Source organism: Thalassospira sp. ER-Se-21-Dark (genome assembly GCF_017922435.1).
GTDB lineage: Bacteria > Pseudomonadota > Alphaproteobacteria > Rhodospirillales > Thalassospiraceae > Thalassospira.
Genome location: NZ_VDEZ01000001.1, coordinates 1 through 114493, shown reverse-complemented (window position 1 = coordinate 114493; position 114493 = coordinate 1). Strand labels below are relative to the sequence as shown.

Annotated in this window: 107 protein-coding genes (1 of these 107 cut by a window edge); 55 read left to right on the top strand and 52 right to left on the bottom strand. The window is 54.9% G+C overall.

Annotated features, from left to right (window positions below):
* Both FHI25_RS00530 and FHI25_RS00525 read right to left on the bottom strand, forming a co-directional pair.
* Positions 1–235, bottom strand: the 5' end (the start) of a protein-coding gene (locus FHI25_RS00530; RefSeq protein WP_210514063.1) for a deoxyribodipyrimidine photo-lyase. Its footprint begins 1244 nt before the window's first position; the window shows 235 of its 1479 coding nt (coding positions 1–235); it begins with the start codon at positions 233–235; its stop codon lies beyond the left edge, outside the window.
* A gap of 119 nt (positions 236–354) precedes the next feature.
* On the bottom strand, positions 355–1875 hold the full coding sequence (locus FHI25_RS00525; RefSeq protein WP_210514061.1) for a PLP-dependent aminotransferase family protein: 1521 nt from the start codon (positions 1873–1875) through the stop codon (positions 355–357).
* 118 nt (positions 1876–1993) lie between these two features.
* Here FHI25_RS00525 and FHI25_RS00520 point away from each other — a divergent pair, with 118 nt between their 5' ends.
* A complete protein-coding gene (locus FHI25_RS00520; protein ID WP_210514059.1) occupies positions 1994–2638 on the top strand; it encodes a pyridoxamine 5'-phosphate oxidase family protein in 645 nt (214 codons plus the stop codon).
* 64 nt (positions 2639–2702) lie between these two features.
* Here FHI25_RS00520 and FHI25_RS00515 read toward each other — a convergent pair whose 3' ends face one another.
* On the bottom strand, positions 2703–3611 hold the full coding sequence (locus FHI25_RS00515) for a pseudouridine-5'-phosphate glycosidase (RefSeq protein ID WP_210514057.1): 909 nt from the start codon (positions 3609–3611) through the stop codon (positions 2703–2705).
* 221 nt (positions 3612–3832) lie between these two features.
* Between FHI25_RS00515 and FHI25_RS00510 the strand changes: the two genes are divergently transcribed.
* Entirely contained in the window at positions 3833–5026 is a 1194-nt protein-coding gene (locus FHI25_RS00510; RefSeq protein WP_210514055.1) for an MFS transporter, read from the top strand.
* Positions 5027–5103: 77 nt separating this feature from the next.
* On the opposite strand, the gene ilvC is transcribed toward FHI25_RS00510, so the two are convergent.
* From ilvC to miaA, 4 genes are all read right to left on the bottom strand, one after another.
* Positions 5104–6123 (bottom strand): ketol-acid reductoisomerase, encoded by a 1020-nt coding sequence (gene ilvC / locus FHI25_RS00505; RefSeq protein WP_008891746.1) that lies wholly within the window; start codon positions 6121–6123, stop codon positions 5104–5106.
* A gap of 116 nt (positions 6124–6239) precedes the next feature.
* Positions 6240–6749, bottom strand: coding sequence for an acetolactate synthase small subunit (ilvN, locus tag FHI25_RS00500; protein WP_008891745.1), 510 nt, complete (start codon positions 6747–6749; stop codon positions 6240–6242).
* 106 nt (positions 6750–6855) lie between these two features.
* Positions 6856–8619: an acetolactate synthase 3 large subunit gene (locus tag FHI25_RS00495; protein ID WP_210514053.1), complete on the bottom strand. Its 1764-nt coding sequence runs from the start codon at positions 8617–8619 to the stop codon at positions 6856–6858.
* A gap of 152 nt (positions 8620–8771) precedes the next feature.
* Positions 8772–9740, bottom strand: a complete 969-nt coding sequence (gene miaA / locus FHI25_RS00490) for a tRNA (adenosine(37)-N6)-dimethylallyltransferase MiaA (RefSeq protein ID WP_210514051.1) — start codon at positions 9738–9740, stop codon at positions 8772–8774.
* Positions 9741–9946: 206 nt separating this feature from the next.
* On the opposite strand from miaA, the gene serB reads away from it, so the two are divergent.
* A complete protein-coding gene (gene serB / locus FHI25_RS00485; RefSeq protein WP_210514049.1) occupies positions 9947–10837 on the top strand; it encodes a phosphoserine phosphatase SerB in 891 nt (296 codons plus the stop codon).
* A 78-nt stretch (positions 10838–10915) separates the two neighbouring features.
* On the opposite strand, the gene FHI25_RS00480 is transcribed toward serB, so the two are convergent.
* From FHI25_RS00480 to hflK, 4 genes are all read right to left on the bottom strand, one after another.
* The gene (locus tag FHI25_RS00480) at positions 10916–12409 is read right to left on the bottom strand and encodes a DegQ family serine endoprotease (RefSeq protein ID WP_210514047.1); all 1494 of its coding nucleotides are present in this window, start codon (positions 12407–12409) and stop codon (positions 10916–10918) included.
* Positions 12410–12622: 213 nt separating this feature from the next.
* The gene (locus FHI25_RS00475) at positions 12623–12814 is read right to left on the bottom strand and encodes a DUF2065 domain-containing protein (RefSeq protein ID WP_210514045.1); all 192 of its coding nucleotides are present in this window, start codon (positions 12812–12814) and stop codon (positions 12623–12625) included.
* 115 nt (positions 12815–12929) lie between these two features.
* The gene (locus FHI25_RS00470; protein ID WP_064779519.1) at positions 12930–13802 is read right to left on the bottom strand and encodes a protease modulator HflC; all 873 of its coding nucleotides are present in this window, start codon (positions 13800–13802) and stop codon (positions 12930–12932) included.
* Positions 13802–14929 (bottom strand): FtsH protease activity modulator HflK, encoded by a 1128-nt coding sequence (gene hflK / locus FHI25_RS00465; RefSeq protein WP_064779518.1) that lies wholly within the window; start codon positions 14927–14929, stop codon positions 13802–13804. The genes FHI25_RS00470 and hflK overlap by 1 nt, the downstream gene beginning before the upstream one ends.
* 331 nt (positions 14930–15260) lie before the next feature.
* Between hflK and FHI25_RS00460 the strand changes: the two genes are divergently transcribed.
* Positions 15261–16445 (top strand): Mrp/NBP35 family ATP-binding protein, encoded by a 1185-nt coding sequence (locus FHI25_RS00460; protein WP_210514043.1) that lies wholly within the window; start codon positions 15261–15263, stop codon positions 16443–16445.
* A 78-nt stretch (positions 16446–16523) separates the two neighbouring features.
* Here the strand turns inward: FHI25_RS00460 and purL are convergent, their stop codons facing one another.
* From purL to FHI25_RS00435, 5 genes are all read right to left on the bottom strand, one after another.
* Positions 16524–18734, bottom strand: a complete 2211-nt coding sequence (gene purL / locus FHI25_RS00455) for a phosphoribosylformylglycinamidine synthase subunit PurL (RefSeq protein ID WP_120224558.1) — start codon at positions 18732–18734, stop codon at positions 16524–16526.
* Positions 18731–19420, bottom strand: a complete 690-nt coding sequence (gene purQ, locus FHI25_RS00450) for a phosphoribosylformylglycinamidine synthase subunit PurQ (RefSeq protein ID WP_008891732.1) — start codon at positions 19418–19420, stop codon at positions 18731–18733. The genes purL and purQ overlap by 4 nt, the downstream gene beginning before the upstream one ends.
* An 86-nt stretch (positions 19421–19506) precedes the next feature.
* Positions 19507–19746, bottom strand: a complete 240-nt coding sequence (gene purS / locus FHI25_RS00445) for a phosphoribosylformylglycinamidine synthase subunit PurS (RefSeq protein ID WP_008891731.1) — start codon at positions 19744–19746, stop codon at positions 19507–19509.
* Positions 19747–19870: 124 nt separating this feature from the next.
* The gene (gene purC / locus FHI25_RS00440; RefSeq protein ID WP_008891730.1) at positions 19871–20635 is read right to left on the bottom strand and encodes a phosphoribosylaminoimidazolesuccinocarboxamide synthase; all 765 of its coding nucleotides are present in this window, start codon (positions 20633–20635) and stop codon (positions 19871–19873) included.
* Positions 20636–21122: 487 nt separating this feature from the next.
* Positions 21123–21902: an NRDE family protein gene (locus FHI25_RS00435; RefSeq protein WP_063088929.1), complete on the bottom strand. Its 780-nt coding sequence runs from the start codon at positions 21900–21902 to the stop codon at positions 21123–21125.
* Positions 21903–22066: 164 nt separating this feature from the next.
* On the opposite strand from FHI25_RS00435, the gene FHI25_RS00430 reads away from it, so the two are divergent.
* The 3 genes from FHI25_RS00430 (at position 22067) to FHI25_RS00420 (ending at position 24045) form a co-directional block, all read left to right on the top strand.
* Positions 22067–22384 (top strand): DUF1476 domain-containing protein, encoded by a 318-nt coding sequence (locus FHI25_RS00430; RefSeq protein WP_008891728.1) that lies wholly within the window; start codon positions 22067–22069, stop codon positions 22382–22384.
* A gap of 165 nt (positions 22385–22549) precedes the next feature.
* Positions 22550–23227: a response regulator transcription factor gene (locus tag FHI25_RS00425; RefSeq protein ID WP_008891727.1), complete on the top strand. Its 678-nt coding sequence runs from the start codon at positions 22550–22552 to the stop codon at positions 23225–23227.
* 122 nt (positions 23228–23349) lie between these two features.
* On the top strand, positions 23350–24045 hold the full coding sequence (locus FHI25_RS00420; protein ID WP_210514041.1) for a hypothetical protein: 696 nt from the start codon (positions 23350–23352) through the stop codon (positions 24043–24045).
* A gap of 52 nt (positions 24046–24097) precedes the next feature.
* Here FHI25_RS00420 and FHI25_RS00415 read toward each other — a convergent pair whose 3' ends face one another.
* Positions 24098–25021, bottom strand: coding sequence for a DMT family transporter (locus tag FHI25_RS00415; protein ID WP_246878842.1), 924 nt, complete (start codon positions 25019–25021; stop codon positions 24098–24100).
* Between the two features lie 99 nt (positions 25022–25120).
* On the opposite strand from FHI25_RS00415, the gene FHI25_RS00410 reads away from it, so the two are divergent.
* The gene (locus FHI25_RS00410) at positions 25121–26020 is read left to right on the top strand and encodes a LysR substrate-binding domain-containing protein (RefSeq protein ID WP_210514037.1); all 900 of its coding nucleotides are present in this window, start codon (positions 25121–25123) and stop codon (positions 26018–26020) included.
* 53 nt (positions 26021–26073) lie between these two features.
* Here the strand turns inward: FHI25_RS00410 and FHI25_RS00405 are convergent, their stop codons facing one another.
* Both FHI25_RS00405 and purB read right to left on the bottom strand, forming a co-directional pair.
* Positions 26074–26694, bottom strand: a complete 621-nt coding sequence (locus FHI25_RS00405) for a YbhB/YbcL family Raf kinase inhibitor-like protein (RefSeq protein WP_210514035.1) — start codon at positions 26692–26694, stop codon at positions 26074–26076.
* Positions 26695–26856: 162 nt separating this feature from the next.
* Complete coding sequence (purB, locus tag FHI25_RS00400) at positions 26857–28167, bottom strand: adenylosuccinate lyase (RefSeq protein WP_008891722.1); 1311 nt, start codon at positions 28165–28167, stop codon at positions 26857–26859.
* Positions 28168–28391: 224 nt separating this feature from the next.
* Between purB and FHI25_RS00395 the strand changes: the two genes are divergently transcribed.
* Positions 28392–28703, top strand: coding sequence for a hypothetical protein (locus FHI25_RS00395; protein ID WP_210514033.1), 312 nt, complete (start codon positions 28392–28394; stop codon positions 28701–28703).
* A 241-nt stretch (positions 28704–28944) separates the two neighbouring features.
* Complete coding sequence (locus tag FHI25_RS00390) at positions 28945–30705, top strand: HD family phosphohydrolase (RefSeq protein ID WP_210514031.1); 1761 nt, start codon at positions 28945–28947, stop codon at positions 30703–30705.
* Between the two features lie 88 nt (positions 30706–30793).
* Here FHI25_RS00390 and FHI25_RS00385 read toward each other — a convergent pair whose 3' ends face one another.
* The 5 genes from FHI25_RS00385 to FHI25_RS00365 form a co-directional block, all read right to left on the bottom strand.
* Complete coding sequence (locus FHI25_RS00385; protein WP_280806643.1) at positions 30794–31807, bottom strand: dipeptide ABC transporter ATP-binding protein; 1014 nt, start codon at positions 31805–31807, stop codon at positions 30794–30796.
* Positions 31804–32778 carry an oligopeptide/dipeptide ABC transporter ATP-binding protein gene (locus tag FHI25_RS00380; protein ID WP_210514029.1) on the bottom strand — a complete coding sequence of 325 codons (975 nt, stop codon included), beginning with the start codon at positions 32776–32778 and terminating at the stop codon, positions 31804–31806. The genes FHI25_RS00385 and FHI25_RS00380 overlap by 4 nt, the downstream gene beginning before the upstream one ends.
* 19 nt (positions 32779–32797) lie before the next feature.
* Complete coding sequence (gene oppC, locus FHI25_RS00375) at positions 32798–33706, bottom strand: oligopeptide ABC transporter permease OppC (RefSeq protein WP_210514026.1); 909 nt, start codon at positions 33704–33706, stop codon at positions 32798–32800.
* On the bottom strand, positions 33706–34629 hold the full coding sequence (oppB, locus tag FHI25_RS00370) for an oligopeptide ABC transporter permease OppB (RefSeq protein ID WP_063088937.1): 924 nt from the start codon (positions 34627–34629) through the stop codon (positions 33706–33708). The genes oppC and oppB overlap by 1 nt, the downstream gene beginning before the upstream one ends.
* Before the next feature lie 78 nt (positions 34630–34707).
* Complete coding sequence (locus FHI25_RS00365) at positions 34708–36342, bottom strand: peptide ABC transporter substrate-binding protein (protein WP_210514024.1); 1635 nt, start codon at positions 36340–36342, stop codon at positions 34708–34710.
* A gap of 690 nt (positions 36343–37032) precedes the next feature.
* Between FHI25_RS00365 and FHI25_RS00360 the strand changes: the two genes are divergently transcribed.
* Positions 37033–38247 carry a helix-turn-helix domain-containing protein gene (locus FHI25_RS00360; protein ID WP_210514022.1) on the top strand — a complete coding sequence of 405 codons (1215 nt, stop codon included), beginning with the start codon at positions 37033–37035 and terminating at the stop codon, positions 38245–38247.
* Between the two features lie 129 nt (positions 38248–38376).
* A complete protein-coding gene (locus FHI25_RS00355) occupies positions 38377–39240 on the top strand; it encodes a MipA/OmpV family protein (protein ID WP_246878841.1) in 864 nt (287 codons plus the stop codon).
* Between the two features lie 12 nt (positions 39241–39252).
* Here FHI25_RS00355 and radC read toward each other — a convergent pair whose 3' ends face one another.
* The 3 genes from radC to sfsA all read right to left on the bottom strand — a co-directional run bounded on the left by radC (position 39253) and on the right by sfsA (position 41752).
* The gene (gene radC / locus FHI25_RS00350; RefSeq protein ID WP_210514021.1) at positions 39253–40095 is read right to left on the bottom strand and encodes a DNA repair protein RadC; all 843 of its coding nucleotides are present in this window, start codon (positions 40093–40095) and stop codon (positions 39253–39255) included.
* A 26-nt stretch (positions 40096–40121) separates the two neighbouring features.
* Positions 40122–40928, bottom strand: coding sequence for a type I methionyl aminopeptidase (map, locus tag FHI25_RS00345; RefSeq protein ID WP_063088941.1), 807 nt, complete (start codon positions 40926–40928; stop codon positions 40122–40124).
* 110 nt (positions 40929–41038) lie between these two features.
* Positions 41039–41752, bottom strand: a complete 714-nt coding sequence (gene sfsA / locus FHI25_RS00340) for a DNA/RNA nuclease SfsA (protein WP_210514019.1) — start codon at positions 41750–41752, stop codon at positions 41039–41041.
* 126 nt (positions 41753–41878) lie between these two features.
* Between sfsA and FHI25_RS00335 the strand changes: the two genes are divergently transcribed.
* Positions 41879–42097: a DUF6500 family protein gene (locus FHI25_RS00335; RefSeq protein ID WP_210514017.1), complete on the top strand. Its 219-nt coding sequence runs from the start codon at positions 41879–41881 to the stop codon at positions 42095–42097.
* 262 nt (positions 42098–42359) lie between these two features.
* Entirely contained in the window at positions 42360–44063 is a 1704-nt protein-coding gene (locus FHI25_RS00330; RefSeq protein WP_210514015.1) for a methyl-accepting chemotaxis protein, read from the top strand.
* 74 nt (positions 44064–44137) lie between these two features.
* Here FHI25_RS00330 and FHI25_RS00325 read toward each other — a convergent pair whose 3' ends face one another.
* The 3 genes from FHI25_RS00325 to FHI25_RS00315 all read right to left on the bottom strand — a co-directional run bounded on the left by FHI25_RS00325 (position 44138) and on the right by FHI25_RS00315 (position 46751).
* Positions 44138–45040 (bottom strand): methyltransferase domain-containing protein, encoded by a 903-nt coding sequence (locus tag FHI25_RS00325; RefSeq protein WP_210514013.1) that lies wholly within the window; start codon positions 45038–45040, stop codon positions 44138–44140.
* Between the two features lie 72 nt (positions 45041–45112).
* The gene (locus FHI25_RS00320) at positions 45113–46075 is read right to left on the bottom strand and encodes a pyridoxamine 5'-phosphate oxidase family protein (protein WP_210514011.1); all 963 of its coding nucleotides are present in this window, start codon (positions 46073–46075) and stop codon (positions 45113–45115) included.
* A 58-nt stretch (positions 46076–46133) separates the two neighbouring features.
* Positions 46134–46751 (bottom strand): glutathione S-transferase, encoded by a 618-nt coding sequence (locus FHI25_RS00315; protein WP_210514009.1) that lies wholly within the window; start codon positions 46749–46751, stop codon positions 46134–46136.
* A 127-nt stretch (positions 46752–46878) separates the two neighbouring features.
* Here FHI25_RS00315 and FHI25_RS00310 point away from each other — a divergent pair, with 127 nt between their 5' ends.
* The 3 genes from FHI25_RS00310 to grxC all read left to right on the top strand — a co-directional run bounded on the left by FHI25_RS00310 (position 46879) and on the right by grxC (position 49004).
* Entirely contained in the window at positions 46879–47793 is a 915-nt protein-coding gene (locus tag FHI25_RS00310; protein ID WP_210514006.1) for a LysR family transcriptional regulator, read from the top strand.
* Between the two features lie 60 nt (positions 47794–47853).
* Positions 47854–48621 (top strand): ComF family protein, encoded by a 768-nt coding sequence (locus FHI25_RS00305; RefSeq protein ID WP_210514002.1) that lies wholly within the window; start codon positions 47854–47856, stop codon positions 48619–48621.
* Positions 48622–48746: 125 nt separating this feature from the next.
* The gene (gene grxC, locus FHI25_RS00300; RefSeq protein WP_008891709.1) at positions 48747–49004 is read left to right on the top strand and encodes a glutaredoxin 3; all 258 of its coding nucleotides are present in this window, start codon (positions 48747–48749) and stop codon (positions 49002–49004) included.
* A gap of 85 nt (positions 49005–49089) precedes the next feature.
* On the opposite strand, the gene FHI25_RS00295 is transcribed toward grxC, so the two are convergent.
* Together FHI25_RS00295 and FHI25_RS00290 are read right to left on the bottom strand one after the other, a co-directional pair.
* Positions 49090–50427 carry an SAF domain-containing protein gene (locus FHI25_RS00295; RefSeq protein ID WP_210513998.1) on the bottom strand — a complete coding sequence of 446 codons (1338 nt, stop codon included), beginning with the start codon at positions 50425–50427 and terminating at the stop codon, positions 49090–49092.
* Positions 50428–50579: 152 nt separating this feature from the next.
* Positions 50580–51239 carry a GntR family transcriptional regulator gene (locus tag FHI25_RS00290; RefSeq protein ID WP_008891707.1) on the bottom strand — a complete coding sequence of 220 codons (660 nt, stop codon included), beginning with the start codon at positions 51237–51239 and terminating at the stop codon, positions 50580–50582.
* 78 nt (positions 51240–51317) lie between these two features.
* On the opposite strand from FHI25_RS00290, the gene FHI25_RS20700 reads away from it, so the two are divergent.
* Positions 51318–51452 carry a hypothetical protein gene (locus FHI25_RS20700; RefSeq protein WP_282597567.1) on the top strand — a complete coding sequence of 45 codons (135 nt, stop codon included), beginning with the start codon at positions 51318–51320 and terminating at the stop codon, positions 51450–51452.
* Positions 51453–51473: 21 nt separating this feature from the next.
* Positions 51474–52298 carry a carbon-nitrogen hydrolase family protein gene (locus FHI25_RS00285; protein WP_210513996.1) on the top strand — a complete coding sequence of 275 codons (825 nt, stop codon included), beginning with the start codon at positions 51474–51476 and terminating at the stop codon, positions 52296–52298.
* A gap of 21 nt (positions 52299–52319) precedes the next feature.
* Here the strand turns inward: FHI25_RS00285 and FHI25_RS00280 are convergent, their stop codons facing one another.
* The gene (locus FHI25_RS00280) at positions 52320–52703 is read right to left on the bottom strand and encodes a VOC family protein (protein WP_210513993.1); all 384 of its coding nucleotides are present in this window, start codon (positions 52701–52703) and stop codon (positions 52320–52322) included.
* Positions 52704–52928: 225 nt separating this feature from the next.
* Here FHI25_RS00280 and FHI25_RS00275 point away from each other — a divergent pair, with 225 nt between their 5' ends.
* The gene (locus tag FHI25_RS00275; protein WP_210513990.1) at positions 52929–53471 is read left to right on the top strand and encodes a YHS domain-containing (seleno)protein; all 543 of its coding nucleotides are present in this window, start codon (positions 52929–52931) and stop codon (positions 53469–53471) included.
* A gap of 81 nt (positions 53472–53552) precedes the next feature.
* Here the strand turns inward: FHI25_RS00275 and FHI25_RS00270 are convergent, their stop codons facing one another.
* Both FHI25_RS00270 and FHI25_RS00265 read right to left on the bottom strand, forming a co-directional pair.
* Positions 53553–55466 (bottom strand): PhoX family phosphatase, encoded by a 1914-nt coding sequence (locus FHI25_RS00270; RefSeq protein ID WP_210513987.1) that lies wholly within the window; start codon positions 55464–55466, stop codon positions 53553–53555.
* Positions 55467–55615: 149 nt separating this feature from the next.
* Positions 55616–56140, bottom strand: coding sequence for a class I SAM-dependent methyltransferase (locus tag FHI25_RS00265; protein ID WP_210513984.1), 525 nt, complete (start codon positions 56138–56140; stop codon positions 55616–55618).
* 125 nt (positions 56141–56265) lie between these two features.
* On the opposite strand from FHI25_RS00265, the gene FHI25_RS00260 reads away from it, so the two are divergent.
* Positions 56266–56700 carry a DUF1178 family protein gene (locus FHI25_RS00260; protein WP_063088954.1) on the top strand — a complete coding sequence of 145 codons (435 nt, stop codon included), beginning with the start codon at positions 56266–56268 and terminating at the stop codon, positions 56698–56700.
* 15 nt (positions 56701–56715) lie between these two features.
* Here the strand turns inward: FHI25_RS00260 and ubiG are convergent, their stop codons facing one another.
* Entirely contained in the window at positions 56716–57474 is a 759-nt protein-coding gene (ubiG, locus tag FHI25_RS00255; RefSeq protein WP_210513981.1) for a bifunctional 2-polyprenyl-6-hydroxyphenol methylase/3-demethylubiquinol 3-O-methyltransferase UbiG, read from the bottom strand.
* A gap of 423 nt (positions 57475–57897) precedes the next feature.
* On the opposite strand from ubiG, the gene FHI25_RS00250 reads away from it, so the two are divergent.
* The 11 genes from FHI25_RS00250 (at position 57898) to FHI25_RS00200 (ending at position 72903) form a co-directional block, all read left to right on the top strand.
* Positions 57898–59118 carry an aspartate kinase gene (locus FHI25_RS00250; protein WP_008891699.1) on the top strand — a complete coding sequence of 407 codons (1221 nt, stop codon included), beginning with the start codon at positions 57898–57900 and terminating at the stop codon, positions 59116–59118.
* Positions 59119–59257: 139 nt separating this feature from the next.
* A complete protein-coding gene (locus FHI25_RS00245) occupies positions 59258–60286 on the top strand; it encodes a nitronate monooxygenase (protein WP_210513976.1) in 1029 nt (342 codons plus the stop codon).
* Between the two features lie 5 nt (positions 60287–60291).
* Entirely contained in the window at positions 60292–62574 is a 2283-nt protein-coding gene (gene ptsP, locus FHI25_RS00240) for a phosphoenolpyruvate--protein phosphotransferase (RefSeq protein ID WP_008891697.1), read from the top strand.
* A 168-nt stretch (positions 62575–62742) separates the two neighbouring features.
* Complete coding sequence (locus FHI25_RS00235) at positions 62743–63945, top strand: helix-turn-helix domain-containing protein (RefSeq protein WP_246878840.1); 1203 nt, start codon at positions 62743–62745, stop codon at positions 63943–63945.
* A 180-nt stretch (positions 63946–64125) separates the two neighbouring features.
* Entirely contained in the window at positions 64126–65250 is a 1125-nt protein-coding gene (ispG, locus tag FHI25_RS00230) for a flavodoxin-dependent (E)-4-hydroxy-3-methylbut-2-enyl-diphosphate synthase (RefSeq protein WP_210513972.1), read from the top strand.
* A gap of 128 nt (positions 65251–65378) precedes the next feature.
* Positions 65379–66620 carry a histidine--tRNA ligase gene (hisS, locus tag FHI25_RS00225; RefSeq protein WP_210513970.1) on the top strand — a complete coding sequence of 414 codons (1242 nt, stop codon included), beginning with the start codon at positions 65379–65381 and terminating at the stop codon, positions 66618–66620.
* A gap of 7 nt (positions 66621–66627) precedes the next feature.
* On the top strand, positions 66628–67974 hold the full coding sequence (hemA, locus tag FHI25_RS00220; protein ID WP_210513968.1) for a glutamyl-tRNA reductase: 1347 nt from the start codon (positions 66628–66630) through the stop codon (positions 67972–67974).
* Complete coding sequence (prfA, locus tag FHI25_RS00215; RefSeq protein ID WP_008891692.1) at positions 67971–69053, top strand: peptide chain release factor 1; 1083 nt, start codon at positions 67971–67973, stop codon at positions 69051–69053. Before hemA ends, prfA begins: the two co-directional genes overlap by 4 nt.
* A 2-nt stretch (positions 69054–69055) precedes the next feature.
* Positions 69056–69958 (top strand): peptide chain release factor N(5)-glutamine methyltransferase, encoded by a 903-nt coding sequence (prmC, locus tag FHI25_RS00210; protein WP_210513966.1) that lies wholly within the window; start codon positions 69056–69058, stop codon positions 69956–69958.
* A gap of 292 nt (positions 69959–70250) precedes the next feature.
* Positions 70251–71027, top strand: coding sequence for a DUF4167 domain-containing protein (locus FHI25_RS00205; protein WP_210513964.1), 777 nt, complete (start codon positions 70251–70253; stop codon positions 71025–71027).
* A gap of 283 nt (positions 71028–71310) precedes the next feature.
* Positions 71311–72903: a type IV secretory system conjugative DNA transfer family protein gene (locus FHI25_RS00200; protein ID WP_210513962.1), complete on the top strand. Its 1593-nt coding sequence runs from the start codon at positions 71311–71313 to the stop codon at positions 72901–72903.
* A gap of 9 nt (positions 72904–72912) precedes the next feature.
* Here FHI25_RS00200 and FHI25_RS00195 read toward each other — a convergent pair whose 3' ends face one another.
* The gene (locus FHI25_RS00195; protein WP_210513960.1) at positions 72913–73683 is read right to left on the bottom strand and encodes an MOSC N-terminal beta barrel domain-containing protein; all 771 of its coding nucleotides are present in this window, start codon (positions 73681–73683) and stop codon (positions 72913–72915) included.
* 373 nt (positions 73684–74056) lie between these two features.
* Between FHI25_RS00195 and clpB the strand changes: the two genes are divergently transcribed.
* Positions 74057–76648, top strand: a complete 2592-nt coding sequence (gene clpB / locus FHI25_RS00190) for an ATP-dependent chaperone ClpB (RefSeq protein WP_210513958.1) — start codon at positions 74057–74059, stop codon at positions 76646–76648.
* Between the two features lie 125 nt (positions 76649–76773).
* A complete protein-coding gene (locus tag FHI25_RS00185) occupies positions 76774–77577 on the top strand; it encodes a DUF4197 domain-containing protein (RefSeq protein WP_246878839.1) in 804 nt (267 codons plus the stop codon).
* A gap of 9 nt (positions 77578–77586) precedes the next feature.
* Here FHI25_RS00185 and FHI25_RS00180 read toward each other — a convergent pair whose 3' ends face one another.
* A complete protein-coding gene (locus FHI25_RS00180; RefSeq protein WP_008891685.1) occupies positions 77587–78009 on the bottom strand; it encodes an ATP-binding protein in 423 nt (140 codons plus the stop codon).
* 27 nt (positions 78010–78036) lie between these two features.
* The gene (locus FHI25_RS00175; RefSeq protein WP_210513954.1) at positions 78037–79857 is read right to left on the bottom strand and encodes an AMP-dependent synthetase/ligase; all 1821 of its coding nucleotides are present in this window, start codon (positions 79855–79857) and stop codon (positions 78037–78039) included.
* 417 nt (positions 79858–80274) lie between these two features.
* Here FHI25_RS00175 and FHI25_RS00170 point away from each other — a divergent pair, with 417 nt between their 5' ends.
* The 7 genes from FHI25_RS00170 to FHI25_RS00140 all read left to right on the top strand — a co-directional run bounded on the left by FHI25_RS00170 (position 80275) and on the right by FHI25_RS00140 (position 88810).
* Complete coding sequence (locus FHI25_RS00170; RefSeq protein WP_210513952.1) at positions 80275–82050, top strand: M3 family oligoendopeptidase; 1776 nt, start codon at positions 80275–80277, stop codon at positions 82048–82050.
* A 1-nt stretch (position 82051) separates the two neighbouring features.
* Positions 82052–83431, top strand: coding sequence for an AarF/UbiB family protein (locus tag FHI25_RS00165; protein WP_210513950.1), 1380 nt, complete (start codon positions 82052–82054; stop codon positions 83429–83431).
* A gap of 772 nt (positions 83432–84203) precedes the next feature.
* A complete protein-coding gene (locus tag FHI25_RS00160) occupies positions 84204–85367 on the top strand; it encodes a Re/Si-specific NAD(P)(+) transhydrogenase subunit alpha (RefSeq protein ID WP_008891681.1) in 1164 nt (387 codons plus the stop codon).
* On the top strand, positions 85360–85791 hold the full coding sequence (locus tag FHI25_RS00155; protein ID WP_008891680.1) for an NAD(P) transhydrogenase subunit alpha: 432 nt from the start codon (positions 85360–85362) through the stop codon (positions 85789–85791). Before FHI25_RS00160 ends, FHI25_RS00155 begins: the two co-directional genes overlap by 8 nt.
* A 12-nt stretch (positions 85792–85803) precedes the next feature.
* Positions 85804–87201 (top strand): NAD(P)(+) transhydrogenase (Re/Si-specific) subunit beta, encoded by a 1398-nt coding sequence (locus FHI25_RS00150; RefSeq protein ID WP_008891679.1) that lies wholly within the window; start codon positions 85804–85806, stop codon positions 87199–87201.
* 119 nt (positions 87202–87320) lie between these two features.
* Positions 87321–87908 carry a hypothetical protein gene (locus tag FHI25_RS00145; protein ID WP_210513948.1) on the top strand — a complete coding sequence of 196 codons (588 nt, stop codon included), beginning with the start codon at positions 87321–87323 and terminating at the stop codon, positions 87906–87908.
* A 137-nt stretch (positions 87909–88045) separates the two neighbouring features.
* Positions 88046–88810 carry an SDR family oxidoreductase gene (locus FHI25_RS00140; RefSeq protein WP_210513946.1) on the top strand — a complete coding sequence of 255 codons (765 nt, stop codon included), beginning with the start codon at positions 88046–88048 and terminating at the stop codon, positions 88808–88810.
* A gap of 153 nt (positions 88811–88963) precedes the next feature.
* Here the strand turns inward: FHI25_RS00140 and rpsU are convergent, their stop codons facing one another.
* Positions 88964–89167: a 30S ribosomal protein S21 gene (gene rpsU, locus FHI25_RS00135; RefSeq protein ID WP_008891676.1), complete on the bottom strand. Its 204-nt coding sequence runs from the start codon at positions 89165–89167 to the stop codon at positions 88964–88966.
* A 361-nt stretch (positions 89168–89528) separates the two neighbouring features.
* Here rpsU and FHI25_RS00130 point away from each other — a divergent pair, with 361 nt between their 5' ends.
* The 4 genes from FHI25_RS00130 to FHI25_RS00115 are packed head-to-tail and all read left to right on the top strand — an operon-like array spanning position 89529 to position 92500.
* Positions 89529–89942 (top strand): hypothetical protein, encoded by a 414-nt coding sequence (locus FHI25_RS00130; RefSeq protein WP_210513944.1) that lies wholly within the window; start codon positions 89529–89531, stop codon positions 89940–89942.
* Entirely contained in the window at positions 89935–91167 is a 1233-nt protein-coding gene (locus FHI25_RS00125) for a biotin/lipoyl-binding protein (protein ID WP_210513942.1), read from the top strand. Before FHI25_RS00130 ends, FHI25_RS00125 begins: the two co-directional genes overlap by 8 nt.
* 52 nt (positions 91168–91219) lie before the next feature.
* Positions 91220–91804, top strand: a complete 585-nt coding sequence (gene def / locus FHI25_RS00120) for a peptide deformylase (RefSeq protein WP_210513940.1) — start codon at positions 91220–91222, stop codon at positions 91802–91804.
* Positions 91805–92500 (top strand): COQ9 family protein, encoded by a 696-nt coding sequence (locus FHI25_RS00115; protein WP_210513938.1) that lies wholly within the window; start codon positions 91805–91807, stop codon positions 92498–92500.
* A gap of 274 nt (positions 92501–92774) precedes the next feature.
* Here the strand turns inward: FHI25_RS00115 and FHI25_RS00110 are convergent, their stop codons facing one another.
* The 3 genes from FHI25_RS00110 to purE form a co-directional block, all read right to left on the bottom strand.
* On the bottom strand, positions 92775–93455 hold the full coding sequence (locus tag FHI25_RS00110; protein ID WP_210513936.1) for a thermonuclease family protein: 681 nt from the start codon (positions 93453–93455) through the stop codon (positions 92775–92777).
* Positions 93456–93634: 179 nt separating this feature from the next.
* Positions 93635–94720 (bottom strand): 5-(carboxyamino)imidazole ribonucleotide synthase, encoded by a 1086-nt coding sequence (locus FHI25_RS00105; protein WP_210513934.1) that lies wholly within the window; start codon positions 94718–94720, stop codon positions 93635–93637.
* Positions 94721–94822: 102 nt separating this feature from the next.
* Positions 94823–95323, bottom strand: a complete 501-nt coding sequence (gene purE, locus FHI25_RS00100) for a 5-(carboxyamino)imidazole ribonucleotide mutase (RefSeq protein ID WP_008891667.1) — start codon at positions 95321–95323, stop codon at positions 94823–94825.
* A gap of 283 nt (positions 95324–95606) precedes the next feature.
* Between purE and FHI25_RS00095 the strand changes: the two genes are divergently transcribed.
* Positions 95607–96419 (top strand): diguanylate cyclase, encoded by an 813-nt coding sequence (locus FHI25_RS00095; RefSeq protein WP_246878838.1) that lies wholly within the window; start codon positions 95607–95609, stop codon positions 96417–96419.
* Positions 96420–96467: 48 nt separating this feature from the next.
* Here FHI25_RS00095 and FHI25_RS00090 read toward each other — a convergent pair whose 3' ends face one another.
* The gene (locus tag FHI25_RS00090) at positions 96468–96674 is read right to left on the bottom strand and encodes a DUF465 domain-containing protein (protein WP_008891665.1); all 207 of its coding nucleotides are present in this window, start codon (positions 96672–96674) and stop codon (positions 96468–96470) included.
* 120 nt (positions 96675–96794) lie between these two features.
* Here FHI25_RS00090 and FHI25_RS00085 point away from each other — a divergent pair, with 120 nt between their 5' ends.
* Both FHI25_RS00085 and FHI25_RS00080 read left to right on the top strand, forming a co-directional pair.
* Positions 96795–97901, top strand: a complete 1107-nt coding sequence (locus FHI25_RS00085; RefSeq protein ID WP_210513932.1) for an ATP-dependent 6-phosphofructokinase — start codon at positions 96795–96797, stop codon at positions 97899–97901.
* Positions 97902–97929: 28 nt separating this feature from the next.
* Positions 97930–98394: a TIGR02444 family protein gene (locus tag FHI25_RS00080; protein ID WP_210513930.1), complete on the top strand. Its 465-nt coding sequence runs from the start codon at positions 97930–97932 to the stop codon at positions 98392–98394.
* A gap of 12 nt (positions 98395–98406) precedes the next feature.
* On the opposite strand, the gene FHI25_RS00075 is transcribed toward FHI25_RS00080, so the two are convergent.
* Positions 98407–99024: a UbiX family flavin prenyltransferase gene (locus FHI25_RS00075; RefSeq protein WP_064779464.1), complete on the bottom strand. Its 618-nt coding sequence runs from the start codon at positions 99022–99024 to the stop codon at positions 98407–98409.
* 115 nt (positions 99025–99139) lie between these two features.
* Between FHI25_RS00075 and FHI25_RS00070 the strand changes: the two genes are divergently transcribed.
* A complete protein-coding gene (locus FHI25_RS00070) occupies positions 99140–99304 on the top strand; it encodes a DUF465 domain-containing protein (protein WP_008891661.1) in 165 nt (54 codons plus the stop codon).
* Positions 99305–99699: 395 nt separating this feature from the next.
* Entirely contained in the window at positions 99700–101595 is a 1896-nt protein-coding gene (locus FHI25_RS00065; protein WP_210513928.1) for a propionyl-CoA synthetase, read from the top strand.
* 99 nt (positions 101596–101694) lie between these two features.
* Here the strand turns inward: FHI25_RS00065 and FHI25_RS00060 are convergent, their stop codons facing one another.
* Positions 101695–102267, bottom strand: a complete 573-nt coding sequence (locus FHI25_RS00060) for a GNAT family N-acetyltransferase (RefSeq protein ID WP_210513926.1) — start codon at positions 102265–102267, stop codon at positions 101695–101697.
* Between the two features lie 100 nt (positions 102268–102367).
* On the opposite strand from FHI25_RS00060, the gene FHI25_RS00055 reads away from it, so the two are divergent.
* On the top strand, positions 102368–103333 hold the full coding sequence (locus tag FHI25_RS00055; protein ID WP_210513924.1) for a LysR family transcriptional regulator: 966 nt from the start codon (positions 102368–102370) through the stop codon (positions 103331–103333).
* Here FHI25_RS00055 and FHI25_RS00050 read toward each other — a convergent pair.
* The 3 genes from FHI25_RS00050 to FHI25_RS00040 form a co-directional block, all read right to left on the bottom strand.
* Positions 103276–104085, bottom strand: coding sequence for a DeoR/GlpR family DNA-binding transcription regulator (locus FHI25_RS00050; RefSeq protein WP_210513922.1), 810 nt, complete (start codon positions 104083–104085; stop codon positions 103276–103278). The genes FHI25_RS00055 and FHI25_RS00050 overlap by 58 nt on opposite strands.
* A gap of 166 nt (positions 104086–104251) precedes the next feature.
* Positions 104252–104932, bottom strand: coding sequence for a cell cycle transcriptional regulator TrcR (locus FHI25_RS00045; protein ID WP_008891656.1), 681 nt, complete (start codon positions 104930–104932; stop codon positions 104252–104254).
* A 300-nt stretch (positions 104933–105232) separates the two neighbouring features.
* Complete coding sequence (locus FHI25_RS00040) at positions 105233–106240, bottom strand: NAD(P)H-quinone oxidoreductase (protein WP_246878837.1); 1008 nt, start codon at positions 106238–106240, stop codon at positions 105233–105235.
* An 89-nt stretch (positions 106241–106329) separates the two neighbouring features.
* On the opposite strand from FHI25_RS00040, the gene FHI25_RS00035 reads away from it, so the two are divergent.
* Positions 106330–106524: a DUF1192 domain-containing protein gene (locus FHI25_RS00035; RefSeq protein ID WP_064779454.1), complete on the top strand. Its 195-nt coding sequence runs from the start codon at positions 106330–106332 to the stop codon at positions 106522–106524.
* A gap of 492 nt (positions 106525–107016) precedes the next feature.
* Positions 107017–107463, top strand: a complete 447-nt coding sequence (locus FHI25_RS00030; protein ID WP_210513920.1) for a DUF1465 family protein — start codon at positions 107017–107019, stop codon at positions 107461–107463.
* A gap of 114 nt (positions 107464–107577) precedes the next feature.
* On the opposite strand, the gene FHI25_RS00025 is transcribed toward FHI25_RS00030, so the two are convergent.
* Both FHI25_RS00025 and rpmE read right to left on the bottom strand, forming a co-directional pair.
* Positions 107578–109401: an adenylate/guanylate cyclase domain-containing protein gene (locus tag FHI25_RS00025; protein WP_210513918.1), complete on the bottom strand. Its 1824-nt coding sequence runs from the start codon at positions 109399–109401 to the stop codon at positions 107578–107580.
* Between the two features lie 256 nt (positions 109402–109657).
* A complete protein-coding gene (gene rpmE / locus FHI25_RS00020; RefSeq protein WP_008891651.1) occupies positions 109658–109882 on the bottom strand; it encodes a 50S ribosomal protein L31 in 225 nt (74 codons plus the stop codon).
* Positions 109883–110149: 267 nt separating this feature from the next.
* Here rpmE and cyaY point away from each other — a divergent pair, with 267 nt between their 5' ends.
* Positions 110150–110488, top strand: a complete 339-nt coding sequence (cyaY, locus tag FHI25_RS00015) for an iron donor protein CyaY (protein WP_063088989.1) — start codon at positions 110150–110152, stop codon at positions 110486–110488.
* Positions 110489–110537: 49 nt separating this feature from the next.
* Complete coding sequence (locus FHI25_RS00010) at positions 110538–112334, top strand: ABC transporter transmembrane domain-containing protein (protein WP_210513916.1); 1797 nt, start codon at positions 110538–110540, stop codon at positions 112332–112334.
* A gap of 179 nt (positions 112335–112513) precedes the next feature.
* On the opposite strand, the gene FHI25_RS00005 is transcribed toward FHI25_RS00010, so the two are convergent.
* A complete protein-coding gene (locus FHI25_RS00005; protein WP_210513914.1) occupies positions 112514–113686 on the bottom strand; it encodes a M23 family metallopeptidase in 1173 nt (390 codons plus the stop codon).
* Positions 113687–114493: the final 807 nt, after the last annotated feature.

Here is a 114493-nt window from a genome sequence, read left to right as displayed (position 1 = left end):
CAGACTTTGTGTCGCCAAGACCGGCGATATCGCGGTTCAGCGCGGTCAGGCTTTTTTCCAGCCACCATTTCGTCGCGCCACCCAATTGATCCGAAATCACGTCATCCAGGATGAAAACCGGAAGGACAGCACCGTCATGTTCCTTGGCCCATTTGACGGCTGCCAAAAGGGCCGGATTGTCCGCCAGTCGAAGGTCGTTTCGAAACCACATCACGGCGATCGTGCGTTCGGTCATCTGTCTTCCTGTGTTTTTTTGGCGCATTTCGGGGGGATTGTAAGCCGGAGGGGAGAGAGCGTCACGACTGTGACAGCATCTAGAGGGAAGTCATGCCGCTCTCTCTGGCTCGGGGTACATCAAGACTTACGTCTGATGGTTCTGACCAGTTCACTGAAACTTTCCGAAAGAACATCTTTTTTCCATCCGGCGAAACCAAGCACAAGACCGCGCACGGGTTCCGGCCCACTTTTTGACCGGGGATCGTGGAAATACGAAGATAATGCACGACAATCAAGGTCCGCCTTCACCAAGGCTTCCTGCATTTCTATGTCGTCCTGATCCCCGATCAAACGGGCACAAAGATGCAATCCCCCGTCCGAAGGCATTACCGACAGAATATCGGATGCGTCCGCCGTGATCAGGTTCTTAAGGTGCGAACGCCGTTCGCCGTAGCGCAGGCGCATTTTCCGGACGTGACTGCCAAAATGCCCCTCGGCGAAAAAGGCGCCAAGGGCGGCCTGTGTTGTCGGTGCCGGAACACCATCAGCAAAACCGCGAATGCCGCGAAAGGCCGGAACCAGTGCCGGCGGCAACACAAGGTAACCAAGCCGGATACCGGGAAACAGTACGCGCGAAAACGTGCCGACATAGATCACCCGATTATCGGTATCAAGGCCTTGCAGGGATGACAGCGGCGGCCCGTCATAGCGATACTCGCTGTCATAGTCATCCTCGACAATCCAGGCATCATTATCCTGCGCCCACTGCAAAAGGGCGAGGCGCCGGGCAAGCGAAAGCGTCGTACCCAATGGATAGTTACGCGATGGTGTGGTGACCACGATCCGGGCCGGGGAAAGCGTTTGGGCAAGGCCTTCGATGTCGAGCCCATCCTCATCAACCGTAATCGGCTGAACCACAGCACCACTTGACGCCAGAACGCCCCGAATGCCCTCATAGCCCGGGTCCTCGGTGGCGATGATATCGCCGGGATCGACTAGGGCACGTGCGGCAAGGTCAAGCGCCTGCTGCGCGCCCGAAACAATCATCACCTGATCGGCATTGCAATTCACCCCGCGTGATTGCCGAAGCCATTTGGCAATTTCAGAACGCAGCAACGGCAATCCAAGCGGATCATCAGGAATGGTCAGATCAATATCCGGCGCGCGCCATGACCGGCGCAACAACCGCGCCCAAAGATCGAAGGGAAAACCGTCAAGATCGGGTGTTGCCGGGTTAAACGGACGGGCAATGCGAAAGCGCGGAAAGCGTCGCTGATAGGTCAGCATGCGCTGGGCACTTTGACTAAGCCGTATTGGGCGATCGTTTGCCGTCAGGGATTTTTTGTCCGGGCCGTGGTCGCCTGTTTGCATGTCCCGGTCAGGCAGGCTGCTGGCGACAAAGCTTCCGGCGCCGACCCGGGTTTCAAGATAGCCTTCCGATGTCAGCAGATCGAAGCTGGTCACCACCGTGTTGCGTGAGATTCGCAGCGATTTGGCCAGATCCCGACTGGCCGGAAGGCGTTCGCCCGGATGCAGCCGCCCATCCAGAATGGCCGATCTGATCCCGTGATACAGGCGGCGATAGGCGGTGGTGCCGCTATCATCGGCGGTATTGTCCGACTGGCTTGGATAAATCCAGCTGTAATTACTGCGTACCATAGCGACCCCGGTGAAAATTGGCTCTATCAATTTTATTATAATGGACCTTTTGAAAAGTCCAATTTGATCCATGATCGGGTCAAATTCGACGCCTGATTTTTGACGAAGAGGTCCCGCCATGTCCGATCAATACGAAATCCATCCCCACACCAAAGTTGTCCGGGGGCCTAATCGTGCCAGTTATGACCGCGATCAGGTGCATGGCATTATTGATGATGCCCTGATTTGCCATGTCGGAACCGTGGTCAATGGGCGCCCGGCGATGATCCCGACCGCCCATTGGCGGGTGGGGGAGCGGATCTATATCCATGGCGCGTCAAAGAACCGCATACTGGCCGCGATCGCATACGGGGCAGAAGCCTGTCTGTGCATCACGCATCTGGATGGTCTGGTGATGGCGCGTTCGGCGTTTCACCATTCAGCCAATTACCGCTCGGTGGTTATTTACGGCAAAGGAACAGTGGTGAGTGATGACGCCGAAAAGATGGAACATTCCCGGCTGTTTACCGAAAAACTGGAACCGGGCAGGTGGGAACACATCCGTCATCCCAACAAACAGGAACTCAAGGCAACCATGTTCTTGGGCTTTGATCTGGACCAGGTTTCGGCAAAGATTCGCGCCGGCGATCCGGTCGATGACGATGAAGACTATGACTGGTCTGTCTGGGCCGGTGTCCTGCCCTGCACAACGACGTGGGGTGCGCCGGTTGACGATGCGCGCATCAAGCCCGGGTTCGAGGGCAAAGGCTATCAACGCAGTTAAACGCAAAACAGGCTGGCAGATTTGCCAGCCTGTTTCTTTTGGTCTTTAAGGTGGCAAGTGCCGATCAGTCGACCATGGCGGCGGCAATTTTCGCACCAAGGCGGGCGTTATTGCGCACAAGCGCGATGTTGGCTTCAAGGCTTTTGCCCTTGGTCAACTCGGTGACGCGGGCCAGAAGGAACGGGGTTACATCGCGCCCCTGAATGCCTTTTTCTTTGGCCTCGATCAGGGCATCTTCAATTGCCCCTTCGATAGCTTCACGCGCCAGTGCCTTGTCGGCTTCTGGCGGATTGCCAATAACGGCGCCACCTTCAAGGCCGAATTCCCATTTCGAATTCAGGAAAGCTGCAAGTTCTTCGGGGGTATCAAGGCGCAGCGGGGCCTTCTGACCGCTTTCAACCGAATAGAATGCCGGGAATTCATCGGTGCCATAGGCAATAACCGGTACGCCAAGCGTTTCAAGATGTTCAAGCGTTTTGGGGATATCAAGGATCGCCTTGGCCCCGGCGCAGACAACCGCAACACTGGTTTTGCCAAGCTCGGTCAAATCGGCCGACACATCGAAATTACCGGCAAGGTCACGATGAACCCCGCCAATGCCGCCCGTGGCAAAGACGCGAATGCCGGCCTTTTCCGCCAGGATCATGGTTGCCGATACGGTGGTGGCACCGTCGCGTTTCTTGGCAAGGCAATAGGGGATATCACGACGCGACAATTTAAGAATGTCGGTTCCCTTGGCGAAATATTCCAGTCCCTCGGGGGAAAGCCCGATTTTACAGCGACCGCCAATCACGGCGATGGTGGCCGGGATCGCACCGTTATCGCGCACATCCTGTTCAACCGCACGCGCGGTTTCAAGGTTCTGCGGATAGGGCATGCCATGGGAAATGATGGTTGATTCAAGGGCAACAACAGGCTTGCCTGCGGCAAAGGCCTCTGCGACCTCGGGGGCGATATCAATATAGTCCGACATTCCGATATGCTCATATCTGGTTTAAAGTTTTAAAGGCCAGAATTAAACAGATCGACCTTTGAAATCCAGCGTAAAGCAGGGTGTTTTACGAATGGCTGCTGTGCGTTGCGGGGCAACCAATGCCATCGCGGCACGGCACCTGTGTCAGGCACTGCATTGTAAGTCTCTGATTTGGCGGCTATCGTAAACCCACCACCAACCCGTTCAAGGCCCATCTTAGAATGCATTCCAAGCCCACCCTGACCACCGGCCTCCTGATCTTTATGGCGGTCGGAAGCGGTCTGTCCGTTGCCAGTCTTTATTATGTTCAGCCATTGCTGGAACTGCTTGCACGTGAATATGGGTTGAGCGAAACCAGTGCCGGTTTTCTGGTGACCGTGGCGCAGCTTGGCTATCTGACCGGGTTGATTGCTGTGGTGCCACTTGGTGATCATCATGAACGGCGCAAATTACTGACCGTGACCTCGGCCCTGACCTCGGTCGGGTTGCTGGCGATGGGGCTGGCGCCATCATTTTTGATGCTGGTGGTGTTTAGTATTTCGGTCGGGATCACCTGTGTGACTGCGCAAATCCTTGTGCCGCTGGCTGCCCACCTGGCGACGGATGACAAACGCGGGTCTGCGGTGGGGGCGGTGATGGGTGGTCTGTTGCTGGGCATTCTTCTGGCCCGGACATTTTCAGGCATCATGGCGGAGCTTGCCGGATGGCGGTCGGTGTTTATTGCTGCTTCTGTCCTGATGGCGATTTATGCGGTGGCCTGTTACCGGATCATTCCGCATATCCCGCCGACCTCGCATACCAGTTACCGTACGCTGTATCTTTCGATCCTGCATCTGTTTCGCGATGAACCGGTCTTGCGCCGCCGCAGTCTGATTGGCGGGCTGCAATATGCTGTGTTCGGGATTTTCTGGACCTCGATGGCCTTCATGCTGGTGCGCCAATATGGCATGTCCGAAGCCGTGATCGGGCTTTATGGCCTGATTGGTGCAATCGGCATTCTGGCCGCCCGGATTGCCGGAAAGCTCGCCGACAGGGGTTGGGCGCGGCTCAGCACTGGTGCTTTCCTGATGACCACCGTATCAAGCTGGGGGCTGCTGTATTGGGGGCAATGGTCGCTGATTGCCTTTGCGCTTGGTGTGGTCCTGATCGATCTGGGCATTCAGGGGGCGCATATTTCCAATCAAAGCGAGGTCTATCGCCTGAACCCCGAGGCCCGCAGCCGCCTGACCACGGGCTATATGGCCAGTTACTTTCTGGGTGGTGCCTGTGGCTCGGCCAGTTCAGCCATCGCCTATGGCATGGGTGGCTGGCCTGCCGTGGTGGTTCTCGGCGTCGGGGTGTCGGTCCTGTGTGTGGTGATCTGGGCTGCGACCGAATTGCGCTTTCCGGTCAGCCAGATGAAACACGGCGGATAGGCCAAACCCGAAATGCCCAAAGCAAAACGGCCGCCCCATCGGGACGGCCGTTTGCGTAAGAACAAGCTAAGCTGTGCTTAGTTCTTTTCTTTGTCGACGAGCTGGTTTGCAGCAATCCACGGCATCATCGCGCGCAGTTTGGTACCAACTTCTTCGATTTCATGTTCAGCATGCAGACGACGGGTTGCCTTGAACATCGGCTGACCGCAATGCATTTCCTGAACGAAGTCACGGACGAACTTGCCTTCCTGAATGTCGGTAAGAACTTCTTTCATGCGTTCTTTGACAGACGGATCGATCACGCGCGGGCCGGTGACATAGTCGCCGTATTCTGCGGTGTTGGAGATCGAGTAACGCATGTTGGCCATACCGCCTTCATACATCAGGTCAACGATCAGCTTAACTTCGTGCAGGCACTCGAAATATGCCATTTCCGGCGCATAGCCAGCTTCGGTCAGGGTTTCGAAGCCGTATTTGATCAGCTGGGTCAGACCGCCGCAAAGAACAGCCTGTTCGCCGAACAGGTCGGTTTCGCACTCTTCACGGAAGGTGGTTTCGATAACGCCCGAACGACCGCCACCGATCGCCGAAGCATAGGACAGAGCAACTTCAAGCGCGTTGCCAGATGCGTTCTGTTCAATAGCCACGAGGCACGGAACACCGCCGCCACGCTTGTATTCGGAACGAACCGTGTGGCCAGGACCCTTCGGTGCGATCATCATGACGTCAAGATCAGCGCGCGGCTCGATCAGGCCGAAATGAACGTTCAGACCGTGTGCGAACAGAAGGGCGGCACCCTGTTTCAGGTTGTCGCGCAGCTCATCAGCATAGATCGCAGCCTGATGCTCATCCGGGGTCAGCATCATGACAACATCTGCCCAGGCAGCAGCTTCGGCCGGGGTCATGGTTTTCAGACCGGCAGCTTCGGCTTTCTTGCGCGAGCTGGAGCCTTCACGAAGACCAACAACAACTTCCTTAACGCCGGAATCATGGAGGTTCAGCGCATGGGCATGGCCCTGCGAACCGTAACCGATGATGGCAACTTTTTTGGATTTGATCAGATTAACATCTGCATCGCGGTCGTAATAAACACGCATCTTTCGATACCTCTGGACGTTGGACCACGCTGATTTTCATGCGTGGTGGATGGTAATAATTATTATGGGGCAGGCCCCAATGCCGTACCCGATGCGGATCACCGGGCAGGGCAAACTCACATCGTCAGTGTGCCGCGCGAAATCGCTGCCACACCGGTACGCGAAATTTCCGAAAGCCCAAGCGGCTCCATCAATTTGATGAAGGCGTCGATTTTTTCAGGGCTGCCGATGATTTCATACACGAAGGAATTGTTGGTCGCATCCACTGCGCGTGCCTTGAAGATGTCGGCAATACGCAGGGATTCCACACGTTTTTCACCCGTTGCGATCACTTTGACCAGGGCAAGCTCGCGCTCGACACTTGGCCCGGCAAGGGTCAGGTCACTGACCTTGTGCACCGGGACAAGACGCGAAAGCTGTGCCTTGATCTGTTCGATTACCATCGGGGTGCCCGAGGTAACCACGGTGATGCGCGACTGGTGGGCGTCGGCGTCGACTTCGGCAACGGTCAGGCTTTCAATGTTATAGCCACGACCGGAAAACAGCCCGATTACACGGGCCAGAACGCCGGACTCGTTATCCACCAGAACGGATATGGTGTGTTTCGAAATTTCGGTTTCTTTCACGGTTTCGCTCCGCTAGGGCTCGGTCGGGGCAGAACGTGCCGCCCGCGCCGGCCTTTTCATTTTGATGTGATGGGATCAATTCGCACAGATTGTTTGTTTGTGCGGATCAGACCAGAACCATCCCTTCGTCGGAATCAATGGCTTCGTCGCCGTTGGTTTCCTGCCCAAGCAGCATTTCATTGTGCGGCTTGCCCGACGGAATCATCGGATAGCAGTTTTCCTTATCATCGACAGCGACATCCAAAATCACCGGACCATCAATTTCCAGCATCTTCTTGATGGCATCATCAAGATCCGCCGGGTTATTGCAGGTCATGCCGGTGAAGCCAAAGGCTTCGGACAGTTTGACGAAGTCGGGCAGGCTTTCGCTATAGCTTTCGGAATAGCGCGACCCGTGTAGAAGCTGCTGCCACTGACGGACCATGCCCATATAACGGTTGTTCAGGATCACAGTTTTGATCGGCAGACGATACTGCGTCATCGTCGCGCATTCCTGAATATTCATCATAATCGACGCATCACCGGTAAAGCACACCACGGTCGCATCCGGATGGGCGACCTGAACGCCAAGGGCAGCTGGCATGCCATAGCCCATGGTACCCAGACCACCAGATGTCATCCATTCATAAGGATGTTCGAACCCGAAATGCTGGGCTGCCCACATCTGGTGCTGGCCAACGTCAGTGGTGATGTATGTCTTGCGATCACGGGTCAGCGCATGAACACGGCGGATAACGTGCTGCGGCTTGATAACGTCGGTCGGCTGTTTGTAGGAAAGGCAGTGTTTGCTGCGCCAGCCTTCAATTTCTTTCCACCAGCCATCAAGTGCGTTGGCTTCGATCTTGTACTGCTTGGCTTTCCAGATCTTGATCATGTCTTCAAGAACATGGCCAACATCGCCAACGATCCCGATATCGACCGGAACGTTTTTGTTGATCGAGCTCTGGTCAATGTCGACCTGGATTTTCTGCGAGTTCGGCGCAAAGAAATCGAGGTTGCCGGTGACACGGTCATCGAAACGTGCACCGATGGCGACCATGACATCGCAATCATGCATCGACATGTTTGCTTCGTAGGTGCCGTGCATGCCCAGCATGCCGAGATACTGTTTGTCGGATGCCGGATAAGCCCCCAGACCCATCAGGGTCAGCGTGATCGGCGCACCGGTCATGCGGGTGAACTCGGTCAGAAGCTTGCAGGCCTGCATGCCGGAATTGATCACGCCGCCGCCGCAATACAGGATCGGCTTTTTCGCCGATGCCAGCATTTCCATGGCTTCTTCGATCTGGCTGCGTTCGCCCTTGACCACCGGGTTATAGGTGCGGTGCTGAACCTGTGCCGGCTCCAGATACGGTGCCTTGCCAACCAGAATGTCCTTGGGAAGGTCGATAACGACCGGGCCCGGACGGCCGCTTGAGGCGACGTGGAAGGCTTCGTGCATCGTGCGCGCCAGACGATCCGGATTTTTCACCAGATAGTTATGCTTGGTGCACGGGCGGGTAATGCCGGTGGTGTCGGCTTCCTGGAAGGCATCATTCCCGATCAGATGGGTCGGGACCTGACCTGTCAGGCAGACAACTGGAATGGAATCCATCAACGCGTCGGTAAGGCCCGTAACGGCGTTTGTCGCACCCGGCCCCGAGGTCACCAGCACAACGCCGACCTTGCCGGTCGAGCGGGCGTAACCTTCAGCAGCGTGGACAGCAGCCTGCTCATGGCGCACGAGAACGTGACGAATCCGGTTCTGTTTAAATATCTCGTCATATAGCGGTAGGACAGCGCCGCCAGGATAGCCGAACACGACTTCCACACCCTGATCAGCAAGGGCCTGCAACACTACTTCCGAACCGCTTAAAATACGTTCTGCCATGATTTTCGAGCCTCTTTACTTAGCGACAACAACGTGTCGCGTGATAACCGCGTGATTGAAACATGATCCAATTATCCTCGAATTGGAGTTGAAAAATCCGCCTAAACGGCGGTTTTCCGCCATTTCGGCGGGGGAAGGGCCAACCTATCGCCTCACTTTGGCGTGGTCAACAGAAATTGGTTAACATCATGACGCATTTTTGCCGCCAAACTTTCCGAATATTGCGCGTCGATGATTTCCTTGGCTAACATTTGATGCCTGAACCAGGTTAATTGCCGCTTTGCATAGCGTCTGGTTTCGCGCTGTGATTTCTCTTTGGCGGTGGCCAGATCAATCTCCCCGGCAAGGTAAGCTGCAATCTCGCGCACGCCGACAGCCTTCATAACCGGCGCTGTTTCAGGCAATTCCAAGGCAAGCAGCCCTTTGACCTCGTCAATCGCACCCTGTTCGATCATCAGATCAAAACGCCGGTTGCAGCGGTCATACAAAATGTCGCGCGGCGGCATGTAACAAAGTTTCTTGAATTTCATGTTTTCGGGCGGGGTGATCACCGGTTCCGTGTGCCAGCTTGCCAGTCCGCGGCCGGTATGGGCAAAAACCTCGGCGGCGCGAATCAGCCGCTGGGTATTGCTGCCATCAAGGTTGGCGGCGGTTTCAGGGTCTTCGGCCTGAAGTTTGGCAAAAAACGCCGTGTGGCCAAGTTCTTCAAGCTCGTTTGTGACCTGATCGCGAATCCGCGTCGGGATATCGGGGATCGGTGCGATCCCCTCGGTCAGGGCATTCAGATACATGCCCGTACCCCCGGTGATGATCGGAAGTTTGCCACTGGTATGACAATCGGCAATCTCGGCCATCGCCATTTCACGCCATTTCCCGGCTGAGCACGCCTCGCGCCCCGACAGCACGCCATACAGCCGATGCGGTGCACGTGCGATTTCACTGTCATCAGGGCGTGCAGACAGTACACGCAGTTCCTTATAGACCTGCATGCTATCAGCATTGATCACCACCCCGTCAAAGGCCTCTGCCAGATCAAGGGCGAGTGCCGACTTCCCACTGGCCGTCGGGCCAGCGACGATCAGGACAGGGGCAAAAGAACTGCTGGCTTGGATGGCCGACATCAGGGTGCCTTCAGGGTAACGTGTTCAAAGGTCGGCCAGTCTATTGGGTTCGGCGCGACAGGCATAGGAATTTACGACGCAATTTCACGGTAAATAATGCGTCCCGGCCACCGACGATGCGAAAGTTCTCTTGCCACAGTCCGGCGCAATTCGGATAAAGGCGACAACGATGTTTTATGCCTTTTCCGCCAAGGAGCCCGTAGACCATGAAGTTGGTTCTCACCCTGATTGCCGCCCCGAATTCGAATGCGTTGACCAAGGCCGTGATTGATAACGCGGCAATCGCGCTGACCGGGGCGGGCGCACTGGTCGGGGATGTGACGTGGCTTGCAGATGGTGAGGCCTGCGATCTTACTTTTGACGGGATCCCGCTTGATGTCGCCGACACGACGCTTTCCGAGGCAGAGCTTCCGGTCGATGCCATCACCCAGAAGGTTGCCACACGTCGCAAGAAGCTTTTAATTGCCGATATGGACAGCACGATTGTCACCGGTGAAACCCTTGATGAACTGGCCGAGTTTGCTGGGGTCAAGGACCGGGTGGCGGCGATCACCGCACGTGCGATGAATGGTGAACTTGATTTCGAAGCCGCCCTTGATGAACGCGTTGGTCTTCTTGAAGGCATGTCGACCGAGATGCTGAAAGAAGCCTGGAAAACGGTCGACTATACCGGCGGGGCAAAGCAACTGGTTGCGACCATGAAGGCCAATGGCGGGTTTGTTGCCCTGGTGTCAGGTGGATTTGATTTCTTTACCGGTGCCGTTCGGGCCGAGCTTGGCTTTGATTACGATCAGGCGAATGTCCTGATTGAAAAGGATGGCAAGTTGACCGGTAAGGTTCAGAAGCCGGTTCTTGATCGTCAGGCCAAGGTCGATGCACTTGAAGCCCTGTCCGCCCAGCAAGGCATTACGGTAGATGATGCGATTGCGGTTGGCGATGGCGCCAATGATCTTCAGATGATCTCGCTTGCGGGGACTGGCGTTGCCTTCCACGCCAAGCCATCGGTTCAGGAACAGGCGCGCATTTGCATCAATCACGGTGACCTGACCGCACTTCTGTATTTGCAGGGCTACGCGAAGTCGGACTTCGTTTCGTAAGGTACGAACGGTTCAAACGAAAAGGGCGGCCTGATGATCAGGCCGCCCTTTTTTTGATATCAACTTAAGCCCGATGGCTTATTCCTCGGTCGAAAGCGTCAGGCCGAAGTAACGCGGGCCAGCCGATGTTTCGATCAGCATCAGGATGGTGCGTTTGTCATCGTCAACGGCGGCTTTGACCGCATCGACAACGTCTTCGACCGAATCAACCGAACTGTGCGAAGCCTCGATGATAATGTCGCCCGGGCGAACACCCTTTTCGGCGGCATAACTGTCGCCGGAAACTTCGGTGACGATCACACCTTCGGAGCCTTCGGCAAGGTTGTAACGCTGACGCAGGCTTTCATCGACATTGGCGATCTTGATGCCAAGTTCATCGACGCTGGCCTCGGCAACAGCGGGTGCTTGCTCTTCCTGGGAGCTGTCTGCGTTTGTCGCGACGACTTCTTCCTCAAGTTCGCCAAGCTCGACCTGGACGGTCTGCTTTTCGCCATCGCGCCAGATCACAACATCGACCTCCTTGCCGATCTTGGTTTCTGCGACAATGCGCGGCAGACGACGCATGGACTCAACCGTTTTGCCATCAAAGGTCAGGATGACGTCACCCTGTTTGATGCCGGCGGCCTTCGCCGGGCCATCTTCGGAAACGCCGGCAACCATGGCACCGGTTGCTTCATCAAGACCAACCGAGTCCGCGATGTCTTCGGTAACGGTCTGGATGTGAACACCCAACCAGCCACGACGGGTACGGCCATATTCCTTGAGCTGTTCGACAACGCTTTGTGCGATGCCCGCCGGAATGGCAAAGCCGATACCGACCGAACCACCCGAAGGCGAATAGATCGCGCTGTTAATGCCGATCACGTCACCATCAAGGTTAAACAGCGGACCGCCAGAGTTACCACGGTTGATCGAGGCATCCGTCTGAATGAAGTCATCATACGGGCCCTGATTGATGTCGCGGTTACGTGCGGAAATAATCCCGGCGGTTACCGTACCGCCAAGGCCGAACGGGTTGCCGATTGCCATTGCCCAGTCACCGATACGTGCACTGTCGGAATCGCCCCATTTGACGAAGGGCAGATCTTCTTTCGGTTCGACCTTAAGCAGGGCGACGTCGGTTTTCGGGTCGCGGCCGATCAGTTCGGCATCAAGCGTATCGCCATCATGCAGGCGCACGGTGATTTCGTCGGCACCGTCAATCACGTGGTTGTTGGTGACAATGTAACCATCAGCCGAGATGATGAAGCCCGAACCAAGCGCGGTCGCACGGCGGCGTTGCGGCGCCGGTCCGCCCTGGCCACCCTGACCGTTGCGGTCCATAAAATCACGGAAAAGATCTTCAAATGGCGAGCCGGGAGGGAACTGGAAGTCCGGTCCCTGTCGTTCGGCGACCATCTGGCTTGTGGAAATGTTTACAACAGTCGGCAGAAGCTTTTCGGCCAAGTCTGCGAAACTCTCAGGAGCGGGGCGGGCATTCGCGATCTGCGAAACACTGGTCACGCCAAGGAGAACAATCACCAGTGCGGCGGTTACCTTCGCCCGCACCGGGTTGTATAATGCGTCTAGCATGTGTCTGATCCTGTTCGTTGCCGCGTTCACGGTATGTGTCATTCTCATTGAGCAGCGCGCGGCGGGACTGTATTTCACCCGTCGCTTAAGTAATCAACTTAACCCCGACTTTGGCAGAATTTGGGCGGCACTGGGAAAAATCAAGGAAATGTAAGCACAATATCGTGACGAGGACCGATTGCGCGGCAGTTCCCCTGATCCTGAGCCCGGTTGCTAAAGCCAGGTCCGTACTGCCCATATTCCACCAATCGCGACGACAGCGGCAACCAGACCGCCAATGCGCAACTGCGATTCAGGAATTTCCTGAACAAGCTCCATCACCCTTTTCAGGCCGCCGGGAAACAGCGTGTAAAGCATACCTTCCAACGCGATGGCCAGAAGTATGGCTGTTGCAAGTTCCTTCATGATCAGGGACGTTCCGGCGTTTCTTTGTGATCTGTCAGACTGTCGTCCGACAAATCGAATTTATAAAAACAAAAAGGGCGACCAGCCCAATATGCAGGTCGCCCTTATGTTTTGTCTAGCGGCTTGTCGCTGGGCCAGACTTATTAAAGTACTGGAAAAACTCGCTGTCTGGTGAAAGCACCATGGTCGACCCGTTATCAAGCGCAATTTTGTAGGCTTCGAGCGAACGATAGAATTCGAAGAATTCCGCGTCCTTGCCATACGCTTTACCCAGGATGACGTTCCGCTGCCCATCGCCTTCACCACGCAGGACTTCGGCCTGACGGTTGGCTTCGGCGATGATGCCGATACGTTCACGATCAGCTTCTGCCTGGATCTTCGCCTTGAGCTCTTCACCTTCTGCGCGAAGCTGTGCTGCTTCGGCAATACGCGAAGAACGCATACGGTTATATACCGCCTGCGACGTTTCCTGCGGAAGGTCGGTACGACCGATACGAACGTCAATCAGTTCGACACCGAACTCTTCTGCCGGCTTGATCAGGGTCGACTGGATTTTCTCCATGATCTGCGCACGGTTGTCCGAAAGAAGCGTCACAAGCGGGGCCTGTGCCAACTCACCACGGATGACCGAGTTCAGACGCTGACCAAACAGCTGCACAAAGTTGGCAGAGTTGGTTGCGCGCTGACGGAAGATCAAAGGATCGATGATTTTCCAACGTGCAAAGCTGTCAACATTGACACGCTTCTGGTCAGACAGAAGAACCTGCTGAACCGGCGGATCAAGTTCCAGAATACGACGTTCGTAATATTCAACGTTCTGGATCGGCAGTTTGAAATGCAGGCCCGGTTCGGAAACCGCATGGACCGGATTACCAAACTGAAGAACGAGTGCCTGCTGATCCTGACGTACGGTAAACACGCACATCGAACCAACGACAGCAGCAATAACCAGGACGACGCCAGCGGCAATAAGTTTAGGACTTGCCATTAGTTGTTGCCTCCTGCATTCGCACGTTTCTGAACTTCCGGAAGCGGAAGATACGGGACAACGCCGTTACCTTCGCCGTTCTGTTCCATGATGATCTTGTCAGACTTGCTCAGGATCTCCTGCATGGTTTCCAGATACAGACGACGGGTCGTCACATCCTTGGCCGTCAGGAAGGAATTGTAGATGGAGTTAAAGCGTTCAGCTTCACCCTCTGCTTCCTTGGTGACACGATCCTTGTATGCGCGGGCCTGAAGAACCTGACGTTCTGCTTCACCCTTTGCACGCGGGATGATGTCGTTACGATAGGCCAGTGCTTCGTTCTGGGAACGATCACGGTCCTGACGGGCACGCTGCACATCGTTAAAGGCATCGATAACGTCGCGCGGCGGGTCCACTTTCTGCATTTTCACTTCGGCAATGAAAATACCGGACTCATAACCGTCCATGATTTCCTGAAGCAGGGTACGGGTCTGTTCTTCAACCCGGACACGGCCAACAGTCAGTGCTTCTTCAAGGTCGGTTTTACCGATGACCTCACGGATCGCACTTTCAGATGCCAGCTTGATGGTGTTTTCAGGATCACGCACGTTAAACAGGTAGGAACCTGCATCGCTGATACGCCACTGAACAACATAATCGATGTCGATGATGTTCTGGTCACCGGTCAGCATCAGGCTTTCTTCGGGCACATCACGCGATCCGTTGGATGTCACCGTGCCTGCACCGCGATAGCCAACCTCGATCTGGTTGGTTCGTTCGACGTTCGGCTTGATGACCTCGCCAATCGGGGCCGGAAGGAAGTAGTTCAGACCCGGACCCGTGGTGCCAACCCATTTACCGAACAGAAGCGTTACACCCTGTTCGCCTGGCTGGACACGATAGAAACCGGTCAAAAGCCACAACCCGATTACGGCGATACCGATCAGGACAAAGCCCTTGTATCCGCCACCACCGGGGAACAGCCGTTTAAGACGTTCCTGGCCTTTACGAATCATTTCATCAAAATCGGGGGGCGTATTTCCGCCGCCGCCACCACCGGAAGGACGCTGTCCCCACGGGTTCTGGCCGCCACCTTTGTTTCCGCCGCCGCCCCAGGGGCCACCGCCCCCTTGATTATTCCAAGGCATCGAGTTTCTTCCTCTTCTTGCCGTTCGGTGTTTATCTTTGTTTACCGAGCTTGGGGTAAGCCCCAATGCATGCTCCGTCCAACAAGATCAAATTCGCTGATAGAGCCCGGACATGCCGGGAAAATCAGACTTTTTTCTCACCAGTTTTGTACCCAACCTGTGATACGCCGGTTGGTACTGCAACAGATTGTAGCCAAAAGCAAACTCACGAAATCTTGTTGGACGGAGCATGCCCTTAGGCCTTATATGACAGGTTGCCTTGCAAAACAATGATACGCGCCTGCAAGTTCTGTGTGACCACGGACTTAAGCCGAAATTTGGAGACCGCAATATGACTTCCCTCAACCGTGAACAGATTACTGCCGCGCTCGATAGCGTAATCGACCCAGTCGACGGCCAATCAATCACAGCCAAGGGCATGGTGCAAGGTATTGATATTCATGACGAAACTGTCAATGTTATGATCGCCGTTGATCCCGAACGCGGCCCCGCTCTCGAAGATTTGCGCCAAGCGGCAGAAAAAGCGGTGGCTGCTGTGAACGGGGTCACAACTGCCCGTGTGGCGCTTACGGCAGAGCGTCCCAAGGCCGCCGCCCAGCAAAGCACACAGCCGTCGCAGCCATCACAGCCAAGCCGTCCGGCTCAGCCGGGCCAGCGCCCGCAGGGTGGCGTTCAGATGCCGCTGGAATTGCCGACCGTGCGCAGCATCGTCACCGTGGCGTCCGGCAAGGGCGGGGTGGGTAAATCAACCACCTCGGTCAACCTTGCATTGTCGCTGGTGGCCAAGGGGCTCAAGGTCGGCCTGCTGGATGCCGATATCTATGGGCCGAGCCTGCCGCGCATGATGGGCCTTCGCGATGCCAAGCCGGTGCCGTCGAAAGAACATCAGGGCAAAATGATCCCGCCATCGGCCTTTGGCATGCGGATCATGTCGATCGGTTTCATGATCGAAGAAGAACAACCGGTGATCTGGCGTGGCCCGATGGCAATGGGCGCGCTTGAACAGCTTCTGCGTGATACCGACTGGGACGATCTAGATGTGCTGGTGGTTGATATGCCGCCGGGCACGGGCGACATTCAGCTTTCCATGGCACAGCGCGTACCGGTGACCGGGGCCGTGATTGTGTCAACCCCGCAGGACATCGCCCTTCTGGATGCGCGCAAGGGGCTTAACATGTTCCGCAAGGTCAATGTGCCTGTGTTCGGGCTGATCGAAAACATGTCCTATTACAAATGTCCGGAATGCGGCCATGTCGATCACATCTTTGATCACGGCGGCGCGCACAAGGCGGCGGATGAACTGGGCGTGCCGTTCCTGGGTGAAATCCCGCTGGATCTTAAAATTCGCCTCGGCGCAGACGAGGGCAAACCTATTGTCCAGACAGAGCCCGAAGGCGAACATAGCAAGGCCTATGGGCTGATTGCCGACAAGATCGCCGCCGCCATCGAAGAGCGCGTCGGCCCAGCAGAAGCGCCGAAGAAAAAAGGTCTGTTCCCCAAGATCAGCTTTAAATAAGTGTCCTCTTCGAAGGCAAAGAAAAACCCCGCCAGATTGCTCCGGCGGGGTTTTTTGTTTGTTTTGCCTGAGGCCTGATTAAACGGCTTCGGCCATGAAGGATGGCATCCAGCCTTCATTAAGCTCGCGCAGCTCGGAAAGCGATACTTTGTCGCCGCCATCAATGACGACCGAGTCACCGCCGGCCTGACCGATAATCACGGCTGCGACATTCGCACTGCCGGCAGCGTTCAGGACCTTGTCCGGATCGCGGGTGGCGATCACGTAGCGGCCCTGATCTTCGCCAAACAGCCATGCGACTTCGCTGCCTGCTTCTGGCAGATGCAGGTCTGCACCGATATTGCCCGCAAGGCACATCTCGGCAACGGTGACCAGCAGGCCGCCATCGGCGATATCGTGGCAAGTGCGCACCAGACCCAGTTCGATCAGTTCACGCACCAGCGTACCAGCACGCTTTTCAGCCCCCAGATCTACCGGCGGCGGGGCGCCTTCTTCGCGACCTTCGATGGTCTTGAGATACAGCGACTGACCCAGTTCACCGGTGGCCGCACCGATCATGATCAAAGCGCTGTCATCGCGCTTGATGCCAATCGTTGCATGGTGACCGAGATCGGAAATCAGGCCAACGCCGCCAATGGCCGGGGTCGGCATGATGCCGACGCCATTGGTTTCGTTGTAAAGCGACACGTTGCCCGACACGACCGGGAAATCCAGCGCGATGCAGGCTTCGCCAATGCCCTGGCAGGCACCAACGAACTGACCCATGATGCGCGGGCGTTCCGGGTTGCCGAAGTTCATGTTATCCGTGATGGCAAGCGGCTTGGCGCCGGTTGCAACCAGGTTGCGGTATGCTTCGGCAACGGCCTGTTTGCCACCTTCGACCGGATCGGCCATGACATAGCGCGGGGTGCAGTCGGTGGTCGCGGCAAGGCCCTTGTTGGTACCTTCGACGCGGACAACGCCGGCATCACCGCCCGGACGGACAATCGTGTTGCCACGCACCAGATGGTCATACTGTTCCCAGATCCAGCGACGCGACGCGAGGTCGGGCGATGCGATCAGGGTTTTCAGCGCGTCAACATGGCTGACCTTGGCCGAAATGCTGTTGGGATCGATGCGATCCTGTTTCGGGGTCGGTTCCCACGGACGATCATATTCCGGCGATGCTTCGGCCAGCGGATCAATCGGAAGATCCCCGGCAACTTCACCATGCCATTTCAGAACCATGCGCTTGGTATCGGTGAGCGTACCGATAACGGCAAAGTCGAGTTCCCATTTGTCAAAGATCGCCTTGGCGGCATCTTCGCAACCGGGTTTGAGGACCATCAGCATGCGTTCCTGCGACTCTGAAAGCATCAGCTCGTAGGGCGTCATGCCTTCTTCGCGCATCGGAACTTTATCAAGCCAAAGTTCAACACCAACGCCGCCCTTGGACGCCATTTCGAATGAGGAGGAGGTCAGGCCAGCCGCACCCATATCCTGAATGGCGACGATCATGTCGGTCGCCATCAGCTCAAGGCACGCTTCCAGCAGGAGCTTTTCGGTGAACGGATCACCGACCTGAACGGTAGGACGCTTTTCTTCGCTGTCATCATCAAACTCGGCTGATGCCATGGTCGCGCCATGGATACCGTCACGTCCGGTTTTCGAGCCGACATAAACAACCGGGTTCCCGATGCCAGCGGCAGCTGAGTAGAAGATGTTATCGGTATCGGCCAGACCCACGGTCATCGCATTGACCAGGATGTTGCCGTTATACGAAGCGTGGAAGTTGGTTTCGCCACCGATGGTCGGAACGCCCATGCAGTTGCCATACCCGCCGATGCCTTCGACCACACCGCTCAGCAGGTGGCGGGTTTTCGGGTGATCAGGCTCTCCAAAGCGAAGCGCATTCAGGTTTGCGACCGGACGTGCACCCATGGTGAACACGTCACGCATGATACCGCCAACACCGGTTGCGGCCCCCTGATAGGGTTCGATAAAGGACGGATGGTTGTGGCTTTCCATCTTGAAGACGGCAGCCTGACCATCACCAATGTCAATCACACCGGCGTTTTCGCCCGGACCCTGAATGACCCAGTCGGCCTTGGTCGGAAGGGTTTTCAGCCATTTTTTCGACGACTTGTAGGAGCAGTGCTCAGACCACATGACCGAGAAAATGCCAAGCTCGTTGATGTTTGGTTCGCGACCCATGATTTCGAGAACGAGTTTGTATTCTTCTTCGTTCAGGCCGTGTTCCTTGACCAGTTCCGGCGTGATCGGGGTGCTGTTGAAATCGTTGGAGCTCACGATGCTGCCTCCACCATGCTTTTGAACAGATTGCGGCCATCGGTGCCACCATGCAGCGGATCGATTGCATTTTCGGGGTGGGGCATCATGCCAAGGACGTTGCCCGCCTCGTTGATGATGCCGGCAATGTTGCGCTGTGAACCATTGAGGTTGGTCGCCGGATCCACTTTGCCATCCACATCGCAGTAACGCAGAACAACGCGACCTTCACCTTCAAGGCGGTCAAGCGTGTCGCTGTCGGCAAAATAGTTACCGTCGTGATGGGCGACCGGATATTCGACAATCTCGCCTGCGCCATAAAGATTGGTAAAGCGCGTATCGGCATTTTCGACTTTCAGGTGCGTGTTCTTGCAGATGAATTTCAGGCTGGCATTGCGCATCAGTGCACCGGGCAGAAGGCCTGCCTCGGTCAGGATCTGGAAGCCGTTGCAAACGCCAATGGTGGTTACACCCTGTTTGGCACGCTCGGCAACCGCGCGCATGATCGGCGACTTGGCCGCCATGGCGCCACAACGCAAATAGTCGCCATAGGAAAAGCCACCCGGGACCATGATGATGTCGGTCTTTGGCAGCTCGGTGTCGCCATGCCAGACCAGGGTGGGCTCGGTGCCGGTGGCCTGCTTCAGTGCTGCGATGGCGTCATTCTCCCGGTTGATGCCGGGAAACAGGATGACAGCGGATTTCATGAAATACCGTCTCTTGATTAGTGTCGGTTACTTAATCCCGATAGACAAAGGCCCTGCCGTGACAAGACCCCGCCCGCCACGGGCGATCAGGCCAGCTCGATGCTGTAATCTTCGATCACGGTATTGGCGAGAAGCTTCTCGCACATTTCCTTGACCTCGGCTTCGGCCTTGGCGGCATCGGTGCCATCCAGTTCGAGTTCGATGAATTTGCCCTGACGGACGTCATTGACGCCATCAAAACCCAAGCCCTGAAGGGCGTGGTGAACGGCTTTGCCCTGCGGGTCGAGAACGCCGTTCTTCAGGGTGACATGAACACGTGCTTTCACGAGAAGCTCCTTTAAGTTCGCATGCGCGGGTCTCGCGCGGGGTTCTGTTTGCAAACAAAACGCTGTCCGACCCACATGGCCGACCAGCCATAAGAAAAGGCCGCGCGAGCGCGGCCTTGGGGTGTTATTTGGTTTCGTCTTTTTTAAGCTGCTCTATTTCGGCGGACTCAGGGAGGACACCAAGACGGCGTGCGACTTCCTGATAGGCCTCTTCGACACCGCCGAGATCGCGGCGGAAGCGGTCCTTGTCCATCTTTTCGTTGGTGATCGCATCCCAAAGACGGCAGTTATCCGGGCTGAATTCATCGGCCAGGACCAACTGCGGGAAGTCGCCTTCCCAGACGCGGCCGAACTCAAGCTTGAAATCAACCAGCTTCAGACCAATACCGCGCATCAGACCACACAGGTAGTCATTGACGCGAAGGGTCATGCCGACAATTTCCTCAAGCTCTTCAGCACCTGCCCAACCCAGAGCGAGGATGTGTTCATCAGATACCAGCGGGTCGCCCAGCGCGTCGTCCTTGTAATAGAACTCGACGATCGGGCGCGGCAGGCGTTCGCCTTCTTCAAGGCCAAGACGTTTGGCCATTGAACCGGCAACGATGTTGCGGACCACGACTTCGATCGGAACAATTTCACATTTCTTGCAAAGCTGTTCGCGCATGTTCAGGCGGCGAATGAAGTGAGTCGGAATGCCGATTTCTGCCAGACGGGTCATGACGAATTCGGTGATCATGTTGTTCAGGACACCCTTGCCGGCAATGGTGCCGCGCTTCTGGGCGTTGAACGCCGTGGCGTCGTCCTTGAAATACTGAATGATCGTTCCGGGCTCTGTACCTTCGTAAAGAACCTTGGCTTTACCCTCGTAGATGGGCTGCTTTCTGGACATTGGCGGGATCTTTCACATTAAGGGCCATGGCCTGTTAGTTTTGTTGCAATGGTCAATCAGGTTTGTGCGGATATGCGGAGCAAAATTGCCGGAAGATCTATATCTTTCAAGATTTTGCGACAAAATAGCCCGTGCAAACCTGATTGATCCGCAGGACAACTGTTATGTTTGTGAACTCCCGCGTCAAAACCCTTGTCCGGGGCGCCGCCCCGAACTGCGGATTTTTCCTTGGATTTCACAAACATAACGGTTGCCATTACATTAAAACTAACAGGCCATGGCCCTGAGCCCGCCGTCCGACGCAGCAAGCACCCTGAAATTCGCGCCCTCCGTATAGCAGTGCTTGGCGAGAAACTCAATTGTCGCTTAAGCTCTATTTATGCAAACTTGATAATCGAAATTTGCAACCGTCAGCGTCTGTACCGCAAAGGGCCGGAATTGCGGCGGTAACATGTTGAACTGAAACGGCGTTGATCGCCATCTGGTGTTAGACGTCGACCGGATGGAACGGTGTTTTGTCTGGCTGGCCTTCGGCAAACAGCCAGACCGGGCGCCTCGGCAGTTCATGTTCGCTTGTGGGAATCGCCGGAAGCCCGATCAGCGACGAACAGATGGTCTCAAATCCGATATTACTGCGCACCAGCATGGCATCGGCACGGATGTCATGATGATCCGGGTCCGGGGCCTCTGTTCCGGTATCAGCCAGAAGCGCCTGCCAGGCAAACCAGTCATCGGCTTCGGGATGCGGGGCAGGGGCACTGATAAAGCGCGGCAGATTGCGTTTGGTCCGCGCACTGTTTTGCGTGTCATTAAGATCATGGGCGGTCAGAATCGAAAGACCTTCGGGGATTTCGGTAATTTCGATCTTGCCGGTACCTCGGTTTGCCAGCCAATAGGCATCGCGGTTATCGGCGATCACCATGTTAAACGGGCGATAGGCATCGCCATCCAGTTCGGCAAGGGCTTGTGCTGCGTCAATCGCGTCGGCATGGTCAAGTGCCTCAAGCGGCAGCTCCCCGCGTGATCGTTTGCCATCGGCAGGACCCAGCGTGCCATAGCGGTTGAGCACGGCGGCAACCACCCCGTCCTCATTGACACCGAGCCAGGTTCCCCCGGCGGTTTCATCAAGTCCGGCAATGACATCCGGGCGGTCTTCCCAGTGGCGCGCAGGCGCCTTCCAGGGACGGTTATTCATTTCATCGCGATTGGCGCCAATGATCACCGGCCAGTCATGGTCGGGGCGGCGTAAAATAATGACTGTACACATGAGCCAGATCAAAGCGTGCGGAACCGCACTTTGTCAAATTCAAAAGTATCAGGCAACGGGGTGAAATCGGTGTCGTTTATTGTCATATAAAATGCTATGACAGACAATGGCTTGACCGGTTTGGCTCCGATGACAATGTGACCAGCTTACAGAAGGAATCGATAATGAGCAGCTTTAATGATCGAGAACGCGGGTTTGAAGCAAAGTACAGCTTTGATCTTGAACAGGATTTTCGCGTCGAAACCCATCTTTATAAAATGCTGATCCAGTGGGCCGGCGAACAGATGGGCATGTCCCCCGAAGAATGTCAGGATTACACGCGCAAGATCATTGGCGAGGTTGTTGCCAACCCGCGTGAAAACGGTGTTGTTGCCCTGTTGCTGGCCGATTTTGGACGCAAAAATATCGACGTCACAGCCTCTGCATTGAATGTAAAGCTCGAAGAACTACGTCCGGTTGCGCGCGCAGAAGTACTGTCGTGATTGTGCGCTAGTGCATCTGCTTGGAAAACTTCTCGTTTGCTAATATGTGCAGCCTTACGTATCCTGAGCTCCCCAGACCGAAAAATTGAGTAGGTGCAACCTTTTGGTGTGGTATCCTTCGCAGGTAGGTGAAGGAGCCGATTAGGTAGATGAAAGGCGACAGCATTGCGTATCCTTTTGGCGGACGATCACGATCTTGTTCGTGAGGCAATCTCGCTACTGTTCCAACAGTATTTCGATGACTGTGAAGTGGCCGAAGCAGGGGCATTGGACCCCGCACTCGAGCTGATAGCAGCCAATAATACATTCGATCTGGTGCTGCTTGATCTGCGCATGCCGGGGATGAATGGACTTGAAGGTTTGAAGCGCACCTTGGAGAAGGTGGCAGATTCGACCTTTGTGGTTCTGCTTTCTGGCGCATATCGAAGTGAAGATGTCCGCAAGGCACTTGAGGCCGGTGCGCATGGCTTTATTCCCAAGACCCTGCGTGGGCAGGCCCTGGCAAATGCTGTGCAACTGGTTCTGGCTGGTGACAAGTACCTGCCGTCGTCGATTCTGAACGACATGAATGACAACATGTCAGGCGGGGGTGATGGCGAAGGTCGCCTTGCCGGCGGCTTTGGCAGTGAGGGTGATTTTGGCCGTCTGACACCGCGTGAACGTGAAGTTCTCGCACTGCTGTCAGAAGGACGTCCGAACAAGGACATTGCCCGTCACCTTGATCTGCGCGAAATCACGGTGAAGTACCATCTCAAAAACATCTATCGCAAACTGAACGTCTCGAACCGTGCGCAGGCTGTAAAAATGGCCCTAGAAGATATGGCGCGGTCCGGAACTTTGTAGTAAGTTCGACAAAGGCAGCTCAGTTTGGCGCTCAAATCCCGGCTCGTGATTTCACGGGCCGTTTTTTGTTGGCTGGACCGGCTTTTCTCCCTCGTCATTGAAAACGAAACGAGGAAAAACATATGACCGTCACCATCGCACTTGTCGGCGATTATAACCCGAACGTTACCGCCCATCAGGCCATCCCGAGGGCCCTCAACTTGGCAGCCGAAAATCTTGGACTCACCGTCGCATTTGACTGGGTCGCGACATCCGACATTGATTGCCCTGATGCCCAAGCCCTTTATGGCTATAACGGGATATGGTGTGTGCCTGCGAGCCCGTATCAAAGCTTTGACGGTGCGCTTGCCGCCATTCGGCGTGCCCGTGAAAACCAGATTGCTTTTCTGGGGACTTGTGGCGGGTATCAGCACGCAATCCTCGAATATGCCCGTAATGTTCTTGGTCTTGCCGATGCGGCAAATGCGGAAATCGACCCGAATGCTTCATTGCCCCTGATCGCGCCGCTTAGCTGTGCGTTGATTGATCAGGATGGTGGGATCGACCTTGCGGAAAACAGCCTCATTCGTGATGTCTGCGCTACAGCGCATTTGACGGAAACCTATCGCTGCTCATTCGGGTTTAACCCGGAATATGCCCATCTGCTTGATGGTCGGGATCTTCGGATTGTGGCCTGGGATCAGGATCGGGATCCGCGTGCGGTTGAGCTTCGCGGGCATCCTTTCTTCATCGGAACCGCGTTTCAGCCCGAACGTGCCGCACTGCGTGGGGAAGACCATCCATTGATCAACGCTTTCGTCCGTGCCGCGGCGGGCTAACAAGCTTTTTGAAGGTCCCCTGCACACGTGATGTGTGCAGGGGACTGATTGATTAGCTTTGCTGTGATGGCAGATTTGCCAGACAGCGTTGCATCGGTGGGGTGCGTCCGGATTGCATCACCACAACCCCGGTCAGGATTGCCACCAGTGCAATCAGATCAAGCAATTGAACGCTTTCCCCTAAAATCAGCGAACCGGTCAGAACGGCGATAATCGGCGGGATATAGGTCACGCTTGCGGCTTTGACCGCACCAAGATTTTCAACAACGAAGTAATAGCACAAATACGCAAAGCCGGTGCCAAACAGGCCAAGCCCAAAGAACAGACCAAGGGCGATCCAGCTGTTGTCAAAGATCGCGCTGGCGCCGTTAAAGTCGGTGGTAACCAGCAATGTCAGCGCGGCAATACCCAATTGATAGGTGCAAAGTGCAAGGGGCGAAATACCAAGCGGGCTTAAGAACCGGCGGGCATAGACAAAGGACAGGCCAACGCACAGGGACCCAAGTCCGATATAGCCAACCCCGGCCAGATCATTTGCCGAAACGCTTGCGTCCCAAGGGCGCGCAATCATCGCAACCCCGATAAAGCCAACCCCCAATCCAACGAGGGAGCGACGATTGACAGGCTCATCGCGCAAAAATGCTGCGGCGGTGATAAAGGAAATCATCGGAATGGCGCCACTCAGCATCCCGGCAAGGCTTGATGGCAAAAGCTGAATGCCCTTGGCAAAGCTGAAATAGTAAAGACTGCCCGCCAGAACCGACATCACGACAAAATGGTGCGCAAAGCGCAAGTGCCGCCATTTAAGTTTTCGCCCGATCAGGGCTGCGGCAAAAACCGGCAGGAACCCCATAAACACGCGAACGGCGGCAATCTGTGTCGGGGTGATCAGCGTGCTGGCGCTTTTGTTAAACAGAAACGTCATGCCCCAGGCAAGGGCTAAAAACCCGAACACGATATAGGCTTTGTTTTTCATGGTGGCGGACCAGCTTGGAAAAATCATGGCCCATTGTCATAATTCCCGGTAGTTTTCACAAATCATACTATCTGGATCATGAAATAGAAAAACTGCGTTATGGGATCATATCCGCCACTTAAATCACTGCCAGCGTTCGAGGCATCCATGCGCCTGAAAAGCTTTGCGCTGGCGGCGGATGAATTGAATGTCACGCCCGGTGCGGTGGGGCAGCAAATCCGCAAGCTTGAAGACTGGCTTGGGGTGGAGTTGTTTACGCGCACAGTTCGTCAGATCACGCCAACGGCGGATGGTCTGGCTTATGCTGCGCGCATTGCCCCGGCCTTGCAGCAGATCCGCGATGCCAGCCATCAATTGCGCGATCAGTCAAATCATGCGGTGCGGTTCGTGATGCCGCCAAGCTTTGCGGCAAAATGGTTTTCCAAACGGATGTCGCGGTTTCTGATCGCCCATCCCGAAACGTCGCTTCATGTCGGATCATCATCGGTCCTTTTGGATTTTGATCATGATCCTGTCGATCTGGCGGTGCGCTATTTCGATGGCGTCGATGAAAGCCTTGAAACCATATTGCTGTATCAGGGGCAGGCGGCGGCCTTTTGCGCGCCGTCCTATCGCGACGGCTTGGGACTGGATCGCCCCGATGACCTTGCGCAGGCGACGCTGCTAAATGATATCCTGCATCCCTGGTGGGAAGAATGGCTGGGCCGGTTTTCAACCCTGACGGCGCCCGACATTCGCGCCATAAAACGCGTGGAAATTGATCAGACATCCATGGCGATTGAGGCGGCCATTCATGGGCAGGGCGTCGTTCTGGCCAACCCGCTTCTGGCCGAGGAAGACATTTCCGAAGGCAAGCTGATCCACCTGTTTCCGGATCAGGTCGTCAAAGTGCCGTCAGGCTATTATCTGGTGTGGCCCAAGAACCGTGATCTGCGTGCACCGGTCAGGGAATTCCGCGACTGGCTGTTGGCAGAAGCCAGCGACCTTGCCATCAAATAACAAACCCCGGCCGAAAGGTTTCGACCGGGGTTGTAAATGCGGTACGGCGCGGATTACAGGTCGCGGTTCATGGTGTAGGTGCCCATGTAACTTGCCTTGTCCAGAACATGGCCCTCGATCGCGGCAAGGGCATCCGGGCCGGTAAAGGGTTCTGGCAGGTCTATCTTGTCGGTATCAAGCGCATAGACCGTGAAATGATAGTGATGAATGATCGAATCATTCCATGGCGGGCAGGGGCCGTCATAGTCACCGTAATCACCGCCCATATCGGTATCGCCGGCAAACCAGTCGGTATAGTTGTTCAGGCCCGCCGTGCCATATGGCTTGGCGCCGGGCATCTTGCCTTTTGGCGTGACACCATTGGACGCGACACCTTCTTCAAGCTTTGTGATGCTGGCCGGGATATTACCCAGAACCCAGTGGTAAAAATCAACACGAGGTAGGTTTGCGGGGACTTGCTTGCCTTCGATATTGACGTCCTCGCCCGATGACGGGACGTCCGGGTCATGGCAGATCAGGGCGAAGGATTTGGTGCCTTCGGGAATGTCGCTCCAGGAAATGGCGGGACTGATATTGTCCGATGTTTCAAACCGGCCCTCTGCCGGGATTTTGCCGAACGCGAACTTGGCCGGGATCGGCGCGCCGTCTTCCCATCCTGTGATGCTCAGTTTCATTGCTATGCCTTTCCTGTAATTGACATTTTTTGATGTGTTGGCTGTGTTCGATATAGCTCAGCATCAATGATGCGCAATGTCAAAAGCCGGTATTGCAGCACCAGCCAACAAAAAAGCCCCGGCCAGACGACCGGGGCTTTAAAGCAGGCTTTGGTGTTTTGCTTAGTCCGCAAAGACACGGGCAAAGATCGTGTCGACATGCTTGGTGTGGTAGCCAAGGTCAAACAGCGCTTCGAGCTTGTCCATCGGAATGCGGTTGGTGACGTCTTCGTCGGTTTTCAGAAGCGACAGAAGATCGCCTTCGCGGTTCCAGACCTTCATCGCGTTACGCTGAACGATGCGATACGAATCTTCGCGCGAAACACCATACTGGGTCAGGGTCAGCAGAACACGCTGCGAGAAGACCAGACCACCCATCTGGTTCAGGATCTCGTCCATGCGTTCCGGATAGACAACCAGGTTTTCAACAACGTTGGTCAAACGCATCAGCGCGAAATCAAGCGTGACGGTCGCATCCGGGCCAATGTTACGTTCGACCGAGCTGTGCGAAATGTCGCGCTCGTGCCAAAGGGCAACGTTTTCCATTGCCGGGATCGCCATCGAGCGCACCAGACGGGCAAGGCCGGTCAGGTTTTCGGTCAGAACCGGGTTACGCTTGTGCGGCATCGCCGAGGAGCCTTTCTGCCCCTTGGAGAAGAATTCTTCCACTTCGCGCACTTCGGTGCGCTGCAAGTGGCGGATTTCGGTTGCCAGATGTTCGATCGACGATGCGATGACACCAAGGGCTGCGAAATAGGCCGCGTGACGGTCGCGCGGGATAACCTGGGTCGAAACCGGTTCCGGTTTCAGGCCAAGCTTGGCGGCAACATGTTCTTCAACACTCGGGTCGATATTGGCAAAGGTACCAACCGCACCGGAAATTGCGCAGGTCGCGATTTCATCACGTGCGGCAACAAGGCGATCACGGTTACGTTTGAATTCCGCATAGAAGGTCGCAAGCTTCAGACCAAAGGTCACCGGCTCTGCGTGGATGCCGTGCGAACGGCCCATGCAAGGGACGTCTTTGGTTTCATAGGCGCGCTTTTTAAGCGCTGCCAGAAGCTTGTCCATATCTTCAAGCAGGATGTCGGTTGCCTGGGCAAGCTGCACGTTAAAGCAGGTATCAAGAACGTCGGAGCTGGTCATGCCCTGATGAACGAAACGGGCTTCTTCGCCAACCTGTTCTGCTAGTTCGGTCAGAAACGCGATCACATCGTGTTTGACTTCGGCTTCGACGGCATCAATGCGGTCGATGCGGTCCTGGGTATAGGGCTTGTCGCCTTTTTCCCAGACAAGCTTGGCGGACTCGGCCGGGATAACACCCAGTTCAGCCAGTTTGTCAGCAGCGTGGGCTTCGATTTCGAACCAGATACGGAACTTGTTCGCCGGTTCCCAGATGGATGTCATCTGCGGACGGGAATAACGGGGGATCATGCGGTCGCCTCCGGGCAAGATGGTTGGGTGCCGGAAATAGATCTCGATGATCGGAATGCGTAGTTGATTGCACGATCACGGCGCCGGCACGCTTTCACGGGGTCGGATAGTCCATTCCGGGCAAATTGGCAACCCTGCAGACGATAAAGACAGAGACGTTGTTGTATTTTACAGTTTGAAACTGCCGGTCTGATAGAGTTTTAGCTCATAAAATGGAGGGATTGATGGGGGACAGGGAGGCAATAATTCAAAATAGTATTGAACATCTCAGGAAAAAGCAGGCCACGCAGGGTTGGCAGGCTGTTCTGGTGTTACTAGTCCTATTGGGGATTGGGATAGCATATATTGATGGTTTCCTTATCGGCCTGATCTTCTTTGGTTGTCTAGCCTTCTTGTTCTGCGTTGTGATGCGTCATTATGAACACGAGAGAAAAGCAATGGATGCGCAAATTAAGTCGTATGAGGATGAACTAGATGAGTTGATAGAAACTAGGCGATTTGCCGATTTAAAAGAGAAATGGCAATCGGAGGAATGACCATAACGCTATATCAATTTTACTATCTTAAGCACTTCACGCTCCAATGGGGTCGCATAGTCCAATCCTATTACATTGGTCACACTGCACACAGGTATGGTGGAGCTTGGACGTGATTTCACGGTTCGATAGCTTGTGCGCCGTTAGAAAAATAGCAACTTATTGAGAATATATCCTGTAAGCAGGCAGGATGTATCTTCGACGGCGCGGTTAATCCGAATGCGAAGTGGGCAGAATTTTTATGGCGCGTGAACGCGACGGGGCCAACAATCATCAGAAAGATGTGACACAGGTCCGCAATACAGACGCAAACTATCTGGCGGAACTGGTCGAACTGGGTATCGCCCTGTCGGCACAGCAGGGGCGCGAAGAGCTTAACCAGAAAATCCTGATGGCCGCGCGCAACTTCACCAACGCCGATGGTGGATCGCTTTATGTCGTCAATCAGGACGAAAGCGAACTTCATTTCCGTATCATGGTCAATGATACGCTTGAGACGTTCTTTGTCTCGGGCCGGGAAACCGAAAAACCATTCCCACCCTTGCCACTTTATGACGACGAAGGCCGCCCGAACTACGCCAATATCGCGACCTATGTCGCGCTGACCGGCAAGGCGATCAATATTGATGATGCCTATAGTGCAGAGGGATTTGATTTTACCGGCACCCGGGCATTTGATGCCAAAACAGGGTATCGGTCGAAATCCTTTCTGACCGTGCCGCTTAAAAATACCAGCGGCGTTGTGATCGGCGTTTTGCAGCTGATCAACGCGCGGGACGATGCAGGCAATGTGATTTCCTTTGATCCGGCGATAGAGCCGATCATCAATGCGCTCGCCAGTCAGGCTGCAGTCGCGATTGAAAACAGCCGGTTGCTGGTGGCACAGCGCGACCTGATGGAAAGTTTCGTCCGTGTGCTGGGGCAGGCGATTGATGCCAAATCACCGCACACCGCCGGTCACTGTTCGCGGGTTCCGATCATAGCCCGCATGCTGGCCCAGGCAGCCGTGGATGACCGGGATGGCACATTCTCCAATTTCTATCTGACAGATATGGAATGGTACGAGCTTGACCTGTCGGCCTGGCTTCATGATTGCGGCAAGATCGTTACCCCTGATCATGTCATGGAAAAAGCCACCAAGCTTGAAACCATCCATAACCGTATTCACGAAGTCCGCACGCGTTTTGAAGTGCTGCGTCGTGATGCCGAGATCGAGATGCTTAAACGCAAGCTTGACGGCGAGGACGCACTTCAGTGCGAAGCCGATTTTGCCCGCCGGGTGACCGAACTTGAGACCCAGTTTGCCATGGTGGCGGACGCCAATATTGGCGATACCGAACTTGATACCGACACCATCTTTGCCCTGCATGACATCGCAGAGCAGGAATGGACGCGGTATTTTGATCGCACCATCGGCTTGTCCTGGTCGGAACAACAGCGCCTTGATGATGCGAAACTCGCCGAACTGCGCGCAACCGGCACTGAAAAGCTTCTTATGGATCGTGAAACCGACATCTATAACGGTTTTAACCGGGGTGAGCTCTATAACCTCTCGATCCCGCACGGCACCCTGACATCCGAAGAACGTCAGGTGATCAACGACCATGTTGTCATTACCCAGGATATGCTGGCCCAGCTGCCATACCCCAAGGAACTGCAACGCATTCCCGATATTGCCGGAAATCATCACGAAAAAATGGATGGGTCAGGCTACCCGCGTGGTCTGACGGGCGATGATATGGGGATCCTCGAAAAGGTCATGGTGATCGCCGATGTCTTTGAGGCGCTGACAGCGGTGGATCGTCCCTATAAACGGCCGAAAACATTGTCTGAATGTATCTCGATCCTGGCCGACATGCGCGATAAGGGGCAGATCGATAGCGACCTGTTCGAGCTTTTCCTGACAAGCGGCACCTATCAGGAATACGGACACAAGTATTTGCGTGAAGATCAGCGTGACGAAGTCGATATCGCACAGTTCATCATCTCCAATCCTGACTAGACAGCTTTGCGCGCACGGATCAAAAAAAGACCGCCACAAGGGCGGTCTTAAAAGTTCGGGTGCAGTTTCTTCGGAGGCTCTTGTTGAACTAGATGCTGTCATGGAAGTGACAGGCGACTTCCTGACTGTCTGAAACGCGTTCCAGTACCGGTGGCTCCTGCGCACATTTATCCTTGGCAAACGGGCAGCGGGTTCGGAACACGCATCCTGATGGCGGTGACAGCGGGCTTGGCAGGTCACCCGTCAGAACAATGCGTTCCTTGTTGCGTTCGATTTCGGGATCGGGGATTGGAACGGCGGAAATCAGGGCCTTGGTATAGGGGTGCCGTGGTGCGGCATAGATGCTGTCACGGTCCGCAAGTTCGGCTACATTACCCAGATACAGCACCATGATGCGGTGACAGATGTGGCGGACAATCGACAGGTCATGGCTGATGAAAATCAGTGACAAGTCAAATTCCCGCTGCAATTCCTGCAACAGATTGACGATCTGGGCCTGAATGGAAACATCAAGCGCTGAGACCGGCTCGTCACAGACAATCAGTTTGGGCTCCAGGATCATTGCGCGCGCAATGCCGATGCGCTGGCACTGACCACCGGAAAACTCATGCGGATACCGGTTGATCATTTGCGGCAACAGGCCAACGCGCGCCATCATGCGTTTGACCCGTGCCTTGATTTCTTCCTTGCCGAGTTCCGGCTTATGGGTGACCAGCGGTTCGGCAATGATTTCGCCAATCGTCATGCGCGGGTTCAGGCTGGCCAACGGATCCTGAAAAATGATCTGCAGGTCCCGGCGCAATGGCTGCATGTCACGATGTGGTGCTCCGACAATGTTCTTGCCAAGCCAGGCAACCTGACCATCGGTTGGCGGGATCAATTGCAGGATCGCACGGCCAAGCGTGGATTTGCCACAGCCGGACTCCCCGACAACACCAAGTGTTTCGCCGGGATAAAGATCGAAATTGACGCCATCCACTGCCTTGAGCTGTCGGTCAGGGGCAAACAGGCCCTTGGACGGGATCGGGAAATGAACCTTGAGATCGCGGACCGACAGTATCGGTGAAGCGTCTTTTTTAGCGGATTTGTTCATCACGCTCATTTGTCATCCTCCCGGAAACAGGCGCTGGCCCGGCCATTGCCAAATTCCCTCAAAAGCGGGCGTTCCGCACAGCATCGATCAAACACATATTCGCAACGTTCCTGATAGGCGCAGCCTTTTGGAAGGTTCTGCAAGTTGGGCGGCTGGCCGGGAATGGCAAACAGACTTTCTTCATCGGCGCGATCAATCCTTGGCATCGATTTCAAAAGGCCTTCGGTATAGGGATGATGACTGTCGTAATAGATGTCGCGGACCGATCCGGTTTCGACAACACGCCCGCCATACATCACCATCACCCGGTCACAAAGACCCGCCACCACGCCCAGATCATGGGTGATCATGACGGTGGCTGTGTTGAAGTCGGTTTGCAGATCGCGCAACAGATCAAGGATCTGTGCCTGTACCGTTACATCAAGGGCGGTGGTCGGTTCATCGGCAATCAGAACTTCCGGATCACATAACAGCGCCATGGCGATCATGACGCGCTGGCGCATGCCACCGGAAAACTCATGCGGATACATGTGAACGCGCTGGGCCGCACCGGGAATTCCGACACGATCAAGCATGGTGATTGCGCGCGCCAAAGCGTCGCCTTCGGACATGCCGCGATGTTCGACCAGAACTTCCGTCATCTGCCGGGAGATTTTCAGAAACGGGTTCAGTGATGTCATCGGATCCTGAAAGATCATCGACATCGACACCCCGCGAATTTTGTTCAATTCGCGGGGCTGCAAATTGAGGATTTCCTTGTCCTTGTATCGGACCGACCCGGTGGATGCACCGTTTTTGGCAAGTAATCCCATCAGTGACAGGAAAATTTGTGTCTTGCCGGATCCGGATTCCCCGACAACACCAAGCGTTTCGCCCGGATCGATGTGGAAATTGACGTTATTGACGGCCTCGACCTCGCCATCAGGGGTCTGAAAGCGCGTGGTCAGGTTTTCGACAGTCAGAATATGATTTGTGGTCATGGTTTTTCCTTGTCCTCCCTTACCTGTCTTTCGGATCAAGCGCATCGCGCAGACCGTCACCGATGAAGTTAAAACAGAACAGGGTGAGCGCCAGGAACACAGCCGGATAGATCAGCATCCATGTCGATGCCTCGATCACCTTGGCCCCTTCGGAAATCAGAACGCCCCAACTTGTCAGCGGCTCCTGTACGCCCAGTCCAAGGAAGGACAGGAAGCTTTCGGTCAGAATCACCTGCGGGATGGTCAGCGTCATATAGACAATGACCGGGCCCAGCACGTTGGGAATGATGTGGCGGAAAATGATCTTGAAGTTCGAAACACCGGTTGCGTGGGCGGCTTCGATAAATTCGCGCCGACGTAACGACAATGTCTGACCGCGGACAATACGTGCCATGGTCAACCATTCAACCGCGCCAAGGGCGACAAAGATTAGGAAGATGTTTCGGCCAAATACCACCATCAACATGATGACAAAGAACATGAAGGGCAGGGAATAAAGTACATCGACAAATCGCATCATGATGCTGTCGATCTTGCCGCCGAAATATCCGGCAACCGCGCCGTACGTAACGCCGATGATCAGCGAAACCGTGGTTGCCAGAAGCCCGACCGCAAGTGATACACGCGCGCCATAAAGCACCCGGATAAACAGATCGCGTCCATTGCCATCGGTGCCAAAGATATGGCCGTTTTCCCAGTTCGGACCTTCCTGGATATAGCCCCAGTCGATCTGGTCATAGGCATAGGGGCTGAGAAGCGGGGCAAAGATCGCAAGTAACGTAATAATGCCCAGAATGATCATGGAGGCGACAGCCGCCTTGTTGCGGAACAACCGGATACGGGCATCGCGCCAAAGGCTGCGACCTTCGATTTCTTCGGCCGCGCCGGCTGATTGCAGCAGAGCTGTTTTTTCAGATTTATTCATCATCAGCGTGACTTCAGTTTGGGATCAAGAAGGCCGTAAATCATATCGACCAGGAAGTTCAGCAGGATGATCATCACCGCATAGACAATCACCACCCCCATCACGAGCGGATAGTCGCGGTTCAGCGCCGCCTTGATGAAATAGGTCCCGATACCGGGCACGCCAAAGATGCTTTCGATCACGACCGAGCCGGTCATGACGGCCGCCGTTGCCGGACCAAGATAGGAAACAACCGGTAACAGCGCGCCCTTGATGGCGTGGCGATTGACGACAAGCGTCTCGCGAAGGCCCTTGGCGCGGGCGGTTCGGATGTAATTCGAATGCAGAACTTCGACCATCGATCCGCGGGTCAGACGTGCGATATAGGCAATCTGGGGCAGGGCGAGTGCGATGATCGGAAGGATTTTATATTCAAGTTCCCCATCCCCCCAGCCAGCGGTCGGCAGGATCGACAGATAAAGCCCGAATACCAGCGACAATAACGGCGCCATGACAAAGTTCGGAATGGCGATGCCAATCATCGCAACACCCATGACAACGAAATCAACGGCGCTGTTTTGTCGAATGGCGGCATAGGTGCCAAACGCGACGCCAAACACAAGCGCAATGGCAATAGCACTCAGGCCCAACTGCATCGAGGCAGGGGCACCTGCCATGATCAGTTCGGCAACCGAAAAGTCGCGAATTTTAATTGATGGTCCGAAATCGCCCTGGAAAAGCTTGCCGATATAGATCGCGTATTGTTCGACCAGCGGCTTATCAAGGTCATAGGCAGCCTTGATGTTCTTTTCGATTTCCGGCGGCAATGCGCGTTCCTGGTCGAACGGGCCGCCCGGTGCGATACGCATCATGAAGAAGGCGACTGTGATCACGATGAACAATGTCGGGATCGCAATCAGCAGGCGCCGAATGGCGTAAGATAACATTTTCTCTCATCCCCGTCGGGGTGGTCACAGGCTGCGGGCGGGAGGAACACCACACAGCCTGCGACACGAAGGCAGGATTTACTCGGCGATGTCGAGCCAGCGGGTCAGGTGACGATCCGGGGCATTATCGATCCAGCCCTTGATCTTTGGTGAGACCAGCTGTTTCGAGACATAGTAGTAAATCGGGATGTAGGGCTGTGCCTCCATCATGATGGCTTCCGCGCTATGCATCAGTTCGGCGCGCTTTTTCAGGTCGCCTTCATTCTCGGCGGCCAGCATCAATTCGTTGTAGCGCGGGTTATCAAACGCTGCATAGTTCAGCGGGCCGGTGCGTTCTTCGCCGAGGAACAGGAAGTTCTGGGCATCGTTGTAATCGGCAATCCAGCCAGCACGGGCGACTTCAAAGTCACCAACCTTCAGGTCGGCATAGTGGATTTTGCCTTCGGTGTTAAACAGCTCTGCATCGACGCCGATCTGCTTCCACATGTTTTGAACCGCAATCGCGATACGCTTGTGGTTTTCAGATGTGTTGTAACGCAGCGTGAATTTAAGCGGGTTTTCAGCGGTATAACCGGCTGCTTCCATCAGTTTCTTGGCTTCGGCGACCTTGTCACCATAAGAAAGATCTTTCCAGGAAACATATGCAGGCTCGGTATAGTTACCGGTTCTCGGCGGAACAAAGGAATAAGCCGGAAGTTCGCCGGTTTTCAGAACCGCGTCGGTGATTGCTTCGCGGTTGATCGCAAGCGACAGTGCCTTGCGGACATTCGGATCCTGGAATTTCTCTTTGTCGGTACGCACGGCGTAGTAATAAATCCCGGCATAGGGCGCGATGCGCAGGCTGTCGGCCAAATTATCACGCAGCCAGGAAATCTGTTCGGATGCGATGTCGCGCGCAACGTCCAGTTCTTCGGCACGGAAACGGTTCTGCATCGCCGTGCGGTCTTCGTAGGTGTAATAGATCACCTCGTCGATCGGAACGTTTGCGGCGTCATAGAATTCTTCGTTCTTGACCAGTTTGGTGTGAACGTTTGGCACCCATTCGACAAGTTTATAGGCGCCGTTCACAACGATATTTTCCGGCTTTACCCAATCCTTGCCGTATTTTTCAACGACATGACGCGGAATGGCGAAAGCGGTCTGGTGGGTCAACTGTGCCAGGAAGTAGGGGGCAGGTGCGGTCAGTTTGACTTCGAGGGTATGGTCATCAATGGCCTTGGCTGCGAGTTTCGCGCCATCCTTGCCAGTGTTAACTTCCTCGGCACCTTCGATGATGTAAAGCAGGGATGCGTATTCCGCACCCAGTGCCGGATCAAGAAGACGTTCCCAGCCGGCGATAAAGTCCTGTGCCGTAACCGGGGTGCCATCCGACCAGTTATGGTCGCGGATTTTGAAGGTGTAAGTCATCCCGTCTTCGGAAACGGTCCAGCTTTCGGCCGCACCGGGAACCGGTTGGCCATCGGGGCCATATGTCAGAAGACCCAGCGACATATCATCGGAGATACGGCTGGTCTGAACGGTAGAGATGAAATGCGGATCCATTGACTGCGGTTCGCCGTCGTTACCAATTCGCAGGATCTTTTCGGCCTGCGCCTGGCTGGTCGACAACATCGTCATCGAACCGGCAATCAAGGCGGTACCCAACACAAAAGCACGTGAGGATTTTAGCAACCCGTTCACGAGACCTTTTGCAGTCATCGCGTTGTCTGACATCTAAAATGTCTCCCTTGTCATTTTGATTTTTCGTTACGTACCTCCCAGAAAGTACGTACGTGAAAATACTGATCCGGGTATGCGCTTACTGCAAGGCAGATTCTACACAAGGGGGAAGATAGATTAATGCTTGCGCGGGAAAACGTTTTCAATCGTTAATTGTTGTGCGCATTGCGGATTATGTCGAATTTATTACGGTGTTTGGCATTCTTAACACCAATCGTCCGAAAGCCGCCATGACGGTATGATTTCGGTGGAAGATCGCGCAAAAGTGGTGATCTGCGCTGGCATCGTTCCCATTCGACCACCTCGAACATTGCAAGATGCGACCGAATCGCAAGAAACCCGGTCCATATGGCGGTCACAGGGCGGATTTGAAAACAGCAGATATTGGACAGGGAGCTCTTATGCACGCCTCGTCGCGATCTGGTCGCGATTTTACGAACGCCTAGAACCTATCAAAAATATGGGTGAAAATGAGTGCGTGAAGAGCAGTGCGATCAAGGCGATATTGCGCAAATCGGGCTGTCCAGATCGAAGTGCCTGCATCCATCTTGCTGCGGCCCTTCAAGTAAGTCTTGGTTGCAGCGTGCCTGATAGTCGCGTATTTCCGTAGAGTTCGTTGCGGCTCTTGCGTTCTGCTCGGCCAAGCATATCCCAACAACAGAAACCGCCACTGAAGGCGCAGGAATGATTGAAACATTCGACATTCTTTTTCTGATCGTTTCGGTTCTTGGCGTATCGCAGGCGATTTTCCTGATTGTCCTGTTGATGGATGAAGGAAAGCGTTCTTTTCGCGCCAATCGCTGGCTCATGGTGTTCGGATTTTCGGTCGGTATGAGTTTTATCGACGATACGTTCGATCCGTTCATCAGTCCGATAGTGAACCTGTATCTTGTGCCGGTTTTCGCGCCTTTCTTTTTTGCCTTTATCCCGTCGATATATTTGTATTTTCGGGAAGTGTCCGGCAATCCGGTTTCCCGACCCTACCGGCATTTTCTGGTATTAATCCCGGTGACCGCAGCGATCGGGCTTATGGTTTACCTAAAAAGTACGCGGATGGTCGCCAATCAGGATCATGTGCGTGATGTCGGGTTGCAGATTGCGTTTTCATCGCAAGGGCTTGCCAATTTGGTTCTCCTGGCGATTGTAATCCTGTTTTGCGTGTCGTTCGTCGGTTACATGACCGGGATATGGCGGCTCGCGCGGCGTTATTTGCGACAAGCCAATTGGCAACTCCAGGCCGACAGTGAACGAATGCGTCGCTGGATTATCGAGCTTCTTGTCGGGATGACAGTGTTGTTTACCGTCTTCACCTTGACCAACTTGTTGGATCTGTTTGTCTTTCACGCGGAATGGCTGTCGCTCGGTGTCAAGGTGGGGTTTGTGGTTGTGTTCTTCCGCATGTGTCAGGTTATCGCGCAGAACCCGGCGATCTTTGTGCAAGCGGAAACCGAAGACGGCGCCCAGGACAATCTGCCTGAACGTCAGGAAACCGGCCAAGGGACCGACGCCCAGCAGACCCCGTTGTTGCGTGCAATTGTTGATGACCCCGGTATCGACCGTATTCGCACCCGCCTTGCAAGGATCGTCACAGACCGTGAAGTGATGCTTGATCCATTGCTCACCATGCCCAAACTGGCTTCTGCTGTCGGGGCAACGCCCAACCAGCTTTCCTTTGTCTTGAACCAGCATCTGGGCAAAAGCTTCTTTGATTTCGTCAATGAAGTCCGGGTTGACGAGGCTTCTCGCCTGCTGATCGAGGAACCAAACCGCACGATCCTCGATATCGCAACCGAGGTCGGCTTCAATTCGAAATCGACCTTCAATCAGGCTTTCAAGAAAATCACCGGTCATACACCAAGTAACTATCGTCAGAACAATTTCGCAAAATCAGATAGTTAAGGCGTATGAATGCGCATTCGTACCTGTTTGGTGCGGATTGTAAGTACAAGGCTATAAAACCGGACGCCTTCCTTCGCACGCTCGGGCAATGTCGCGACATCAACAACACAATTGGGATGTTTAGACATTATGGTATCGCATTTTTGTTCTCGTCGTTTGGGGGATGCAATGGTGCTGGGCGGACTTGGCATCTGTACGGCAGCCATCATCATCATGCTGGGCAGCAGCGCACACGCCCAGACTGCAACGCCTGGACAAAGGGAAATCATCCGCGAACAGGTAAATCCGCAGACCGAAGACCCACTTAAACCCTGGCTTGGCGGCAATTGGCAGATCGGTGCCTTCGGCCAGATCAGCAGCAATCCCTATCGCGGGGCCGATAGTACAGATTTAGACGCGCTTCCGGTATTGGCCTACGATGCCGAACGTCTTCGTATCGGTATTGACGGCATTGATGCCAAAGTCTGGATGAATGACTTTGCCAGCGTTTCGATCATTGGTGGCCTTCGGATGGAGCCATTTGATCCGGGTGACTCAAGCTATCTGAACGGGCTTGAAAAACGCGATATGGCATACGAAGCCGGTATCGGCGGATCGCTGCGTGTTTGGCACGGCGAGCTTCAGGCAAGCTATCAGACTGATCTCAACAATGCTCATGGCGGGCATGAGGTGGATGTTGCTTATTACCTGCCAACCGAATACGAAAAGTTCAGCTTCAATGTCGGCGGTGGTGTGACCTGGCAAAGCGAAGACCTGGTTGATTACAACGTCGGCGTACGTCGCAATGAAGTGCGCAGTGATCGTGGCTTCTATTCCCCCGACGCCACCTTTATCCCGCATCTTGATTTCAGTGTAACCTATCCGGTGACCGAAAGTTTTGCCGTCGTTGGGACCACTGACGTTAAATTCCTGCTCGACGAATATACCGACAGTCCGATCATTGATGAGGACTATGTGCTCAGTGCTGGTCTGGTGCTGGTGTATAACTTCTGACCAGAAGCCTGGTTAAATCAGGCCCAGCGTTTTGAATGAATTATATCCCGCCCTGCTGATGATGATGTGATCGTGAACGGTGATTTCCATCGCCTTGGTGGCATCAACAATCTTGCGGGTCATGTCGATGTCACCCTTTGACGGGGTGGCATCGCCGCTTGGATGGTTGTGCACCAGAATAAGGGCAGAGGCATGCAGTTCAAGCGCACGCTTGATGACCTCGCGCGGGTAAACCGGGGTGTGGTCGACCGTGCCGCGTTGATGGCATTCATCGGCAATCAGCCGGTTCTTGCGATCAAGAAACAGCAGGTGTAGTTCCTCGTTCTTAAGGTGCCCGATCCGGGCCCGGCAATAATCAATCAGCTGTTCCCAGCTGGCGATCACCGGCAATTCCATGGCCCGTTCACGTGAAAGATGCAGGGCACTGGCCTCGGCAATCTTGATGGCAGCAATTCCGGCCTCCCCAAGTCCCTTGGCGGTCTTAAGGTCTTCGGGGCGGGCGGCCAGAACATTGGCAAAGCTGCCAAATTGTGCGATCAGCGATTTCGCCAGTGGTTTGACGTCGCCACGCGGCATGGCCATGCACAGCATCAGTTCAAGCAACTCATAATCGGCAAGGGCGGTGGCACCCCCCTTGATAAACCGATCCCGCAGCCGTTGGCGATGCCCGTGATAATGTGGCTTTGTTGCTTTTGTTTTTTCGGACTGGGGCGCGTCAGTACCCGACGCCAAGGGTGTTCCCGCGACGTGCGCAGGGCGGGCCTGATCAAAGAAGACCCGCGTGCCATCATCAATTTCCGACGAGGTCTGATGGGCAGGAGTGGAAGCAGCTTTGCGATCCTGTTTTTCGCTCAAATCTGCTTCCTCTTGTTAGGTGCCCGTTACTCAGCAGCTTTGCTGAGATCGTAGGGCGGTTTTTCCAAGCCTGCCGGGGACCGGGTAAAGATTTCAAACCCGTCATCCGTCACGCCCAGCGAATGTTCAAACTGTGCAGACAGTTTGCGGTCTCGCGTCACGGCTGTCCAGCCATCGGGCAAAATTTTACACGCATAGGTTCCCTGATTGATCATCGGCTCAATCGTAAAGATCATGCCGGGCTCAAGCACCAGACCTTCGCCCGGCTTGCCGTAATGCAGGATATTTGGCGCATCATGGAACACCTGACCAAGCCCGTGACCGCAGAAATCACGCACCACCGAAAAACGCTCGCTTTCGGCATAGGACTGAATGGCATGGCCGATATCGCCAAGGGTTGCCCCCGGTTTGACGGCATTGATCCCGCGCCAAAGCGCTTCATAGGTCACATCGACAAGACGCTGGGCCATGACTTTCGGCGTGCCGGCGATATACATGCGTGATGTATCGCCATACCAGCCATCAAGAATGACGGTCACATCGATATTCATGATGTCGCCATTGGCGAGTTTCTTGTCGCCCGGAATGCCGTGACAGACCACATGGTTGATCGAGGTGCAGGTAGATTTCGGAAAACCGCGATAGCCAAGGCAGGCCGAGATCGCATTATGGTCGCGGATATATTCATCACACAGGCGATCAAGCTCACCGGTGGTGACACCCGGAACCACATGCGGGGTAATCATATCAAGCACTTCTGCTGCCAGCTTGCCAGCGGCGCGCATGCCTTCAAATGCTTCGGGGCCGTGAATTTTGACTGTTCCGTTCGCCACCCGAAAATCTCCTTAAACTCGGCAATATCTATATTCGATGTATAGCCCAATGACATAAAGCCACCGGCCAGAATTGGCAAGGATTGGCTGATATGCGCGGGGTTTGATGCTTATAATCCGGCTATCGGAAGCGGGTTTCTCACGGTTACGGCATTGGTATCAATCGCGCAGTCATAGGCAATGGCTTCAACCCCGTTGGCACGCGCAGCCTTGAAGCGTTCGCCGTAATGCGGGTCGATGTCGGTCGCCAGTGTGAAACGATCACAATCGGTGCGCTGGATCAGGTAAAACATCACCGCCCGGTGGCCCTCGGCAACCATATCGGCCATTTCATCCAGATGCTTTGCCCCGCGTGCGGTGACGGCATCGGGGAATTCGGCAAGACCTGGAACGTCTTCGTCGCGTTTGAGGTGGACGTTTTTCACCTCGACATAACAAAGGCGCTTGTCCGGATCAGACAGCAAAATGTCGATCCGCGAATTCTTGCCGTATTTGACTTCGCGCTTCAGGTTTTCATAGCCCGCCAGTTCGGGAATTTTCCCGGCAAGGATTGCTTCTTCGACAATGGCATTCGGGTGGGCGGTGTTGATGCCGATCCACGCATCGCCGATCTGGCAGAGCTCCCAGCTGTATTTTAGTTTGCGTTTGGGATTGTCTGATTGCGACAGCCAGACATCGATGCCCGGCTCCTTCAGCCCGATCATCCCGCCCGGATTGGCGCAATGGGCCGTGATCACGTCGCCATTATCAAGTTCGACATCGGCGAGAAACCGTTTGTAACGCTTGATCAGCTTGCCGTGGATCAGGGGTTGGGGAAGTTGCATGTCAAATCTTTCGCAAATCTGTCCTGACAGAAACTGTCATGTGACGGGCGTTATCAGACTGCCAATTTCGCGGCAAACAGGTCATACATCAACCCCTTGCAGTCACAACCCTTTCACGGAGCCATCATGCGTCAAAGCCTGCGCGATAAAACTATTGCTGTTTGCGACAAGAAAATTGCGCAAAAGGGGCCGGATGTCGGCCTGTCATTCTATGCATTCTTTGCCAATCGCAATGATGACCCGGACACATTGATGGAGGCCGCCACCTGGTGGATCAAGACCCACGAACTTGACCACTTTGAAAAGGCCACCAAAATCCGCGAGATGGTATCCGCAGGGAAATAGTAGGCTTGGCAAACATTGCTGCCGATGAACCCCCTCTTTCTCTGAGGGAAGCTCTCCAAAGTAGAAAAAAATCTATTCTGGGTTGAGTTTGATGTCTCACACCAAATATGTTTGTGAACGTGCGGGTTGGTGCAAAGTGCCCGAATGCTTGCACGGTACAGGCAAGCCGCGCCCTGGCGGTTCAAGTTGATGACAAATACCGCCATATACTGCGACGGCTTTCTGAAGATGCCCAGACTGTAAAAAGATTGGGAGGAAGCCAATGAATCTTGCAAACATAAAAATTTCAACAAAGGTCGTCACGGTCATAGCCGTTTTGTCGATCTTCCTCGGTATCAATACCGGGGTTGCTGTGTGGGGGCTTGATCGGCTTTTCGATGCTTCGGAGCGCACACGTATTGCTGGCAAAGAGGCTATAGAAGGCAGCAAGCTTCTTCGTGTTGTAACTTCACTCAATCGCGCGGAATTCCGGATTGCGGCAGATCCGTCGAGCGACACTGTGTCAGAATTGCGTACCTTGATAGAGAGCGAGCGTAAGCAGTTTCGGGATACGATCACTAGTCTAAAGGAAACAGCTGACGCAGAGCAGGATCGTGAACTTGACGCGATTTTTGCCGATTATGAAAAATATGGTGCGAGTGTCGTGGACTCCATCGAGTTTGCTGCGCAAAGCGATGACACGGATATTGACGGGTTGCGCGATCAGCTGACGCGTACAGCGCTGGCCCACAGGCAAGATGCATCTGCTCTGAATGACATCATTCGCAGATATCTTGAAATCTCGGAAAATCGGATGGCGACGCTTGCTGTGAGCTCGGCAGAGCTGTTTACGACTATCCTCTCGGGGATGTTGGTTTTCTCTGTGTCGGCAATTACCATCGGGTTTGGTCTTGGTTTTTACATCTCCCGTCGCGGAATTATAACGCCGATCCGTGGTATTGTCGGAGTGCTAAAAGAGTTAGCTGACGGACATCTTGATACAAAACTGTACGGCGTTGGTCGACGGGATGAGATCGGAGAAATTGCAGCGACAATGCAGGTGTTTCAGAAAAACATGCTGCGAACCAAACAACTTGAAGAAGAGGCCGAAGAAAAAGAACGCCTGGCAGAAGAACGTCGTATCGCACAGCTTAACAAGATGGCCGACGATTTTGAAAATACAGTTGGGGGTGTGGTTTCGGTGGTTTCATCCGCAGCAATAGAACTTGAGACTGCCGCTGAGACACTGACGACGACATTGGAGGAAACCAACTCGCAAGCTACAACCGTCGCATCTGCCTCCAATCAGGCGTCGACCAATGTTGAGACGGTGGCTGCTGCCTGTGAGGAATTGGCATCTTCGATCAGTGAGATTGGTAAACAGATGCAAAATGCGGCCGATATCGCCGGAACAGCGGATGAAAATTCCAACCAGACCCGTATCACCGCCGAACAGATGGTCGCATCTGTGCAAAAGATAGGTGAAGTTGTGACTCTTATTCAGGATATTGCCGCGCAAACCAACCTTCTTGCCTTGAACGCAACGATTGAAGCTGCCCGTGCCGGTGATGCTGGTAAGGGCTTTGCCGTCGTCGCGAGCGAGGTTAAAAACCTCGCGACACAGACAGGCAAGGCGACTGAGGATATTACAAAGCATATCGCGGAAGTACAGGAGGTTACCCAGACGACGGCAAAGGCAATTCAGAGCATTTCAAACGTCATTACAGAAGTCCGTAATACTGCAACAACGGTTTCTGCTGCGGTTGAAGAACAGGACGCAGCGACGCAGGAAATTGCACGCAATGTAAGTCAGGCTTCCGAAGGAACCGGCGCTGTCAATTCAGCGATTATTCAGGTCACCGAAGCTGCCCAAGACGGTGGTCAGGCAGCAAACGAGGTGCTGGCAAGCGCAAGGGAGCTGTCACGTTCTGCAGATACGCTTCGAAGCGAAGTCAATAACTTCGTCGCTGCTGTACGGGCAGCATAACTATTCCAACATCTTGGTAACACGTGGAGGGTGCCGCATAGATTGTGGCACCCTTCAAGGCGGAAGTTATTACGTCAAGATGGTTTGTCGGGCACATCACCGAGGAAATCAACCAGACTGACCTGACCCGTCCCACGGCGCAGCGGTTTGGGCTGGCTTTCATCCGGGGCCCAGGCGGTCAGATAGATCACCTGAAACTTGGCATGGATGCGGCCATCAGGGCGGGCATGGCGTTCGTGATAGATCGCGGCTGCTCGGGCAAGCGTGCTGCGTTTGGTGAATTTCTTCGATCGTTTGGAAATCAGGTTGCTTTCACCCATCCCCGAAAGGTCACGCATCAGTTTCAGCGCATCGGGATAGTCGATATAGATATCATCAGCATCGACCACCGGCAGGGCAAAGCCACTGCGTTGCAAAAGTGCTCCAGCATCCTTCACATCGACAAAGGGCGATACACGCGGGGACACGCCGCCTTCTTCCTCGGCCTCGGCCGTCATCAGGGCTTCGCGCAAGTCCTTGAGCGTCTCACCGCCGAGCAGGCAAGCCAGAAACAACCCGTCTGGTTTCAGTGCGCGGCGTGCTTGAAGCAACATACCGGGCAGGTCATTGACCCAATGAAGCGACAGGTTGGAAAGGATCAGATCAAGCGATCCTTCGGCAAAGGGCAGGAATTCCTCGTCCGCGACCAGCGTGCCTTTGCCGTTATTGGCCTGTGCGGCCTTGGCATAACCGCGCGAAATATCGCTTTGATACAGCTTTTCGATACCGCCGCGTGTGCCAATGATCTGGCCTATCTCACCACTGTGGCAGCCAAGGTCAACCGCCAGCGGGAATGTGCGCGTGGTATCATCAAGGCGATCGGCAAGGCGTTCGGCCGTTTCAGCAAACAGGAAATTATAGTCCTGTGCCTTGGTCGCCGCACGGTCGCGGCGCAGTTTCAGGATGTCTCGATCAAAGACGGTGATCGGATCGGCCATGGGGCGGGAAGCTCCGGCTAAGTCGTTTAAACAAGTTACGCCTTAGATAGAGGCTCTGGCGGCAAGACGCAATCAACCTTCTGCGACGCCCGCCATACGCATCGGGAAAGCCCCCCGGCGGAGGACCCAGCGTGACGGTGTTATGTTAAGCAGGCGTTCAGCGCCAACGAATTGCGTGACCATCGCGCCCCCCATAATGATTTCTGCCGTGCCGGTGATTTGCAACATATTGCCATTGGTGAAATCAACAAACACCAAGCCCGTCAGCGGATTGATCAGAAGGTTGCCCAGCGTGTTGAAAAAACGGTTTCCGGCGTAATCGGGGATGATCAGCGTATCCTGATCGTCAAGCGTGACAAAGCCGGGCGGCCCGCCGCGATGGGAAACATCAACTTCACGTCCACGATCCGGGGCGGCATTATCGACATAGGACGCGATAAAGAACGTGTCACTGCGCGCAATGAAGTCGCGTATATCGTCGGTCAATGCCGTGCCTGACTGGATCGGGCTTTTGACATCTGTGGCAAACTCAAGGTTACGCGGATGGATGTATTTCGGGCAATTGCCAAAACTGTGTCCGACCTTGATGTCAAAGTATGTCTCATTTCTGCGCGAAATTGTCCCATTCAGACGGTTTCTCCGCCGTGTATGCAGCTCAATCCCGAGAAGACCGATGGCATCGCCATCATTCATCCCGGCATCTGCCGGATCGCTCTTATCGCGGGGCAGGCTGACCGATAGGTGAGTGGGATCGCTGGCAAACAGAAAGCCCGGCCGATTGGCCCTAAGGGTTGCCCATGGATTGCCATCACCATCAACCGTGCCCAGAACAGCAAAGGGCAGTTGTGGATAAAACAGGCGATGCTGTTCGATGATATGATCACGCAGCACCTTGCGCCCGACCTCTTCCATGCGGGCATCAACTCCGAGGATTTCCTGAAGGCGCACTTCCCCGGCATGCCAGGGCGATGGGGTGCGCCCTGGCGTTTTTTGGGGGGCAGTGCGGTGGGTGGTCGTATCAGAATGATCAGACATGCGGGGCAGCCTTGTCATGGGGCTTAAGAGGAGGTGGTGGCGCGAGAAGATGGTTAGATCAGGCAGATTTCAGCATTTCTTCTGGCGCATGCATGAAGGGCACAAAACCCGCCAGGTCTTCGATGCGTTTCAGCCAATCGCGCACTTTGCCATAGGCGGCCAAGTCGACATTGCCTTCGGGCGCGCGGGCGATGTAGCTGTAAAGTGCGACATCGGCGATGGTCGGATGGCTTGCGGCCAGCCAGTCATTGGTTTTCAGGTGGTCTTCGATGTTGCCAAGCACCGCGTGTGCGCGCGAGATGACTTCATCTGCGTCAAACGGTGCACCAAACAGGGTAATCAGGCGTGCTGCTGCCGGACCAAAGGCTATCTGTCCGGCGGCAATCGAAAGCCAGCGCTGAACACGTGCGGCACCCTCAGCATCTTCGGGAAGCCAGTTGGTCGCGCCGGTTTTTTTCGCCAGATAAACCATGATGGCGTTGGAATCCGTGATCACTTTATCGCCGTCTTCCAGGACAGGGACCTGACCGAGGGGATTGAGTTTCAGGAATTCGGGCGATTTATGTGCTCCATTGGCAAGGTCGACTTCAACCAGCTCATGTTCAAGACCCAGAAGGCCAAGGAACAGGCGGGCGCGGTGGGCGTGGCCGGAAATCGGATGGTGATAAAGTTTCATGTCAGGTTTCCTTGAGAGAGTGGAACTGAAGTGATGATGTCTGTTTCGATAAAATTATGGAATAATCGAATTACGCAATTTATTATTCCGATTATTGCAATAATCAGCTGACTGCAAGGTGGCGCGAATGGACCGTTTCAATGCCATGAATATCTTTGTGCGCGTGGCTGAGGAGCAGGGCTTTGCCGCAGCTGCCCGTTCACTCAGTATAAGCCCGGCGGCGGTGACACGCACAATCGCGCAACTTGAACAGATCATTGGCGCACGTCTTCTGGTTCGGACCACCCGTTCGGTTACCCTGACGGACGCAGGTGTTCGCTATCTGGCGGATTGCAAGCGACTTTTAAGTGACCTGAAAGAAGTCGAGGCCGCAGCAGGCGGGGCATATGCCAAGCCAAGCGGGATGCTGACCATCACCGCCCCGGTTCAGTTCGGCCAGATGCATGTCGCCCCGATTGTCGGGCAATATCTTGACGCCTATCCTGATATGCGCGCACGCCTTTTGCTGTTTGATCGTATCGTCAATATTGTCGAGGAAGGCATCGATCTTGCAGTACGTATTGGTGAGCTTGCCGACTCAACGTTGAGTGCTGTGCGGATCGGGCAGGTGTCCCAGACCGTTTGTGCGTCGCCAGAATACTTCGCCAGACATGGAATGCCCAAGACGCCATCGGACCTTGCGGCGCACCGAATTGTCGCTACCACCGGATCATCAGCGCGTCTGGACTGGCAATTCAAATCACCGGATGGCAGTGGCCGTAAAATCAATGTGTCACCAGATGCCAGATGGCAAACCAATTCAATAGAAGCCGCACGAAACGCCGCCTTTGATGGTTGGGGTATTGTTCGAATGCTGTCCTATCAGGCAGCACCGTTTATTGATGATGGCCGACTGGTGGCCGTGCTTGGCGACTATGATCCTGATCCGGTGCCAATTCATCTGGTCCATCCCGAGGGGCGCCATGCCCCGGCAAAGGTCCGGGCGTTTATTGATCTGGCGGCGGATACCTTGCGGAAAAATCCGTTATTTGATTTTGGCTAATTCAATCAACGCGTGTGCTATGCTGCCTTTTCCTTAAGGTGATCGTGGATAGCATCGCAGATGATCGAATGGGTCCGCACCGTCGCAACCATGGGCGTTAACGCCATTTTACCACCGCGTTGCGGGGGATGTGGCGATGTGACCGATACCACCCATGCGGTCTGTGCCGAGTGTTGGGCGGGTTTAAGGTTTATCACGGCCCCTCAATGTGGCTGTTGCGGCTATCCGTTTGAACTTGATGATAGCGCTAACATCGGCAGTGATCCGGATGAAAGCGGACAGCTTTTGTGTGGCAATTGCCTGCAAAAGAAACCGGCCTTTGATCAGGCACGGGCGGCATTGGTCTATGACGATCACAGCCGTGAATACCTGTTGCGGTTCAAGCATGCGGATCGCGGCGACTTGACGCCACTTCTTGCGCGCTGGGTCTATCAGGCGGGCAGGGGGATCTGGGATCAGGCCGACCTGATCGTGCCGGTGCCGCTGCATCGAAGACGGCTTTTGAAACGGCGCTATAACCAGTCGGGCCTTTTGACGGCAAAGCTGTCGCAGATGACGGGCGTACCTTGGGACGGACTGGTTTTGGCCCGTCAGCGCAATACAAGAAGCCTTGGCGGGCTTGGCCCGTCTTCACGTAAACGCGAAGTTGGCGGGGCATTTGTTGTCGACGAAGCGCGCGCTCAGAAACGCAATCTTGCCGGGGCGCGGGTCGTGCTGATTGATGATGTTCTGACGACCGGGGCCACCGCCAATGCCTGTGTGCGGGCGCTAAAGAAATCAGGCGCCATGCACGTATCTGTGATCACAGTTGCACGGGTCGTGCGATGACGGCGTAAAAGTTTTCTGTTATACACCGGCCATCTGAATGAAATTCCGCACCGTACTAATCGCAGTGGACCCGATAATCCGGGGCATTCGCGATGATCGGTTGCCAAAGAAAGGATGACTGCCTCATGGCAAAAGTTGAAGTCTATGCCACCGAATGGTGCCCGTATTGCAAGCGTGCGCGCAAGCTGCTTGAGGAAAAGGGTGCCAAATACCAGCTGATCGATGTGATGATGGAACCGCGTCGCAAAAAGGAAATGATGGACCGCGCCAATGGCCGTCACACCGTGCCGCAGATCTTCATCAATGACGAACATATTGGCGGCTGTGACGAGCTGATGGCGCTGGAAGCTGCCGATAAGCTCGAAGCCAAACTGTCTGCCTGATCGCCATTTGGCTGATTAACGGCAATAGTCGTACAAAACCCCGGCCATTTTGGCCGGGGTTTTTATTTGTCTGCTGATTGCGGTGCTAACCGAAGGTGGCTTCCATTTCCTTGCGGAAGGCAATTGCCGGGGCCTTGGCATCGAATTCGACATCATCCCAGGTCAGGGTTTGGTCCATCGCGACGGGGCGCTTGATTTTCAAATGGTGCGCAAGCCCGATGGGCAGGGCATTGCGCGACTTTGACGTCAGGGCAGGCATCAGTTTGCCGTAAACCGTATATCCGCCCTCGCCATCCAGCATTTCACCGGGTTTAAGATCACGCTTGGCGGTGGCGACCGCATCGCCCGACCATGCGCGTGATGTGCCGGTGGCTTCTCCGCGCAGGGCGGCTGAGGCCACCGAAATGCCAAGTTCCAACCCGATCAGGTGATAGGGTTTGTACATCGTGGAGTATTGCCCGCTTGGGTCGGTCAGAAGGCCATATTCGTTAAAGCAGCGCGCAACATAATCGCTGGGGGCCTCAAAGGTCACATAAACGCCCCAGCGCAGATCGCGAAACACCGGACGGGTATCGCGTTCAAGGCTTGAAACAACTTCGACCGTGCCTTTGCGATCCAATATGCCACCACTTTCACGCGGACAAAGCAGTCGAGGCAAATCGTCAACGCCACAGGCCGGGAACTGCAATCCGCAATCCTGTGGCACAAGATCACAGGCATTGGACACGGCCGCCATTTCAATGGCCGATTTGGTGCCGTCCAGGAAGCTGTTGAAAATTTGCGGGTTCATGCCGCCCGCCTGTGCCTGTTCGGGTGTCAGGCCATAGTGATGCCATACATCATCGGGCGTGACATGGTGATAGATCGGAAGATATTTCGTACCCTTGCCAGCACACGTTACCGGCAGGCCAATCGCGCGTGCCCAATCGACCATTTCCGAAATCAGCGCCGGTTGATCGCCATAAGCCATGGAATAGACAAGTCCGGCGGCCTCGGCCCGTTTGGCAAGAAGAGGGCCTGCAAGCACATCGGCCTCGACATTGACCATGACGATATGGCGGCCATGTTCGATGGCCTTAAGCGCAAAGCGTATACCGGCCGCGGGGCTTCCGGTGGCATCAATGATGACTTCAAGTCCGTCGGCAGCAATCAGGGCATCTGCATCTTCGGTCAGCCATGTGGTGCCGTCGCGATAGGCCGATGCAGCATCCTTTGCGGTGAACTGGTCATCAGACCATCCGACACGGCGCAGGGCGGCCTTGGTACGATCAATGCTAAGATCGGCAATACCCAGAACGTGATAGCCCGGATGATGACCGGCCTGACTTAAAAACATCGATCCGAACTTGCCAGCACCGATAATGCCAACCCGGACGGGGTTGCCTTCATCGGCCCGTTTACGGAGCTTTGTATCAAGGTTCATTGGCGTTCCTCCCAGACAGGAAACTTGTCGTTCTTATATGATTCTGCCTTTGGCGACGCGGACGGGTCATTGGCAGATTTTTTGAAGTCGATGGGGATTGGTGGTGCGAAGGGCGACGAAAAGGCGGGCTGTTGGTGGCAGCGAGGGGAAGGTCAGCTTGGCTTTTCCATTCGGGAAATCAGGCGATCACGTGCATTGCGTCCATGATCACGCGCCAGTTTTTCGGCAAGAGGACCATCGCCGACACAGATTGCATCGGCGATGGCCTGATGTTCCGTCCAGATCGGATCACGGGGGTACCCGATCTGCAGGTAGGCATGCATCACGCGTCTGATCTGAAGCCAGACTGCGGCTGATGCTTCGGGCAACAGGGGGTTACCCGACAAACGGTAGATCGTTTGATGGAATGCGACGTCGGCTGCAACAAGGTTTGCGGTGTCGCCGCTGCCCAGAGCGTGGTGTCCCTGTATAATGGCAGCCCGCAAAGCCGATTCCCGATCCGGTGCCTTGGTTTCAGCAGCCAAACGGGCTGCAAGCCCGTCAAATGCTTCTCTTAAGTCATAAACGTGACGGACAAGGTCGCTGTCGACAGGCGCAACGCGATATCCGCGCCGTCCCATCGGTTCGACCAGTCCGTCACGACGCAGCAACCCCAGAGCTTGCAACACTGGTTGCCGCGAGACATTGAGTTCCTCGGCAATAGCTTCCTGACGCAAAGGTGTCCCGGGAGGGAGAGCACCGGAACACAAGGCATCAACCAAGCGGTCATGCACTTCGTCAGTCAGACTTTTTCGGCCGGAAAGAGGTTCCATCTTCGATCCTCGTTAGGTGTACGGAATACTGTATACACTAATTTTGAGGATGAAAAGACTGAATTTCGGATGCGCGTGATGTCGGTTGTTAATGCGGAAATGCTCAATGTGTGCGCCAAGGCGGAGGTCTTTTTGCGGGCCTTGTTCGCCGCTGCGCTATCCCAATTGTCTATTGCGGCAGGCTGGGATGAGCCGCATCATGAAGACGGATAATGATAAAAAGGAGACTGCGTCATGACCCGTTTCATTGCGGCCTGCGTGCAGGTCAATTCGCGCGATGTGATGTCTGATAACCTTGCGCGGGCGGCAACTTATGCCCGCGATGCCAGTGCTGCCGGGGCCAGATTGATCGCCTTTCCTGAAAACGTGTCGATGATGTCTTTTGGCGGCGAGAATGTACGCGCCGCTGCCTTTCCCGAGGATGAGCATCCCGGACTGGTTTTCTTTTGCGACCTGGCTGAAGAACTGAATTCGACCCTGATTGTCGGATCGCTGCATGTCAAAGTGCCGGATGAAGATCGCGTTGCGAACCGGTGTTTTGTAATTGGTCCGGATGGCAAGGTCATCACCTCCTATGACAAGATCCACATGTTTGACGTCGATCTGGCCAATGGCGAAAGTTACCGCGAAAGCAAAACGTTCCGTCCCGGCAATGCGGCCCGACTGGCTGACACCGAATTTGGCAAGGTCGGGATATCGATCTGCTATGACGTGCGGTTCCCGCATCTGTTTCGCGATTACGCCAAGGCAGGGGCAAAGATCCTGAGCATCCCGGCGGCCTTTACCCGCACCACCGGGCAGGCGCACTGGCATACCCTTTTGAAGGCGCGTGCGATTGAAAACGGCTGCTTTGTGATTGCGGCAGCCCAGTGCGGTGATCATCCAGGCGACCGCCAGACATTTGGTCATTCCCTGATCATTGATCCGTGGGGGCAGGTCTTGGCCGATGGTGGCACCGATCCGGGTTTCATCACCGCCGAGATTGATCTGACGCGCGTTGATGAAATTCGCCGGATGGTGCCATCGCTTGGCAATGATCGGGAATATAAGCCCTGTTAGTCGGATCTGTGATCGAAGAGGTCAGGTGTAACTGACCACTTCGAATTCGATGCCGTTTTCATCACGGAAATAGAACCGGCGACCGGGTTCGTAATCGGCGTGGTTGAAGGTTTCAATGCCGTCGGCCTTGATCTTTGCCTCGGTCGCATCAAGGTCATCGACGACAATTCCGATATGGTTCAGCCCGCCGATGGTGGCATAGGAGTTATCCTGGCCGTCCTTTGGTGTGCCAAGGGCATAGATCGCGACATAACTGGTGTCGTTGCCAACATGATAGGACAGCCCGCCATGGATGGCTTCCCCATGCCAGCGGGTGTGCCAGCCAAACCAGTTATGCAGGTTCTGGGCGGTTTTCGCCGGATCGGCGACCGTAAAATTCACGTGTTCGAGAAATGCAGCAGTCATGGCTTGTCCTTGTTTTGGTATGTCTGTTTTCCGATTTCCCTTCTTGGTAATTCCTCAACTATAGTTGAGGTCAAGGGGTAATTCTCTTTGATTGATATAGGAAGCGCTGACCGGTTTTTCACAGGCTCACGCGATCTCACGAAACAGTGTCGCAACGTCATTTCGCTTTGAAGCCCTTCCCGGGCAAACTCGGTTCATCAGGGATTTTCAAACGGAGGAACAGGGATGATGTTCAAAAAGTTTTTGATCGGTACGGCATTTGTTTTTGGCTTGTCGGGTGCCGCCTTTGCGGGTGAGCAATATGTCGATGAAACCGGCTTTGCGATCAGCGGCTATGACGCGGTGGCCTATTTCAACTTGCCGCAAAAGGAAGTTGGTATGATGCAGCCCCATGCCGTTCCGGGCCGGGCCGACATTACCGCCGAATATAACGGCGCGACCTGGGCATTTGCGTCCGAGGAAAACCGCGAGATGTTTCTGGCCGATCCGGCGAAATACGCGCCAGCCTTTGATGGGCATTGTGCATACGGGGTTGTAAAGGGTGGTAAAGTGCCAGCCAACCCGAACCTGTGGCGGATTGTCGACGGGAAACTTTATCTGAATATTACGCCGGCCGTGGTTGGTTTCTGGAACGAAGATATTTCAGGCAACATCAGTGCTGCCAAAGGCAACTGGACGGACCTTGAAAGCAAGTCAGCGTCGGACAAAAGCTGGATGGCGATTTCAGATAATGATGGCACCTATGATATGGCCGCACCGATCAAGTAATATTGGGGGCGCGCAGACAAACAAAAACGCACCGGCGAACTGGCCGGTGCGTTTTGCATTTCAGGACAGTGAAGCAGGGAATTAGCCCGCGATTTCACCGCCGTCATTTTTGGTCACAGCCACAACCGACGGACGCGGCGGTATTGCTGCCTGGAAGTCCGGCCAACGGGTGCTTGGCGCGTCATAGGACGAACCGTCTGCCGGGTGCTGAACGGCAAGGAACAGCGTCTTTCCATCCGGGGTGAATTCCGGACCACACATTTCCGCACCAACCGGGCACGCAAAGAAGAATTTGGTCAGCGCACGGCCCGGACCATCGACATCGGTGGCATGCATGCCATCAGGAATGTCGGACTTCGGTGCGCCATCGGTGGAAATCCACAGGCGACCACGATGGTCGATTGCCATGTTGTCCGGGCAGGAAACCCAGGATTCTGCCGCCGGATGGTAAACCGCCTTGTCATCGGCAACCGCGGGGTTACCAGCAGCAATCATGATATCCCAGGTAAAGCGGGCCGCGGTGTGATCGGCATCCTTGCCGCGACCACCCGGAGGGGTGAGTTCCAGCACGTGACCATGCGGGTTGGCCGCGCGCGGGTTTGCTGCGTTGCCTTCCTTGCGCTTGGAGTTGTTGGTCAGCATGACATAGACCTTGCCGTTGACCGGGTTCGGTTCGACGTCTTCCGGGCGGTCCATCTGGGTTGCGCCCAGAAGGTCGGCCGCACGACGGGCTTCGATCAGAACGTCAGCCTGGCTGTGGAAGTCGTTTTCAGCGGTCAGCGGGCCTTCGCCGAAGATCAGCGGCATCCAGTCAAGGCTGCCATCTTCGTGGAACTGGGCGACAAACAGGGTGCCGTTTTCCAGAAGGTCCATGTTCGCGGCGCGATCATTCGGATTGTATTTGTTTGCCGCAATGAATTTGTAGAGATAGTCAAAGCGCTGGTCATCACCGGAATAGGCAACAACGGAGTTGTCCTTGTTGATGATGACGGTGGCACCTTCGTGCTTGAAGCGGCCAAGGGCGGTGCGCTTTTTCGGCATCGAGGTCGGATCGTACGGATCGATTTCAACCATCCAGCCAAACTTGTTCGGCTCGTTCGGGTCTTTTTCGACATTGAAGCGGTCGAAGTATTTAACCCACGAGTACCAGCTGTCCTGGCTGATGCCCAGACGCTTGTAGTTGCGTTCTTCGCTGGTTTTGGCGATATCGCCGCCAAAGTATCCGTTGAAGTTTTCTTCGGCGATCAGAACAGTACCCCACGGGGTTTTGCCACCCGCACAGTTGTTCAGTGTCCCGATAACACGGGTGCCGGTCGGATCGGTATTGGTTTTAAGGCGGTCATGACCAGCAGCCGGGCCGGTAATCTGCATTTCGGTGTCGATCGGGGAGATGCGGCGCGCATAATCGGACCCGTCAACAACCTGCCATTTGCCACCGGTTTTCTTGACTTCGATGACCGAATGACCGTGGGCAGCAATTTCATGCAGTGCCTGTTCTTCGGATGCGTCCATCGCATCCTTGAGGCCTGACCACATCAGTTCGGCATTGGTGTATTCGTGGCTGACGCACAGCAGACCATGGTCGGAATTTTGCGAACCAACCGGAAGCGGCATATAGCCGACATAGTCGCAGTTATAACCAAACTGCTTGTTCTGCGCGTTGGCATCGACCTGACCCGGAACGAATGCCGGTGCATCAGCGACAACCTTGTCGCCCCAACGGATCAGAACGCTTGCGTCATAACCATCAGCAACAGCATGGGTTTCGGTGATTTTCTGCGGGATGGATTTGAAGGTCAGGGTGGATGGCGACTGCGCCTTGGCAACGCCTCTGGTCGCAATGCCTGCGCCCACAACAGCCGACGTCGCCATCAGACCTTTGAAAAAGCCGCGGCGGGAAAAGCGTGCATTGATCAGATCGTCGATGCACGGATTGTTGGTCGGGTTGGACGGGATATCGTCGCTATCTTCGATGATTTCGTATTTATCGTTCATGGCTTTTCTCTCTTAACGCCTATGCCTGAAACAGCAGCAGGGAAGATGCCAGAAACGACACATTTTAATTGTGAAAGTTGTGTTTCTTTTTGCAAAAACAGTATGTTACGGATTTGTTTCAATCGTCCGTGCCGTTCAGCTGCTCAGCCTTATTCAGGCTTCTGCGCCACAATAGATTGTTTTATCGCTGTAATTTCATCACCCGGTTTCGCTTTGATCGGGCCTTGTTGTTGGGCGATGATCGCCCAGTCGGCAAATGTGTCTGCCAGCTCATCGGTGCGCAGCAGGAAATCCGGTGATCGCGGACGGCCATATGCCTCGTTCCCGACCATGAAGGTTTCATAGATCAGGATGCCGCCCGGTCGGACGGCGTTGCACAAATATTCAAACAGCGGCCGATGCAGGTAATTGGCAACAACGATCAGATCGAACTGTTGATCGTCCAACGGCCAACTGCCGGTTTCAAGATCCGCTTCGATCCAGTTGATCGCAGGGTTCGTATTGGTATCGGTTTGCGAAAGATCACGATCAATTGCCGTCACCTGCCAGCCCTGATCCGCCAGCCAGAAGCTGTGCCGTCCCTTGCCGCACGCAAGATCAAGCGCGCGATTGCGGGCTGGGTGTGGCGTGGGGCAGTGCTGTGTGACCCAGCTTGATGGCAATTGGGATGACATTTTTGTAAATCTTGGTTATTGAGTGTGGCGCCCGCAGGCTGGCGATCCCGGCCGATGCGTGCCATATGATCTGTATCTGATAGTGTTATCGTTTTGCTACTGATTTGGCTTATACACGTACCATCATGATTCTATTTCAGCTTAAATGCGAACATGATCACGAATTCGAAGGTTGGTTCAAGGACGGCGCAACATATGACGCGCAGGCCGCCAGCGGGGATTTGTCCTGCCCGGTGTGTGGAACGTCAAATGTTGGCAAGGCCCTGATGGCGCCGCGTCTGCGCACGTCACGGCAAAAAGAAGTCGCTGCTGAAAAACAACAGCAAAAGGCAATCGCCGAAGCGACCCAGGCCGCAATTGCCGAAATTCGCAAACAGGTCGAAAGCAATTGCGAAAATGTCGGCAACAAGTTTGCCGAAGAAGCGCGCAAAATCCATTACGGCGAAACCGAAAAGCGCGGCATTTATGGTCAGGCGTCGCTTAAGGAAACCGCCGAACTGGTCGATGAAGGCATCGATGTCATGGCGTTGCCGTGGGATGACGGAACCAAAAAGAACTGACGTGATCCAAGAAGATCAGTCAGGCTTTCGGGCAATCACCATATAATTCACATCAAGATCACGCGGGGCAGGCGACCATGTGTCGTTGAACGGGTTGTAAGCCACCCCAGTAATGTCTTGAAGGTCCAGACCCGCACCACGCAGATAGCCCGACATTTCCGATGGTTTGACAAACTTGCGCCAGTCATGGGTGCCCGCAGGCAGCCAGCGCAGAACGTATTCCGCGCCTATCTTGGCCAGTGCCAGCGACTTGATCGTGCGGTTCAGTGTGGCGACAAACATCAAGCCACCCGGTTTGAGCACCGATGCGCAAGCCTGCATGAAGAATTGCGGATCATCGACATGTTCGATGACTTCCATGTTCAGCACGATATCAAACTGCTTGCCCTCATCGGCCAGCATTTCCGGTGTTGCGCAGCGATAGTCGATTTCAATACCGGATTGCGTCGCATGGATTTTGGCGACTTCGATATTGCTTTCGGAGGCATCAATCGATGTCATCTTTGCGCCCATGCGCGCAAGCGGCTCGGACAATAAACCAGCACCACAGCCGATATCGATGATTTCGATGCCTTTAAGCGGCTCTATTGTTTCCGGATCGCGGCCAAGATGCGCACAGATATTATCGCGCAGGATTTGCAGGCGCACCGGATTGAATTTGTGCAGCGGTTTCATCACGCCATTTGGATCCCACCATTTTTCAGACATCGCAGAAAAACGTGCGATTTCATCGGCATTGGCAGTGCGGCTGGTGGGGGCGGATGCGTCCGACATGGTGTGGCTCCGAAGGCGTAAAACAACGTTGCTGTATGACGCCCTGTTTACGCGTGCGCGCACGGCAAGGCAATACTCACCTGTCAAATGACGGTGCGATGGTGGCGATCGGGCAGAAATTCAAAGCAAGGCAGCCATGTTCAGATGATGCATATCATCAGGGTTATTGGGTAATTTTCGCATGATATGCGACGCAATTTGCCGCATTCGGACGGTTTGGGACATTATCAGGTCAAAAAAATTGCTCTCACGCAATTTATCGGCATCCTTGACGCTTGTTTCGCAGGGATTATGGCAGTATTGATTACGCCGCTTGGATCAGGGGAAGCGCCGCAAATTCGGCATGCTCACCTGGGCCGGGACCGGATCACATGCCGTCACGTTCGGACAGCCGATGGACGGCGAGCATAGCGGGGATACTTCATGGCCCGTATTGTCATGAAATTTGGCGGCACTTCGGTCGCCGATGTCGAGAAAATCAAGAATGTCGCGCGCCGGGTGAAATCCGAGGTCGATGCCGGCAATCAGGTTGCTGTTGTCGTGTCCGCCATGTCGGGCAAGACCAACGAACTGGTTGGCTGGGCGCAGGAAGTTTCGCCGATGTATGATGCACGTGAATATGACGTAATCGTATCGTCGGGCGAACAGGTGACTGTCGGTTTGCTGGCGATGGCGCTGCAAAGCATGGATGTGCCTGCACGTTCCTGGCTTGGCTGGCAGATCCCGATCAAGACCGACGGCGCACATGCCAAGGCCCGCATCAAGGAAATCGACACCACCGAGCTTGATAAGCGCATGAATGGCGGTGAAGTCGTTTGCGTGGCCGGTTTCCAGGGGATAGCACCCGATAACCGTATCACCACGCTTGGGCGTGGTGGTTCGGATACATCGGCCGTGGCCCTTGCCGCGGCACTTAACGCAGATCGTTGCGACATCTATACCGATGTCGATGGTGTTTACACCACCGATCCGCGCATCGTGCCCAAGGCCCGCAAGATCGAAAAGATTACCTACGAAGAAATGCTGGAACTCGCATCCCTTGGTGCAAAGGTTCTGCAAACCCGTTCTGTCGAGATGGCAATGAACCATCGCGTCCGGGTGCAGGTCCGTTCTACCTTTAGTGATGCAGAAGGAACACTTGTTGTAGACGAGGACGAGATCGTGGAACAGGAAGTCGTCAGCGGAATTGCCTATAGCCGTGATGAAGCCAAGATCACCTTGGTGAAAGTTGCGGACAAGCCGGGTATTGCCGCTTCAATCTTCAGCCCGCTGGCTGATGCCAATATCAATGTCGACATGATCGTGCAGAACGTCTCAGAAGACGGCAAAAGCACGGACATGACCTTTACCGTTCCGCGGGGTGAATTCCAGCGTGCGCTTCAGGTGATCGAAAAGAACAAAGACAAGATTGCCTATCAGGAACTGCTTAGCACCTCTGATGTGACCAAGGTGTCGATCATTGGTGTGGGTATGCGTTCCCACGTCGGTGTCGCGCGCAAGATGTTTGAAACCCTTGCGGAAAAGGGCATCAACATTCAGGTCATCTCGACCTCGGAAATCAAGGTCAGTGTTCTGATCGCAGAGGAATATACCGAACTTGCCGTTCGTGCGTTGCACACGGCATACGGTCTGGATGCCGAGTAAGTTCAACAGTTTGGCGATTAAGCCGCTGTTAAATTACCTGTAATAATACATACTAGCTGGAGCAGTGTGTTTCAGCCTTTGTAATGAAATGGCAGGAGACCACTGGTCTCCTGCGTTTCTGCTTTGGGGTACAGAGAATATGAGTGATCCGAAAATTGACGCCGCACGGGCGCGCCTGGAAAACCTGTGGGCATCGGGCAAGGAATTCCTTGGTACCGACTACGCCATCATGGCCGGCGCCATGTCCTGGGTTTCAGAGCGTCACCTTGTTTCGGCGGTCTCCAATGCGGGTGGTTTTGGTGTGATTGCCTGCGGGTCAATGACCCCGGATCTGTTGTCGGCTGAAATCGCCGCCACTAAGGAAATGACCAGCAAGCCGTTTGGCGTCAACCTGATCACCATGCACCCGCAGCTCAATGAACTGATTGAAGTGTGCCGTGAACACAGCGTTGGGCATGTGGTTCTGGCTGGTGGCCTGCCGTCTTCCGCCTCGATCAAGCAGGCCAAGGAATTTGCCAAGGTTGTCTGCTTTGCCCCGGCACTGGTTCTGGCCAAGAAGCTGATCCGCTCGGGTGCTGATGCGCTGGTGATTGAAGGCAGCGAAGCTGGTGGCCATGTTGGCCCGGTATCGCTGACGGTTCTGGCACAGGAAATCCTGCCGGAAGTTTCCGATATTCCTGTTTTCTGCGCTGGCGGGATTGGCCGCGGTGAAGCGATTACCGGTTTGCTTGAGCAAGGGGCATCCGGTGTCCAGATCGGCACGCGCCTTGTTTGTGCCGAGGAATGCATTGCGCACCCTGACTTCAAAAAGGCCTTTATCCGTGCAAGTGCGCGTGACGCGGTGACCACGGTGCAGCTTGATGATCGTTTCCCGGTTATTCCGGTACGTGCGCTTGCCAACAAGGGCACCGAAGAATTCCGCAATACCCAACGTGCCGTGATTGAAAAGTTCCGCGCAGGCGAACTTGACCAAGGCGCTGCGCAGCTTGAAATTGAACATTTCTGGGCCGGGGCCCTGCGCCGTGCCGTGATTGATGGTGATGTTGAAAGCGGATCGGTTATGGCAGGACAGTCGGTTGGTATGGTAAAGAAAGAACAACCGGTTTCCGAAATCCTCGAAGAGTTGGTCGAACAGGCCGTTCAATCCCTGGTTAAGAGAGACAGCTAAGTCAAATGAGCATTCCGTCCGCCGCAGTCACAGGTCCGCGACGCCTTCTAAAGCGTGTGCGCGACGTCATGGCTGGACCGGGGACTGCTGAAGAACGCCTCGGACAGATTGTGACCATCATTGCTGCCGATATGGTGGCAGAGGTGTGCTCGGTCTATGTGATGCGTGCGGGCGAGGTGCTGGAACTGTTTGCGACCTGTGGTCTGTCGAAGGAAGCGGTTCACTTGACCCGCCTTCGGGTGGGCGAGGGGATTGTCGGTTTTGTCGCCGCCCATGCGCGCCCGCTTAACCTCAAGGACGCGCAAGGCCATCCGAACTTTGCCTATCGTCCGGAAACCGGCGAGGAAATCTATCATTCGATGATCGGTGTTCCGATCCTGCGCGGTGGTCGCATTATAGGCGTCCTTGCCGTACAGAACCGCACCGAGCGCCTGTATTCCGAGGACGAACAGGAAGCCCTTGAAAACGTCGCCATGGTGCTGGCCGAAATGGTCGCCGGTGGCGAACTTGTCAGCCGGGAGGAACTGATCCCGGCCGATGGCATCGCGCTGTTGCCGCTGCGTCTGGGCGGGGCGCGTCTGGCACCGGGGATTGGCAAGGGCATTGCCGTCTTGCACGAACCGCGCATCGTCATTGACCGCATGGTTTCGGACGACCCGGAAGAAGAACTGACCCGCCTGCGTGAAGCCATGCATGGTCTTCAGAACCATCTTGATAAGATGCTGGAAGCCGTTTCAGGCATCAACGGCATGGATGAAGGCGATGATCCGGGCGATATCCTTGAAGCCTATCGGATGATTGCCCAGGATACCGGCTGGCTGAACCGCATTACCGAAGCGGTACATACCGGCCTGACCGCCGAGGCCGCGGTCCAGAAGGTGCATGACGATACCCGTGCGCGCATGGCGCAGGTGACCGACCCCTATTTGCGCGAACGGTTGCACGATCTTGAAGATCTGGCCAACCGATTACTGCAGCATCTTTCGGGGCAGTATCAATCCCCGGCCTTTGGCGATCTGCCCGATGATATCATTCTGGTGGCGCGCAATATCGGCCCGGCAGAACTTCTTGATTATGATCATACCCGTCTGCGTGGTCTTGCCCTTGAAGAAGGGTCGCACACCTCGCACGTGGCAATCGTTGCGCGCGCACTTGATATCCCGGTTCTGGGCGGGGTCAAGGGCGTGCTTGATAAGGTCGAGGCCGGTGATCCCCTGATTGTCGATTCAGATAACAGCCAGCTGTTCGTTCGGCCAAGCGAAGACGTGCGCGCGGTGATTGACGGCGCATTGCGCGCCCGGGCAGAGCGAAAAGCGCTTTACGCCCAGATGCGCGACCTTCCTGCGGAAACGACCGACGGGGCGGAGATTTCACTTAACGTCAATGCCGGGCTTTTGATTGATGTTCCGCATGTGATTGAAAGCGGGGCGGACGGAATTGGCCTCTATCGGACGGAAATTCCGTTCATGGTGCGATCCGCCATGCCCGACATTACCGATCAGACCCGGCTTTATGACCGTATTTTTGAACAGGCCGAAGGCCGACCTGTGGTTTTCAGGACTCTTGATGTGGGCGGTGACAAATTGCTGCCCTATTGGGAGGATATGACAGAAGAGAATCCGGCGATGGGCTGGCGATCGATCCGGATCACATTGGATCGTCCGGCAGTGCTTGTACATCAGTTGCGTGCACTGATCCGGGCCGGGCATGACCGCGATCTTTATGTCATGTTCCCGATGATCGCCGAAGTTGCTGAATTTGATCAGGCAAAGGCGGTTCTTGATGAGCAGCTCAAACGTGAAGCCGTACGCGGATTTATCCCGCGCAAGGTCGAAGTCGGAGCCATGCTTGAAGTCCCCGCCCTGATCTGGCAGGCTCCTGCCTTGCTGCAACGGGTTGATTTCCTCTCGGTTGGGACGAATGATCTGTTGCAGTTCATGTTTGCCGCTGACCGCGGCAATCCGAGGATCGAGGGCCGTTATGACACGCTGTCGCCAAGTGTGTTCGCATTTATGCGCCAGTTGGTGACATTGTGCGATCAAAAGGACGTTCGCCTGACCATCTGTGGTGAAATGGCAGGACGTCCGCTTGAAGCGATGGCCCTTATCGGTTTGGGAATTAAACGCTTGTCGATGGCGCCTGCCTCTGTTGGTCCGGTAAAGGAAATGGTCAGAAGCATGTGTAAGTCTGAAGTCGAGAGTTATATTCTGACGATAATGGATAATCCGACCAGATCATTGCGTTCGCGTCTTAAGGCTTTCGCAATAGATCACGGTGTAAAACTTTAAAAACAATCGCTTTTGGTGGGGATATCTGCTAGTTTTATTGCTAGATCGTAACGTGGGGGTGCGCAGTTGGCGATCAAAAAGCGAAAGGAAGATCATTTGGATGACGAAACCCGAGAACGCCTTCGTTTCAGGCCTTTGTCCGGGGATTCGTCTGCAAATGACAGTGTGATGGACGAACATAAAGACCAGATCGGTGGTTATACCGAGGTCGGGAGCCTTTTGAAGGCGACCCGTGTTGGTTTGGGGCAAACAGTCGAAGACGTTTGCCGCATGCTTCGTATTCGCAAAATTTACATCGAAGCCATTGAAAGCAGCGACTATGCGGCATTGCCGAATGGTCCGTATGGCCTTGGCTTCGTGAAGGCATATGCCGAACATCTTGGACTGGACGGTGCAGAGATCGCACGTCGCTTCCGCGCAGAAAGCAATGCGCCGGCCGTGCGTAGTGAACTGTCCTTCCCAAAACCTGTGCAGGAAAGCCGTGTACCCGGTGGGGCGGTATTGCTGATCGCGGTTATGCTTGGTCTTGGTGCGTATGGCGGATGGTACTACCTGTCGAGCCAGGGCAAAACCATTGCCGATCTGGTTGATCCATTGCCAGAGCGACTTGCAAGCTACTCGACAACGGCAAGCCAGGATTCAGCGCCGCGTAATCTTGAAAACGCCGCAGATGCACAGGCCGCCGAGGCAGAAATAACAACGCCTGCACGGGTCATTGCTGATCAGGGGGTACCTGTTGCCTCTGCACCGGAAAGTGCCGGCAACGCGGAAGCACCGGTTGAAGAAACCACCGTTTCCGAGGCCCCGGTCGCAGAGCCCGCGTCTGAACCCGTAGCCGAAGTTGCAGAAGCAACCGAAGAACCGGCAGAAGCACCAGTCGTTTCCGAGGAAGTTGCAGAAGCCCCGGCGCAGGAAGCTGCACCCGTTGCCAACGAAGTGGTAACCACCACAGAACAGGCAGCGGTTGAAGCTGAAGTCGCAGAGGCACCCGCCGCAGAAACGCCGGCAGCACCGGCAGCGGAAGTTGCATCGGTTCCCGCTGCACCAGAAGTTGACGAGGCCGGTGGCGCACGCGTGTTTGGCGCGGTCAATGTTGATAGCCGGGTTACCATTTCGGCGGTGGAAACCAGCTGGGTTCGCATTCGCGAGGCAGATGGCAATGTTCTGCTGACCCGGATGCTGACAGCCGGTGATACCTATATGGTTCCGAATCGTGACGGTTTGAAACTTGAAGTCGGCAATGCCGGTGCCCTGACCTATAGCATCGATGGTTCTGAAGCCCAGCCGGTTGGGGAATACGGCGCGGTGATTTCGGACTTCTCGCTTGATGTTGGTGATCTGACCCAGGCAGAAGAACCAACCGTTCAATAGGTTTGGCCAACGCCTGCGGGCGATGAAAACAGACAAAATGCGAAAGGCGATCCGAACGGGTCGCCTTTTTCGTGACAGCTATGCGAAATCTGGCGGAAAATCTGTTAGCCAACGGTTTCTAAACCGCGTTTGATAAGCTATATACACCCCCAAGACATCTAAAACATTTTGGAACCGGAAATGAGCGTCCGCCCATATCGCGATATTGAACGCCGTCAAAGCCGCAAAATCCGTGTCGGTGACGTGGAAGTTGGCGGGGATGCACCGATCTCGGTGCAGTCGATGACCAACACCCTGACCACCGATGTGAACGCGACTGTTGCGCAGATCCATCGACTGGAAGAGGCAGGTGCGGATATCGTTCGTGTATCCTGCCCGGATCAGGAATCAACCGCGGCCCTGAAAGACATCATCAAACAGGTGCATGTCCCGATCGTGGCCGACATCCATTTCCATTACAAACGGGCGATCGAGGCCGCCGAAGCCGGCGCCGCATGCCTGCGCATCAACCCGGGCAATATCGGGTCGACCGAACGTGTGCGTGAAGTTGTGAAGGCCGCCAAGGATCATGGCTGTTCGATGCGGATCGGGGTGAATGCCGGGTCGCTTGAAAAGGAACTGCTGGAACGTTACGGCGAACCGTGCCCTGAGGCGATGGTTGAAAGTGCTTTGAACCACGCCAAAATCCTTGAAGATCAGGATTTCCGCGAATTTAAAATCTCGGTCAAGGCATCGGACGTGTTTCTGGCAGTTGCCGCCTATTACGGCCTGGCCGAAGCATGTGACTATCCGCTGCATCTTGGTATTACCGAGGCCGGTGGTCTGCGTGGTGGCACGGTGAAGTCCTCGATTGGCATGGGCAACCTGCTGTGGGCCGGGATCGGTGATACCTTGCGTGTGTCGTTGTCTGCCGACCCGGTCGAGGAAATCCATGTTGGTTTTGATATCCTGAAATCGCTTGGGCTTCGCACCCGTGGGGTTCAGATCATTTCCTGCCCGTCTTGCGCGCGTCAGGGCTTTAACGTGGTTGACACCGTGGCAGAGCTTGAAAAGCGCCTTGCCCATATTTCCACCCCGATTTCGCTGTCGATCATTGGCTGTATCGTCAATGGTCCGGGCGAAGCGCGTGAAACCGATATCGGGCTTACCGGTGGCGGTGGTGGGAACCACAAGATGTATATTTCCGGCCGCCCGGATCACAATATCAGCACGGAAAAGATGGTCGACCATATCGTCGAACTGGTCGAAGAACGTGCCGCCAAAATCGAAGCCGAAGAAGCCGCCAAGAAAACCGCGGCGGAATAGCAAAGATTAATTGACTACTTTTGGCTTTCCGCCACACCGGCGGAAAGCTATTTTCATGTTCGCATGTGTTTGCGCCGATTGATGTTTCGCGCAAATATCTGGAATTCAAGTTAGATCGGAGACCCAAAGTGGCATCGCTTCAACCCGTCCGTGGCACGCACGACCTTCTGCCGGAACAGAACCGTCTGCAGGATTACATCGCGAATACCGCACGCGAAATCGGCGAGTTGTATGGCTACCATCGCATGACCACGCCGATCTTCGAATTTACCGAGGTGTTTGCACGCACCCTTGGCGATACGTCCGACGTCGTGACCAAGGAAATGTACACCTTTGAAGATCGCGGTGGCGAACAGATTACCCTTCGTCCCGAAGGAACGGCGGGTATCGCGCGTGCCTATATTTCCAACGGCATGCAGCAGATGTCACCGGTCAAGGTCAGCTATTATGGCCCGATGTTCCGTTATGAACGCCCGCAAAAAGGCCGTCAGCGCCAGTTCCACCAGATCGGTGCCGAGCTGCTTGGCGTCGAACAGGTCGCGGGCGATATCGAAATGATCGGCTATGGCGCGCATATCCTGAAAGCCCTTGGTCTTTGGGGCAGCATCACGCTTGAACTTAACACCCTTGGTGATCCGGAAAGCCGTGCGGCGTATCGCGATGTGCTGGTTGATTACTTCAAGGGCCATTTTGACAAGCTGTCGGAAGACAGTCGGTCGCGTCTTGAAAAGAACCCGTTACGGATCCTTGACTCCAAGGACGAAGGGGATCGTGAACTGGTGGCCAATGCGCCGCTGTTTGCCGAATACCTCAACGAGCATTCCAAGGAGTTCTTCAAGGGCCTGACCGAGGGGCTCGGCGATATCGGCATCAATTATGAACTGAACCCGCGTCTGGTACGGGGGCTGGATTATTACTGCCACACCTGTTTCGAGTTCACCACCAACACCCTTGGTGCGCAGGGCACTGTCATGGCCGGTGGGCGTTATGACGGGCTGATTTCGACCATGGGTGGTCCGCAGACGGCTGGTGTCGGCTGGGCGGCAGGTGTTGAACGCCTGGCGCTGATGGTGGGCGAAGCCCCGGCGGGTGCACGCCCCGTGGCGCTGATCCCGATGGGGGACGCGGCCGAGGCAAAATGTCGCACCCTTGCCCAGACCCTGCGCGAAGCGGGTGTCGCGGTCGAGCTTGGCTATTCCGGCAACATGAAAAAGCGCATGAAGCGCGCGGACAAGGCCAATGCCTGCAAGGCAGTCATCCTTGGGGATGATGAACTTGCCAAGGGTGTGGCCCAGTTGCGTGACCTTGACAGTGGCGAGCAGCAGGAAGTGGCGCTTGATCAACTGGCTGATGTGATCGGCAAAAAGTGAGAATGGTGTGACGGACGCGATTTCGCATGAGGATGCCGGGGATTGGCCGCTGGATCGCCTGATGGTGATCGGCACCAATCATCGGCGCTCAAGCGAGGATACCCGCGACCGTCTTTTCATCGAAGAAGCCCGTCTGCCACAGTTTTTGGCCGCGATTGAACAGGCCCGCTTGGGGCAGGCGGTTGTCGTTTCGACCTGCAATCGTACCGAAGTTCATCTTTTGGCGTCCGAGGCCGAACGCGGGCGTGAACGCCTGATTGATCTGATGTCGCTTTGGGCGGATCTGGATCGGGATCAGCTTGCGACCGAGCTTTACATCCGGTCTGGCCGGGATGCTCTTCGTCATATGTTTGCCGTCGCGGCGTCACTCGACAGTCTGGTGATCGGCGAACCCGAGGTATTTGGTCAGGTCAAGGATGCGCACCGGATCGCGCGCAAGCATGATCTGGTCGGGCGCGAGTTGGAGCTGGTCTATCAGACGGCCTATGCCATTGCCAAAAAGGTCCGCAATCAGACCGGGATCGGGCAGGGGGCTGTATCAATTGCCGCCGCCGCGCAATCGGTTGCGCGCGACCTGCATGGGGATCTTGGCGACTGTACCCTGCTTTTGGCGGGTGCTGGCGACATGGGGGAACTGATTGCCGCATCGTTGGCGGAACGGGGTATCGGCCGCATTCTGGTGACAGATCGCTTGGCCGCCCGTGCACGTCTGGTGGCGCGCAGGCTGGATTGCCACTGGTCGGAAATCGATGATCTGGATCGGCTTTTGGCCGAGGCCGACCTTGTTCTGACCGCAGGCGGATCGCGGCGTTACATGATCGACAAGGATCGCGCGATGGCGGCAGTCAAACGCCGCCGGTTCCGCCCGGTTCTGATGATCGATACGGCCGTGCCGGGGGATATTGATCCGCAAGTTGATGAGATTGACGAGGTTTTCTTTTACCGGATCGAGGATCTGGAAAAGATCGCTGCCGAAGGGCGCGGTGGCCGCGAAGAAAAGGCCGATCAAGCCTGGGCGTTGATCGAAGCGGAAATTGATAATTTTGTGCGCGACCGTGCGCAGCGCGCAGCCGTGCCGGCAATCGCCGATCTGCGCAAACGGTTTGAAGCGGTACGCGCAGATGCGCTGGCTGAAAGTCATGGGGACGCGGAAAAGGCGACAAGGCTTTTGATCAATCGCCTTTTGCATACGCCGACACAGGCATTGAAAGATTTGGCGACGACAACAGACGGTGCGGGCACCGTGGAATGGGTCAAGGCCCAAAAACTGTTGTCGCGCCTGTTTGAACTTGAAGACAAGCCGCTTGGCCGCGATGGCGTGCCAAGCGACCCTGAACAGGAGAATAAAGAGTGAGTTTGGACCTTGGGAAACTCGAAGGCGTTACACGCCGGTTCGACGAACTCAATTCGCTTCTTTCAAGCGGAGAGCTTGATGGGGATGGCTTTTCCAAGCTGTCGCGCGAACATGCAGAATTGGCCCCGGTGGTCGAGGCGATTGAGGCGTATAAAAAGCTTCTGAACGATCTGGAAGAAGCCGAGGAGATCCTGGCCGATCCGCAAAGCGATCGCGATATGCGCGAAATGGCCGAAGCCGAAAAATACGACATTCAGGATAAGCTGCCAGAGGCAGAGCGTCAGATGAAACTGATGCTGATCCCGAAAGATACAGCTGACACCAAGAACGCCATACTTGAAATTCGCGCAGGCACCGGAGGTGAAGAAGCCGCCCTGTTTGCCGCCGATTTGTATCGCATGTATCAGCGTTACGCCGAAGGCCGCGGCTGGAAATTCGAACAGATGGATGCCAGCGAAAACGACCTTGGCGGTTTCAAGGAAGTGATCGTCAACGTATCTGGGACGGATGTGTTTGCCCGCCTGAAGTTTGAAAGTGGCGTGCACCGCGTGCAGCGCGTGCCGGTGACCGAAGGTGGCGGGCGTATTCATACGTCGGCTGCGACCGTGGCCGTGCTGCCAGAGGCCGAAGAAGTCGACATCAAGATCGATCCCAAGGATCTGCGTATTGATACCTACCGCTCGCAGGGTGCGGGTGGTCAGCACGTTAACACTACCGACAGTGCCGTGCGCATTACCCATATCCCGACTGGCGTGGTTGCCGCGAGTCAGGAAGCAAAGTCGCAGCACAAGAACAAAGAAAAAGCCATGAAGATGCTGATGTCGCGTCTTTATGATCAGGAACGCGAAAGCAAGGACAGCGAACGCGCGGCTGATCGTAAATCACAGGTCGGATCGGGCGACCGTTCGGAACGCATTCGCACCTATAACTTCCCGCAAGGGCGCGTGTCCGATCATCGCATTAACCTCACACTTTATCGCCTGGATGATTTCATTGCCGGTGGTCCGGCAGTTGATGAAATGATTGATGCCCTGATCGCCGAAGAGCAGGCCCAGAAGCTTGCCGAGATTGAAAGCTGATCATGTCTTCTGACACCCCATCGACCCTTGGCAGCCTGATGGCTGAGGCCGTTGCGGCCTTAACCGATGCCGGTATTGAAAACGCTCGGATGGATGCGCGTATTCTTTTGGCCCGGGCTGCGGGTGTTGATGGGGGCCGGATCAGCGCATGGCCCGAAGATATTGTGCCTGATGACAAGGCAGAAGCCTTTCGGGGCATGATTGCGCGCCGCGTTGGGCATGAACCGGTCGGGCGTATATTGGGCGAACGTGATTTCTGGCGCCATACCTTCAAGCTGTCACCCGAAACGCTTGAGCCCCGCCCGGATAGTGAAACACTTGTCGAATGGGCGATTGATTTCCTTGAAGATTCAGATGCGCCGCGGATCGTTGATTTTGGCACCGGGACGGGGTGTTTGTTGTTGTCTGCAGTTGGCGATCTGCCAGGCGCGACGGGTATCGGACTTGATCTGAGCGCGGGTGCGGTGGCCTGTGCACGTGAAAATGCCAAGCTGCTTGAGCTTGATCATGTGGTCGAATTCCGCGTCTCGGATTGGGACAGCGCACTTGATGACAAAGACCGCGCCGAGGGATTTGATCTTGTGATGTCAAACCCGCCCTACATCACCGCCGACGAGATGACGACCCTTTCGCCGGAGGTGCAAAAGTTTGATCCCCGTCTTGCCCTGACCGATGAAGGGGATGGATTGGCGGCCTATAGCGTTTTATCGCGTGTTGCGTTTGATCTGGCAAAGCCCGGCGGTTTCGTCATCTTTGAAATCGGTCGCGGGCAGGAAAAGGATGTCGGTCAGATGCTGGTGGAGGCCGGTTTTGTCGGGGTGGAGTATCGCGAAGACCTTGGCGGAATTGTCCGTTGCGTCGCGGCAAAGAAAACCCGTTGTTCCGTCGGGCGTTGCATAATCTGATATTTCCGCACCTGTGATGTAAAAAAAGCGCAGGCGAGTGAAAAAAACAGTTGGAATAACCCGTCAAGCCATATAGGTTGAATTGAACGGGCCGGGTGCCCAACGCGCTTATGAAAGCGCCGTGTTCCCCTGTAAACAGTCGACAATCTCCGTTCCTTTCAAGGTTCCCGGCAGGTTTGTAAAAATAATGCCGTGATCGGCGCTGTTTAGCGGGAAATATGTTTTTCAGACGGAGTGGTTCCGGAGCCGATGATGCTACCGGATTGTCCTTCAACACCAAAGTCATGTTGATATGAGAAATAACAATAAACGTCCGCGCGGACGGCAACAGTCGAATAAACGTCCAGTAAATCCAAAATTTCAGAATTTTGACAGTAATGGACCGGACGGCCGCGTACGCGGTAACGCCCAACAGGTCTATGAAAAATACATTTCCCTTGCGAAGGATTGCACCGACGATCCGGTACTTGCGGAAAACTTCTATCAGCACGCGGAACATTACCACCGCATCCTTCAGGCTGCCCAGGAATGGGAAAACCAGCGCCGTGAGGAACGTGGTGGTGACAACAATCGTCAGCGCAACAATCGTGGCCGTGACGACCGCAGTGATGGCCAGTCAAATCAGAACGATGATCAACAGGGTGACGCCAACGAAAACGCAGAAAATGCGTCAAACAATGGCGACGACAACACCCCGGTAGAGGCAGAAAATACTTCTGCTGAAACGTCGGATGATGATGGTGGCCGTCCGAAACGCGCACCGCGTGCGCGTCGTTCGGATGCGCGTGGTCCGGGCCGTGGTCGTCCGCGGAAATCAGATGATGACGCCAGCGCAGAGGAAAGCGCACCGGCAGAAGCATCTGGTGATGATGCACCGGCAAGTGCCGATAGAACCGACACTGCCGAGCAGGGCGAAGACGGTGAGAAAAAACCGCGCCGTGCCGCAAGCGGTACCGCACGTACCCGTGGTCGCCATCCGACCGCCCGCCGCGGTCGTAGCCGCGCAGCAGGTCGGGATGACGAAGAAGGTGCCACCTCTGACGAAGGATCCGAGCCGGTTTCGGCCTGATCTGACCCGAGGCGGTCTTTCAACATGACAAACACCCCTGCAAGCCATCCGCTTGCAGGGGTGTTGTCGTTTGAATCATCTGTAAAAACCGTGCATTCCCCCAAAGACTCAGTGCTTTAAGGGACGTAAAACTGTATAAGTATATAATTGAATATCTCGTGCAACCTTTGATTATTTTTCGCGCGGGTTCTGGGACAAATCATCAATAAAACCGTGGAAGCAAGATCGGGATAAAAGAACCGGCGTCTTTTCACGGTGCAGGCGCATTCGTGGGGAGTGATAGATGGGGACTGGCTTATTTCGGGTCGTCATGGTTTTGCTGTGGGCTCTTGGCGGTATGGTTATCGCCCTTGGGCTGTTTAACGGTGATTACGAGTTGGCCCTGTTGGGGGCTGTCTGTTTCATCGTCCCGATGTTCATTCCGCTGGTTGTCATCATCCTGAACCGAATGAAGCCATCATCATCGTCCAAATCGCAAAAGAAGAAACTGGGCGGAAAAGGGTCTGGTGGTCGTGGCGAGGGGGCGTGGGCCACTCTTGAAGACCTTAATGGTCGCAAGCTGCTTGAAAGCAATCCGTCCTTCGTCCTGGGGCGTTGGGGGGATGACAAGCGCCTGATCGGGGCCAAGGGCCTTAAGCGCGTCATTACCTTTTCGACCAAACCCGAAGAATTTTATCGCGCCTCGGCAGAGCCAAACGCGCTTTTGCATACCGGTAATCTGTTTGTCTATGAGCGCCATGGCAGCATCTTTCGCGCCATTCATGATCGCCGTACCAAGCTTGGACAAAGACTGATTGTCATTGACCCACACAAACAAACCGGTGTCGAAACCCAACAGTTCAATCCGTTCGATTTCATCCGCCAGCAGGGGGAAGGAATGATCACGGATACCGGCTTTATCGCCGATACGCTTTTGGCGCCGGTATTTGTCAAGGAACTCGATGAACAGGAAGTCCGTATTGCACGGACGTTGTTGCAGGGCTTTATCGTTTACACGATCCAGCGCAGCGCCAAGGAAGACCGCAACCTTGCCGAGGTACGTCGCAACCTGACTATGCCATCGCACCGGTTCTACAAAACCCTTGAAGAGCTGATGGGGATTGAGTCTGCGGATGGCCGCATATCCGAGGTCGCGCTGAATATCCTTGATATGACCGAAGATCAGCGGATGAAGATCATCGAGGCCTGCCGTGCCGCCACCGAAGAATTCGACAATCCGCAAATCGCACGTCTGGTCAGCAAAAGCAGCTTCACACTTGAAGACATAAACAGTGGCCCGGTTTCGATCTTTATCGTTGGTCAGCTTGGCGGTGATAACCCGGAAGTTCAGCCATCCTTTAGCCGCGTGATGCTGACAGGCATGATGAACCTGCTTAATCAGCGTGGCTGGAAATCGGGCGACCCGGAATTCCTGGTCTTGTTGGATGGGATCGAAAATGTTGGCCGGATGCCGCTTTTTGAACGGCTTTTGGGCGGCGGATATGGCGAGGGCATGATTGTCTGGCCGGGGTTCTCTGGTGTGAGTGGCCTGATGGATGTCTGCCTGAACTGGGAAAATGTCGTCGGTCGGGTGGACGCTATTTCGGTTCTGAGCCAGGAAGGGGCGTTTAACCTGGATTGGGTTTCGGGCCTGACCGCAATGTCGAAATTTGATGACACCGGCGGCGGCAAGGATACCAGCCGTCCGGTGCATTTGCGGTCTCAGGATAATCAGCCCATCCTGCGATCAGCCGAAGTGGCGCGCTTCCCCAAGGAAGAACAGATATTGTTCCGCAAGGGATGCCCGCCCATTCGTGCGCACCGCATTGATTGGTATCACGACGAGATGTTCAAGGGCATCGCCGTGCATGCCCCGACATTCAATTCCGGCAACTGATAACGGCCCTTAGGCGACAGTCACGCTCAGCTTGTCACCCGGTGTGATGATGCCGTCTTCAAGTGCTTCGATGTAAATCCCCATATAAAGGTGGTTTACCCCTTTGCGGAGCATCAGTGGCACGTTGATGTCGGAAATCGCCGTGTCGGGATTAACGCTTGTTGCCTTGCAGCGCGTGATCGGATGGACAACCCGGAACGACACATCATTGATCTTGATGATCTTGTCTTCGTTCCATTCAAGCTCTTTCCAGGGTTCCAGCCCGTCAATCAACAGGTTGCCGCGAAAACGCATCGGATCGATTTCGCTTTGCACGATGCGCGACCCGAAATCACGGATCGATGCCAGGTTCAGCAGCGATATGTATGGTTCTTTCATGTCGCCGAAATTCGTATCGGGAACTGAATAGATCTTGGGCGTGCCGGCGATCTCGTTTTTCAGAAACGCCTTGAGGAAATCCTCAACCACGGTGCGGCCCATGCTATCGTCCAGCTTGCCTTTGCAGATGGCGCGGCCATTTCGAAGGATGGTCAGGGTGCAGGTGGCGTCGTCATATTCGGTGCCGATTTCAGCCAGCTTTGGCGTGTTGACCAATTGCAGGAAGTTGCTTTTGCGGGCCCATTCATGAACGCCTTCCTGTCCGACAGATGATTGGGTTGCAATCACAAAGCGACGATCATCGGTAATCATGTGGTGTGCGCTGATTTTTGCCTGTTTAAGGTCAACACCGCGCATTCCCTTGACCGGGTATCTTTTGATGGCTTTAAGTTCGATCATCATGATCACTATTCCTGTATGGCGCTTTGGCATGCCGGAAAAACGGGACGAATGGCATGTCTGGTTTGTCTATCCGGGCGACGTTAGAACGTTGTTTTGCCAAGGGCAACCCCGAAGGGACTGGCTGGCAATGTCCTTGGTTCAGTATCCTCATATGATATCTAGAATAATGACAGAAAGTTGTGCTGCGGTGCACAAATAATTCTTGCAACTTTTGTAGGGGTATATGGTTGCAAACACGCTAGACTGAGACATATCAATGTTGTCGCTGTCGAAATAATCTATAATTTTAGAATTCGGTAATGACACCAATGCCGTGGACGCTTCCAAGAAGGTCCACATCGTTTGAATACTGTTGGCTCAAGGAGTGACAGGAATGGAATTTGAGAACTTTACGGATCGGTCAAAAGGCTTTCTGCAATCAGCGCAATCGCTTGCGTTGCGTGAAAACCATCAGCAATTTGTCCCGATTCATCTGCTTAAGGTGCTGCTTGATGACGAAGAAGGTCTGGCAGCCAATCTGATCAAGGCATCCGGCGGTAAGTCCAAGCTTGCCCAGGAACGGTGTGCGCAGGAACTGGCGAAATTGCCAAAGGTTTCCGGCGGCAATGGTCAGATTTATCTTTCATCTGAATTTGCCCGCCTGATCGATCAGGCACAGGAAGTCGCCAAAAAAGCTGGTGACAGCTTTGTCACGGCTGAACGGTTGCTTCTGACCATTGCGCTTGATCCGAAATCAACCGCGGGCAAGGTGCTGGCCGATGCCGGTGTTACCGCGCAGGCGCTAAACGGTGCGATCAATGACATCCGCAAGGGCCGCACGGCCGATAGTGCTGGTGCCGAAAACCAGTATGACGCGCTTAAGAAATATGCCCGTGACCTGACCGAGGCCGCGCGCGAAGGTAAACTCGATCCGGTCATCGGCCGTGACGAGGAAATCCGTCGTGCGGTCCAGGTTCTGTCACGCCGGACCAAGAACAACCCGGTTCTGATTGGTGAGCCCGGGGTTGGTAAAACCGCAATTGCGGAAGGTCTGGCACTGCGTATCGTCAAGGGTGACGTTCCCGAAACGCTTAAGGACAAGAAACTTCTGTCGCTTGACCTTGGTGCGTTGATTGCCGGTGCAAAATTCCGTGGTGAATTTGAAGAACGCCTGAAAGCGGTCCTGAGCGAGATTGAATCAGAGGCCGGTCAGGTCGTCCTGTTCATTGACGAATTGCATACGCTTGTGGGCGCTGGTAAGGCCGAAGGATCGATGGATGCATCGAACCTTTTGAAACCGGCCTTGGCCCGAGGTGAGTTGCACTGTGTGGGTGCGACGACCCTTGATGAATACCGTCAGCATATTGAAAAGGACGCGGCGCTCGCCCGTCGTTTCCAGCCGGTATTTGTCAGCGAGCCGTCGGTTTCCGACACGGTATCGATCCTGCGCGGGATCAAGGACAAGTACGAGCTTCATCACGGGGTTCGTATTGCCGATGCCGCACTGGTCGCAGCAGCAACCCTTTCGAACCGTTACATCACGGATCGGTTCCTGCCTGACAAGGCGATCGATTTGATGGACGAAGCATCGTCGCGTCTGCGTATGGAGCTTGATTCCAAGCCAGAGGAAATCGACGAACTGGATCGCCGGATCATCCAGCTCAAGATCGAGCGTGAAGCGCTTAAGAAAGAGCAGGATAGTGCATCCAAGGACCGTCTCGGCCGTCTGGAAAAGGAACTGGCAGAGCTGGAAGGCAAATCGGCTGAGCTGACCGCGAAGTGGGAAGCCCAGAAGAAGGAACTTGCCGCATCGACCCACATCAAGGAACAGCTTGATCAGGCACGTGGTGAACTTGAACGTGCGATGCGCGATGGCAAGCTTGATCGCGCCGGACAGCTTCAATACGAAGAAATCCCGGCTCTTCAGGCGCTGCTTGAAAAGGCGGAAAACGATCCGTCGCGTGGCATCAAGGAAGAAGCGGTTACCGAAAAACACATCGCGTCCGTCGTTTCGCGCTGGACCGGTATTCCGGTCGACAAGATGCTTGAGGGCGAGCGTGAAAAGCTTCTTGAAATGGAAGACACGCTGCGCAAACGGGTTGTCGGTCAGGATGATGCAGTTCGATCAATCTCGAATGCGGTGCGCCGTGCGCGTGCTGGCTTGCAAGATCCAAACCGACCGATCGGTTCGTTCCTGTTCCTTGGTCCGACGGGTGTCGGTAAAACCGAGCTGACCAAGGCCCTTGCCCAGTTCCTGTTTGATGATGAACAGGCCATGGTGCGCATTGATATGTCCGAATTCATGGAAAAGCATGCGGTGGCCCGCCTGATCGGTGCGCCTCCGGGCTATGTTGGCTATGAGGAAGGCGGTTCGCTGACCGAGGCGGTACGTCGTCGTCCGTATCAGGTTGTCCTGTTTGACGAGGTCGAAAAGGCACATCCCGATGTGTTTAACGTCCTGCTGCAGGTTCTTGATGAAGGTCGCCTGACCGACGGACAGGGCCGGGTTGTGGATTTCCGCAACACGCTGATTATTCTGACATCGAACCTGGGCGGGGAAATCCTTGCCAATCAGGAACCGGGTCATGATAGCGGCGAAGTCCGGGCCCAGGTCATGGAAATTGTTCGGGCATCGTTCCGTCCGGAATTCCTCAACCGACTGGATGAAACCATCCTGTTCCATCGTTTGCATCGCGATCAGATGGGCAAGATTGTCGATATCCAGCTTGGTCGCCTTGATAAGTTGCTGGTTGATCGCAAGATCACCCTTAAACTTGATGATGCCGCCAAGGACTGGTTGGCTGAGAAGGGCTATGACCCGGTTTATGGCGCCCGTCCGCTCAAACGCGTGATCCAGCGTTATCTGCAGAACCCGCTGGCGATGCAGATCCTCGAAGGCGGGATCAAGGATGGTGACACCGTTCCGGTCTCGACCGAGGCCAATGACCTTTTGCTCAATGGTAAAAAGGTCGAGGTTGTTGAATAAGGTCGCCTGATACCTCACATGCAAAACCCCGGTTGGTTAACCGGGGTTTTGTCTTTTTCGGGCCATGTTTTTTGGCCATTGTCTTGTTTGCTTATACACAGCAATCAAAAACCGCAGGGCTGTTCATGCGCAAACGCAATTCCGATTTCCTTTTCAAAACCGGTGCAGTGGCACTTGTCATGGGTGTTATAGCTGTGGGGGCAATCGTGCCCGCAAATGCCCAGTCGTTCTTTGACAAGGCCAAAGAGGCCCTTGGCGATGCGATGAACTCATCGGGGTCGGGAAACACGTCTGGTGGTTCTGGTTCTGGCGTTTCCGCACTTTCATCCGACACGGCCGAACAGGGATTGAAACAGGCGCTTGATATCGGTGTTGAACTGGTCACCGACCAACTTGGTGCGGTTGATGGTTTTAACGCCGACCCGGTTGCGCATATTCCATTGCCCGACGAAGTTCAGACCGCGCAGAAATTGTTAAGCGCGGCGGGGCTTGGCAGCTATGCCGATGAAATCGAATTACGTATGAACCGGGCGGCCGAAAAGACCATGCAGGATGCTGGCGATATTCTGGTTAATGCGGTGCGCCAGATGACGGTCGCCGATGCCAAGGGCATTTTGCAGGGCCCGGATGATGCCGCGACCCAGTATCTGCGCCGCGTATCGGGTACCGATATCGAAGGGCGTCTGCGGCCAATGATCACCGATGCGTTGTCCGACACCGGGGCGTTGTCGCTGTATGATCAGATGCTTGGGCAATATGACCAACTGCCGTTTGTACCGGATCTAAAGGCGTCGCTGACGGATCATGCTACGGCCAAGGCGATGGATGGTTTGTTCCATTATATCGCCGTGCAGGAAGCTGACATTCGAAGCGATCCGACCCGTTGGACCACCGATATCCTCAAAAAGGTCTTCTCAACTGTAAACTAGGGTGCGCTCCTAGCGGTATTTTTCCGGCAAGGGTTCCCAGCGATCGCGCATATCTGCAAGGGTTTCGTCGGGTACCATATGGATGCTGCCGAAACGGCCATGGCATTCGACAATCTGCAACAGAATGTCGTGTTTTTCCGCCATGTCGATATAGGCCTTCATTTCCCAGAAACGGGTGAAGGTGTTGGACACAACAACGTCATATCCCTCGGACAGGGCGTTATGGCATTCGGCTTCGCAGCGGGCGTGCGTTTGTGACAGTCGGGTGCCGTCAAACTCGTAAAACCCTTCATGGTCGACCATGAACATGTCGGCTTCCAGATGAACCGCACCAGTCGCCTGACACAGATTTTTGGCCAGTGTCGATTTGCCTGATCCGGGAAGGCCCCGGACCAGGGTAAGGGTTTGTTTGATTTCTTTTGGGCGGGTCATCGTCAATCTGGTCTGTCGTTTGGCGTTTTATTGGCCGCTGCGTTTACGCTGATAAAGGCCATCAAGCTGCTTGGCATAGGCTTCGCGGATTTTGTGGCGACGAATTTTCATCGACGGCGTCAGCATTTCGTTGTCGATGGTAAAGGCTGCTTCGGCAAACATAAAGCTGCGTACCTTTTCAATCGTCGACAGGCGTTGATTGACGTGATCAATCGCAGTGCGGATGACTTTGCGGAAGTCTTCATTTTTACCAAGGACTTCAATATCATTGGATAGCCCGTTATCGCGGGCAAATTCGCGCATGAAGTCTTCGTCCGGCCAGACAACCGCAACCAGATAGGGTTTGTCATCGCCATAGACCATGGCTTGTGAAATCTCGGTCTCAAGCGTCATCAGGCCCTCGATCCGCTGGGGCGAAATATTGTCGCCACCGGAATTGACGATGATATCCTTCTTGCGATCGGTGATCATCAGGCTGCCCTGTTCGTCGAACTTGCCGATGTCACCGGTATGGAGCCAGCCATCAATGATGGCGGCAGCCGTCACGTCGGGCAGGTTCCAGTAGCCCTTCATCATGCTTTCGCCGCGCAGCAGGATTTCGCCATCTTCGGCAATCTTAACCTCGGCCCCGACCATCGGCGGGCCGACCGTACGCAGTTTGTTGTTTTCGGCACGGTTGCACGAAACCACCGGAGCAAATTCGGTCTGGCCATAGCCCTGAAGAATGCGAATGCCGCACGACACAAACAGAACACCCAGTTCATAATTCAGCGGCCCGCCGCCCGATACCATGGCCTTGATCCGCCCGCCAAAACGCTGGCGCAGCTTGCGACGCAGAAGCAGTTCACAGGCAAAGTTCTGAAGCTTTTCAAGCAGGTTAAGCCGTTCGCCTTCGTAATTCTTGCGCCCCAGACGCAGGGTCAGGTCAAACAGCTTTTGCTTGAAACCGCCATCCTTTTCGACCATGCGGCTCATGCGCTGATAGAGCATTTCATACAGGCGCGGCACAGCCGTCATGATGGTCGGGCGAACTTCGGCCAGATTGGCGGCCAGTTTATCAAGCCCCTCGGCATAATAGATCTGGGCATCAATACTGATCGGAAAATAAAGCCCCGCAGTATGTTCATAGGAATGTGACAGCGGCAGGAAGGACAGGAAGATTTCCTCATCAATGCCAAGGGTTTCGATGATGTCAAAAGCGCCCATGCAGTTCGAAAGGATCGCCCCGTGGCTCAGCATCACGCCCTTGGGCGAACCGCCCGTGCCGGATGTATAAATCAGACAGGCAAGTTCATCGCGCTTGATCGTTGAAACCCAGGCATCAACGTCATGGGTCAGGCCGCGCCCCTTGGCAATCAGATCGTCCCAGCGTGAAATGGTGATATCGCCAACAAAGCTTTGTCCCCATTCTTCCATCATGATCGCATGGCGGCAGCGACCGCTATCAAGGGCGGCGTGCAGGAAGGGCTGGGCGAGTTTCTTGGTCGAGATAATGGCAATCGCTGCACCACTGTCTTCGATCGCGTGCAAATGATCGCGCTCGGTATTGGTGGTGTAGGCCGGAACGGTCATTGCGCCAACGCACATGACGGCAAGATCGGCTATGCCCCATTCGGTGCGGTTTTCCGACACCAGCAAGATCCGGTCACCGGGACGCACGCCAATGTCATAAAGCGCACGTGCAAGGGCCCGGACCTGATCGGCGGCCTCTTGCCAGGTGGTGGGGACAAATTCCTTGCCCTCGGGGTCTTTGGTCCAAAGAAACGGCGTATCGCCATGTTTCTTCGCCTTGTCGAAAAACATTGTCGGCAAGTTTTGCCAGTCGGCATAATCCTGCAAACTCGTCATGACGTTTCCTTGCCTCACTTTTTGATCCCGGGAACGGGCAATCTTTGTGCTGCCCTGATAGGGACGTTGCAATAAACCTTATACCTGCACAACGGCCGCGCAGATTGGAATAAACGAACGTTCCAAGATGAATTTGTTATCAGGGATTGCACAATTGCGCAGCCTGAAAATGACATTTTAAAGTCCGAATTGTCACCGATATCACAGCAACGTGCGTTTCAATGCCTTGTTCCGGTGCAAGTGTACTGCAAATTGCAGTTTGTTTGGGCTGGATATGGCTTTGCGGTTGTCGATGGTGCAAGGAACGATATGATCGACCCAGCAATTTGAAACCGTATCTGTGAACAGGTCTGGTGCTATGGCTTTGACAGGCTATATATCGGGTCAGGATGATCAAAGAGACTGTCTGGAGGACAAATGAACGCGATCAACAAGAATTTGCCGACCTGGGATCTGACTGATCTCTATAACGATCTGAAAGACCCGAATATCCGGCGCGATCTTGATGATGCCAAAAGCCGCTCTCAGGCGTTCCAGAAAAGCTATCAGGGCAAGCTCAATGACCTGTCGGGTGATGAGCTGGCAGCCGCCATTGTCGAATACGAAGCCATCAGCGAGATTTGCGGCAAGATCGGCTCGTTCGCCCAGCTTAAATATGCCGGGGATAGCTCGGACGCGGCCATCGGCCAGTTCTATCAGTTCGTTCAGGAAGAAATGACCGGCATTTCCAGCCTGTCGCTGTTCTTTGGTCTTGAGATTAACCGGATCGAAGAAGCATCGCTCGATGCGAAATACGAACAAAGCGAGGCGCTGCGTCGTTATCGCCCGTGGCTTGATGAAAACCGTGCCTTCCGCCCGCATCAACTCTCCGACGAGGTCGAGCAGGTCCTGCATGAACGCCGCGTTGCCGGATCAGCCGCATGGGTGCGCCTGTTTGATCAGACCATGGCGGAGCTCCGCTTCCCGATTGATGGCGAAGAGCTGACCATGTCAGATGCCGCCAACATGCTTTCATCAAGCAAGGTCGAAGATCGCAAGAAGGCCGCGAAATCAATTGGTGACGTTCTGGGCAAGAACATCAAGCTTCTGGCGCACATCACCAATACTCTTGCCAAGGACAAGGAAATTGATGATCGCCTGCGCAAATTCCCAACCCCGGTATCGTCGCGCAACCTGTCCAACCAGGTAGAGGACGAGGTTGTCGATGCGCTCAATACCGCCGTTAAAAACAGCCATGCCGACCTGTCGCACCGTTATTACCGCCTGAAGGCGAAGTGGTTCGGTGTCGATCAGCTTGATTACTGGGATCGCAATGCGCCGCTGCCTGATGATGATGATCGTCAGATTGATTGGGATACTGCGCGTTCGACCGTGTTGAAGGCCTATGGCGAATTTTCCCCTGAACTGGCCGAAGTTGGTCAGAAATTCTTTGATAATCCGTGGATCGATGTGCCACCGCGTGCGGGTAAATCATCGGGCGCCTTTGCCCATCCGACTGTACCGTCGGCACATCCTTATTTGCTGCTGAACTATCACGGCAAAACCCGTGATGTGATGACGCTGGCCCATGAGCTTGGCCATGGTGTGCATCAGGTGCTGGCGGCAGAGCAGGGCTATTTCCTGTCTGATACGCCGCTGACACTGGCTGAAACCGCGTCAGTGTTTGGTGAAATGCTGACTTTCCAGTCGATGCTGCGTTCGGAAACGGATCCGAAGATGAAGCGTATCATGCTGGCTGGCAAGGTTGAGGACATGCTCAACACCGTCGTGCGTCAGATCGCGTTCTTTGAATTCGAAAAGCGCGTCCATGAAAAGCGCCGCGAAGGTGAATTGACCGTCGATGAGATCTGCGAGATCTGGATTGCCGTACAGCATGAAAGCCTGGGCGATGCCATCCGTTATGAAGACGAATACAAGTACTACTGGTCTTATATTCCGCACTTCATCCATTCGCCGTTCTATGTCTATGCCTATGCCTTTGGCGATTGCCTGGTGAACTCGCTTTATGACGTTTATCAGGGTGCCGAAGACGGCTTCCAGCAGAAGTATCTTGATATGCTGAAGGCCGGGGGCACCAAACGGCATAAAGAACTTCTGGCACCGTTCGGACTTGATGCATCGGACCCGGCCTTCTGGCAGCGGGGCCTTAATATGATCAAACGCATGATCGACGAGCTGGAGGAGCTTTCCTGATATGAGTGATAACGACGATGATTATACCGCCGCAAACGAGGAAAACAGGTTTGGCGGGCGGGTTCGTCGTTATGCACGGGTGGGCGCATCGGCCAGCAAACTGGCTGCGCGCCTTGCCACGGGAAAAATGTTCGGCGGCGAGATTGATCACGCCAAATACGCCGCCGAACTGACCTCGGCCCTCGGCGGGCTCAAGGGGCCGTTGATGAAGGTCGCCCAGATCTTATCCACCATCCCCGATGCCCTGCCCAAGGAATATACCCAGGCGCTTGCGGAACTGCAGGCTGATGCGCCCAGCATGGGGTGGCTGTTTGTCAAGCGCCGCATGCGCAGCGAACTGGGCGCGGGATGGCAATCGAAATTCACCGAATTCAGCCACGATGCCGTGGCGGCGGCATCTCTCGGGCAAGTGCACAAGGCAGTCCTTCCTGATGGGCGTGATGTGGCGTGCAAGCTGCAATACCCGGATATGTCGGCAACGGTTGAGGCCGACCTTAAGCAGCTGCGCGCAGCCTTTGCGATATACAAACGCTATGACAGCGCAATTGATGCGCAAAACATTCAGGAAGAACTGACCGCCCGCCTGCGCGAAGAACTTGATTATGAGCGTGAAGCCAAGCATATGCGCCTTTATCGCCATATGCTGGCCGATGAGGACTGTGTTCATGTGCCTGAACCGGTTGATGAACTGACCACCAAGCGGCTTTTGACCATGACCTGGCAAGCCGGGCAGAAGTTCAAACACTTCCTTGAAAGCGATCCCGATCAGGATGCGCGCAATCAGGTGGCGCTCAATATGTTTCGCGCCTGGTATGTGCCGTTTTACCGTTATGGCGTGATCCATGGCGATCCGCATCTGGGTAATTACACCCTGCGCGATGACCTTTCGGTCAATCTTCTGGATTTCGGCTGTATCCGCATTTTCAAGCCCGACTTCGTAAGAGCGGTGATTACGCTTTATGAAGCCCTTCGTGACGAGGACGAGGAAAAGGCCGTTTCAGCCTATGAAAGCTGGGGCTTTGAAAATCCATCACGCGAACTGATTGATGTGCTCAATATCTGGGCCAGCTTCGTATATGGCCCGATCCTTGATGACCGCGAACGCAAGATGGGCGAAACCAACTCTGTCGCCTATGGCGCAGAGGTCGCGGGCAAGGTGCATCAGGAACTCCGCCGTGTCGGTGGAGTCAAACCACCCCGTGAATTCGTTCTGGTTGACCGCGCGGCGGTCGGGCTTGGCGCGGTTTTCCTGCGTCTTGATGCAGAGGTGAACTGGTATCGCCTGTTTAACGACCTTGTTGGCGATTTTGACGTGGCAAAACTTGAAGCCCGTCAAAAAGATGCGCTGGCCCAGATCGGTTTGGAACGCCCCGACCAATAAGGCGCGCCAGGCGCATTCACCAACATATCCGGACCCAAGCGAGTCGGGTTTTCAATGCAGAGTCGAGCGCCCATTTGGGCAAATTGCGCGACGGAAAATCCGATTGTTGCTGTCTGATCCGGTTTGGTTTCCCAAAAATCGAGAATATTTTTGCGAACCTTTTTGCGTTTGCAACGTTCCCTATTGCGTGCCCATTTGGGAATAAATGAAGACTTGGGCGTTTATTTGTAAGATAATATTCACTTACAACGTGAGGCGAAAACAGGGGAAACTGCCAAAAATCAACGTTCTATTGTGTGACGATCCGGATCAGGACCTGTTCCATAATGGAAATGAAATGTGCGAATTTCCGCACATAATAGATTTTTCAATATATTAACTGATATAAAGTTAAAGTGCTTTTTTGTCGGTTTTTCGGATTGTGGTTGCCGATCAGAAATCGCATCTTGCTTTCAACGCAGACATGCAGGGCGTCATTGATTGTTTGTCCTGAGCACCAATGGCGGGTGGGACCTGATATGTCAGCAAGGTTTTTTGCCTTGTAATGCGTGGTGGGAAAGTGGGCGGTTTCTTCTGCGATTGCTGAAGAACCGCCTTTTTCTTTTTCGGGCCGCTTTAGGTGTAGGTGTGCTGGCCCGGATGACTTGAACTGGACAAGGGTTGCCCGGTGATCGGTCCACAAGGAACGCAAAACGACGTTCTGGAACCGGTTGCTTTGAATGAAGACGGATTGTCAAACTGACCAATCATTTAGGGAAGGAGGTCAAACGCGATGAAACTGGCCGTTCCAAAGGAAATATGGCCCGGGGAAAAGCGCGTTGCCGTCACGCCAGAGACCGTTAAGAAGCTTAAGGCTCTGGGGTTTGACGTTGCAATCGAGGCTGGCGCCGGAATAGACGCCGCCATACCGGATGATCGCTTTGTCGATGCTGGTGCAACCATTGCCAAAACAATGAAAACCACCGTGAAGGATGCTGATGTCATCTTCAAGGTGCGCCCACCTGTCATTGACGGCAAAACCAACGAATTAACCGCCTATAAAAAGGGGGCCGCGGTTGTGGCCCTGCTTGAGCCCTATGATCGCAAGGACCTGATCGAGGCGATGGCAAAGGCGGGTGTTGATGGCTATTCGATGGAACTGATGCCGCGTATTTCACGCGCACAGTCGATGGATGTGCTGTCCTCGCAATCCAACCTGGCGGGCTATCGCGCCGTTCTGGATGCCGCCCATGAATTTGGCCGCATCTATCCGATGATGATGACGGCGGCGGGCACACTTGCACCTGCACGTGTTGTCGTGGTCGGGGCCGGTGTTGCCGGCCTTCAGGCGATTGCAACCGCCAAGCGCCTTGGTGCCGTTGTATCGGCATTTGATGTGCGCCCGGCGGTCAAGGAACAGGTTCAATCGCTTGGCGGGACCTTTATTGAAGTCGAAGACGACACGGCGTCTGATGCCGAAACATCCGGCGGCTATGCCAAGGAAATGTCGGACGACTACAAAAAGAAACAGGCTGAAAAGCTGAAAGAGGTTCTGACCAAGACCGACATCGTCATTACCACGGCCCTTATTCCGGGCCGTCCGGCACCGGAAATCGTCACCGCCGATATGGTGGCGGGCATGAAGCCGGGCTCGGTCATTATTGACCTGGCGGCTGAACGTGGTGGTAACGTTGCCGGTGTGAAACTTGGTGAGACGGTAATGACCGATAATGGCGTCAAGCTGATTGGTCCTGCCAACATCACCAGTTCCGTCGCAACCGATGCAACGGCGATGTATGCCAAGAACCTTTTGAACTTCATCACCCTTTCTGTCGATAAGGACAAAGGCACGCTGTCGTTTAATGGCGAGGACCAGATCATCGCCGAGACGCGCCTGACCCATGATGGAAAGGTCGTTCATCCGAAATTCGGCGGGGAGGAGGTCGCAAATGGCTGATCAATCCGTAGCCCAGAATGCAAATGAACTCCGCGATGCCGCCCTTGGCCTTGCGGAAAAGGCCGCCAAACTTGCCGACAGTCTGGCAAGTGGCGCGTCCGATGCCGCAGGCACAGCCGCGGTCGCGGTCCAGGGATCAGGCGTTAGCCCGACGGTCCTTGGCCTGACCGTCTTCGTCTTGGCCTGCTTTGTTGGCTATTACGTCGTGTGGAAAGTTACCCCGGCCCTTCATTCACCCCTGATGGCTGTGACCAACGCCATTTCGTCGGTGATTATCGTCGGTGCGCTTCTGGCAGCAGGCCCGGTGGAGATGAACTTCTCCAAGATGATGGGCTTCATTGCGGTGGTGTTGGCCTCGGTCAACATTTTCGGTGGCTTCATCGTCGCCCAGCGCATGCTGCATATGTTCAAGAAAAAGAAGTAGGGGGAACACACAATGTCGGAAAACCTATCGGCTTTCCTGTATCTGGTGGCCTCGGTCTGCTTCATTCTTTCGTTGCGCGGACTTTCGTCACCTGAATCGGCCCGGACCGGGAACATCCTTGGCATGGTGGGTATGGCAATCGCCATCTTTACCACGCTGGCAAGCCCGGCCGTGCTGTCATACACAACCATCATCGTCGGTATTCTGATCGGTGGTGCGATTGGTACGGTCATCGCGCTCAAGATCCAGATGACCGCATTGCCACAACTTGTTGCGGCCTTCCACTCGCTGGTCGGTTTGGCGGCGGTGTTTGTCGCCGGCGCAGCCCTTTATTCGCCGGGTGCCTATGGTATCGGAACGGCGGGCAATATCGGTGCTGCCAGCCTGATTGAAATGGGCCTTGGTGTTGCGATTGGTGCGATTACCTTCACGGGATCCTTGATTGCGTTTGGTAAGTTGCAGGGCATCGTTTCGGGCACGCCTGTCCGGTTCAAGGGGCAGCATATGCTTAACCTTGCCATCGGGATTGCCATCGTTGTCTTTGGCATCATCCTGGTGGTGACCGAAAGCCATACGGCCTTCTGGATCCTTGTGGCACTGGCGCTTGTTCTGGGTGTCACGCTGATCATTCCGATTGGCGGGGCAGACATGCCGGTCGTTGTTTCCATGCTGAACTCTTACTCGGGTTGGGCGGCATGTGGCATCGGCTTTACGCTTCAGAACAGTGCGCTGATCATTACCGGTGCGCTTGTCGGCGCGTCGGGTGCGATCCTGTCCTACATCATGTGCAAGGGCATGAACCGCTCGATCTTCAATGTCATCTTTGGTGGCTTTGGCGCAGAGGGCGAAGCAGCCGCCGGTGCGGGCGGCGATGGTGATCGTTCGGTCAAATCCGGATCGGCCGATGATGCATCCTTCATCATGAAGAATGCATCGAGCGTCATCATCGTGCCGGGCTATGGCATGGCCGTCGCACAGGCACAGCATGCGCTGCGTGAAATGGCTGATATCCTCAAAGCCGAGGGTGTCAAAGTCCGCTACGCCATCCATCCGGTGGCAGGACGTATGCCGGGTCACATGAACGTGCTTCTGGCCGAGGCCAGCGTGCCCTATGACGACGTCTTGGAAATGGAAGAAATCAACCGTGATTTCGGATCGGCTGACGTTGCCTTCGTGATTGGTGCCAATGATATCACCAACCCGGCAGCCAAAACCGACCCGGCAAGCCCGATCTTCGGCATGCCGATCCTTGAAGTCGAAAAGGCCAAAACGGTCCTGTTCGTCAAACGCGGCATGTCAGCCGGTTACGCTGGCATCCAGAACGAACTGTTCTTCAAGGACAACACCATGATGCTGTTCGGCGATGCCAAAAAGATGTGTGAAGAAATCGTCATGCATCTCGATAACTGATCAAACCATCCGGTTTGAAAAGACAAAAGGCGGCTCCGATGGGGCCGCCTTTTTTTCGGCGCTACAACGTCTTATAGTTCTGTCATGCTTCGCCCTGAAGTTTTGGTTCGGAAGGTCGCATGTTTCGGTTAGTAAGGGTTTCTCTGCTTTTGGTGGTTGTGCTTGCTGTGGCGCTGGTTGCGTCCATGGGGCTGACGATCCTGACCTATGTCCGGCTGACAGTCGAGGAGCCGATTGCCAAGATGTATTTCGAGCCGCTTGAAGAGGACTTGTTCGAGGCGCATCTGGCGGCAGGCGAAGGCGGGGATGTCGGCATCTTTGAGATTTACGGTGATCAGTGGCGAATTGATGCCGAGTTCATCAAGCTGAAGCCCTGGGCCAATGTGATGGGCATGGATGCGCGCTATAAGCTGGTGCGTTTTGAAGGCCGTTACCGCGACATCAATGATGAAAACACCAAGCCGAAGATGGCCTATGATCTGGGGCAGGGCGATGTGCTTGATCTGGTGAACTATCTGGCGGAATGGAATTTCCTGGTCGATGCCGAATATGGCAGTTCAACCTTTACCGATATCGAAGAAGATACGCTTTATACCGTCTATCGTACCCAGTCGGGCATCATTGTGCGGTCTGAGCCGATGCCTGAACCGATTGGCTATGAGCCGACGATGATGGATGACATCCGCTCGTGGGTATCGGGCGACTGATACATCCGGGTTTCTGCGCGACACCAACGTGAGGTCCGAAACCGGCGAGCAACAATGGGCTCTGCCCCATATCCTTTTGCCATCGCTAACCGCACCACCCACTCAACCGGACTGGTGCCAGATGGATTGGATAGATCATGTTGCTTGAAGACAAGGTTGTTATCATCACCGGTGCAAGTTCCGGGATCGGCGCTGCATCGGCCAAACTGTTTGCCCGGGAAGGGGCAAAGCTTGTGCTTGCGGCGCGCTCGGAAGATCGGCTTGATCAGGTTGTGACGGAAATCAATGGGGCAGGTGGCAAGGCATTTGCCCTTGCCGGGGATGTCTGCGACGAGGCGTTTGCCAAGGCATTGGTTGATGCCGCGATTGGTGAATATGGCGGGCTTGATGTGGGGTTCAACAATGCCGGAACCCTCGGATCACCCGGTGCGCTGAGCGATATTGATGTTGGGGAGTGGGAGAAAACCATTCGAACCAATCTGACATCAGCCATGTTCGGAGCGAAATACCAGATGCCCACCATTGCCAAACGCGGTGGCGGATCAGTTATTTTTACTTCTACCTTTGTTGGACATACCATTGGCCTGCCGGGCATGGCGGCCTATGCGGCAAGTAAAATGGGCTTGATCGGTATGGCGCAATGTCTGGCGGTCGAATATGGCGGGGCCAATGTGCGGGTAAATGCCTTGTTGCCGGGCGGAACAGATACCCCGATGGCGGCAAGCTTTGCCAATGATCCGGAAGCACGGGCAATGGTGGAAAAGTTCCACGCCCTTGGCCGGATTGCCGAGCCAGCTGAAATCGCCAAAGCGGCCTTGTTCCTGGCGTCTGATCATTCAAGCTTTGTTACCGGCTCTGCCATGCTGGCCGATGGTGGCAACTCGATCTGCAAGGCCGCTTGATCAATTCTTGATCAGGTCATGATTGCGGCCAAGGCCCAGAAAAAACCAAACCCGCCCGGATTGCTCCGAGGCGGGCTTGGCGCACGGGTCCGAATTTAGCAAGCTAAATTCGATCGTACAGTCACGTTCGAGATACCCCGAAAGTGAAAAAGACTAGAAGCCTTCGCGCTCGATGCGCTTACGCTCCAGCTTGCGGGCACGACGGATTGCTTCCGCCCCTTCGCGAGCTTTCTTCTCCGACGGCTTTTCAAAGTGGCGACGGAGTTTCATCTCACGGAAAATGCCCTCGCGCTGCATCTTTTTCTTAAGCGCTTTCAGAGCCTGATCGACATTGTTGTCGCGAACGATTACCTGCACGGAAACCACGCTCCTTTCAAAAAAACAAAAACACCCGGAGTGCGGAATGCCCCCCGGTTGGATTTACGGTCAAACTGACCGTGGGCTGTATATAGTGCAAATCTGGCAAAAAGAAAAGAGGGAAGGGGATGTTCGCCTTTGGCGTTTATTGGCCGCGTTTTGGCGAACCCTTTGGGCAATTACCGGGTTTTCCGTTTTGGTTGCTTTAAAACCGTGTGGCGATAACCATATGGTAGAAATGCCTTAAAAGTTGTTATAATACTTTGAGATAACAACATCTATTGCCTGATCCTGATCGGGTAGATGATCTGGTTTCCCCGGGTTTCCGGGCGGGATATGCAAACAGCTCGGAGGATGGGAAATGGAAGGTGGTTTGCGCGAAACGGCGATTGCACATGCGCCGTTTTTTGTCACAGCCCCCGGTGAAACAGATGTTTTATTCACCATTGTTGTCTGGTTCGTGGTGTTGGCGGTGTTCGGTGCAGGGGCGCTTTATCTTAGCCTGCATGCACTTCCCGAACGCATGGCCCATCACGCCAACCATACCCAAATCCAGCTGATTAGTATCCTGACCCTTCTGGCATTGTTTACCCATAACAACCTGTTCTGGTTGGCTGCCCTTGTGATTGCGGTGGTTCAGGTGCCGGATTTCTATAGCCCGCTCCAGTCGATTGCCCAGTCCGTCAAGGCAATGGCACGCAACAGGGGGGCTGTCGACGACTCGCCCGTTGCGTCAGAGCCAGTAACGACGCAGGAGAATGCCAAAGATGTTTGAGCTTCTTTTGTGTTCGCTGTTCACCATCCTGCCCGATTACCTGTTTCGCCGTTACAAGCAGGGCAAACGGATTGGCAAGGAAATCACCCTGTTTTCCGTCTGGTATGAGTTGCGCTACGGCATTGTTGGCTGTGCGATCCTGACGATCACGCTTATTGCGACGATTTTCTATTTCCATCCGTCGACCATGAATGTGTCGTCATTTTTCAGAACCGTGACTATCCTGCCGGAAAAGGGTGGGCGCGTGGTCGAGATTTACGTCGATAACGATCAGGTCGTGGCGGGTGGCGATCCTCTGTTTCGTATTGATAACCGGGTCGAACGCGAAGCCGTCGCCATGGCCGAGCAACGCATTGCCGAAATCCTCGCCCAGATGGATGTCACCCGTGCTGACCTTGCCGTCGCCGAGGGCAATGTTGAACAGGCCCGCGGTGCTTATAATCAGGTGCGCGACGAGCTTGAAGTCAAAGCCGATCTTTTGTCGCGCGGGAACAATGCGGTTTCGCGCCGCGAGGTCGAACGCCTGGAAGTATCGTTGACAACCCGGCAAGGCGGGCTGAACGCCGCCCTTGCAAGCATGACGGTGATTGAAACCAAGCTTCAAAGCCTGCTTCCGGCGCAGCTTGCCAATGCGCAAGCAGCATTAAGGTCGGCAGAGGCAGAGCTTTCCAAAACCGTGGTACGTGCCGGTGTGGCCGGAAAGATCCAGCAATTTGCCCTGCAAGTTGGTGATTATGTCAGTCCGGTCCTGCGCCCGGCGGGAATCCTGATCCCGGAAAAGGATGGCGAGACGATCTATCAGGCGGGCTTTGCCCAGATCGCCACACAGGTGGTCAAGCCCGGTGTGATTACCGAGGTGACTTGTGCCTCATTGCCGTTTGAAATCATCCCGATGGTGGTCACCGACGTGCAGCCGGTGATTGCCGCTGGCCAATTCCGGCCAACGGACCAGTTGCTTGATATCACTGATCGCACAAGGCCGGGCACCTTCCTGGCCAAGATGGTGCCGCTTTATCCGGAAACGATCCGTGATGTGCCGCTTGGCAGTAAATGCGTCGCCAATGCCTATACCAACACCCATGATCAGCTTGAAGATCCTGATATCGGAACGGGGCGCTGGCTGTTTTTGCATATGGTGCAAACAGTGGGTGCGGTGCATGCCATCCTGTTGCGCGTGCAGGCATTGATCTGGCCGATACAGACTCTGGTCTTTGCGGGACACTAGAGGCAGGGCATTAGGACTTTACAGCCGGTCGTTTTTGGTTGGATATAGGGCCATGTCGATCCTTAAAATTGCCCGGATGGGCCATCCGGTTCTGCGCCGTGTCGCAGACCGTGTCGAAGACCCGCTAGATCCTGAAGTTCAGCGCCTGATTGCTGATATGAAAGACACCATGAAGGATGCCGGGGGCGTTGGCCTTGCGGCCCCGCAGGTGTTTCAGTCATTGGCGATCATGGTCTATTACGTGCCGGCCCTTCGCAAAAGCGATGATCCTGACGATGGCGAGGTGCCCTTAAGTGTCCTGATCAACCCGGAAATCGAGCCGATTGGTGATGAAATCGTTGATGGCTGGGAGGGATGTTTGTCTATCCCGGGCCTTCAGGGGGTGGTGCCGCGATGGAACAAAATCCGTTACCGCGGGTTAAATGAGAAGGGCGAAGCTGTGGAACGCACCGCCGGTGGCTTCCATGCCCGCGTGGTTCAGCACGAATATGATCATTTGATCGGGGTTATGTATCCCGAACGTATGGAAGATATGTCGTTGCTTGGTTTTAACGAGGAATTGCGCGAAAACCCGCCCGAGACTAACTTTAGACAATCGGCGACAACTGACGCAGCATCTGATGACGAGGAGGCCTGAATGTCTGTTACTGAAAGCATGACCCGTCTGCAAGCCCAGCGCGAAGCACTGGTCGAGGCAGCCCTTGAACATGTGCCGTTCGATGGCTGGACCAAACAGGCACTTCATGCCGGGGCAGAAGACCTTGACCTTGCACCGGGCGAGGTGGATCGGTTGCTTCCCAACGGCATTCGTCAGGCCATCGTTACGTATGTCGAAATGACCGATCGCAAGATGATCGCGGCCCTTGATGAAAAGGGCCTTGAGAACCTGAAAATTCGTGACCGCATCGCAACCGCGGTCAAAACCCGCCTTGAGCTGGTCGAGGGGCAAAAGGACACTGTTCGTGCCGCCCTTGCCTTCATGACCCTGCCGCAAAATGCCGCCCTTGGTCTGAAACTGACCCATGGGACGGTGGATGCGATGTGGGTGGCAGCGGGTGATACCTCGACCGATCATAACTGGTACACCAAGCGCATGTTGCTTGCTGGTGTCTATGGATCAACGCTTGCCTATTGGCTGGATGACACATCCGAAGGCCATGCCGATAGCTGGGCATTCCTGGATCGCCGGATTGGCAATGTCATGCAGATCCCGAAAATTACCGGCAAGATTGGCAAGGCTGGCAAGTTTGCCGCCGCCCCGTTTAAAATGGGGGCCAAGATTGCGCGTTGCATGCCAACGCCCGGCCGGATGCGCCGCCAGTTTGGTGGCTGATACAAAGGCCGTCAAAAAGCCCGCTGAATACAAAAACGCCACCGTGCATTGTGCCGGTGGCGTTTTAGGGTCAGGACCCATTAATTTGATATCAATGGCAGACGTTATATTTGTGAAATCCAAGAAAAATGCCGTAGAGCGGGGTGGTTCCCCGCGCAAGGGATTTGACGCCGGAGTTTGCAAATATAACGTCTGCCATTGATATCAAATTAATGGGTCCTGACCCTAAGTTTTGAGGGAAGGAAACTTTTTCGGACGCAGTGATGCGGCCTGATCAGAAGGTATTGGTCAGGAAGCTTAGGAGCGTCATATCTGGTTTGTTGGCTTCTTCCATTTCAGATGCCAGATCAATCTCGATCGGGTTTTCCGGGCGCTGTGGTTCAAGCTCATCCTCAATCAGGGTTTTAAGCGCGTTGGCATCATCGGCTTCCTGAAGGTCATATTTTGCCGGCTTGGCCGCAAGCGCGACCAGTTCGGACGGCGGTGTGCCCATCCAGATGCCCTTTTTGTTGTCCTTGGCGAACTGCTGATCACGCAAATACGTGGTGCAGCTCGGATGGGTGTCGCAGCTGACCATATCAACCATCGCCCAACCGGCGCGCAGGATCAGACGGTTGAGGTCAACCTGACCCATCTGGCATTCGGTCAGCATCGGGAACAGTTGAACGTCCGAAACCTGCTGACATTTGATCGCATAGTTTTCGATGATGCGATCAAGCGCCTGGGCAGCCGCCGCACCACACTGAAATTCGACCGAACCGGCCCGGCAGATCATGCCGGGTTTTGGCGCGCGAATGCCAAACAGTTCGACAATCAGATTGCCAAAGCGCAGCTTGTCGCCTTCGATCACATCCGGGAAGCCTGCGGCCCCCGGTGTGGCCGTAGCTTGGTTCGTGCGGCTTTCAACGGCGATCAGGCCAAGGGTCAGTGAAAGAATGATCAGAAGTTTTTTCATCACATGTCATCCGTAAAGAGTTTCCTGTCCTGACAACAGCAAACCGGATGCCAATCAACTGGGCATAAAATGCCAGTCGGATGATGTTGTGTGTAACGTTATGAATCACATACGAAAAAGCCCCGGACACGCTTGGCATCCGGGGCTTCTTGTTGTTTTGCTTGGGCGTTGGGGATGCCTTATTTCGGCAGAACCCAGGTCACATGGCCCATCTTGCGGCCGGGCTTTGCTTCGGCCTTGCCGTAAAGGTGCAGTTTGGCATTCGGCTCGGTCAAAATTGCCTGCCAGTCATTGATGTCATCCCCCAAAAGGTTCTTCATGCGGGCCTTGGAATGATGGGCCGGATCGCCCAGCGGCAGGCCGCAAACAGCCCGGATGAACTGTTCGAACTGGCTGGTAATGCAGGCATCGATCGTCCAGTGACCGGAATTGTGCGGGCGCGGGGCAACTTCATTGACCAGAATGTTGCCATCAGAGGTGACAAACATCTCAACCGCCAGAAGCCCGACAAATTCCATCGCGCTGACCAGTTTGATCGCAATGTCTTCGGCCTTCTTGGACAGGTCGTCTGCGATTTCCGCCGGGGCAACGGTGACATCAAGGATGTGATTGGTATGCACGTTCTCGACCGGGCAGAAGCAGGCGGTGTCGCCTTTTACGCCACGGGCAACAATCACGGAAATCTCGCGCTCGAACGAGATGAAGCCTTCAAGGATGGCCTCGGCCCCGCCCATTTCAGACCAGGCCGCGGCAAGGTCGGTATCAGCAGCGATCTTGACCTGGCCCTTGCCGTCATAACCCAGTTCAGTGGTTTTCAGAACCGACGGACGGCCAAGCTTGGCAACGGCGGCTTCAAGATCGGCAAGGGATCGAACCGCCTCAAACGGCGCGGTGCCAATGCCGTGATCATTGCAGAAGGTCTTCTCGCGCAGGCGATTTTGCGAAATGTGCAGGCATTTCCAGCCCGGACGGACCGGCACAAGATCGGCCAGCAGTTTGACGCTGTCATGCGGGACGTTTTCAAATTCAAACGTCACGACATCGACATCCTCGGCAAAGGCGCGGAGCGCATCAAGGTCGCTGTAATCGGCAACGGTCGCCTTGGCGCAGACCTGTTCGGTCGGGCTGTCGGCACCCGGGCCAAACACATGGACCTTATAGCCAAGCTCCGCCGCACAGAAGGCAGCCATGCGGCCAAGCTGGCCGTTGCCCATAATGCCAATGGTGCTGCCCGGGGCGATAATGCGCGTGTCGAAATCCGTCATGTATTCCTCGATCAAAACTCGCCCATCTGTCGGGCAATCGTCAAATCTGGTGCAATCAAACAAAAACGCGCCCCGTCGGGGCGCCTTTTTCAGATCAGGAGATCAGGGTGCCGGGTCGACCGGCTCGTCTGCGACCGATGCGGTCTGGGCTGCGCGCCAGTCATCAAGGCGGGCGGCAAGGCCATCATCCATAAGCGCCATGATTTCGGCTGCCATCAGACCGGCATTCTTGGCGCCGGCAGAACCGATGGCAAGGGTGCCGACCGGAACGCCGCCCGGCATCTGAACGATGGAAAGCAGGCTATCGAGGCCCTTGAGTGTACGGCTTTGAACCGGAACACCCAGAACCGGAAGCGGGGTCATGGCCGCAGCCATGCCCGGAAGGTGAGCCGCACCACCGGCACCGGCGATGATGACCTTAAGGCCGCGCGACTTTGCAGTCTTGGCATAGTCATACAGGCGATCAGGCGTGCGATGGGCGGAGACGATCTTGGTCTCGTACGCGACGTTCAACGCATCAAGGACATCTGCTGCATTTTTCATGGTTTCCCAGTCTGACTGGCTTCCCATGATAATGCCGATGACCGGGGTTTGATCGCTCATAGTGGCGGCTCCGTTTCGGGCGGTTTCATGAAGGCCCGCATTATATGCAGCAAGTTCTATCATGCAAGCTTGCTTGCGGGATTGTCTTATCGGGAAAAGCCTTGTATATGATGTTGGCCTTATTAAGAAATTCATGAAGTAATGGCAAATCGCGAATAATGTCACTCAGGATTGAAAATCTTGATGAATTAATTGCGTTTTTGATCTATTGTTTACCATTGCCTTATATAACTGTGCAGGTAGCACGCGAAGGTCAGACATGAAAGTCACAAGACCAGGATCAATGACACCCTTTATGGGGGGCGGGGATGGACGATATCCATCAAGCCCTTACGGGATTCTTGCATATGGCAAGGATGCGGGCCGTCGTCGTGCGCCAAATCAGGACCATCAGGTTGATATCGACACCGACGCCATACCGGATCCGGTCGACAAGATACCCTATCATACCCCCGATATCGCAAACGTTCTGGGTATTCCGGACCAACAGGTGACACCTGCGGTAGAACAGGCGATTGGTCGCCTGATGGTGCGCATCAACGGCTTGACCGAAAATCTCAATGAACTGAAGCAACGCCAGGCCCATCTGGCCCGCAATGAGGGCCGCGATCCCTTTACCGGCGCGATCAGCCGGCCGGCCTTCATGCAGATCCTTGAAAACGAAATGTCACTGGTTGGCGCGGATCGGACAAGCCGGATGGTGTTAATGTGCGAACTGGCCAATCTTGACGACATCCTGCAACTTCACGGGCAGGACTGCAAAGACGGTCTGTTTAACTATGTCCGGCGCATCATGGCCGATTTCATCATGGCGCCGCATCATTTGGGATATCTCGGCTGCAATGACTTTGCCGCCCTGATGTACAATGTTGACAAGGAAGATGTCTGGCAACGCGTTGACGCCATCACAAGATGGCTTGATCAACATCCCTATACCCACAAGGGCAAACCGATCCCGGTTGTGCCGGTATTCGGCCTTTATCACGCCCAAAGCGGCGATACGCCGGCCTCGGCCCTGAAGGCAACAGATGCGGCCCTGCGTGCGCACAAGGAAATGTATCTGGCCCGGCTGGATCGAATTCCGCAGGGCATCTGATTACTTCCCATTTTACATCAGGCAGAGTTTGACGTGGCCGACGGTAAATCAGGCGATAATGTCTGGGACCAGCTGCGACTCGATATAAAGGATTTCGTCCTTTAAGGCCAATTTGCGCTTTTTCATGCGGCCAAGACGCAGTTGATCATGATGGGGGGCCTGAACCATTTGTTCGATGGCGACGTCCAGATCACGGTGTTCCTCGCGGAGCGAAAGAAGTCTCTTTTCAATCTCGATCTGATTGATTTCGTCCATTTTTGATCCAGCTTAATAACCAATGCGAGGGGACAGTGATAATACCAGATATCATGTTGGCAACCCATATGATTTGTACCACCCTGTAAAACAAATTTGCCACGATCGGGAAGGAAACAAATGCGCATCGGAGTTTTGACCAGTGGCGGTGATTGCGCCGGATTGAACGCGGTTATTCTTGCGGTGGTCCGCCGTGCGGTTCTTGGCTATGGCTGGGATGTTGTCGGTATTCGTCAGGGAACCCATGGCCTGATGCAGGACCCGCCCCAGGCCATTGACCTTAATGATCAGGTCAATAGTGACGGGTTGCTGCGTCTTGGCGGTACGATCCTTGGCACGGTGAACAAGGGCGATCCGTTCCATTATCCGATGCCTGATGGCAGCTTTGCCGACCGATCAAGTGAAGTCATTGAAGGCTATCACAAGCTTGGTCTTGATGCCCTGATTGGCATTGGTGGCGATGGCAGCATGGCGATCCTGCATCGTTTGGCCAAGATGGGCGGTATCAATCTGGTGGGGATCCCAAAGACGGTTGATAACGACCTTGCCCAGACGGAATATTCCATTGGCTTTACTACGGCGGTGAATGTCGCAACCGACGCCCTTGATCGTTTGCAACCAACCGCGGCATCCCATGAACGGATCATGATCCTTGAGGTTATGGGCCGTGATGCCGGGCATATTGCCCTGTTTGCTGGGGTTGCGGGCGGGGCGGATGTCATCCTGATCCCGGAAATGGATTATGACCTTGATGAGCTTAGCCAGCATTGCCTCAATATCCGCAAAAGCGGCCGCAACCATGCGCTTGTGATCGTTGCCGAGGCGGTCAAACGTGATGATGGATCGGCGGTAACCCTTGGTGATGATGGCCAGAAGGTCCGCTATGGCGGCATCGGCCATTGGCTTGCCGATGAACTGGGCGCGCGAACCGGCTGGGAAACCCGTGTGACTGTGTTGGGGCATGTTCAGCGCGGTGGCACGCCATCGCCACGTGACCGTGTGATTGCATCGGCCTTTGGTGTGCATGCGGTGGATTTGATCGCAGAAAAGAAATTTGATCGTGTCTGCGCCTGGCAGCAGCGCAAAGTCGTCGATGTTGCGATGGAAGATGTTATTGTCGGCCCGCGGCTTGTGGATACCCAAGGCACGATGGTCTCGACCGCCAAGGGGCTTGGCGCCTATATGGGGCATCCGCCGAAAGTCGCCAGAACGGCCAAAACCGTTTGATATCCAATAAAAGCACAGCAGGTTGGGAATGGATCAGGAAGAAGTCTGGGCCTTTACTGTCGCGATGTACGGTCGCGATGGCGTCGCCAAGTTGTGCCTTGATCTTCAGGAACGCTGTGACCTTGATGTGAACATGCTGCTTTTCATGTTCTTTCTGGGCCAAAAGGGACTAGCACCGCTAAGCATTTCAGCACTTGAGGCATCTGTGCGTGACTGGCGCGAAAACGTGATCAAGCCACTGCGCCAGACACGGCGACACCTGCGCGATGATCCGCGTACCAGTGCACAGGAACTGCGCCAGAAGGTCAAATCAGACGAATTGCAGGCCGAACGCATCGAACAGCACATCCTGTGCGACGCGGTTGATGCCGTGCCCAGTGATGATCCGATGGCCGCCGCCCATGCCTATTTGTCTCCCAACCGGTTCGCGTTGGATCAGCAGGCCTGTGACAAGGCGCTTGGCGACCTGACCCGGATGATGGGGATTGCCTAGCGCCCGGTTATCCTATTCGCGCGTTTTGGGTTTGCCGGTGACCGGGATTGGATTGGCGGCCTCGGTATCGCCCCAGCGGGCTGTTTCGGGCAGATCAATCTCAAACAGATCAAGAATGCGACCGCAGCTTTGCGTCACCATTTCATCAAGTGATTGCGGCCGGGCATAGAATGCCGGGACCGGCGGGGCAATGATCGCGCCGTTTTCTGTTGCCAGCGCCATGTTGCGGATATGGCCGGCATGAAGCGGTGTTTCACGTGCCATCAGGACAAGACGCTTACGCTCTTTAAGGATCACATCGGCGGCACGCGCGATCAGATTATCTGCGACTCCGCTTGCGACCTCGGCCAGCGACTTCATCGAGCAGGGGGCAATGATCATACCGCGGGCGCGAAAAGAACCGGATGCAATCGAGGCACCGATGTCGGCATTGTCATGGACAACGTCAGCCATCTCCTTGATTTCGCGGATTTTAAAATCGGTCTCATAGGCGATGGTGCGCTCGGCTGCTTTGGAAAGAACCAGATGAGTCTCGATTGGCGTATTTTTCAGCAACTGTAAAAAACGTATGCCATAAATCACGCCCGATGCGCCGGTTATGCCAATGATAAGTCGATCTTTTTGCGTCATGCCAATCCTTGCCGGGCTGTGTTCTTGTTCACGTTTCTGATCGAAACACTGGAAATCATGTTACGAAATTAATACCATCTTGTTGTGGGCAATGTCAGATATAAGGAGTAGGCGAATGAGCGTTCAAAGCCATATCGAAGCTCTAACTGCCAAACATGCTGCACTAGAGCAGGAACTCCACCTCGAGACGCGCCGCCCGGCGCCCAACGATTCCGTTGTTGCAGACATTAAACGCCGCAAGCTTGAAATCAAGGACGAGATAAACCGAATAACCCATTAGCCGTTGTGGCATGGCCAAACGCGTGATCAAGAACACGCGATCCCCCATGCGAACGGTTTGACGACCTCAAAGATTTCCTAACTCTTGCTTTTGCCGCCTCATCTTAACGCCCACGCTTGAGGCGGCAACTTTATGTCTGCACTTCAAAATCACGGGCAACTTCCCACATTCATCATATCGCTGCAAACAGATACGAAACCCCTGACTGAGGGGATCAATCGCGTGTCTGTTTTGAGTAATTGTAATCCGCAGAAACCAAGGATTACAGGGCGCTACCAATGTCTAAGGGGTATGTGTAAATTAAATCGGTATTATGATGCCGATTTACGAGCATATAGCTCCGCATGCGTCCGAAATGGACGCCAGACCAAACGCCGCGGGAGGGTATTTCACCAATGACCGGTCGCTATCAGGAAATCTACGAACGTTCGATCGCCGACAAGGAGGGCTTTTGGGCAGAAGCTGCTGGAAACATTTCCTGGTACAAGAAATGGGATCGCGTTCTTGATGACAGTAACGCGCCGTTTTACCGCTGGTTTGTCGGTGGCAAGGTCAATACTTGCTATAACGCACTGGATCGTCACATCGAAAACGGCCGCGGGGATCAGGCAGCTCTGATCTATGACAGCCCCGTCACCAACACAGTCCAGACATTCACCTATTCCCATCTGCGCGACGATGTTGCCCGCCTTGCCGGGGCGCTGCATGCGCGCGGGGTGACCAAGGGTGATCGGGTGGTCATCTATATGCCGATGATCCCGCAGGCCGCGATGGCGATGCTGGCCTGTGCGCGGATCGGCGCGATCCATTCTGTTGTGTTTGGCGGTTTTGCGTCCAACGAATTGGCGACCCGCATCAATGACGCCAAACCAAAACTGATCCTGACCGCAAGCTGCGGCATCGAAGGATCGCGCGTGATTGAATACAAACCGCTGCTGGATAAAGCCATCGCCATGGCGGATCACAAACCCGAAAGCGTCATTCTGTTCCAGCGCCCGCAAAGTGATGCTTTGCTGATGGATGGCCGTGATTACGACTGGGAAGTCGAATGTGCGAAGGCAGCACCGTCTGACTGTGTCCCGGTTGATGCCACCGATCCGCTTTACATCCTTTATACGTCTGGCACGACCGGCCAGCCCAAGGGCGTTGTCCGCGACAATGGCGGCCATATGGTGGCCCTCAACTGGTCGATGAAGAACATCTATGATGTTGATGCCGGTGATGTTTACTGGGCGGCGTCTGACGTTGGCTGGGTGGTTGGCCATTCCTATATCGTTTACGCGCCGCTTCTGGCCGGGTGCACGACGGTGATGTATGAAGGCAAACCGGTCGGAACGCCGGATGCCGGGGCGTTCTGGCGGGTGATTTCCCAGCACAAGGTCAAGGTGCTGTTTACCGCCCCAACGGCGTTTCGTGCGATCAAACGCGACGATCCCAAGGCCGCGCATATGGCCAATTACGACCTTGGCAGCCTTGAGGCGCTGTATCTGGCGGGTGAACGTTCTGATCCCGATACCCTGCAATGGGCGGAAAACAGCCTTGGTGTGCCGGTGATTGACCACTGGTGGCAGACAGAGACTGGCTGGTCGATCTGTGCCAACCCGCGCGGAATTGAATTGCTTCCGATCAAGTATGGCTCGCCGACGGTGGCGGCTTGCGGTTGGGATGTGCAGGTTCTCGACGAGGCGGGAAAGCCGCTTGAACGCGGTCAGATTGGCGCGCTTGCCGCCAAATTGCCGCTGCCACCGGGGACGCTTCCGACCCTTTGGCAGAATGATGACCGGTTCAAGTCATCCTATCTTGAAGAATTCCCGGGCTTTTATGCCACCGGTGATGCCGGCTTTATTGACGAAGATGGCTACATCTACGTCATGTCGCGCACTGACGACATCATCAATGTTGCCGGGCATCGCCTGTCGACCGGGGGGATGGAAGAAGTGCTTTCAAGCCATCCAGATGTTGCCGAATGCGCTGTGATTGGTGTGCATGATGATCTTAAGGGGCAATTGCCGCTGGGCTTTATCGTGTTGAAGTCCGGGGTCACCCGCCCGCACGACGCGATCCTGGCCGAAGTCGTTGCCATGGTCCGCGATCAGATTGGACCGGTGGCCGCATTCAAGAAGGCAACTGTGGTCGAACGCCTGCCCAAGACCCGATCGGGCAAGATCCTGCGCAAGACCATGCGTTCCATCGCCGATGGTGAAAGCTATAACACCCCGGCAACGATCGATGATCCGGCAATCCTTCCCGAAATCGCCGAGGTCCTCAAAGAAATCGGTTATGCAAAATAGATAGACCCGTCCATCACAGATGCAAACTCCCGCTCCCAACTTAACGGAGCATCCTTGCACCCGCTTTTGAAAGCAAAAGCGGGTGCTTTTTTAAAAGGATCAAGTTTTGGGAATGATCGGGCTGTCGTCGCCCAGTGGCCGTTGCATCAGGACCGAGTCTAGCCAGCGGTCAAACTTGTAACCGACCTTTTTAAACGTGCCGACCATTTCAAAGCCAAGGCGTTGATGCAAGCTGATCGACGCCTTGTTGGCACTATCCCCGATCACGGCAACCATTTGGCGCCATGGGCCGTCTTCGCACCGTTTAATCAGGGCCGCCATCAGAAGGCTGCCAACCCCCTGGCCAACACAATCATGGGCCACATAGATCGAATTTTCGACCGTATGGCGATAGGCCGTGCGCGGGCGATAGGTGCCAGCGTAACAGTAGCCAACAATCGTATTGCTGCGGACGGCAACAAGATAGGGCAGGCCTTTATCGCGAATGGCGGCGAACCGATTGGCAATTTCGGCCTCGTCAGGTGCTGTTTCCTCAAACGATGCCGTGCCATGCAGAACATGGTGGCGGTAAATCGCCGTGATGGCCGGGATGTCTTCAAGTCCGGCGTCGCGGATGGTGATGTTGGGTAACAGGGCTGTGGCAACGTCTTTGGTCGCGGTGTTCGAAGGCATGTTTTTTATCCGGCATGATGATGTTTGAGCTGACATTACGCTCAAATAAAGAATAAGTTTAGCTTTGATAAATTATGCACAGCATAAGGAAAAGTTTGGTATGCGTGCACTTAACCTTGATCAGCTTCATGCCTTTGCCGATGTTGTCGCACTGGGAAGTTTTTCTGCCGCAGCCGATAAGCTTAATCTCAGTCAGCCTGCCATCAGCCAACAGGTGCGGCAGCTTGAAACCCGCATGCGTGTCAAATTGATTGAACGCGTTGGCAAACGTGCCGAGGCCACACCGGCGGGGTTGGCCCTTTTGGCCCATATCAGCGATATTGATGCATCTGTGCGCGCGGCCGAGGACGCCGTGGCCGGATTTTCAAGTGGTGCAGCCGGTCGCGTGCGGATCGGCACCGGGGCAACAGCCTGTATCTATTTCCTGCCGGCCATTCTGGAAAAGCTTCAACGCAGCTTCCCAAAACTCGAAATCATGGTTCGTACTGGCAATGCTGGCGATATCGTGCGTGCGATTGAGGATAACAAGCTCGATATCGGCCTTGTGACCATGCCATGCAGTGGGCGGAGCCTTTCGGTAACGCCGATCATGACCGATCCGTTTGTCGCAATCTTTCACGCAGATGCCGATGTCGGGGATGTTATTCGCCCTGTCGATCTGGAAGCGATGCCGCTGGTGCTTTATGAACGCGGCGGATTGACGCGCACATTGGTCGATGACTGGTTGCGCAAATCCGAGGTTAATGGTCGTTCGGTGATGGAACTGGGCAGTGTGGAGGCGATCAGGGAACTTGTCGGGGCAGGCATCGGTGCGACGATCCTGCCCGAAATGGGCGCAAGACCAGATCGAACCCAGTTTCCCATCAAGACCCGCCCATTGTCACCGCCACTTGTGCGCGAACTTGCGCTCATCATGCGTCGCGATAAAACTCTAACGCCGGGGCTACAGGCTGTCTGCAATAGCCTGAAAGCAGCCGCTGACAGGCGCAAAACTGAACCGCAAACCGGTCAATCTTCCTCAGAAATGAAGAAGGTTGGAAAATCCGCATCCGGCTCCGGCGCGTGAAGCGCCACACCAGCCGTCGTGATCATTTCGGCGATATGATCCGGCGGCGGGCAATCGGTGAAGAACGCGCTGACATCGCGGATGGAGCCGCCGCGGACAACGGCGTTGCGGCCAAACTTGGTGTGATCGGCAACCAGATAGGATTTCCGGGCGTTTTTCAGGATGGCAGATCGGGCGCGGACTTCCTGTTCATCGAAATCAAGCAGGCTGCCATCCGGATCAATCCCGCCAACGCCAAAGATGCCGTAATCAACCTTGTAGCTGTTAAAGAACGCCTCGACCTCGGGACCCAGGACATCCCGGTCACGATTGCGCAGGCGTCCGCCAATCAGGGTCACCTCAAAGCTGTCATTGGTGGCCGCGACATAGGCGACATTGAGGTTATTGGTGAAAATCCGAAGATCACGGTGTTGCAACAGCGCGTTGGCGACAAGTTCCGGGGTGGTACCAATCGAAAAGAACAGTGACGCCCCGTTGGGAATTTCGCGCGCTACCAGGGCCGCGATCTTGCGCTTGTCATTGACGTTCAGAACCTTGCGCGCCCGATAGGCGATGTTTTCATGCTCAAGGGCTGGTTCAACACCGCCGTGGCGACGGCGTAGCAGGCCCTCATCGCACAGCGCATTCACATCGCGCCGAATGGTTTGCGGGGTGACGTCAAAGCGTTCGGCAAGTTGTTCGATGGTGCGAAAGCCATCAGCACGGACAAGTTCGACAATGCCTGCCTGGCGTTCGGTTGGGCGTTTTTGCATGGAAACGTGTCTTCGGTGTTGTTCATTTGAAAAGCAGGCGAATGGTATGTCGCGACCATGTCGGTTGCGTTACCGTTTCGCTGCATTACTGTGAAACAAACCTTACGCAAGCAGGGCGTAAACCCCAACGAAAAAGGCCGCCCGGTGGGCGGCCTTTGAAATTCGATCAGGATTTGAAGAGGTTTTCGGCCGCTTCCATGTAATCGGAAGTTTTCGGCTCGTCTTTCTTCTCGTCCTTTTTCTTGCCCGGATAATCCGGTTCCGGATTGATCTGCAATTCTTCTGGCAGCGGATCCGGCTCGACATCCTTGGCGATCTTTTCCGGGTTCTTCGAACGTGCAATCACGACCTGTTTTTCAAGGTCAAGCTCGGTGCAAAGGCCCATGGTGACCGGGTTGCGCGGCGTCAGGTTGGCCGAGTTCCAGTGCGAACGATCACGGATCTTGCCAATGGTGTCCTTGGTGGTACCGATCAGCTTGCAAACCTGCGCATCGGAAAGTTCCGGATGGTGTTTGAGAAGCCATGCAATTGCATTCGGGCGGTCCTGACGTTTGGAAACCGGGGTATAGCGTGCACCCTTCGACTGCGCGCGCGGGCGCGGCAGGTCGGATTTCGCCATTTTCAGGAATTCGCGCGGGTCTTTTTCGCAACGCGCGATTTCTTCTTTGGTCAGCTGACCATTGGCAACCGGATCAAGGCCAACAATACCCTGGCCGACGTCGCCGTCTGCAATGGCCTGAATTTCAAGCTCATGGAGTTCGGTAAAGGCAGCAATCTGCCGGAACGACAAGCCGGTATTGTCGATAAGCCATACAGCGGTTGCTTTGGGCATGAGGGGCTGTGCCATATTTCCTCCTGTTTCCTTCTTTCTCTCTGGAGACCGGCGATGGGTATAAGGCCCAAAAAGCGCGGGAATGTCTGCCCCAGAATATAATCTCTTTAGGTGGTCCGGCAATGCAGCAAGGTCAACCGCGGGGGTTGCTGCGCATCATCGGATCCGCAATTGCGTTCTTTTCGATCAATGTGCGGGTAAATGCAACAATCTGTTGCGGTGTTCTGAAAAGAATATTTCTTTCAGGACCGCAAGCATAGCAATGTTGCCTTGGATCGGTCAGATAAAACTTATCAGACCTTCGTCCATACGCGATCAGTCGACTTCCAGTATCACTTTTCCGATGTGCGCGCCACCCTTCAATGTGGCATGTGCCTCCGATGCCTGTTCAAGCGGGAAGGTCTTGTAAATTACGGGGGCGATTTGACCGGATTCCAGAAGCGGCCAGACTTTTTCGCGCAACGAATTGGCAATTGCGCCTTTGTTGGCAACTGGCTGCGCACGCAGGGTTGATCCCATCAGCGTCAGACGTTTGAGCAACAGCGGGGTAAAGTTGGTTTCCGCCTTGGGTCCGCGCAAAAAGGCAATGATCAGAATGCGGGCTTCAAAGGCAGCTGCCTTGAAATTCCGACTGACATAGTCGCCTGCGACCATATCCAGAATAACATCTGCGCCTTTGCCATCGGTTGCGGCTTTGACTTCTTCGACAAAGTCCTGGGTCTTGTAGTTGATCGCAACATCCGCCCCCAGATCACGGCAGGTCTGACATTTTTCGTCCGTTCCGGCGGTGGCAATCACCCTGGCGCCAAATGCCTTGGCAAGCTGGATGGCGGTGGTGCCGATCCCCGATGTGCCACCATGCACCAGAAATGTCTCCCCCGCCTTCAGATCAGCTTTGTCAAAGACGTTATGCCAGACCGTGAAAAAGGTTTCGGGTAGGCCGGCGGCGGCGGTCATGGACATGCCTTTGGGCACCGGCAGGCATTGCGCCGCTGGTACTGCGGCATATTGGGCGTAGCCGCCGCCGGTAACCAGTGCGCAAACCTTATCCCCGCATTTCCAGTCGGTGACGTTTGATCCAACGGCAACAATTTCGCCCGACAATTCAAGCCCCGGGATTTCTGACGCACCGGGCGGGGGCGGATACATGCCGGCAACTTGCATCAGGTCCGGTCTATTCACCCCACTTGCCGCAACCCGCACCAAGACATCATCCCGGCCATGGTCCGGCACCGCGACATCACCCAGCACAAGGGCAGGGGGGTCGGTGTCTTTCGTGATCTCGACGGCTTTCATCTTTTTGGGAAATTCTGGATTGGACATCGGGACCTCGTTGGCGAAAACTGCGTTTTATACCTATCTAGGACATGAAGGAAATTCAATGCCCCTGACCTGACAGGGAATAATGGAGGATGATTGTGGACGAAGAAGAGTTTGCTGTTCTCAAATCGGGTGAATTTGGCTTGCCGCGCAATCTTGAAGGAATGTCGGTCACCAGTCTCAAAGACTATCGCGCCGCGCTGGAGCGTGAAATTAAACATGTGGATGAGACGCTCGAACACCGCAAAGGTGTGACCGAGGGTGCAGAAGCATTGTTCAAGAGCTGAAACCCCATCTGGATGCTTCGGCGCAGCATGTTCGATTACTAGACGTGAGGATGGTTTTTTTAAACCTGCGGTTAATTGAAAATTAAACTTGCCGTCTTATATGTGGAATAGAGGGTCATCTGATGGCTCTCTTGTCGAACGTGATGTTTCGATGCCTCCCTGTTAAACTGAGCCGCCCTTTTTTGGGGCGGTTCTTTTTCTTTGTGATTGATTTTTCGTGGCTTAGTGGCCTGCCAATTAAGGCAGTGTGCATCTGCGTGTCGGTATTAATCTGCAAAAGGGTACGGGTTAATACGTATTGTCACATTTGTGCCATGAATAGCCTTGACCGCCTCTTAAGCGCTGGCTAAAGTTCGCACACAACAAAAACAAAACCAAAAAAAGTCCGGCAAGTTTAGCAGGTTGAGGTGAGACCGCCCCGAAAGTGGGCGGTCTTTCTATTTGCGAAACTTTCGTCTTGAAGCCGCTTAAAACCTTCCCAATATATTCAGGATGACTCACGAGCATCCCCCGACGTCAAAGGCGGCGTCGTATCAAAGCAATTTCTCGGTTGTTCATTTTTCGCGTACCTACGATGAAGCCTTTACACTGCTGATAGAGGCACGGAATTACCTTTCCGCCCATCGTGGACAAAGCAAGAAACAGGGCAGTCGCGAAGCCGTTGCACAATGCGTCGAAGAGATGCGCATGACCACGCGATTGATACGGGCAATGGCGTGGCTTCTTGCTGTGCGTGCTGTTGAAGAGGGGGAAATCCCCTGGGATGAGGCTGTCGATATCGACGATCTGATGGTCGATCTTCGGGTTTGTACGGTCAATCCGCAGGAGGAATATGGTTTCCTCTCGCCCGGTCTTCTCGATCTGATGGGGCGTGCGCATTCACTTTATATGCGCACCGCCCGTATGGAATTGCAGGTCGCCGCACGCTCCAACGGCTAAAAGACAGCAGCCTTACCCGAACATCGTTTTGCCTATGCTGGTAGCGGCACGGTTGGTTGATAACGGCGCACAGCGCATTATTGCGATCACGGGATTTAGGGGATGGGACAAAGCTCAGCTGCGGGCTTGAACCTGGAAGACCTCAATCGGGTCGGAAAAGCCCTTCATCTGGCGTGTGCCTTGCGAGACAAAGCTTGCCCGACTGCCGCTATAGGTATTCTTGACGTTTTCCGAAACCAGCGTTTCGTCACCGCCTGCTTGTGCACAGACGCGCGCGGCAAGCTGCACCACACTGCCAAACAGGTCGTTTTCCTCGGCAATGGCTTCACCGGCATTGATGCCGATGCGGATCTGGAATTTCAAATCCTGGCTGGCATTATGGGATGCCATGTTTTTTTGGATTTCAATGGCGGCCTCTACCGAACTCGCCGAGGACGGGAACACGGCCATGATGCCGTCGCCCATATGCTTGACTTCCTTGCCATAGTTGTTGATCAGGGCCGTGCGCACGATCTGGTTATGGATATGCACCATCTGCTGCGCGCCATGATCCCCCAGTTCCTGGGTTTTGGCTGTGGAATTGACGATGTCGGTAAACATCAGGGCATGAAGCTTTTTTCCACCGGCACCTTGTGGGCCAGCCGCGGGCTTGTCGCTCCAGTCATTGATTGCTTTGGCAACCGATGACGTGATGCTCTTTTCATCTTTGATATAGGCGTCCATCGACTGGCGGCCCGCGCCATACATATCCTTGTATTTCGGCTCAAGAATATAGTCGTCGACATTCTTGCAGAATGTCTCGGCCATGCTTTTGTTTGCGCCCATCGCCGAAATGCAATCCCGCAAAATGACGCGCCCGTCTTTTTGATCCAGTGCGTGTTTTTCACTGCATGCATCACAGGCCCCGGCGACATAAAGGTTCACGCCAAACTTGTGATAGGCATCAAGCGAGGTCACTTTACGCTGAATGGCTTCGATCGATCCTGTGATGAAGTCGCGCATCTGTTCGCGCGTCGCCCGCATTTCGCGTGTTTCGACCAACGGTTTTTCCGGCGTATCGTCAATCGGCTCCGGTGCGGCCGCTGCCGGTGTGTCGTCCTGCGCGTCTTCTGCGACCTCTACGTCCGTGTCGCCATCCTCACGGGCCATTTCGGCCGCCATTTCCGCGGCTGACTTGCGGCGCACATCCGAACCAGATCCCTGTGCGACGCCCGGGCGATTGCCGGCGCGGGCCGTTTTCGACCCTGTCGAACGAAAAGACGCCATCGACGATCTGCGGGCACGTCCCTTGAATTTTTTGGTCAGCGCCATCAGCATCGGTACGACGCTGGCCAAAAAACCAACGGTAAAGGACAGGAAGTTCGCCTTGTCGTAAAAGCCCTGACTGATCTTGAGCCCCATCCCCGGCAGGAATTCAAGCCCTTTGGCTGCAAGCAACATGGTCGCAAGGCCAACGGCAATCGCAACGCAGAAGGCGACCATCATCTTAAGGCCAAGACCAATAAGGGTCTGGCTTTCTGCAACCGATGCAGATGGGCGAACAGCTGCGGGTTTCTTTTCGCTCGCAGGTGCCGCATCGTTGGGCTTATCGGCAGATGTATCTGCCTTTGGCATCATTGGGGCGGGGGCAGGACGCTGGGCATCGGCTTTGGGCGGGGCTGATCGCTTTGGTTTTGCCTGCGGGTTGGTGTTTTCCAGTCTGCCCTGACCGCGCGTTTCGTAAATCACATACTCGTCAGAGCTGTTGGTTGCGTGGTCGTAAACCTCGCGAATGACTTTGACGCCTGACACGTGATTGGCGCGCTCGATCTGTTTGGCTTCTTCTTCTGCCTGCTTTCTTTGCGCACCAGTAAAGTGACCGTGGATCTGCCACCGGCCTGAACGGTCTTTAACATAGACCTCATAGCTAACCTGGTTACGTGCTGTCACTTGATTCATCTAAGAGCCTGATCATGCGTTCAAGCAGAACAGGGCAGCAGAATCGGTGCCGCCTTATCCTAACGAATGGGATTATGGCAAAAAAATGCCGAAATCACCATCAGATATGCTCAATAACAGCCGAGAGTTGTTCCAACCATAGCTTTTTGCCGTCGGCAGCTATGCAGATTCAGGGTTTAGACAAAGAAAAACGCCCGCGGCATCAAGAAGATGCGACGGGCGCTGATCCCACAGAACACAGAAGCGTGTTCTTTGCTTAGTTGCCGATATTGAAACCAGCGAAGCGCTTTTTGAACTTAGCAAGCTGCCCGCCGCTGTCCAGAAGACGGTGAACACCAGTCCAAGCCGGGTGGCTTTTCGGATCGATGTCGAGCTTCAACACATCGCCCGGATTGCCCCAGGTCGACTGCGTGGTGAAGGTGCTGCCGTCAGTCATCTGAACGGTGATCTCATGGTAATCGGGATGGATATCTTTTTTCATCGCCTATCACTCCGGAATTTGAAGCGCGGTGTATAGTGTAAAAAATCGGCTCGCGCAACCCCTGTAACCGGTAATTATCCGATTAACGCCAAATGAGGGGAGTGCAGTAGCGATCAGGCGGTCGTTTAGCAGTGCTTGCCCCATGTTACAAGCTTTTCTCGCACCCGTGCTTATGCATACTTGCACAGGTCTCTTTATATAGTATGGTGCGCCAACAATTGATTGTCGCCTTGCCGGGGCATTGGACCCCGATGATAGACGGAGAATATGACTGTGGCCCTTGAGGAAACCCGCTTCCATCAGCTTGCAGACGAAACCATCGAAACGCTGTCTGATGTTATTGATGATGCCTTGGGCGATGACCTTGATGTTGATCTGCAGTCCGGCATCCTGACCATCGAACTCGATTCGGGCGAACAATTCATCATCAACAAGCATGGTCCCAACCGTCAGGTCTGGCTTTCTTCGCCAGTCAGTGGGGCAAGCCACTATGACTTTGATGAAGACAACGAAACCTGGACCTCGACCCGCGGTTCGACCACGCTCCATGATCAGCTTTCGGCTGATCTTGCTGTCAAAACCGGGAACAAGCTTGATCTTGGCTGATCTCTTTATATCGGCCGCGTGGTTACCACTGCATACGGAATAAAGTGCCTTGGCGCGTACACCGACTTCTTCTGCAAAACTCACCGATCGTGAAACCAGCCGGAACCTCTCGTCGCTCCGTGCCATTGTCCCGTTCGTCACAAAATACCGTTTGCAGCTGTTCGGCGCGCTGATCGCACTGGTGACAGCATCTGGCACCGTACTGGCGCTTGGCAATGGCCTGCGCATGCTGGTTGACGAAGGCTTTGCCGAAGGTGACGGCTCGCTGCTGGACCGGGCATTGTTCGTTCTATTTGCGGTAACCCTGTTGCTGGCGGGCGCAAGTTACATGCGCTTCTTCCTGGTTTCCTGGATCGGGGAACGTGTGGTTGCTGATATCCGTTCCGCCGTATACCGCCATATCATCCGGCTGGACTCAGCCTTCTTTGAAGTCACAAGAACCGGTGAAGTTCTTTCGCGCCTGACAACCGACACCACGTTGCTTCAGGCCGTCATTGGCTCAAGCGTCTCGATCGCGCTTCGCAATGCCCTGATGTTTGTCGGGGGACTGACGATGTTGGCCATCACCAGTCCCAAGCTCACAGCTCTTGTCTTGCTGGTTGTGCCGTTGGTGGTCATTCCGATTGTCGGATATGGTCGACGCGTGCGGCGTTTGTCGCGCGAGTCCCAAGATCGGGTTGCCGACGTCAGCGCCTTTTCCGAAGAAACTCTCAATGCGCTGCGCACGGTGCAGGCCTATACCCACGAAGAAATCGAAAGCCAACGTTTCAGCGGCCACGTCGAAGGGGCCTTCAGAACGGCGGTTGCGCGTATTTCTGCCCGCGCCCTTCTGACCGCGATTGTTATCGTCATGGTGTTTGGTGCGGTTGGCACCATCCTGTGGATTGGTGGGCATGATGTGCTGGATGGCACGATCTCGGCCGGGGAACTTTCGGCCTTTGTCTTTTATGCTGTGGTAGTTGCCGGTTCCGTTGGCGCCATCAGTGAAGTGATCGGTGATTTGCAACGTGCGGCGGGGGCGGCGGAACGCCTGGTTGCGTTACTGTCGACGGAACCTGAAATCAAGGCACCGGAAAACCCCGTCGCGTTGCCGGTACCCCATCAGGGGCATGTCAGTTTCGAAAACGTCACCTTCCATTATCCTGCCCGCCCAGATCGCTCGGCCCTTGAAGGTCTCAGCCTTTCGGTCAAGCCGGGGGAAACGGTTGCACTTGTTGGCCCTTCGGGGGCGGGCAAGACCACCGTGTTCCAGCTGCTGCTGCGCTTCTATGATCCGGCAAGCGGTGTGATCAAGGTTGACGGGGTTGATATCAAGACGGCCGATCCGGTCGCAGTACGTGAACGCATTGGTCTTGTCGCACAGGACCCGGTGATCTTTGCCGCCAGTGCATGGGACAACATCCGCTATGGCCGTCCGGGGGCAAGTGATGCCGATGTGCGTGCGGCTGCCGACGCTGCGCATGCCAGTGAGTTCCTTGACCGGTTGCCGGATGGCTTTAATACCTTCCTGGGTGAGAAGGGCGTGCGCCTGTCGGGCGGTCAGCGTCAACGCATTGCGATCGCGCGCGCGATCTTACGCAATCCGGCCATCCTGCTTCTGGATGAAGCCACCAGTGCGTTGGATGCCGAAAGTGAACAGGTTGTTCAAAAGGCACTTGAAACCATCATGAAAGAGCGCACCACGCTCGTGATTGCGCATCGTTTGGCAACGGTTCTGCATGCAGACCGGATTGCTGTGATTGATGATGGCAAGCTGGTAGCAGTCGGGACGCATCAGGAACTGCTCGAAAGCTCCCCGCTATACGGGCGCCTGGCCAAGCTGCAGTTTGAACGCGACGCAGCCTGATCTTGGGCCAAAGCCAAAGCGTGCTGTATGGCTGTCCTCTATTTGCTTTCTTTATTGCCACATTCTCCCGACCCAAAACGCTGAGCCTAGGCTTCAACAGTGCAGACATCTGTCGTGATGTTGCAGAAACAAAAAACCCGCCACAAGGGCGGGTTTTTGATTTTGGACCAGTCGGGGTCTTATTCGGCGCTGGCGATCTTGCGGTTGCCGATTGACAGTTCAGCATACTGTTTGCGCAACACATCAGAATCCGCAAGGAAGCGATCAAGCTCTTCACCCTTAAGCGTCTTGCCACTCGGCATCTTCACGCGGATCGGGTTGACCTGTGCGTTGTTTTGCAGGATCTCGTAATGCAGGTGCGGACCAGTGGAGCGACCGGTTGTGCCAACATAGCCGATGATATCGCCCTGCTTGACCCGCGATCCCTGCTTCAGGCCCTTGGCAAAACCATTCATATGGGCATAGGCGGTGGCATAGGAATCATTGTGGCGGATCTGGATGTAATTGCCATAACCGCCATTGCGGCCAATCTTGGCAATCGTGCCGTTACCGGCGGCAAAGATCGGTGTGCCGGTCGGGGCTGCGAAGTCGATCCCCTTATGCATCTTGGTATAGCCAAGGATTGGGTGCTTGCGTTTGCCATAACCCGATGACAGACGTGCGCCGTTGATCGGTGTCCGCATCAGTGCACGGCGATAAGATTCGCCCTTCTGGTTATAGAAGTCGGTTTCGCCGTTGCTGTCGGTATAGGAATAAAGCCGAACCTCATGGCCGCTGAGCGTCATGCTGGCATAAAGCACATCGCCATAACGCACCCGTTCACCGGCATCGTTTTTCAGTTCCTGATACATGATCTCAAAACTGTCGCCCGGCTGAATGTCACGCTGGAAGTCGACTTCATAGGAATAAAGTTCGATCAGTTCCATCAGAACCGGGATCGGAACGCCGTTGCGTTCCGCTGCCAGAAACAGGCTTTGCTCGATCGTGCCCGACGCTACATTGCGCGAAGGTGTCAGTTCGATTTTGTCCGAGGATGCCTGATAGCCGTCATCAGTGCGCGAGACTGAAACAATGGTTTCCGGGTCCGGCTGGAAGCTCATCTGGTCCAGAAGTTCGATATCGTCCTGCCCGTCCGCAGCATAAACAAGGTCGAATTCCTGCCCGGCGCGCAGTTTGCGCGGGTTGAATACATCGCGCAGGGCTTCGATCGCGTTATAGGCAGATGTCCGCTCGAGGCCTGTGGCGGTCAGTGTCGCCATCAGGTTGGAGCCCTTTTCAAGGACAACCGTCTCGCGGCGTGGTTCAAGATCCGGGATACTGGCGGTTTCGGTGACGTCCGCGTCACCCCCCATAACGAGGCTCTCTGCAGCGCTGGCAGACAGGGCAGTATCCGAGGCGTTCGAATAATGATCAGATAGCAGATATCCGGTTGTTCCCCCCAGAATTACCATCACGCTCGCAATAGAAACCAAGTCTCTTCCGGCCATTGCCGCAGAACTCCCCTAAAAGCCATTTGTCAGTTCACCCGGGCCGTCGCTCTTGTTGGCAACATCGCCAAGAACCTTATACATAAAAGATTTGGCGATGTGAAATGCGAATTGCCGCAGGTAAAAGTGGAACCCGTCCCGACATAATGGCGCGATTTCCTTTACGAACCGTTGAGGGAATCCTGCTGCCTTGGTCGTGATGGGCGGCGATCATGTGCCAGCCCACAGTGGCAAGAACATGGCAGCCGAAAACAAAATGAAATCCAGTTCACAGGGCCGCAGATCAGGTGCGCGATATGACATATATATATATGTATCGTTATCTGACTGTTCTTGATGTGGGCAAACGACGACTTCTGATGTGGTAAATCGGCTATATGGAATGGCGGGCATGTTGACCGGTCTGATCCATGTTCAACCACGGTTTCTCAACCACGGGATGAAGGGTGAACTCCCCCGGTTCCGGCCAGTTTTAGCCCTTTTTACAAAAATGTCTTTTTCTGACGTTTTTTCTCAAAAAAGGGTTTGACAGTTTTGGGAGTGGGGCCTATAACCCGCCTCCACCGACGGGGTGCGGCGCCAACGAGACGGCGACGCGGACTGAGCGGTTCGGGGCTTCGGTCCTAGAGTTCTTTGACATTGTAGATCAGAAGGAAGGGATGCGCGGGCAGC

What these genes read in the sequence shown, in the direction of transcription:
- FHI25_RS00035 (WP_064779454.1), top strand. Translation starts at nt 106,330, where the DNA reads ATGATTGTGGACGAAGAAGAGTTTGCTGTTCTCAAATCGGGTGAATTT.
- purE (WP_008891667.1), bottom strand. Translation starts at nt 95,323, where the DNA reads ATGAGCGATCAAACCCCGGTCATCGGCATTATCATGGGAAGCCAGTCA.
- FHI25_RS00160 (WP_008891681.1), top strand. Translation starts at nt 84,204, where the DNA reads ATGAAACTGGCCGTTCCAAAGGAAATATGGCCCGGGGAAAAGCGCGTT.
- FHI25_RS00070 (WP_008891661.1), top strand. Translation starts at nt 99,140, where the DNA reads ATGAGCGTTCAAAGCCATATCGAAGCTCTAACTGCCAAACATGCTGCA.
- purQ (WP_008891732.1), bottom strand. Translation starts at nt 19,420, where the DNA reads ATGAAATCCGCTGTCATCCTGTTTCCCGGCATCAACCGGGAGAATGAC.
- FHI25_RS00055 (WP_210513924.1), top strand. Translation starts at nt 102,368, where the DNA reads ATGCGTGCACTTAACCTTGATCAGCTTCATGCCTTTGCCGATGTTGTC.
- FHI25_RS00360 (WP_210514022.1), top strand. Translation starts at nt 37,033, where the DNA reads ATGATTGAAACATTCGACATTCTTTTTCTGATCGTTTCGGTTCTTGGC.
- FHI25_RS00410 (WP_210514037.1), top strand. Translation starts at nt 25,121, where the DNA reads ATGGGATCATATCCGCCACTTAAATCACTGCCAGCGTTCGAGGCATCC.
- FHI25_RS00095 (WP_246878838.1), top strand. Translation starts at nt 95,607, where the DNA reads ATGACACCCTTTATGGGGGGCGGGGATGGACGATATCCATCAAGCCCT.
- FHI25_RS20700 (WP_282597567.1), top strand. Translation starts at nt 51,318, where the DNA reads ATGTCGGTTGTTAATGCGGAAATGCTCAATGTGTGCGCCAAGGCGGAG.
- FHI25_RS00520 (WP_210514059.1), top strand. Translation starts at nt 1,994, where the DNA reads ATGTCCGATCAATACGAAATCCATCCCCACACCAAAGTTGTCCGGGGG.
- oppC (WP_210514026.1), bottom strand. Translation starts at nt 33,706, where the DNA reads ATGATGAATAAATCTGAAAAAACAGCTCTGCTGCAATCAGCCGGCGCG.
- FHI25_RS00085 (WP_210513932.1), top strand. Translation starts at nt 96,795, where the DNA reads ATGCGCATCGGAGTTTTGACCAGTGGCGGTGATTGCGCCGGATTGAAC.
- FHI25_RS00110 (WP_210513936.1), bottom strand. Translation starts at nt 93,455, where the DNA reads ATGAAAAAACTTCTGATCATTCTTTCACTGACCCTTGGCCTGATCGCC.
- FHI25_RS00275 (WP_210513990.1), top strand. Translation starts at nt 52,929, where the DNA reads ATGATGTTCAAAAAGTTTTTGATCGGTACGGCATTTGTTTTTGGCTTG.
- FHI25_RS00480 (WP_210514047.1), bottom strand. Translation starts at nt 12,409, where the DNA reads ATGCTAGACGCATTATACAACCCGGTGCGGGCGAAGGTAACCGCCGCA.
- FHI25_RS00125 (WP_210513942.1), top strand. Translation starts at nt 89,935, where the DNA reads ATGTTTGAGCTTCTTTTGTGTTCGCTGTTCACCATCCTGCCCGATTAC.
- ispG (WP_210513972.1), top strand. Translation starts at nt 64,126, where the DNA reads ATGAGCGTCCGCCCATATCGCGATATTGAACGCCGTCAAAGCCGCAAA.
- FHI25_RS00330 (WP_210514015.1), top strand. Translation starts at nt 42,360, where the DNA reads ATGAATCTTGCAAACATAAAAATTTCAACAAAGGTCGTCACGGTCATA.
- FHI25_RS00250 (WP_008891699.1), top strand. Translation starts at nt 57,898, where the DNA reads ATGGCCCGTATTGTCATGAAATTTGGCGGCACTTCGGTCGCCGATGTC.
- FHI25_RS00200 (WP_210513962.1), top strand. Translation starts at nt 71,311, where the DNA reads ATGGGGACTGGCTTATTTCGGGTCGTCATGGTTTTGCTGTGGGCTCTT.
- FHI25_RS00460 (WP_210514043.1), top strand. Translation starts at nt 15,261, where the DNA reads ATGACTTCCCTCAACCGTGAACAGATTACTGCCGCGCTCGATAGCGTA.
- FHI25_RS00005 (WP_210513914.1), bottom strand. Translation starts at nt 113,686, where the DNA reads ATGGGGGGTGACGCGGACGTCACCGAAACCGCCAGTATCCCGGATCTT.
- FHI25_RS00280 (WP_210513993.1), bottom strand. Translation starts at nt 52,703, where the DNA reads ATGACTGCTGCATTTCTCGAACACGTGAATTTTACGGTCGCCGATCCG.
- FHI25_RS00145 (WP_210513948.1), top strand. Translation starts at nt 87,321, where the DNA reads ATGTTTCGGTTAGTAAGGGTTTCTCTGCTTTTGGTGGTTGTGCTTGCT.
- FHI25_RS00155 (WP_008891680.1), top strand. Translation starts at nt 85,360, where the DNA reads ATGGCTGATCAATCCGTAGCCCAGAATGCAAATGAACTCCGCGATGCC.
- FHI25_RS00060 (WP_210513926.1), bottom strand. Translation starts at nt 102,267, where the DNA reads ATGCCTTCGAACACCGCGACCAAAGACGTTGCCACAGCCCTGTTACCC.
- FHI25_RS00470 (WP_064779519.1), bottom strand. Translation starts at nt 13,802, where the DNA reads ATGGCAAGTCCTAAACTTATTGCCGCTGGCGTCGTCCTGGTTATTGCT.
- FHI25_RS00290 (WP_008891707.1), bottom strand. Translation starts at nt 51,239, where the DNA reads ATGGAACCTCTTTCCGGCCGAAAAAGTCTGACTGACGAAGTGCATGAC.
- FHI25_RS00025 (WP_210513918.1), bottom strand. Translation starts at nt 109,401, where the DNA reads ATGAATCAAGTGACAGCACGTAACCAGGTTAGCTATGAGGTCTATGTT.
- FHI25_RS00435 (WP_063088929.1), bottom strand. Translation starts at nt 21,902, where the DNA reads ATGTGTACAGTCATTATTTTACGCCGCCCCGACCATGACTGGCCGGTG.
- FHI25_RS00420 (WP_210514041.1), top strand. Translation starts at nt 23,350, where the DNA reads ATGACCGTCACCATCGCACTTGTCGGCGATTATAACCCGAACGTTACC.
- FHI25_RS00320 (WP_210514011.1), bottom strand. Translation starts at nt 46,075, where the DNA reads ATGTCTGATCATTCTGATACGACCACCCACCGCACTGCCCCCCAAAAA.
- FHI25_RS00185 (WP_246878839.1), top strand. Translation starts at nt 76,774, where the DNA reads ATGCGCAAACGCAATTCCGATTTCCTTTTCAAAACCGGTGCAGTGGCA.
- FHI25_RS00260 (WP_063088954.1), top strand. Translation starts at nt 56,266, where the DNA reads ATGATTCTATTTCAGCTTAAATGCGAACATGATCACGAATTCGAAGGT.
- FHI25_RS00415 (WP_246878842.1), bottom strand. Translation starts at nt 25,021, where the DNA reads ATGAAAAACAAAGCCTATATCGTGTTCGGGTTTTTAGCCCTTGCCTGG.
- ubiG (WP_210513981.1), bottom strand. Translation starts at nt 57,474, where the DNA reads ATGTCGGACGCATCCGCCCCCACCAGCCGCACTGCCAATGCCGATGAA.
- FHI25_RS00355 (WP_246878841.1), top strand. Translation starts at nt 38,377, where the DNA reads ATGGTATCGCATTTTTGTTCTCGTCGTTTGGGGGATGCAATGGTGCTG.
- purB (WP_008891722.1), bottom strand. Translation starts at nt 28,167, where the DNA reads ATGATCCCCCGTTATTCCCGTCCGCAGATGACATCCATCTGGGAACCG.
- FHI25_RS00525 (WP_210514061.1), bottom strand. Translation starts at nt 1,875, where the DNA reads ATGGTACGCAGTAATTACAGCTGGATTTATCCAAGCCAGTCGGACAAT.
- FHI25_RS00335 (WP_210514017.1), top strand. Translation starts at nt 41,879, where the DNA reads ATGCGTCAAAGCCTGCGCGATAAAACTATTGCTGTTTGCGACAAGAAA.
- FHI25_RS00385 (WP_280806643.1), bottom strand. Translation starts at nt 31,807, where the DNA reads ATGAGCGTGATGAACAAATCCGCTAAAAAAGACGCTTCACCGATACTG.
- FHI25_RS00080 (WP_210513930.1), top strand. Translation starts at nt 97,930, where the DNA reads ATGGATCAGGAAGAAGTCTGGGCCTTTACTGTCGCGATGTACGGTCGC.
- FHI25_RS00270 (WP_210513987.1), bottom strand. Translation starts at nt 55,466, where the DNA reads ATGAACGATAAATACGAAATCATCGAAGATAGCGACGATATCCCGTCC.
- FHI25_RS00475 (WP_210514045.1), bottom strand. Translation starts at nt 12,814, where the DNA reads ATGAAGGAACTTGCAACAGCCATACTTCTGGCCATCGCGTTGGAAGGT.
- FHI25_RS00105 (WP_210513934.1), bottom strand. Translation starts at nt 94,720, where the DNA reads ATGACGGATTTCGACACGCGCATTATCGCCCCGGGCAGCACCATTGGC.
- FHI25_RS00365 (WP_210514024.1), bottom strand. Translation starts at nt 36,342, where the DNA reads ATGTCAGACAACGCGATGACTGCAAAAGGTCTCGTGAACGGGTTGCTA.
- FHI25_RS00065 (WP_210513928.1), top strand. Translation starts at nt 99,700, where the DNA reads ATGACCGGTCGCTATCAGGAAATCTACGAACGTTCGATCGCCGACAAG.
- FHI25_RS00305 (WP_210514002.1), top strand. Translation starts at nt 47,854, where the DNA reads ATGATCGAATGGGTCCGCACCGTCGCAACCATGGGCGTTAACGCCATT.
- ilvC (WP_008891746.1), bottom strand. Translation starts at nt 6,123, where the DNA reads ATGCGTGTTTATTACGACCGCGATGCAGATGTTAATCTGATCAAATCC.
- FHI25_RS00040 (WP_246878837.1), bottom strand. Translation starts at nt 106,240, where the DNA reads ATGTCCAATCCAGAATTTCCCAAAAAGATGAAAGCCGTCGAGATCACG.
- FHI25_RS00310 (WP_210514006.1), top strand. Translation starts at nt 46,879, where the DNA reads ATGGACCGTTTCAATGCCATGAATATCTTTGTGCGCGTGGCTGAGGAG.
- prmC (WP_210513966.1), top strand. Translation starts at nt 69,056, where the DNA reads ATGTCTTCTGACACCCCATCGACCCTTGGCAGCCTGATGGCTGAGGCC.
- serB (WP_210514049.1), top strand. Translation starts at nt 9,947, where the DNA reads ATGAAGTTGGTTCTCACCCTGATTGCCGCCCCGAATTCGAATGCGTTG.
- FHI25_RS00030 (WP_210513920.1), top strand. Translation starts at nt 107,017, where the DNA reads ATGACTCACGAGCATCCCCCGACGTCAAAGGCGGCGTCGTATCAAAGC.
- FHI25_RS00050 (WP_210513922.1), bottom strand. Translation starts at nt 104,085, where the DNA reads ATGCAAAAACGCCCAACCGAACGCCAGGCAGGCATTGTCGAACTTGTC.
- FHI25_RS00245 (WP_210513976.1), top strand. Translation starts at nt 59,258, where the DNA reads ATGAGTGATCCGAAAATTGACGCCGCACGGGCGCGCCTGGAAAACCTG.
- FHI25_RS00195 (WP_210513960.1), bottom strand. Translation starts at nt 73,683, where the DNA reads ATGATGATCGAACTTAAAGCCATCAAAAGATACCCGGTCAAGGGAATG.
- FHI25_RS00045 (WP_008891656.1), bottom strand. Translation starts at nt 104,932, where the DNA reads ATGGCACAGCCCCTCATGCCCAAAGCAACCGCTGTATGGCTTATCGAC.
- FHI25_RS00150 (WP_008891679.1), top strand. Translation starts at nt 85,804, where the DNA reads ATGTCGGAAAACCTATCGGCTTTCCTGTATCTGGTGGCCTCGGTCTGC.
- ptsP (WP_008891697.1), top strand. Translation starts at nt 60,292, where the DNA reads ATGAGCATTCCGTCCGCCGCAGTCACAGGTCCGCGACGCCTTCTAAAG.
- FHI25_RS00510 (WP_210514055.1), top strand. Translation starts at nt 3,833, where the DNA reads ATGCATTCCAAGCCCACCCTGACCACCGGCCTCCTGATCTTTATGGCG.
- def (WP_210513940.1), top strand. Translation starts at nt 91,220, where the DNA reads ATGTCGATCCTTAAAATTGCCCGGATGGGCCATCCGGTTCTGCGCCGT.
- FHI25_RS00515 (WP_210514057.1), bottom strand. Translation starts at nt 3,611, where the DNA reads ATGTCGGACTATATTGATATCGCCCCCGAGGTCGCAGAGGCCTTTGCC.
- FHI25_RS00075 (WP_064779464.1), bottom strand. Translation starts at nt 99,024, where the DNA reads ATGACGCAAAAAGATCGACTTATCATTGGCATAACCGGCGCATCGGGC.
- rpmE (WP_008891651.1), bottom strand. Translation starts at nt 109,882, where the DNA reads ATGAAAAAAGATATCCATCCCGATTACCATGAGATCACCGTTCAGATG.
- oppB (WP_063088937.1), bottom strand. Translation starts at nt 34,629, where the DNA reads ATGTTATCTTACGCCATTCGGCGCCTGCTGATTGCGATCCCGACATTG.
- FHI25_RS00175 (WP_210513954.1), bottom strand. Translation starts at nt 79,857, where the DNA reads ATGACGAGTTTGCAGGATTATGCCGACTGGCAAAACTTGCCGACAATG.
- FHI25_RS00405 (WP_210514035.1), bottom strand. Translation starts at nt 26,694, where the DNA reads ATGAAACTGAGCATCACAGGATGGGAAGACGGCGCGCCGATCCCGGCC.
- FHI25_RS00180 (WP_008891685.1), bottom strand. Translation starts at nt 78,009, where the DNA reads ATGACCCGCCCAAAAGAAATCAAACAAACCCTTACCCTGGTCCGGGGC.
- FHI25_RS00325 (WP_210514013.1), bottom strand. Translation starts at nt 45,040, where the DNA reads ATGGCCGATCCGATCACCGTCTTTGATCGAGACATCCTGAAACTGCGC.
- hflK (WP_064779518.1), bottom strand. Translation starts at nt 14,929, where the DNA reads ATGCCTTGGAATAATCAAGGGGGCGGTGGCCCCTGGGGCGGCGGCGGA.
- FHI25_RS00090 (WP_008891665.1), bottom strand. Translation starts at nt 96,674, where the DNA reads ATGGACGAAATCAATCAGATCGAGATTGAAAAGAGACTTCTTTCGCTC.
- FHI25_RS00430 (WP_008891728.1), top strand. Translation starts at nt 22,067, where the DNA reads ATGAGCAGCTTTAATGATCGAGAACGCGGGTTTGAAGCAAAGTACAGC.
- FHI25_RS00170 (WP_210513952.1), top strand. Translation starts at nt 80,275, where the DNA reads ATGAACGCGATCAACAAGAATTTGCCGACCTGGGATCTGACTGATCTC.
- FHI25_RS00140 (WP_210513946.1), top strand. Translation starts at nt 88,046, where the DNA reads ATGTTGCTTGAAGACAAGGTTGTTATCATCACCGGTGCAAGTTCCGGG.
- FHI25_RS00315 (WP_210514009.1), bottom strand. Translation starts at nt 46,751, where the DNA reads ATGAAACTTTATCACCATCCGATTTCCGGCCACGCCCACCGCGCCCGC.
- FHI25_RS00235 (WP_246878840.1), top strand. Translation starts at nt 62,743, where the DNA reads ATGGACGAACATAAAGACCAGATCGGTGGTTATACCGAGGTCGGGAGC.
- FHI25_RS00390 (WP_210514031.1), top strand. Translation starts at nt 28,945, where the DNA reads ATGGCGCGTGAACGCGACGGGGCCAACAATCATCAGAAAGATGTGACA.
- grxC (WP_008891709.1), top strand. Translation starts at nt 48,747, where the DNA reads ATGGCAAAAGTTGAAGTCTATGCCACCGAATGGTGCCCGTATTGCAAG.
- FHI25_RS00295 (WP_210513998.1), bottom strand. Translation starts at nt 50,427, where the DNA reads ATGAACCTTGATACAAAGCTCCGTAAACGGGCCGATGAAGGCAACCCC.
- clpB (WP_210513958.1), top strand. Translation starts at nt 74,057, where the DNA reads ATGGAATTTGAGAACTTTACGGATCGGTCAAAAGGCTTTCTGCAATCA.
- miaA (WP_210514051.1), bottom strand. Translation starts at nt 9,740, where the DNA reads ATGTCGGCCATCCAAGCCAGCAGTTCTTTTGCCCCTGTCCTGATCGTC.
- FHI25_RS00130 (WP_210513944.1), top strand. Translation starts at nt 89,529, where the DNA reads ATGGAAGGTGGTTTGCGCGAAACGGCGATTGCACATGCGCCGTTTTTT.
- FHI25_RS00165 (WP_210513950.1), top strand. Translation starts at nt 82,052, where the DNA reads ATGAGTGATAACGACGATGATTATACCGCCGCAAACGAGGAAAACAGG.
- FHI25_RS00380 (WP_210514029.1), bottom strand. Translation starts at nt 32,778, where the DNA reads ATGACCACAAATCATATTCTGACTGTCGAAAACCTGACCACGCGCTTT.
- cyaY (WP_063088989.1), top strand. Translation starts at nt 110,150, where the DNA reads ATGACTGTGGCCCTTGAGGAAACCCGCTTCCATCAGCTTGCAGACGAA.
- FHI25_RS00265 (WP_210513984.1), bottom strand. Translation starts at nt 56,140, where the DNA reads ATGTCATCCCAATTGCCATCAAGCTGGGTCACACAGCACTGCCCCACG.
- purC (WP_008891730.1), bottom strand. Translation starts at nt 20,635, where the DNA reads ATGTCCAGAAAGCAGCCCATCTACGAGGGTAAAGCCAAGGTTCTTTAC.
- FHI25_RS00395 (WP_210514033.1), top strand. Translation starts at nt 28,392, where the DNA reads ATGGGGGACAGGGAGGCAATAATTCAAAATAGTATTGAACATCTCAGG.
- FHI25_RS00285 (WP_210513996.1), top strand. Translation starts at nt 51,474, where the DNA reads ATGACCCGTTTCATTGCGGCCTGCGTGCAGGTCAATTCGCGCGATGTG.
- sfsA (WP_210514019.1), bottom strand. Translation starts at nt 41,752, where the DNA reads ATGCAACTTCCCCAACCCCTGATCCACGGCAAGCTGATCAAGCGTTAC.
- FHI25_RS00115 (WP_210513938.1), top strand. Translation starts at nt 91,805, where the DNA reads ATGTCTGTTACTGAAAGCATGACCCGTCTGCAAGCCCAGCGCGAAGCA.
- FHI25_RS00205 (WP_210513964.1), top strand. Translation starts at nt 70,251, where the DNA reads ATGAGAAATAACAATAAACGTCCGCGCGGACGGCAACAGTCGAATAAA.
- FHI25_RS00495 (WP_210514053.1), bottom strand. Translation starts at nt 8,619, where the DNA reads ATGGCAGAACGTATTTTAAGCGGTTCGGAAGTAGTGTTGCAGGCCCTT.